111 protein-coding genes, 1 tRNA gene and 3 pseudogenes (2 of these 115 cut by a window edge) are annotated in these 112,566 nt (G+C 66.9%); 69 read left to right on the forward strand and 46 right to left on the reverse strand.

Annotated features, from left to right (window positions below; genetic code table 11):
- From QM701_RS10960 to pta, 4 genes are all read left to right on the forward strand, one after another.
- Window positions 1-265: the 3' portion of an efflux RND transporter periplasmic adaptor subunit gene (locus QM701_RS10960; protein ID WP_415167094.1), read on the forward strand. It extends 1,034 nt beyond the left edge of the window; the window shows 265 of its 1,299 coding nt (coding positions 1,035-1,299); its start codon lies beyond the left edge, outside the window; it ends in the stop codon at window positions 263-265.
- A gap of 9 nt (window positions 266-274) precedes the next feature.
- Complete coding sequence (locus QM701_RS10965; RefSeq protein WP_415167095.1) at window positions 275-973, forward strand: ABC transporter ATP-binding protein; 699 nt, start codon at window positions 275-277, stop codon at window positions 971-973.
- Window positions 970-2,190: an ABC transporter permease gene (locus tag QM701_RS10970; RefSeq protein ID WP_415167096.1), complete on the forward strand. Its 1,221-nt coding sequence runs from the start codon at window positions 970-972 to the stop codon at window positions 2,188-2,190. The genes QM701_RS10965 and QM701_RS10970 overlap by 4 nt, the downstream gene beginning before the upstream one ends.
- A 440-nt stretch (window positions 2,191-2,630) precedes the next feature.
- Complete coding sequence (gene pta, locus QM701_RS10975; RefSeq protein WP_415167097.1) at window positions 2,631-4,691, forward strand: phosphate acetyltransferase; 2,061 nt, start codon at window positions 2,631-2,633, stop codon at window positions 4,689-4,691.
- Window positions 4,692-4,815: 124 nt separating this feature from the next.
- On the opposite strand, the gene QM701_RS10980 is transcribed toward pta, so the two are convergent.
- From QM701_RS10980 to QM701_RS11000, 5 genes are all read right to left on the reverse strand, one after another.
- Window positions 4,816-4,998, reverse strand: coding sequence for a hypothetical protein (locus QM701_RS10980; protein ID WP_415167098.1), 183 nt, complete (start codon window positions 4,996-4,998; stop codon window positions 4,816-4,818).
- Between the two features lie 13 nt (window positions 4,999-5,011).
- A complete protein-coding gene (locus tag QM701_RS10985; protein ID WP_415167099.1) occupies window positions 5,012-6,274 on the reverse strand; it encodes a putative Na+/H+ antiporter in 1,263 nt (420 codons plus the stop codon).
- Window positions 6,274-6,603: a hypothetical protein gene (locus QM701_RS10990; protein WP_415167100.1), complete on the reverse strand. Its 330-nt coding sequence runs from the start codon at window positions 6,601-6,603 to the stop codon at window positions 6,274-6,276. The genes QM701_RS10985 and QM701_RS10990 overlap by 1 nt, the downstream gene beginning before the upstream one ends.
- A gap of 78 nt (window positions 6,604-6,681) precedes the next feature.
- On the reverse strand, window positions 6,682-7,329 hold the full coding sequence (locus QM701_RS10995) for a response regulator transcription factor (protein WP_415167101.1): 648 nt from the start codon (window positions 7,327-7,329) through the stop codon (window positions 6,682-6,684).
- On the reverse strand, window positions 7,322-8,890 hold the full coding sequence (locus QM701_RS11000) for an ATP-binding protein (RefSeq protein ID WP_415167102.1): 1,569 nt from the start codon (window positions 8,888-8,890) through the stop codon (window positions 7,322-7,324). The genes QM701_RS10995 and QM701_RS11000 overlap by 8 nt, the downstream gene beginning before the upstream one ends.
- Window positions 8,891-9,039: 149 nt before the next feature.
- Between QM701_RS11000 and QM701_RS11005 the strand changes: the two genes are divergently transcribed.
- Genes QM701_RS11005 through QM701_RS11030 form a run of 6 tightly spaced genes read left to right on the forward strand, consistent with a single transcriptional unit; the run spans window position 9,040 to window position 13,805 of the window.
- Window positions 9,040-10,185: a D-alanyl-D-alanine carboxypeptidase family protein gene (locus QM701_RS11005; protein WP_415167103.1), complete on the forward strand. Its 1,146-nt coding sequence runs from the start codon at window positions 9,040-9,042 to the stop codon at window positions 10,183-10,185.
- A gap of 13 nt (window positions 10,186-10,198) precedes the next feature.
- Window positions 10,199-11,071, forward strand: coding sequence for a D-amino acid aminotransferase (locus QM701_RS11010; protein WP_415167104.1), 873 nt, complete (start codon window positions 10,199-10,201; stop codon window positions 11,069-11,071).
- Complete coding sequence (locus tag QM701_RS11015; RefSeq protein ID WP_415167105.1) at window positions 11,064-11,333, forward strand: YbeD family protein; 270 nt, start codon at window positions 11,064-11,066, stop codon at window positions 11,331-11,333. Before QM701_RS11010 ends, QM701_RS11015 begins: the two co-directional genes overlap by 8 nt.
- A 6-nt stretch (window positions 11,334-11,339) precedes the next feature.
- Entirely contained in the window at window positions 11,340-11,993 is a 654-nt protein-coding gene (gene lipB / locus QM701_RS11020) for a lipoyl(octanoyl) transferase LipB (RefSeq protein ID WP_415167106.1), read from the forward strand.
- Entirely contained in the window at window positions 11,990-12,961 is a 972-nt protein-coding gene (gene lipA / locus QM701_RS11025) for a lipoyl synthase (protein WP_415167107.1), read from the forward strand. Before lipB ends, lipA begins: the two co-directional genes overlap by 4 nt.
- A 10-nt stretch (window positions 12,962-12,971) precedes the next feature.
- Window positions 12,972-13,805 carry a deoxyribonuclease IV gene (locus tag QM701_RS11030; protein WP_415167108.1) on the forward strand — a complete coding sequence of 278 codons (834 nt, stop codon included), beginning with the start codon at window positions 12,972-12,974 and terminating at the stop codon, window positions 13,803-13,805.
- 13 nt (window positions 13,806-13,818) lie between these two features.
- Here the strand turns inward: QM701_RS11030 and QM701_RS11035 are convergent, their stop codons facing one another.
- On the reverse strand, window positions 13,819-15,180 hold the full coding sequence (locus QM701_RS11035) for a sodium-dependent transporter (protein WP_415167109.1): 1,362 nt from the start codon (window positions 15,178-15,180) through the stop codon (window positions 13,819-13,821).
- A 46-nt stretch (window positions 15,181-15,226) separates the two neighbouring features.
- On the reverse strand, window positions 15,227-16,234 hold the full coding sequence (locus QM701_RS11040) for a lactonase family protein (RefSeq protein WP_415167110.1): 1,008 nt from the start codon (window positions 16,232-16,234) through the stop codon (window positions 15,227-15,229).
- A gap of 145 nt (window positions 16,235-16,379) precedes the next feature.
- Here QM701_RS11040 and rocF point away from each other — a divergent pair, with 145 nt between their 5' ends.
- Window positions 16,380-17,312: an arginase gene (rocF, locus tag QM701_RS11045; protein ID WP_415167111.1), complete on the forward strand. Its 933-nt coding sequence runs from the start codon at window positions 16,380-16,382 to the stop codon at window positions 17,310-17,312.
- A 194-nt stretch (window positions 17,313-17,506) separates the two neighbouring features.
- On the opposite strand, the pseudogene QM701_RS11050 reads toward rocF, so the two are convergent.
- Together QM701_RS11050 and QM701_RS11055 are read right to left on the reverse strand one after the other, a co-directional pair.
- Window positions 17,507-18,079 (reverse strand): annotated as a pseudogene (locus QM701_RS11050) (N-acyl amino acid synthase FeeM domain-containing protein); the annotation flags it as partial.
- 119 nt (window positions 18,080-18,198) lie between these two features.
- Window positions 18,199-18,834, reverse strand: coding sequence for a bactofilin family protein (locus tag QM701_RS11055; RefSeq protein WP_415167112.1), 636 nt, complete (start codon window positions 18,832-18,834; stop codon window positions 18,199-18,201).
- A gap of 344 nt (window positions 18,835-19,178) precedes the next feature.
- Here QM701_RS11055 and QM701_RS11060 point away from each other — a divergent pair, with 344 nt between their 5' ends.
- From QM701_RS11060 to bamE, 5 genes are all read left to right on the forward strand, one after another.
- Window positions 19,179-20,591, forward strand: a complete 1,413-nt coding sequence (locus QM701_RS11060; RefSeq protein ID WP_415167113.1) for a sensor histidine kinase — start codon at window positions 19,179-19,181, stop codon at window positions 20,589-20,591.
- A 19-nt stretch (window positions 20,592-20,610) separates the two neighbouring features.
- Window positions 20,611-21,204, forward strand: a complete 594-nt coding sequence (locus QM701_RS11065) for a permease (protein WP_415167114.1) — start codon at window positions 20,611-20,613, stop codon at window positions 21,202-21,204.
- Window positions 21,201-22,616: a sigma 54-interacting transcriptional regulator gene (locus QM701_RS11070; RefSeq protein WP_415167115.1), complete on the forward strand. Its 1,416-nt coding sequence runs from the start codon at window positions 21,201-21,203 to the stop codon at window positions 22,614-22,616. The genes QM701_RS11065 and QM701_RS11070 overlap by 4 nt, the downstream gene beginning before the upstream one ends.
- Window positions 22,617-22,713: 97 nt before the next feature.
- Window positions 22,714-23,424: a DUF4197 domain-containing protein gene (locus QM701_RS11075; protein ID WP_415167116.1), complete on the forward strand. Its 711-nt coding sequence runs from the start codon at window positions 22,714-22,716 to the stop codon at window positions 23,422-23,424.
- A gap of 8 nt (window positions 23,425-23,432) precedes the next feature.
- On the forward strand, window positions 23,433-23,924 hold the full coding sequence (bamE, locus tag QM701_RS11080) for an outer membrane protein assembly factor BamE (protein ID WP_415167117.1): 492 nt from the start codon (window positions 23,433-23,435) through the stop codon (window positions 23,922-23,924).
- A gap of 30 nt (window positions 23,925-23,954) precedes the next feature.
- Here bamE and QM701_RS11085 read toward each other — a convergent pair whose 3' ends face one another.
- The gene (locus QM701_RS11085; RefSeq protein ID WP_415167118.1) at window positions 23,955-24,983 is read right to left on the reverse strand and encodes a Gfo/Idh/MocA family protein; all 1,029 of its coding nucleotides are present in this window, start codon (window positions 24,981-24,983) and stop codon (window positions 23,955-23,957) included.
- Window positions 24,984-25,006: 23 nt separating this feature from the next.
- Entirely contained in the window at window positions 25,007-25,786 is a 780-nt protein-coding gene (locus QM701_RS11090; RefSeq protein WP_415167119.1) for a DUF3750 domain-containing protein, read from the reverse strand.
- A gap of 178 nt (window positions 25,787-25,964) precedes the next feature.
- Here QM701_RS11090 and QM701_RS11095 point away from each other — a divergent pair.
- Together QM701_RS11095 and QM701_RS11100 are read left to right on the forward strand one after the other, a co-directional pair.
- A pseudogene (locus QM701_RS11095) lies at window positions 25,965-26,594 on the forward strand (alcohol dehydrogenase catalytic domain-containing protein); the annotation flags it as partial.
- Between the two features lie 73 nt (window positions 26,595-26,667).
- On the forward strand, window positions 26,668-27,027 hold the full coding sequence (locus tag QM701_RS11100; RefSeq protein WP_415167120.1) for a zinc-binding dehydrogenase: 360 nt from the start codon (window positions 26,668-26,670) through the stop codon (window positions 27,025-27,027).
- Between the two features lie 45 nt (window positions 27,028-27,072).
- On the opposite strand, the gene QM701_RS11105 is transcribed toward QM701_RS11100, so the two are convergent.
- The 6 genes from QM701_RS11105 to QM701_RS11130 form a co-directional block, all read right to left on the reverse strand.
- Window positions 27,073-27,555 carry a DUF6672 family protein gene (locus tag QM701_RS11105; protein ID WP_415167121.1) on the reverse strand — a complete coding sequence of 161 codons (483 nt, stop codon included), beginning with the start codon at window positions 27,553-27,555 and terminating at the stop codon, window positions 27,073-27,075.
- Entirely contained in the window at window positions 27,552-28,673 is a 1,122-nt protein-coding gene (locus QM701_RS11110) for an ABC transporter permease (RefSeq protein WP_415167122.1), read from the reverse strand. Before QM701_RS11110 ends, QM701_RS11105 begins: the two co-directional genes overlap by 4 nt.
- Complete coding sequence (locus QM701_RS11115) at window positions 28,670-29,713, reverse strand: ABC transporter permease subunit (protein WP_415167123.1); 1,044 nt, start codon at window positions 29,711-29,713, stop codon at window positions 28,670-28,672. Before QM701_RS11115 ends, QM701_RS11110 begins: the two co-directional genes overlap by 4 nt.
- Before the next feature lie 2 nt (window positions 29,714-29,715).
- Window positions 29,716-31,356, reverse strand: coding sequence for a sugar ABC transporter ATP-binding protein (locus QM701_RS11120; protein WP_415167124.1), 1,641 nt, complete (start codon window positions 31,354-31,356; stop codon window positions 29,716-29,718).
- A gap of 98 nt (window positions 31,357-31,454) precedes the next feature.
- Entirely contained in the window at window positions 31,455-32,669 is a 1,215-nt protein-coding gene (locus tag QM701_RS11125; protein ID WP_415167125.1) for a DUF3798 domain-containing protein, read from the reverse strand.
- Between the two features lie 131 nt (window positions 32,670-32,800).
- Window positions 32,801-33,733, reverse strand: a complete 933-nt coding sequence (locus QM701_RS11130) for a MurR/RpiR family transcriptional regulator (protein ID WP_415167126.1) — start codon at window positions 33,731-33,733, stop codon at window positions 32,801-32,803.
- Between the two features lie 249 nt (window positions 33,734-33,982).
- On the opposite strand from QM701_RS11130, the gene QM701_RS11135 reads away from it, so the two are divergent.
- The 4 genes from QM701_RS11135 to dcuC all read left to right on the forward strand — a co-directional run bounded on the left by QM701_RS11135 (window position 33,983) and on the right by dcuC (window position 38,769).
- Complete coding sequence (locus tag QM701_RS11135; RefSeq protein WP_415167127.1) at window positions 33,983-35,053, forward strand: hypothetical protein; 1,071 nt, start codon at window positions 33,983-33,985, stop codon at window positions 35,051-35,053.
- Complete coding sequence (locus tag QM701_RS11140; RefSeq protein ID WP_415167128.1) at window positions 35,050-36,204, forward strand: M20/M25/M40 family metallo-hydrolase; 1,155 nt, start codon at window positions 35,050-35,052, stop codon at window positions 36,202-36,204. Before QM701_RS11135 ends, QM701_RS11140 begins: the two co-directional genes overlap by 4 nt.
- A 20-nt stretch (window positions 36,205-36,224) precedes the next feature.
- Window positions 36,225-37,334 carry a dipeptide epimerase gene (locus QM701_RS11145; protein WP_415167129.1) on the forward strand — a complete coding sequence of 370 codons (1,110 nt, stop codon included), beginning with the start codon at window positions 36,225-36,227 and terminating at the stop codon, window positions 37,332-37,334.
- A 61-nt stretch (window positions 37,335-37,395) separates the two neighbouring features.
- Window positions 37,396-38,769, forward strand: coding sequence for a C4-dicarboxylate transporter DcuC (gene dcuC, locus QM701_RS11150; protein WP_415167130.1), 1,374 nt, complete (start codon window positions 37,396-37,398; stop codon window positions 38,767-38,769).
- An 86-nt stretch (window positions 38,770-38,855) separates the two neighbouring features.
- On the opposite strand, the gene argG is transcribed toward dcuC, so the two are convergent.
- On the reverse strand, window positions 38,856-40,202 hold the full coding sequence (gene argG / locus QM701_RS11155; RefSeq protein ID WP_415167131.1) for an argininosuccinate synthase: 1,347 nt from the start codon (window positions 40,200-40,202) through the stop codon (window positions 38,856-38,858).
- Window positions 40,203-40,360: 158 nt separating this feature from the next.
- On the opposite strand from argG, the gene QM701_RS11160 reads away from it, so the two are divergent.
- The 3 genes from QM701_RS11160 (at window position 40,361) to QM701_RS11170 (ending at window position 42,915) form a co-directional block, all read left to right on the forward strand.
- Entirely contained in the window at window positions 40,361-40,546 is a 186-nt protein-coding gene (locus QM701_RS11160) for a hypothetical protein (protein ID WP_415167132.1), read from the forward strand.
- 49 nt (window positions 40,547-40,595) lie between these two features.
- Window positions 40,596-41,744: a DNA polymerase IV gene (gene dinB, locus QM701_RS11165; protein WP_415167133.1), complete on the forward strand. Its 1,149-nt coding sequence runs from the start codon at window positions 40,596-40,598 to the stop codon at window positions 41,742-41,744.
- Window positions 41,745-41,853: 109 nt separating this feature from the next.
- On the forward strand, window positions 41,854-42,915 hold the full coding sequence (locus QM701_RS11170) for a sulfurtransferase (protein ID WP_415167134.1): 1,062 nt from the start codon (window positions 41,854-41,856) through the stop codon (window positions 42,913-42,915).
- Between the two features lie 21 nt (window positions 42,916-42,936).
- On the opposite strand, the gene QM701_RS11175 is transcribed toward QM701_RS11170, so the two are convergent.
- Window positions 42,937-43,488, reverse strand: a complete 552-nt coding sequence (locus QM701_RS11175) for a DUF2284 domain-containing protein (protein WP_415167135.1) — start codon at window positions 43,486-43,488, stop codon at window positions 42,937-42,939.
- 8 nt (window positions 43,489-43,496) lie between these two features.
- A complete protein-coding gene (locus tag QM701_RS11180) occupies window positions 43,497-44,453 on the reverse strand; it encodes an MBL fold metallo-hydrolase (RefSeq protein WP_415167136.1) in 957 nt (318 codons plus the stop codon).
- A 222-nt stretch (window positions 44,454-44,675) separates the two neighbouring features.
- Between QM701_RS11180 and urtA the strand changes: the two genes are divergently transcribed.
- The 19 genes from urtA (at window position 44,676) to QM701_RS11275 (ending at window position 64,270) form a co-directional block, all read left to right on the forward strand.
- On the forward strand, window positions 44,676-45,947 hold the full coding sequence (gene urtA / locus QM701_RS11185; RefSeq protein WP_415167137.1) for an urea ABC transporter substrate-binding protein: 1,272 nt from the start codon (window positions 44,676-44,678) through the stop codon (window positions 45,945-45,947).
- A gap of 382 nt (window positions 45,948-46,329) precedes the next feature.
- The gene (locus tag QM701_RS11190; RefSeq protein ID WP_415167138.1) at window positions 46,330-47,121 is read left to right on the forward strand and encodes a transporter substrate-binding domain-containing protein; all 792 of its coding nucleotides are present in this window, start codon (window positions 46,330-46,332) and stop codon (window positions 47,119-47,121) included.
- A 69-nt stretch (window positions 47,122-47,190) separates the two neighbouring features.
- Window positions 47,191-47,862, forward strand: coding sequence for an amino acid ABC transporter permease (locus QM701_RS11195; RefSeq protein WP_415167139.1), 672 nt, complete (start codon window positions 47,191-47,193; stop codon window positions 47,860-47,862).
- Entirely contained in the window at window positions 47,859-48,509 is a 651-nt protein-coding gene (locus tag QM701_RS11200; RefSeq protein ID WP_415167140.1) for an amino acid ABC transporter permease, read from the forward strand. The genes QM701_RS11195 and QM701_RS11200 overlap by 4 nt, the downstream gene beginning before the upstream one ends.
- Entirely contained in the window at window positions 48,496-49,233 is a 738-nt protein-coding gene (locus tag QM701_RS11205; protein WP_415167141.1) for an amino acid ABC transporter ATP-binding protein, read from the forward strand. The genes QM701_RS11200 and QM701_RS11205 overlap by 14 nt, the downstream gene beginning before the upstream one ends.
- Window positions 49,234-49,570: 337 nt before the next feature.
- Complete coding sequence (urtB, locus tag QM701_RS11210) at window positions 49,571-51,148, forward strand: urea ABC transporter permease subunit UrtB (protein ID WP_415167142.1); 1,578 nt, start codon at window positions 49,571-49,573, stop codon at window positions 51,146-51,148.
- A gap of 156 nt (window positions 51,149-51,304) precedes the next feature.
- Window positions 51,305-52,426 (forward strand): urea ABC transporter permease subunit UrtC, encoded by a 1,122-nt coding sequence (gene urtC, locus QM701_RS11215; protein ID WP_415167143.1) that lies wholly within the window; start codon window positions 51,305-51,307, stop codon window positions 52,424-52,426.
- Window positions 52,423-53,259, forward strand: a complete 837-nt coding sequence (gene urtD, locus QM701_RS11220) for an urea ABC transporter ATP-binding protein UrtD (protein ID WP_415167144.1) — start codon at window positions 52,423-52,425, stop codon at window positions 53,257-53,259. The genes urtC and urtD overlap by 4 nt, the downstream gene beginning before the upstream one ends.
- A 144-nt stretch (window positions 53,260-53,403) precedes the next feature.
- A complete protein-coding gene (locus tag QM701_RS11225) occupies window positions 53,404-54,174 on the forward strand; it encodes an ABC transporter ATP-binding protein (RefSeq protein WP_415167145.1) in 771 nt (256 codons plus the stop codon).
- A gap of 31 nt (window positions 54,175-54,205) precedes the next feature.
- Entirely contained in the window at window positions 54,206-55,063 is an 858-nt protein-coding gene (locus QM701_RS11230) for an urease accessory protein UreD (protein WP_415167146.1), read from the forward strand.
- A gap of 13 nt (window positions 55,064-55,076) precedes the next feature.
- Window positions 55,077-55,379, forward strand: coding sequence for an urease subunit gamma (locus QM701_RS11235; RefSeq protein WP_415167147.1), 303 nt, complete (start codon window positions 55,077-55,079; stop codon window positions 55,377-55,379).
- Between the two features lie 40 nt (window positions 55,380-55,419).
- Window positions 55,420-55,989 carry a HupE/UreJ family protein gene (locus QM701_RS11240; protein ID WP_415167148.1) on the forward strand — a complete coding sequence of 190 codons (570 nt, stop codon included), beginning with the start codon at window positions 55,420-55,422 and terminating at the stop codon, window positions 55,987-55,989.
- Between the two features lie 7 nt (window positions 55,990-55,996).
- Window positions 55,997-56,302, forward strand: a complete 306-nt coding sequence (locus QM701_RS11245; protein ID WP_415167149.1) for an urease subunit beta — start codon at window positions 55,997-55,999, stop codon at window positions 56,300-56,302.
- Window positions 56,299-58,005, forward strand: a complete 1,707-nt coding sequence (ureC, locus tag QM701_RS11250) for an urease subunit alpha (protein ID WP_415167150.1) — start codon at window positions 56,299-56,301, stop codon at window positions 58,003-58,005. The genes QM701_RS11245 and ureC overlap by 4 nt, the downstream gene beginning before the upstream one ends.
- A 2-nt stretch (window positions 58,006-58,007) precedes the next feature.
- The gene (gene ureE, locus QM701_RS11255; RefSeq protein WP_415167151.1) at window positions 58,008-58,565 is read left to right on the forward strand and encodes an urease accessory protein UreE; all 558 of its coding nucleotides are present in this window, start codon (window positions 58,008-58,010) and stop codon (window positions 58,563-58,565) included.
- Window positions 58,562-59,254 (forward strand): urease accessory protein UreF, encoded by a 693-nt coding sequence (locus tag QM701_RS11260; RefSeq protein WP_415167152.1) that lies wholly within the window; start codon window positions 58,562-58,564, stop codon window positions 59,252-59,254. Before ureE ends, QM701_RS11260 begins: the two co-directional genes overlap by 4 nt.
- Before the next feature lie 5 nt (window positions 59,255-59,259).
- Window positions 59,260-59,886, forward strand: a complete 627-nt coding sequence (gene ureG / locus QM701_RS11265) for an urease accessory protein UreG (RefSeq protein ID WP_415167153.1) — start codon at window positions 59,260-59,262, stop codon at window positions 59,884-59,886.
- A gap of 6 nt (window positions 59,887-59,892) precedes the next feature.
- Window positions 59,893-63,306 (forward strand): ATP-binding protein, encoded by a 3,414-nt coding sequence (locus QM701_RS11270; RefSeq protein WP_415167154.1) that lies wholly within the window; start codon window positions 59,893-59,895, stop codon window positions 63,304-63,306.
- Window positions 63,287-64,270 carry a response regulator gene (locus QM701_RS11275; protein WP_415167155.1) on the forward strand — a complete coding sequence of 328 codons (984 nt, stop codon included), beginning with the start codon at window positions 63,287-63,289 and terminating at the stop codon, window positions 64,268-64,270. Before QM701_RS11270 ends, QM701_RS11275 begins: the two co-directional genes overlap by 20 nt.
- Window positions 64,271-64,322: 52 nt before the next feature.
- Here the strand turns inward: QM701_RS11275 and tsaA are convergent, their stop codons facing one another.
- The gene (tsaA, locus tag QM701_RS11280; protein WP_415167156.1) at window positions 64,323-64,826 is read right to left on the reverse strand and encodes a tRNA (N6-threonylcarbamoyladenosine(37)-N6)-methyltransferase TrmO; all 504 of its coding nucleotides are present in this window, start codon (window positions 64,824-64,826) and stop codon (window positions 64,323-64,325) included.
- A 181-nt stretch (window positions 64,827-65,007) separates the two neighbouring features.
- On the opposite strand from tsaA, the gene QM701_RS11285 reads away from it, so the two are divergent.
- The 4 genes from QM701_RS11285 to QM701_RS11300 all read left to right on the forward strand — a co-directional run bounded on the left by QM701_RS11285 (window position 65,008) and on the right by QM701_RS11300 (window position 67,911).
- On the forward strand, window positions 65,008-66,378 hold the full coding sequence (locus QM701_RS11285; RefSeq protein WP_415167157.1) for a DUF2325 domain-containing protein: 1,371 nt from the start codon (window positions 65,008-65,010) through the stop codon (window positions 66,376-66,378).
- A gap of 117 nt (window positions 66,379-66,495) precedes the next feature.
- The gene (locus QM701_RS11290) at window positions 66,496-67,302 is read left to right on the forward strand and encodes a TOBE domain-containing protein (RefSeq protein ID WP_415167158.1); all 807 of its coding nucleotides are present in this window, start codon (window positions 66,496-66,498) and stop codon (window positions 67,300-67,302) included.
- Between the two features lie 12 nt (window positions 67,303-67,314).
- Window positions 67,315-67,698 carry a hypothetical protein gene (locus QM701_RS11295; RefSeq protein ID WP_415167159.1) on the forward strand — a complete coding sequence of 128 codons (384 nt, stop codon included), beginning with the start codon at window positions 67,315-67,317 and terminating at the stop codon, window positions 67,696-67,698.
- Window positions 67,699-67,761: 63 nt separating this feature from the next.
- Entirely contained in the window at window positions 67,762-67,911 is a 150-nt protein-coding gene (locus tag QM701_RS11300) for a hypothetical protein (protein WP_415167160.1), read from the forward strand.
- Between the two features lie 491 nt (window positions 67,912-68,402).
- On the opposite strand, the gene QM701_RS11305 is transcribed toward QM701_RS11300, so the two are convergent.
- From QM701_RS11305 to QM701_RS11340, 8 genes are all read right to left on the reverse strand, one after another.
- Entirely contained in the window at window positions 68,403-69,503 is a 1,101-nt protein-coding gene (locus tag QM701_RS11305; RefSeq protein ID WP_415167161.1) for an isocitrate/isopropylmalate dehydrogenase family protein, read from the reverse strand.
- A gap of 23 nt (window positions 69,504-69,526) precedes the next feature.
- On the reverse strand, window positions 69,527-70,216 hold the full coding sequence (locus QM701_RS11310; RefSeq protein ID WP_415167162.1) for a GntR family transcriptional regulator: 690 nt from the start codon (window positions 70,214-70,216) through the stop codon (window positions 69,527-69,529).
- Window positions 70,217-71,176, reverse strand: a complete 960-nt coding sequence (locus QM701_RS11315; protein WP_415167163.1) for an SMP-30/gluconolactonase/LRE family protein — start codon at window positions 71,174-71,176, stop codon at window positions 70,217-70,219.
- Window positions 71,177-71,239: 63 nt separating this feature from the next.
- Window positions 71,240-72,103, reverse strand: coding sequence for a sugar phosphate isomerase/epimerase family protein (locus QM701_RS11320; RefSeq protein ID WP_415167164.1), 864 nt, complete (start codon window positions 72,101-72,103; stop codon window positions 71,240-71,242).
- Window positions 72,104-72,146: 43 nt separating this feature from the next.
- Window positions 72,147-73,439, reverse strand: coding sequence for a TRAP transporter large permease (locus QM701_RS11325; protein ID WP_415167165.1), 1,293 nt, complete (start codon window positions 73,437-73,439; stop codon window positions 72,147-72,149).
- Window positions 73,439-74,008 carry a TRAP transporter small permease gene (locus QM701_RS11330; protein ID WP_415167166.1) on the reverse strand — a complete coding sequence of 190 codons (570 nt, stop codon included), beginning with the start codon at window positions 74,006-74,008 and terminating at the stop codon, window positions 73,439-73,441. Before QM701_RS11330 ends, QM701_RS11325 begins: the two co-directional genes overlap by 1 nt.
- Before the next feature lie 12 nt (window positions 74,009-74,020).
- The gene (locus QM701_RS11335; protein WP_415167167.1) at window positions 74,021-75,028 is read right to left on the reverse strand and encodes a TRAP transporter substrate-binding protein; all 1,008 of its coding nucleotides are present in this window, start codon (window positions 75,026-75,028) and stop codon (window positions 74,021-74,023) included.
- Window positions 75,029-75,130: 102 nt separating this feature from the next.
- A complete protein-coding gene (locus QM701_RS11340; protein ID WP_415167168.1) occupies window positions 75,131-76,162 on the reverse strand; it encodes a sugar phosphate isomerase/epimerase family protein in 1,032 nt (343 codons plus the stop codon).
- A gap of 62 nt (window positions 76,163-76,224) precedes the next feature.
- On the opposite strand from QM701_RS11340, the gene QM701_RS11345 reads away from it, so the two are divergent.
- The 8 genes and pseudogenes from QM701_RS11345 to QM701_RS11380 form a co-directional block, all read left to right on the forward strand.
- On the forward strand, window positions 76,225-76,659 hold the full coding sequence (locus QM701_RS11345) for a putative quinol monooxygenase (RefSeq protein WP_415167169.1): 435 nt from the start codon (window positions 76,225-76,227) through the stop codon (window positions 76,657-76,659).
- 154 nt (window positions 76,660-76,813) lie between these two features.
- On the forward strand, window positions 76,814-77,509 hold the full coding sequence (locus QM701_RS11350) for a GntR family transcriptional regulator (RefSeq protein WP_415167170.1): 696 nt from the start codon (window positions 76,814-76,816) through the stop codon (window positions 77,507-77,509).
- Between the two features lie 543 nt (window positions 77,510-78,052).
- Window positions 78,053-78,448, forward strand: a complete 396-nt coding sequence (locus tag QM701_RS11355; protein WP_415167171.1) for a group I intron-associated PD-(D/E)XK endonuclease — start codon at window positions 78,053-78,055, stop codon at window positions 78,446-78,448.
- 256 nt (window positions 78,449-78,704) lie between these two features.
- Window positions 78,705-79,103, forward strand: coding sequence for a hypothetical protein (locus tag QM701_RS11360; RefSeq protein ID WP_415167172.1), 399 nt, complete (start codon window positions 78,705-78,707; stop codon window positions 79,101-79,103).
- A 34-nt stretch (window positions 79,104-79,137) separates the two neighbouring features.
- Window positions 79,138-80,229 (forward strand): hypothetical protein, encoded by a 1,092-nt coding sequence (locus tag QM701_RS11365; protein WP_415167173.1) that lies wholly within the window; start codon window positions 79,138-79,140, stop codon window positions 80,227-80,229.
- Window positions 80,223-80,459 carry a hypothetical protein gene (locus QM701_RS11370; protein WP_415167174.1) on the forward strand — a complete coding sequence of 79 codons (237 nt, stop codon included), beginning with the start codon at window positions 80,223-80,225 and terminating at the stop codon, window positions 80,457-80,459. The genes QM701_RS11365 and QM701_RS11370 overlap by 7 nt, the downstream gene beginning before the upstream one ends.
- On the forward strand, window positions 80,460-80,600 hold the full coding sequence (locus tag QM701_RS11375) for a hypothetical protein (protein WP_415167175.1): 141 nt from the start codon (window positions 80,460-80,462) through the stop codon (window positions 80,598-80,600).
- Window positions 80,601-80,764: 164 nt separating this feature from the next.
- A pseudogene (locus tag QM701_RS11380) lies at window positions 80,765-81,772 on the forward strand (recombinase family protein); the annotation flags it as partial.
- A gap of 561 nt (window positions 81,773-82,333) precedes the next feature.
- Here QM701_RS11380 and QM701_RS11385 read toward each other — a convergent pair.
- The 4 genes from QM701_RS11385 to cbiB all read right to left on the reverse strand — a co-directional run bounded on the left by QM701_RS11385 (window position 82,334) and on the right by cbiB (window position 85,293).
- Window positions 82,334-82,410: transfer RNA gene (locus QM701_RS11385), tRNA-Arg, on the reverse strand.
- Between the two features lie 69 nt (window positions 82,411-82,479).
- Window positions 82,480-83,361 carry a cobalamin-binding protein gene (locus QM701_RS11390; protein WP_415167176.1) on the reverse strand — a complete coding sequence of 294 codons (882 nt, stop codon included), beginning with the start codon at window positions 83,359-83,361 and terminating at the stop codon, window positions 82,480-82,482.
- Entirely contained in the window at window positions 83,358-84,356 is a 999-nt protein-coding gene (gene cobD, locus QM701_RS11395) for a threonine-phosphate decarboxylase CobD (RefSeq protein ID WP_415167177.1), read from the reverse strand. The genes QM701_RS11390 and cobD overlap by 4 nt, the downstream gene beginning before the upstream one ends.
- A complete protein-coding gene (cbiB, locus tag QM701_RS11400; protein WP_415167178.1) occupies window positions 84,349-85,293 on the reverse strand; it encodes an adenosylcobinamide-phosphate synthase CbiB in 945 nt (314 codons plus the stop codon). Before cbiB ends, cobD begins: the two co-directional genes overlap by 8 nt.
- Before the next feature lie 43 nt (window positions 85,294-85,336).
- On the opposite strand from cbiB, the gene QM701_RS11405 reads away from it, so the two are divergent.
- Both QM701_RS11405 and QM701_RS11410 read left to right on the forward strand, forming a co-directional pair.
- Window positions 85,337-86,851, forward strand: coding sequence for a cobyric acid synthase (locus tag QM701_RS11405; RefSeq protein WP_415167179.1), 1,515 nt, complete (start codon window positions 85,337-85,339; stop codon window positions 86,849-86,851).
- On the forward strand, window positions 86,848-87,012 hold the full coding sequence (locus tag QM701_RS11410; RefSeq protein WP_415167180.1) for a LiaI-LiaF-like domain-containing protein: 165 nt from the start codon (window positions 86,848-86,850) through the stop codon (window positions 87,010-87,012). Before QM701_RS11405 ends, QM701_RS11410 begins: the two co-directional genes overlap by 4 nt.
- Window positions 87,013-87,019: 7 nt before the next feature.
- Here the strand turns inward: QM701_RS11410 and QM701_RS11415 are convergent, their stop codons facing one another.
- Together QM701_RS11415 and cobU are read right to left on the reverse strand one after the other, a co-directional pair.
- On the reverse strand, window positions 87,020-87,469 hold the full coding sequence (locus QM701_RS11415; RefSeq protein WP_415167181.1) for a universal stress protein: 450 nt from the start codon (window positions 87,467-87,469) through the stop codon (window positions 87,020-87,022).
- Between the two features lie 10 nt (window positions 87,470-87,479).
- Window positions 87,480-88,043 (reverse strand): bifunctional adenosylcobinamide kinase/adenosylcobinamide-phosphate guanylyltransferase, encoded by a 564-nt coding sequence (gene cobU, locus QM701_RS11420; RefSeq protein ID WP_415167182.1) that lies wholly within the window; start codon window positions 88,041-88,043, stop codon window positions 87,480-87,482.
- 86 nt (window positions 88,044-88,129) lie between these two features.
- Here cobU and cobT point away from each other — a divergent pair, with 86 nt between their 5' ends.
- The 4 genes from cobT to QM701_RS11440 are packed head-to-tail and all read left to right on the forward strand — an operon-like array spanning window position 88,130 to window position 91,628.
- On the forward strand, window positions 88,130-89,176 hold the full coding sequence (cobT, locus tag QM701_RS11425) for a nicotinate-nucleotide--dimethylbenzimidazole phosphoribosyltransferase (protein WP_415167183.1): 1,047 nt from the start codon (window positions 88,130-88,132) through the stop codon (window positions 89,174-89,176).
- A 9-nt stretch (window positions 89,177-89,185) separates the two neighbouring features.
- Complete coding sequence (cobS, locus tag QM701_RS11430) at window positions 89,186-89,941, forward strand: adenosylcobinamide-GDP ribazoletransferase (RefSeq protein ID WP_415167184.1); 756 nt, start codon at window positions 89,186-89,188, stop codon at window positions 89,939-89,941.
- Window positions 89,926-90,453 carry a histidine phosphatase family protein gene (locus QM701_RS11435; RefSeq protein WP_415167185.1) on the forward strand — a complete coding sequence of 176 codons (528 nt, stop codon included), beginning with the start codon at window positions 89,926-89,928 and terminating at the stop codon, window positions 90,451-90,453. The genes cobS and QM701_RS11435 overlap by 16 nt, the downstream gene beginning before the upstream one ends.
- Window positions 90,450-91,628: a class I SAM-dependent methyltransferase gene (locus QM701_RS11440; RefSeq protein WP_415167186.1), complete on the forward strand. Its 1,179-nt coding sequence runs from the start codon at window positions 90,450-90,452 to the stop codon at window positions 91,626-91,628. Before QM701_RS11435 ends, QM701_RS11440 begins: the two co-directional genes overlap by 4 nt.
- Window positions 91,629-91,803: 175 nt before the next feature.
- Here QM701_RS11440 and frdD read toward each other — a convergent pair whose 3' ends face one another.
- From frdD to gmk, 9 genes are all read right to left on the reverse strand, one after another.
- Entirely contained in the window at window positions 91,804-92,169 is a 366-nt protein-coding gene (gene frdD, locus QM701_RS11445) for a fumarate reductase subunit FrdD (protein WP_415167187.1), read from the reverse strand.
- A complete protein-coding gene (locus QM701_RS11450; protein ID WP_415167188.1) occupies window positions 92,166-92,564 on the reverse strand; it encodes a fumarate reductase subunit C in 399 nt (132 codons plus the stop codon). The genes frdD and QM701_RS11450 overlap by 4 nt, the downstream gene beginning before the upstream one ends.
- Window positions 92,561-93,313 (reverse strand): succinate dehydrogenase/fumarate reductase iron-sulfur subunit, encoded by a 753-nt coding sequence (locus tag QM701_RS11455; RefSeq protein ID WP_415167189.1) that lies wholly within the window; start codon window positions 93,311-93,313, stop codon window positions 92,561-92,563. Before QM701_RS11455 ends, QM701_RS11450 begins: the two co-directional genes overlap by 4 nt.
- On the reverse strand, window positions 93,306-95,144 hold the full coding sequence (gene frdA, locus QM701_RS11460; RefSeq protein WP_415167190.1) for a fumarate reductase (quinol) flavoprotein subunit: 1,839 nt from the start codon (window positions 95,142-95,144) through the stop codon (window positions 93,306-93,308). Before frdA ends, QM701_RS11455 begins: the two co-directional genes overlap by 8 nt.
- A gap of 168 nt (window positions 95,145-95,312) precedes the next feature.
- Entirely contained in the window at window positions 95,313-96,116 is an 804-nt protein-coding gene (locus tag QM701_RS11465) for a TatD family hydrolase (RefSeq protein ID WP_415167191.1), read from the reverse strand.
- A 17-nt stretch (window positions 96,117-96,133) separates the two neighbouring features.
- Window positions 96,134-97,381: a D-amino acid dehydrogenase gene (locus QM701_RS11470; RefSeq protein WP_415167192.1), complete on the reverse strand. Its 1,248-nt coding sequence runs from the start codon at window positions 97,379-97,381 to the stop codon at window positions 96,134-96,136.
- A complete protein-coding gene (locus tag QM701_RS11475) occupies window positions 97,378-99,591 on the reverse strand; it encodes a RelA/SpoT family protein (protein ID WP_415167193.1) in 2,214 nt (737 codons plus the stop codon). Before QM701_RS11475 ends, QM701_RS11470 begins: the two co-directional genes overlap by 4 nt.
- Window positions 99,592-99,621: 30 nt before the next feature.
- A complete protein-coding gene (rpoZ, locus tag QM701_RS11480; RefSeq protein ID WP_415167194.1) occupies window positions 99,622-99,828 on the reverse strand; it encodes a DNA-directed RNA polymerase subunit omega in 207 nt (68 codons plus the stop codon).
- A gap of 11 nt (window positions 99,829-99,839) precedes the next feature.
- A complete protein-coding gene (gene gmk / locus QM701_RS11485) occupies window positions 99,840-100,448 on the reverse strand; it encodes a guanylate kinase (protein ID WP_415167195.1) in 609 nt (202 codons plus the stop codon).
- Window positions 100,449-100,863: 415 nt separating this feature from the next.
- On the opposite strand from gmk, the gene QM701_RS11490 reads away from it, so the two are divergent.
- From QM701_RS11490 to QM701_RS11510, 5 genes are all read left to right on the forward strand, one after another.
- On the forward strand, window positions 100,864-102,243 hold the full coding sequence (locus QM701_RS11490; protein WP_415167196.1) for a branched-chain amino acid ABC transporter substrate-binding protein: 1,380 nt from the start codon (window positions 100,864-100,866) through the stop codon (window positions 102,241-102,243).
- Between the two features lie 126 nt (window positions 102,244-102,369).
- Window positions 102,370-103,287 (forward strand): branched-chain amino acid ABC transporter permease, encoded by a 918-nt coding sequence (locus tag QM701_RS11495; RefSeq protein WP_415167197.1) that lies wholly within the window; start codon window positions 102,370-102,372, stop codon window positions 103,285-103,287.
- On the forward strand, window positions 103,284-104,393 hold the full coding sequence (locus QM701_RS11500) for an ABC transporter permease subunit (RefSeq protein WP_415167198.1): 1,110 nt from the start codon (window positions 103,284-103,286) through the stop codon (window positions 104,391-104,393). The genes QM701_RS11495 and QM701_RS11500 overlap by 4 nt, the downstream gene beginning before the upstream one ends.
- Window positions 104,390-105,160: an ABC transporter ATP-binding protein gene (locus QM701_RS11505; protein WP_415167199.1), complete on the forward strand. Its 771-nt coding sequence runs from the start codon at window positions 104,390-104,392 to the stop codon at window positions 105,158-105,160. The genes QM701_RS11500 and QM701_RS11505 overlap by 4 nt, the downstream gene beginning before the upstream one ends.
- Window positions 105,153-105,857: an ABC transporter ATP-binding protein gene (locus QM701_RS11510; RefSeq protein WP_415167200.1), complete on the forward strand. Its 705-nt coding sequence runs from the start codon at window positions 105,153-105,155 to the stop codon at window positions 105,855-105,857. Before QM701_RS11505 ends, QM701_RS11510 begins: the two co-directional genes overlap by 8 nt.
- A gap of 30 nt (window positions 105,858-105,887) precedes the next feature.
- On the opposite strand, the gene QM701_RS11515 is transcribed toward QM701_RS11510, so the two are convergent.
- Window positions 105,888-107,369, reverse strand: a complete 1,482-nt coding sequence (locus QM701_RS11515) for a TolC family outer membrane protein (RefSeq protein ID WP_415167201.1) — start codon at window positions 107,367-107,369, stop codon at window positions 105,888-105,890.
- A gap of 138 nt (window positions 107,370-107,507) precedes the next feature.
- Here QM701_RS11515 and QM701_RS11520 point away from each other — a divergent pair, with 138 nt between their 5' ends.
- Together QM701_RS11520 and QM701_RS11525 are read left to right on the forward strand one after the other, a co-directional pair.
- Window positions 107,508-108,233: a transglutaminase-like cysteine peptidase gene (locus QM701_RS11520; RefSeq protein ID WP_415167202.1), complete on the forward strand. Its 726-nt coding sequence runs from the start codon at window positions 107,508-107,510 to the stop codon at window positions 108,231-108,233.
- A 22-nt stretch (window positions 108,234-108,255) separates the two neighbouring features.
- Window positions 108,256-110,175: an EAL domain-containing protein gene (locus tag QM701_RS11525; protein WP_415167203.1), complete on the forward strand. Its 1,920-nt coding sequence runs from the start codon at window positions 108,256-108,258 to the stop codon at window positions 110,173-110,175.
- Between the two features lie 30 nt (window positions 110,176-110,205).
- On the opposite strand, the gene QM701_RS11530 is transcribed toward QM701_RS11525, so the two are convergent.
- Window positions 110,206-112,566: the 3' portion of a retention module-containing protein gene (locus tag QM701_RS11530; protein WP_415167204.1), read on the reverse strand. 7,221 nt of this gene lie beyond the right edge of the window; 2,361 of the gene's 9,582 nt are visible here — the last part of the coding sequence; the start codon falls outside the window, past its right edge; its stop codon occupies window positions 110,206-110,208.

Genomic DNA, 112,566 nt, shown 5'->3' on the forward strand with positions numbered 1-112,566 from the left:
CGCCGCCTCGGGGACGGCGGCCAAACCGTCGGGCAGCGTCCTCTCGCGCCTGCTGCCGCGGCCACCGCAGCCGCGCCGCCAGCAGCAGGTCCAGACCGCGCCGGCGCCGGGCGCGAGCAAGCAGGTGTGGGTGCTGCGCGACGGCCAGCCCGCCGCCGTCAGCGTGCAGACCGGCGTCAGCAACGGCCGCCAGACCGAGATCACCGGCGGCGAGCTGCAGGCGGGGATGGCGGTCATCGTCGATTATCAGGAAAAGGCCAAGTGAGCGCCCGCCATGGCTGAGGCCCTGATTTCCCTGCGCGGCATCACCAAGACCTACGGCCAGGGCGTGGCCGCCTTCCAGGCGCTCAAGGGCGTCGATCTGGACATCCCGCCCGGCCAGTTCGTGGCGATCATGGGGCCGAGCGGCTCGGGCAAGTCGACGGCGCTCAACATCCTCGGCTGCCTGGACGGACCGACCGACGGCGTCTACCGCTTCCGCGACATCGCCGTCGAGGCGCTGTCGCGCAACCAGCGCGCCCTGCTGCGCCGGCACTACCTCGGCTTCGTCTTCCAGGGCTTCAACCTGCTCTCGCGCACCTCGGCACAGGAGAACGTCGAGCTGCCGCTGCTCTACCGCGGCACCGAAACGGCCACGCGGCACGCCGCGGCGCGCGAGGCGCTGGCGCAGGTCGGTCTGAACGGCTGGGAACATCACACGCCGGCCGAACTCTCCGGCGGCCAGCAGCAGCGCGTGGCCATCGCCCGCGCCATCGTCACCCGCCCGCTGGTGCTGCTCGCCGACGAGCCGACCGGCAACCTCGACAGCCAGCGCGGGCACGAGATCATGGACCTGCTGGTGGCGCTCAACCGCGAACAGGGCATCACCGTGATCATGGTCACGCACGAGCCGGAGATGGCCCACTACGCCGACCGTACCGTGAAGTTCGTCGACGGGCTGGTGGCCAGCGACGAGGGGAAGGAACGCACATGACCCAGATGCTGCTCAACGCCCTGCTGCTCGCCCTGCGCGCGATCCGGCGCAACCTGATGCGCTCGTTCCTGACCGTGCTCGGCGTGGTCATCGGCGTCGCCGCGGTGATCACCATGGTCACCCTCGGCAACGGCGCGACGCGCATGGTCTCCGACCAGATTTCCGGCCTCGGCAGCAACCTGCTGATCCTGCGCCCCGGCCAGCAGCTCGGCCCGGGCCGCGACAGCGCCGGCGCGCCGAACTTCAAACTGGCCGACGTCGAGGCGCTGCAGACCCAGATCCCCGCGCTCAAGGCCGTCGCGCCGCTGGTCGGCAGCAAGGTCACGCTGGTGGCCGGCAACCAGAACTGGCAGTCGCAGGTCAGCGGCACCAGCAACGACTACTTCACCGCCGGCAACTGGCAGATCGCCGCCGGCCGGCAGTTCCAGGACGACGAGGAGGCCGCCGGCAAGGCGGTGTGCATCATCGGCGACACGGTCAGGAAGCAGCTGTTTCCGCGCGGCTCGCCGCTCGGCGACGAACTGCGCGTGAAGAACTTCACCTGCGAGATCGTCGGCGTGCTGCAGGCCAAGGGCCAGGGCGCAATGGGCCAGGATCAGGACGACACGGTGCTGATGCCGATCCGCACCGCGCAGCGCCGCCTGACCGGCAACGTCACCGACGTGTTGACGCTGATGCTGTCGATGCGCGACGGCGTCACCGCCGACCCGGTCATGGAACAGATCCGCAAGCTGATGCGCGAGCGGCGCAAGCTTTCGGAGAACGCCGACGACGACTTCCACGTGATGGACACCAAGCAGATCGCCGAAACGCTCTCCGGCACCATCCGCACGCTGACCGGCCTGCTCGGCGCGGTGGCGGCGGTCAGCCTGCTGGTCGGCGGCATCGGCATCATGAACATCATGCTCGTCTCGGTCACCGAGCGCACCCGCGAGATCGGCATCCGGCTGGCGATCGGCGCGCTGGAGCACGAAGTGCTGCTGCAGTTCCTGATCGAGGCGGTGGTGCTCTCGGCGCTCGGCGGCCTGGTCGGCATCGCGCTGGCGCTGATCGTCTGCCTCGGCCTCACCGCGCTGATGCACATGCCCTTCCTGTTCAACCCCGGCATCAACCTGCTGGCCTTCTTCTTCTCCGGCGCCATCGGCATCGTCTTCGGCTACATGCCGGCGCGGCGCGCGGCCAGCCTCGACCCGATCGTCGCGCTGCGCTTCGAGTAAAGCCCGGCCGGCCATGTGAGCAGGCCGGTTTTCCTGTTTTCCTCTCCCGGATGGCTCGTCTGCGTCATCCGTTCTTTGGAGCGACGACGCCCGCCATTCACTCGGCGGCGAAGAGCGGCGGCGATGCGGTCCGATCATCAAGCCAATCGCCCGAGAAAACATACTATCGGCATAACAGGCGCGTCCCGAAAAACCAACAATAGAGGAAAAACAGCAGCCGAATGTAGGCCGATACTGATGTCGGAGGGCGCCGCCGGCTATACAATGTGGAAATCCGGTATTGCCTTGCGACCCGCCTTGCCCCCAGCGACCATGAAACGCCCGTTTCGATCCTCCGGCGCTTTCTGCCCGCCGTCCGCCAAGCCGATCAGCCGCGAATCGATCGCCGGTGCGCACAACAATAAAAAAAGCCTGCCATCCACCTCAGGAGATTTGCAAAAATGAGTCAGAGCTTCACCCAGACCTTCCTTGTCGTCCCGGCCCGGCAAGACGTCGGTCTCACTTCCGTCACGCTGGGGATCGTGCGTGCCCTCCAGCGCAACGGCGTCGACGTGCGTTTCGCCAAGCCGGTCGCCCAGGAGATCGGCGACACCTCGGTGCATTTCGCACGCGAAATCTTCCCCGCCCCCGTGCCCGAGGCCGTTCCGCTGCAGGACGTGGCGGAACAGATCGCGGCCAACCAGACCAACGAGTTGATGGAGGAGATCGTCACGCTGTGCATGAACGCCGGCGACGGCGCCAGCGTGCTGGTCGTCGAGGGCTTGCACACCGACCCGGCCTATCCGTTCACCTCGCAGCTCAACATCGACATGGCGCGCAGCCTCAAGGCCGAGGTGGTGGTCGTCGCCGACGCCCGCGCGCCGAGCGCGGCGGCCGATCTGCGCCTGACCATCAGCCAGTACGTCAACGAAGGCTGCCGCGTCGCCGGCGCGATCATCAACATGGCGCCCGAGGACTACGCGCCCGAGGAGATCAAGCGCCGCCTCGGTAAGGTCCCGCTGTGGGGCGTCGTGCATGAGACGCCGCTGCTGCAGGCGCCGCGCGTGGTGGACGTGGCCCGCCACCTGGACGCGGAAATCATCGTCGCCGGCGAGATGGCCACCCGGCGCGTCCTCGACCCCATTCTCACCGCGCGTTCCGCCGCCGCGATCATTCCGCGCCTGCGTCCGGGCACGCTGGTCATCGCCACCGGCGACCGCGACGACATCGTGATGGTGGTGGCGCTGGCCGCCAGCCGGGGCATCCCGCTCGCCGGCCTGCTGCTCACCCACAACAGCTCGATCGCGCCGGAACTGATGGACCTGGCCGGGCCGGCGCTGAGCAACGGCCTGCCGATCCTGCGCACCAAGGGCGACAGCTTCGTCACCGCCCGGGCGATCAACAAGATCCCGACCGACGTGCCGAGCGACGACACCGAGCGCATGAACGCCGTGCTCGACACCGTCGCCGAGCACCTCGACATCAACGCGATCACCGGCTCCTTCCACATGCCGGAATCGATCAAGCTGTCGCCGCCGGCCTTCCGCTACCAGCTCATCCAGAAGGCGCGCGCCGCGCACAAGCGCATCGTGCTGCCGGAGGGTGACGAGCCGCGCACGGTGCGCGCCGCGGCGATCTGCGCCGAGAAGGACATCGCCCACTGCGTGCTGCTCGGCAAGCGCGACGCCATCGAGGCCGTCGCCGCCGCGCAGGGCGTGACGCTGCCGGAGAAGAACCTGGAAATCGTCGACCCGGACAGCGTGCGCGAAAAATACATCCCGCCGATGGTCGAGCTGCGCAAGTCCAAGGGGCTGACGCAGCAGATGGCCGCCGCCCAGCTCGAGGACACCGTGGTGCTCGGCACCATGATGCTGGCGGTCAACGAGGTTGACGGCCTGGTCTCCGGCGCGGTGCACACCACGGCCAACACCGTGCGGCCGGCGCTGCAGCTGATCAAGACGGCGCCGGGCTCGTCGATCGTCTCGTCGGTCTTCTTCATGCTCATGCCCGACCAGGTGCTGGCCTACGCCGACTGCGCGATCAACCCCAACCCGACGGCCGAGGAGCTGGCGCAGATCGCCAAGCAGACCTCCGACAGCGCGACCGCCTTCGGCATCGCGCCCAAGGTGGCGATGATCAGCTACAGCACCGGCAGCTCGGGCTCGGGCGAGGACGTCGAGAAGGTGCGCCAGGCCACCGAGATCGCCCATACGCAGTTCCCGGAGCTGGTGCTCGACGGCCCGATGCAGTACGACGCCGCGTCGGTGTACGACGTCGGCCGGCAGAAGGCGCCGAACAGCCCGGTCGCCGGCCAGGCCACGGTGTTCATCTTCCCCGACCTGAACACCGGCAACACCACCTACAAGGCCGTCCAGCGCAGCGCCAACGTGCTGTCCGTCGGCCCGATGCTGCAGGGGCTGCGCAAGCCGGTGAACGACCTCTCGCGCGGCGCGCTGGTCGACGACATCGTGTTCACCATCGCGCTCACCGCCATCCAGGCCGCGTCCACGCCGCAGGGCTGAGCCAGGGAAAGCCGCCCCATTGGGCGGCCCGAAAGTCGCCGAACCCCGTCTTTTCCGGAAGACGGGGTTCTTCTTTTGGCGACGCCGGTTTTGATCGCGCCCCGGCCGGGCGGCGAGAGGCCGATCAGGCCAGGCGAGGCCGCCTCGGCGCGTGCCGCGGGGGCTTGTGCTGCTTGCCGGCCTCGTGCCGCGGCGTTTCCTTCCTGAGCAGGCCGACGATCGCCACGACGAAGGGCAGCGCGAGCAGGAAGGCGAATTCGGCGGGCAGCGTGGCGAACCAGTCGATGAGCTGTTCGAAGCGGGTCATGGCCGGCCTCCTTTCACAGGACGTAGAACACCAGGATCACCACCAGGGTCGGCGGCAGCGCGGCGAGCAGCAGGCCCGGCGCGCGGATCGTCTGGCCGGGGAAATGCCCCTTGAGGATGGCGAAGCCGGCCGGATTCGGCGCATTGGCGATGACTGTCAGGCCGCCCCCCGACACCGCGCCGGCGACCAGCGCGTACTTGAAGTCGTCGGGCAGGCCTTCGACCAGCGAGCCCAGGTAGGTCAGGGCCGCGTTGTCGGTCACCGCGGTCAGCGCGGTGGCGCCGAAATAGAGGCTGCTGGCGTCCATGTTCAGCAGGAGCTCCTGCAGCCACCATTGCTGCTGTCCGCCGAGGACCACCAGCCCGGCCAGGAAGAAGGACACCAGCAGCCCTTCCCGCAGGATGAGCCGGTCCTGGTAGCGCTTGTACGCCGAGGCGAAGCCGAGGAAGAACAGCAGCAGCCCCATGAAGATCGGCGGATGGTGCGCGAACACGATGACGCCCGTCAGGAACAGCAGGTGCATGGCGGTGACGAAGCGCGGCATGTCGCTTTCGGCGCGGCGGGCCGGGGATTCGATGCGCAGCTCGCGCAGTTCCCGGCGGAAGAAGTAGGTGACGGCCAGCGCGTTGACGCCGACCGCCAGCGCGGCCTTCCAGCCGAAGGTGGTGATCATGAAGGCGATGTCCCAGCCCCACTTGCCGGCCACCATCAGCACCGGCGGCGCGGCGAACGGCGTCAGCACGCCGCCGATGGAGACGTTCACGAACAGCGCGCCGATCGTCGCGTACTTGAGCCGGGTCGAGATGCCGCGCGAGAAGAACATGTCGCGCAGCATGAACGCGGCCAGCGTCATGGCCGCCGGCTCGGTGATGAACGAGCCGAGCAGCGGCACGAAGGACAGCGAGACGAAATAGAACGCGACGCTCGACTGCAGCGGCAGCAGGGTCGCCAGGAAGCGCACGATGTCCCGGGAAAAATGCAGGATGGGCTTGCTCGCCGCCACCACCATGATCGCGAAGACGAACATCGGCTCGGTGAAATTGCGGCTGTCCAGATAGTCGATGGTGTCCATCCGGCCGAGCAGGCCGGCCATCGCGATGACCAGCAGCATCGCCCAGACGCCGAACACCACCTCGACCTCGCCGAGCAGGTGGAACACCCCCGCATGCTCGACGTGCCGGTGCGCCATCCGGGCAAAGTAGACGGTCGAAAAAGTGTGCAGGATGGCCAGGAAGAACAGTGCGGCCGCAACCCATTGGAGAATCGTCTGGGCCATTATGAATGCGCCTCTCGGTGGTAGGAATGCCGGCGTGAACGATGGAGTCTGAGGCCGCGCCGGGTGCGGCGGATCAGGAAGGGGCCGACGAACAGCGCCAGCAGGGGAACCGCCACGCAGAAGCAGGCCAGCAGTTCGAGCAGATAGCCGGCCGGTGTGGCCGCCGCGGCGAAGCGCGTCAAGGCCGTGGTGGCGATCAGGCCGAACGCCATCCCGGCCAGCTCGATGCCGTCGAAATCGCCCAGGTTCGCCCGTCGCAGCGCCTCCTTGCGCTCCGCTTCCGGGAACCGGCCAAGCTCGGGATAAATCACCAGCCAGAGGCGTTTCATCGCCCTCTCCTCCTTTCCAGGGAGGATAGCGAAGCGTGAAAACGCGGAAAATTGGGCGATTCGCCTACGCCAAAACGCTTACGTCTGCGTGTCGGCAGGTCTCCGGCAGGCCGCGATCAGTTCGGCCAGCGTCGTCGCTCCCATCTTGCGCATGACGTGGCCGCGGTGCACCTGCGCCGTGCGGTGGCTGATCCCCAGCCGGGCGGCGATCTCGTGATTGGAGAGCCCGTCGATGATCAGCCCGCAGATCTCGCGCTCGCGCCCGGTCAGGGAATCGATCAGGCCATGCTGTTGGCGCCGCAGCATGGCCGCCCGCAGGCGGCGGCGCTCGGCGTCGAACGACTGCCCGATCGCGGCGATCAGGTCGGCTTCCGCGAAGGGCTTGGCCAGGAAATCGACGGCCGCCTGCCGGAACGCCTGGCGGACGGACGCCACGTCGCCGTGCGCCGACATGACGATGACCGGCAGCGCGATTTCCAGCTCGGCGAGGCGCTCCAGCAGTTCGAGCCCGGACATCCCGGGCATGCGGATGTCGGTCAGCAGGCAGCCCGCCCAGCGGCCCGACTCGCCGGCCGCGACGGCGAGGAAGGAATCGGCGCTGGCGAAGACGCGCGTGCGGTAGCCGCGCAAGCCGAGCAGCAGGGCCAGCGAGTCGCGCACCGAAGCGTCGTCGTCGACGATGAATACGGTCAGCAGGTCGTCCAGCCGTTCCGTCAGCTCACTCATGGCGCGCTCCGTCCGCGGGCAGGGTGAAATGGAAGCGTCCGCCGGCGCCGGCTTCGACGCCCAGCTCGCCGCCGTGCGACTCGATGATGGTGCGGCTCAGCGACAGGCCGATGCCCATGCCGGACGGCTTGTCCGAGGAGAACGGCTCGAAGATCCTGTCCTGGCGCCCAGCCGCCACGCCGGGGCCGGAGTCGGCGACTTCGATCCGCAGCCAGCCGTCCTCTTCGCCGAGGCTCACCTCGATGCGTTTTTCCGCCGCGCCGTGCACGGCCTCCAGCGCGTTTTGCAGCAGGTTGCGCAGGACCAGCGCGACCTGCACCTCGTCGACGCGGGCGAACACCGGTTCCGGCGGCATGCTGGCCGTGACCGACACCTCCGGATGCCTGTCGCGGAACGCCGCCACGGTTTCCGTCAGCAGGCGGCCGAGGTCGCATTCGGTGCGCTCCAGGCGCCCGCCCTTGAAGAGTTCGCGCAGGCGCCGGATGACGTCCCCCGCGCGCAGGGCTTCGGCGGACATCTGCGCCAGCACGCGCGGCAGCGGATCGTCCGGCCGCCGCTCCGCCTGCCCGGCGATCGTCAGGCAGGCCTGCGCGTAGTTGTTCAGCGCGGTCAGCGGCTGGTTGAGCTCGTGCGCGATGGCCGCCGCCATCTCGCCGGCGGCGGCGAGCTTGAGCGTGCGCCGCAGGCTTTCCGAGATTTCCTGCCGCTCGTCGACGGCCACCGCGATGAAGAAGCCGACGATGGCCAACGCCAGCAGCAGCATCTGCAGCTCCAGCACCGACAGCGAGCTCGCCCCCGAACGGATGACCCCGAGAATGACGCCCACCTGCACCACCGCCATGACCGGCGCCGTGCCGGCCAGCCCGTGCCGCACCGAGATCCAGATCAGCGGCAGGAAGAGCAGGTAGAAGAACTCCAGGCGCAAGGATTCCGGCAGCGAGAACACCAGCAGCAGGGTGGCCACCAGCGCCGCGCACTGCACCATGAACTCGCGCCGCCGCAGCAGGGCGGCGATCTGCGCGCGGCGGAGCTCGTCGGAGAGCATCAGCACCAGCGGCAGCGTGACGACCATGCCGACGGTATCGCCGATCCAGAAGCGCAGCCACGCCGACAGCGCCCCGTCAACCGGCCCGCGCGTGACCGTCACGGCCAGGACGAGGGCCAGCCCGATGCCCAGGCTGCCGAGGGTGACGACGGCGAGCAGGCGCACCACGTCGCCGCGGTGGCGCAGCGACGGCGCGATCGGCCGGCGGCCGCGCAGCGCGGCGGCCATCGCCGAATAGCCGAGAGCCATGACCGCGGCGACGAGCAGCGATGAGGGCAGCGTCGTGACGGCGAAGCGGAACAGCAGCTCCGCCGCCAGGATCGCCAGGTAAACCACCCAGATCGTCCTCTGCCCGCACAGCATGAGCAGCGCGACGGCGAGGCTCGGCTGCGGATTCCAGGGGGTGACGTTGAATCCCGGCAGGGGGAAGACGTAGCTCGCCTGATCGAGCGCCAGATAGCCCGCGACGAACAGCGCGTAGAGGATCAACCGCTTTTTCGTCGTCCGTTCGGCCATGCCGCGAGAATCTCCCGGTTCCCTTGTCGGCGGAGATGGTAAACCAAGGGCCGGGCCGCCGGTTACAAAAACGCTACGGGATTCGGGGAAGGGCCGGGAGGGGGTTGCTATAATTTTGCTTTCGCCACCTCACTGGAATCGTCTCCCCCATGCTCACGTTTCGTTCGTCGCTTCGCCGCTTTTTCCTGATCGTGCTGCTTTTCCCGCTGCTGGCCGCCGCCCAGCAGCTGCCGACGCCGCCGGCGCTGGCCGCCAAGTCCTGGCTGCTGGTGGAATCGGCGTCCGGACAGGAACTGGCCGCGCAGGCCGCCGACGAGCGCATCGAACCGGCCTCGCTGACCAAGCTGATGACCGCCTACCTGACCTTCGCCGCGATCAGGCAGGGCACGATCAAGCTGGACCAGGCCGTGCCGGTGTCGGAAAAGGCCTGGCGCGCGCAGGGTTCGCGCATGTTCATCAAGGTCAACACCCAGGTGCCGGTGGAGGACCTGATCAAGGGCATGATCGTGCAGTCCGGCAACGACGCCTGCGTGGCGCTGGCCGAGGCGATCGCCGGCGGCGAGGACAACTTCGCCCAGATGATGAACCGCGAGGCCCAGCGCCTGGGCATGAAGAACACCAGCTTCCGCAACGCCGCCGGCATGCCCGACCCGCAGCACTACACCACGGCGCGCGACCTCGCCATCCTGGCCGGCGCGCTGATCCGCGATTTCCCGAACGAATACGCCAAGTACTATTCGATGAAGGAATTCCGCTACAACAACATCACCCAGCCCAACCGCAACCGCCTGCTCTGGCTCGACCCGACCGTGGACGGCGTCAAGACCGGCCATACCGACGCGGCCGGCTACTGCCTGATCTCTTCCTCCAAGCGCGGCGACCGCCGCCTCGTCTCCGTGGTGCTCGGCACCGCCTCGGACGCCGTGCGCACGCAGGAATCGCTCAAGCTGCTCAACTACGGCTTCCAGTTCTACGAGGCCGTACGCCTGTACGCCAAGGACCAGCCGGTGTCGAACCTGAAGGTGTGGAAGGGCGCCGCGTCAACGGTCAAGGCCGGCTTCCAGCGCGACTTCGTCATTTCCGTGCCCAAGGGCTTCGCGTCGCGCGTCAAGACCGAACTGCTGTCGCAGCAGCCGCTGATGGCGCCGGTCGCCGCCGGCCAGCCGGTCGGCACGCTCAAGGTCTCGTTCGACGGCAAGCCGTACGGCGACTATCCCGTGGTGGCGATCGAGGCCGTGCCGGTGGCCGGCATCTTCGGGCGCATGATCGACACCGTGCGGCTGTGGTTCAACTAGGCCGGCGAACGCCATGACGGCCTACCTGAACGGGCGCTTCCTGCCGCTGGCCGAGGCACGCATCTCGCCGCTCGACCGGGGCTTTCTCTACGCCGACGGCGTGTATGAGGTGATTCCGGTCTATTCGCGCCACCCGTTCCGCATCGACGAGCACCTGCGCCGTCTGCAGCACTCGCTCGACGGCATCCGGCTGGCCAACCCGCACGCCGACGCGGAGTGGCGGGCGATCATCCTGCGCCTGGCCGCGGACGCCGGTTTCGAGGATCAGGCGATCTACATCCAGATCACGCGCGGCGCCGACGACAAGCGCGACGCCTGCTTCCCGCCCGGCGTGCCGCCGACGGTGTTCGCCTTCACCGCGCCGCTGGTCGGACCGACCGCCGAGCAGCGCGAAACGGGCGTCGCCGCGGTCACCGCGCCGGACATCCGCTGGGGCCGCTGCGACCTGAAGACGGTCGCCCTGCTGCCCAACGTCCTCGCCCGCCAGCTGGCCGCCGACGCCGGCTGCGCCGAGACCATCATGTTCCGCGACGGCTACCTCACCGAGGGCTCGTCGACCAACGTCTTCGCCGTGCGCGACGGCGTCATCCTGGCACCGCCGCAGGACCACCTGATCCTGCCCGGCATCACCTGCAACGTGGTGCTGGAACTGGCGGCCGCGCACGCGGCGCCGCTGGAAATCCGGCCGGTGGCCGAGGCGGAGGTGCGCGACGCCGACGAGCTCTGGCTCACCTCGTCGGGCAAGGAAGTGCTGGGCGTGGTCACGCTCGACGGCCGGCCGGTCGGCCGGGGCGAGCACGCCGGCCAGCCGGGGCCGGTCACGCGCAGGATGCACGCATGGTTCCGCGCCTTCCGCGACGACGTCATGAGGCAAGGCCGTGGCTGAGCGGGAAGACACGCTGCTCGAATTCCCCTGCGCCTTTCCGCTGAAGATCATGGGGCTGTCCGGCGACGCGCTGGCGCAGACCGTGCTCGCCATCATGCAGCGCCACGCCCCCGACTTCGACGGCGCCACCATGGAGATGCGCGCCTCGTCCGGCGGCAAGTACGTCAGCCTCACCTGCACCATCAACGCCACCTCCAAGGCGCAGCTCGACGCTCTCTACCGCGAGCTGAGCGGGCATCCGATGGTCAAGGTCGTGCTCTAGCGCGCCATGGCGGCCGCGCCCGTCCTCGTCCGTCCGCTGGGCCGGACCGACTACGTGCCGGCCTGGCGGGCGATGATCGACTTCACCGCTGCGCGCACCGCCGCGACGGCGGACGAATTGTGGGTCTGCGAGCATCCCCCGGTATACACCCTCGGCCAGGCCGGCAAGCCCGAACACCTGCTCGCCGACAACGGCATCCCGCTGGTGCAGATCGACCGCGGCGGGCAGATCACCTACCACGGCCCCGGCCAGGTCGTCGTCTATCCGCTGCTCGACCTCAACCGGCGCGGCCTCGGCGTGCGCGCACTGGTCGGCCGGCTGGAGCAGGCGGTGATCGACCTGCTGGCCGAACATGGCGCCGTTGCGCGGCGCCTCGACGGCGCGCCCGGCGTTTACGTGGACCGCGCCGGCGACGACGCCTTCCCGGCCAAGATCGCCGCGCTCGGCCTGCGCATCCGGCGCGGCTGCAGCTACCATGGCCTCGCGCTCAACGTGGACATGGAACTCGCGCCGTTTTCGGCAATCAACCCCTGCGGCTACGCCGGCATGCCCGTCACGCAGACCCGCGACCTGGGCATCGGCCTGACGCCGGCGCAGGCCGGCGAGGCGCTCGCCCGGCACCTGATCCGCTTACTCGAAAAACCACTGGAATCTCCATGACCGAACCCACTCCCGGACCCGCTTCCAAGATCGCGGGCGTCAAGCAGAAGGGCGAACTGAAGACGGCGCGCATCCCGATCAAGATCGTCCCGGTGGCCGAGCCGCTGCGCAAGCCGGCCTGGATTCGCGTCAAGGCCGGCAACGAGATCGGGCGCTTCGGCGAGATCAAGCGCATGCTGCGCGAGCAGAAGCTGCACACCGTCTGCGAGGAGGCCGCCTGCCCGAACATCGGCGAGTGCTTCGGGCGCGGCACGGCCACCTTCATGATCCTCGGCGACATCTGCACGCGCCGCTGCCCGTTCTGCGACGTCGGCCACGGCAAGCCGCTGCCGCCCGATCCGGACGAGCCGGCGCACCTGGCCGGCAGCGTGGCGCACCTGAAGCTGCGCTACGTGGTGATCACCAGCGTCGACCGCGACGACCTGCGCGACGGCGGCGCCGGGCATTTCGCCGAGGTCATCGCCGCGGTGCGCGGCGCCTCGCCGGCCACCGTCATCGAAACGCTGGTGCCGGATTTCCGCGGGCGCATGGACGTGGCCGTCGACGTGCTCGGCCGCGCGCTGCCCGACGTGCTCAACCACAACCTGGAAACCGTCCCGCGCCTGTACAAGCAGGCCCGTCCCGGCGCCGACTACGCGCATTCGCTGGAATTCCTGCGCCGCTTCAAGGAGCGCTACCCGCAGATTCCGACCAAGTCCGGCCTGATGGTCGGCCTCGGCGAGACCGACGAGGAAATCCTGCAGGTGATGCGCGACCTGCGCGCCCACGGCGTCGAGATGCTGACCATCGGCCAGTACCTCGCCCCGTCGTCGCACCACCTGCCGGTCCTGCGCTACGTGCATCCGGACACCTTCAAGATGTTCGAGGAGGAAGCGAAACAGATGGGCTTCTCCGGCGCCGCCTGCGGCCCGATGGTGCGTTCGAGCTACTGGGCGGACCAGCAGGCGCACAGCGCCGGCGTGGCGTAGCGCCTCCTCCGTGCTGCGCATCGGCTGCCACCTGTCGATCGCCGGCGGCTTTCTCGGCATGGGCCGGGACGCGCTGGCGATCGGCGCCAACACCTTCCAGTTCTTCACCCGCAACCCGCGCGGCGGCAAGGCCAGGGACCTGGACCAAGCCGACCTCGACGCCTTCCTCGCGCTGGCCGGGGAAAACGGCCTCGGCCCGCTGCTGGCGCACGCGCCCTACACCCTGAACCCCTGCTCGGCCGATGCACAGACGCGGAGCTTTGCGCTGGAGACGATGCGCGACGACCTGCGGCGCATGGAGCGGCTGCCCGGCAACCTCTACAACTTCCACCCCGGCAGCCACGTCGGCCAGGGCGTGGAGGCCGGCATCGCGCTGATCGTCGAACAACTCAACGCGGTGCTGACGCCGGACCTGCGCACCACGGTGCTGCTCGAAACCATGGCCGGCAAGGGCAGCGAAGTGGGGCGCGAGTTCGGGGAGATCCGGCGCATCCTCGACGGCGTCGTGCTGCAGGAGAAAATGGGCGTCTGCCTCGACACCTGCCACCTGCATGACGCCGGCTACGACGTCGCCGGCGACCTCGACGGCGTGCTGGAGGAATTCGACCGGACGATCGGGCTCGACCGCCTGCGCGCCGTGCACCTCAACGACAGCATGAACCCGCGCGGCAGCCGCAAGGACCGCCACGCGCGCATCGGCCACGGCCAGCTCGGCGTGGAGGCGATCGCGCGGGTGATCAACCACCCGGCGCTGCGGCGGCTGCCCTTCGTGCTCGAAACGCCGAACGAGCTGCCCGGCTACGCCGGCGAGATCGCCCTGCTGCGCGGGCTTTACCGCCCGTGAGGCGGGCCCGCGCTCAGAATACTTTCAGCCCGTGCAGCAGCACCACCGCGATCAGCAGCGGCGTGAGGTAGCGCACCAGGAAGAAGACGCCCCGGACCAGCCCGTCGTTCTGCAGGCTGCCATGGTTGCCGAGCTGCTCCTGCAGGCGCGGCAGGCCGTACACCCAGCCGACGAACAGGCAGATCAGGATGCCGCCCAGCGGCAGCATGACGTCGGAGCTCAGGAAATCGTACAGGTCGAAGGCGTTCATGCCGAACACATTGACGCCGGCGGTCAGGCTCTGCGACAGCGCGGCCGGCATGCCGAAGAATGCGATGGCCAGGATGGTGAACAGCGACGCCCGCTTGCGCCCGCAGCCGAAGCGCTCGGACAGGATGGCCACCGGCACCTCCAGCAGCGACAGGATCGCGCCCACGCTGGCGATCGCGGTGAGCAGGAAAAAGATGGTCATGAACGCCGTGCCGCCGGGCATCGAGGCGAACACCGCCGGGATGGTCATGAACACCAGCGACGGGCCGGCGGCCGGCTCGAAGCCGAAGGCGAAGACGGCCGGAAAGATGGCGATGCCGGCGAGCAGCGACACCGACAGGTCGGCGAACATCACGCGCGTGGCGGTGGCGGGGATGTTCTGGTCCGCGCGGAAATAGCTGCCGTAGGTGAGCATGGTGCCCATGCCGATCGACAGCTTGAAGAACGCCAGGCCGAGCGCGGTGAGCACCACGGCGGGCGTGATCTTCGCCAGATCCGGGCTGAACAGGAAGGCCAGGCCGGGGCCGGCGGCGCCGGGCAGGGTCAGGCTGCGCGCGCACAGCACCAGCAGCAGGACGAACAGCAGCGGCATCAGCCGGCGCGTGACCGCCTCGATGCCCTTGGACACGCCGAGCATGATGATGCCGCCGGTCACGCCGAGCACCACCCATTGCCAGAGCAGCGAGGCCACCGGGTCGGAGACCAGCGCGCCGAAGGCCGCGCCCGCGGCTTTCGGGTCGGTGGTCGCGATCTCGCCGGTCATCGCCTTGAGCACGTAGGCGTACACCCAGCCCGCGACTTCGGAATAAAAGGCCATGATCAGCAGCGCCGACAGGGCGCCCATCCAGCCGATCACCTGCCAGCCGCCCTGCCCGCGCGGCGCCACCTGTTCGAAGGTGGAAATGGCGTCGGCGCGCGCCGCCCGCCCGAGCATGGTCTCGACGATCATCACCGGCAGGCCGACGAGCAGCGTGGCCAGCAGGTACACCAGCAGGAAGCCGGCGCCGCCGTTCATGCCCGTCAGCGACGGGAATTTCCAGATGTTGCCCAGCCCGACGGCCGAGCCGAGCGTGGCGAGCAGGACGCCGAAAGTGCTGGTGAAACCGTCGCGTACGGGTGGTGACATAGGCGCTGTTCCGTTCAAGAAAGTGCGCCAGTATGTCACCGATGGGTCACGGCAGGGCAAGGATTTCGATGCAGATCGGGTCCTCCCCGGCCGCCACCCGGCAGCGCTGCTCCGGACGGCCGGTGTCGGGGTCGATGGCATGGATCGCCAGCTGTCCGGACAGCTCCCCGGCGACCGCCAGCCAGCGTCCCGAGGGATCGACGGCCATGCCGCGCGGCTGCTCCTCCGCCGGGTAATGGCCGAACAGCGACAGTTGCCCGTTCTGCGCGTCCACCGCGAAGACGGCCAGCGTGCTGGAGCGCCGGTCGCTGGCGTAGAGGAAGGCACCGTCGGGCGTGGCGCGCAGTTCGGCGGCCCACGGCGCGCCGGTGAAGCCGTGCGGCATCATGCTCACCGATTGCTTGAGCTCCAGCGTGCCCGCGTCGGCGTCGAAGGCGAGCACGTCGATGCTGCCGTCGAGTTCGTTGAGGCAATGGACGTAGCGGTTGTCCGGCGAGAACACCAGATGGCGCGGGCCGCTGCCGGGGCGGACCAGGACCAGCGGCGGCAGGTTCGGCTCGATGCGACCGTCGGGATCGAGGCGGTAGACGCGGATCGCGTCCGCGCCGAGCGTCGGCACCAGCAGCCAGCGGCCGCTCCCGTCCGCCAGCACGGCGTGCGCGCGCGGCAGGCCGGTCTCGACCTGCGTCGCCGGCGCGGGACGTCCGTCCGGATCGAGCGGAAAGACGGCCAGCAGGTGGTCGCCGTAGGAGGCGACGAAAGCGTTCCGCACGGCGCCGTCGCAGCTCACGTAGACCGGCGCGCCGGGAGACGGCACGGCGCCGAGCAGGGCGAGCAGGCCGCTCGCCCGGTCGATCGAGCAGGTCAGCAGCGCGTTCTCCCCGCGCAGGCCGACCAGCAGCAGGCGGCCGTCCGGGCTGAGGCGCATCGGCAGCGGACTGCCCGGCACGGACAGGCGTTGCCGCAGCTCGGCGTCGCCGCTGCGCGTATCCAGGGCAAACACGGCGATCTCGCGGCTCGCGGCACACGAAACGTAGATGAAGGTCTGAGTCATGGCAGAAGTTCCCGGAACGGAGGAACTGCTAGTGTACGTAAATCCTCGGAATTGACCACGGAAGAATTGACCCGCCGTGTCGCAGCGGTCGAAACGACTTCCTGCGTCGTCATCCCGGTCGTCCATCGCAATGACGGAGAAAAAGATGAAGAAAACCTGTGTCAGCCTGATCGGCGCGCCGACCGACGTCGGCGCCGGCCTGGCCGGAACCCGCATGGGGCCGGAGGCGCTGCGCGTGGCGGGGATCGCCGAGGCCATCGCGCGCTTCGGCCTCGAAGTGCGCGATCGCGGCAACGTCGCCGGTCCGGCCAATCCGGGGCTGCCGGCGATCGGCGGCTTCCGCCATCTGGCCGAGGTCACCGCCTGGAACCGCGCCGTGCACGACGCGGTTTACGCGGAGCTCGGCGCGGACCGCCTGCCGATCCTGCTCGGCGGCGACCACTCGCTCTCCATCGGCTCGATCAGCGCGGTGGCCCGGCATTGCCGCGAGCACGGCAGGAAGCTGCGCGTGCTGTGGTTCGACGCCCATGCCGACTTCAACACCGCGGCGCTGACGCCTTCTGGCAACCTGCACGGCATGCCGGTCGCCAGCCTGTGCGGGCACGGCCCGCGCGAACTGGTGGACATGGCCGGCTTCATCCCCGCGCTCAACCCGAAGGACATCCGCCAGATCGGCATCCGCAGCGTCGATCCGGGCGAAAAGCGGCTGGTGCACGACGCCGGCATCGAGGTCTACGACATGCGCTACATCGACGAGATGGGCATGCGCCACGCCATGGAACTGGCGCTGGCGCTGGTCGCGCCCGACACGCACCTGCACGTCAGCCTGGACGTCGACTTCCTCGACCCCGACATCGCGCCGGGCGTCGGCACCACGGTGCGCGGCGGGCCGACCTACCGCGAGGCGCAGCTGTGCATGGAGATGGTCGCCGACACCGGCCGCCTGGCCTCGCTCGACGTGGTCGAGCTCAATCCGGCGCTCGACGTGCGCAACCGCACCGCTGAGCTGGCCGTGGACCTGATCGAGAGCCTGTTCGGCAAAAGCACCCTGATGCGCGGCGGCCAGGGCGCGCAGTAGCCGGAAGACGCACGGCCGCCGCGACGCGGCATGCGCAAAAGGATGCGCCCTTGCGGACGCGGCCGCATCAGCCGGCGGCCGCCAGCTCGCCGACCTCGGCCCAGGCTGCGTGCGGCTCCTCCGTCCGCGCGCCGAACACGGTCAGCCGGCCGAGCGCCTGGTGCAGCAGCACCGCCGGCGCGTTCGACGCGCGGGCACTGGCGCAGCGTGCCGACCTGCCGGAAGCCGAAGCGGTGTTCGTAAAAACGCACGTGGCGCGGATTGACCTCGATCACCGCGTCGCTGGCGCGGTAATGCTCGCGGCCGAACACCAGCGCCGCGTGGAACAGGGTGTCGAGCATGCGTCCGGAACTGAAGTCCGGATGCACGGCCAGCCGCGTGACTTCGCAGAGCACCCGCCCCTGGCGGCGCAGGCCGGCCAGTTCCGGCGCGTAGAGCCCGTCGGCCAGCAGGCCGCCCGGCGAGTCGCAGCCCAGGGTCAGCGTGGCGATCGCCTCGTCGCCCTGCCAGACGGCCAGGGTCGTGCGGTTCGGATCGTTCGGCGGGTAGGTCGAGGACTGCATGCTATAGCCGCGCCAGGCGTACATCCGGCGCACCAGGCGGTTGACCGCGCCCTGCTGCGACTGCGTGCGCGCCAGGCGGATGTCGTATCCGTCCGTCCGGCGGGGCGGCAGCAGCGCCCGGCAACACGCGGCGAGCTGGACCACCGTCCCCGCAAGAAAGCAGTCGGCCTGCGGACCGGACTGCGGCGTCGTTTCTCCCTTCATGATTCTTCTCGTTTTGAACACTTCAAGCGGCCATGCATGATGGCACAGAAAAGAAATTTCCGGCCCGTGCTTCCGGGCCTCCTTTGCCTCCGATTCGGGCGGGCGGCGTCAAACGACGCTCAATTGGCCGTCCCGCTCAACACGGTGGCGGCCGGTTCGGGCGCGCTCCTGGCCTTGGCGGCCGACGGCGCGGACAGCACGTTGATGTCGCCGCACAGCTCGCATCCCTCGTCCGCCACCAGCTTGCCGTAGCGGATCGTGCCGGTGACCCGGCCGGTCGAGTGGATGATCAGCTGCGAACGCGCGGTCAGTTCGCCTTCGAACGAGCCGTGGATCTCGGCGACGTCGATGCTGACCTTGCCGATGAAGGCGCCATGCTCGGCGATGCGGATCACGCGGCTGTCCATCGTCGCTTCGACGCGGCCTTCGACGACCAGCGTGTCGCAATCCAGGATTTCCGCGCCCTTGAGCTTCACGTCCGGCCCGACGATCAGGCGCGCGCCCAGGCCGGAATCGGCGTCCTTCTCGGCAGCGGCGCTCTCCTTCGGCGCCGGCGGCACCGGCGCGGGGGACGCGGCGGCAGGCGCTGGCGCGGCGGCGGGAGGCACGGGCACGTCCCGGGCAGGCACCGGCGGCCGGGCGGCCGTACTCTCGCCCATTCCGGCGGCGGGACGCGCCGCGGCCGACGATACCGGGCCGGATTCCCGGCGCGGCACGGGATCGTTGCGATTGAACAGGGTCGATTTGTTGAACACGGAGCTTCCTTCCTTGGGTGAATTCACAAACATCGATGCCTTTGAGCGATATCCGTGCCAGAAAAAATTTCTCCATAAAAACAAACGGCTGAAAAAAATGGCTGAAATCCGGGGAACGTTTTGCGCGGGATCGTGTCGCCGGGAGGCGACGCACATTCGTCATCAAGACAAAAACATCGTTAAATCAATCCATTAATCTGTCGCCAAATGGCGACAAGGCGATGGCGGGCAAAATTCCATCGCGTTGCGCCGTGCGCCGGGTCCGGGCGATCTGGTACGCTTCCATCGTTCTTCCCGCCACCGCATCCGCCCATTCCGCCCCGTTCCCGCCACCCTTCCCGTCCATGATCCGCATCTCTTTCCGCCAGAGCATGTCGGCCGGCCTGCTGCTGATCGTCGTCTTTCTCGGCTGGGCCGGGGCGCACGGCTGGTTCCTGCTCGAACATTTCGCCCGGCAGACGCGCGAGACCGGCGAACTGGCCGTGCAGGTCAGCACCTCGATCCAGGAACTGGCCGAGCGGACCATCGACCTCGAACGCAGCGCCCGCCAGTACGCGGTGCTGCACGACCGCGCCGTGCTGGACCGCTTCGGCGCCCAGGCCAGAAGCGCGCTGGCCGCGGCGGCACGGCTGGACGCGCTGGAATCCCGCCCGCTCGGCACCCTGCCCGGCGAGTGGAAGCATACGGTCGAGATGATCGACGCGGGCCTGCACGGGCCGGCACCGTTCGCCGAGCTGCCGGCGCTGCTCGGACGGCTCTCGGCGATCAACGGCGAACTCGAACAGCGCGGCCGCCGGCTGGTCGAGCGGCGGCAGGCCGAGGGCCTCGCCGAGCTGGACGAGGGCCGCCTGCGCTTCGGCACGCTGGTCGCGGCGAGCATCGCCGCCGCCTTCCTGGTGGCGCTGGCCATGGGCTGGTGGCTGTCGCGGCCGATCAGGGCCATCGAGAACGCCATCGAGCGCCTGGGCGAGAGCCGCTTCGACGAGCCGGTGCACGTGCGCGGGCCGTCCGACCTGGCCCAGGTGGGACGCCGGCTGGACTGGCTGCGCCTGCGCCTGAGCGAACTGGAGACCGAGCGGGAGCGCACGCTGCGGCACGTCTCGCACGAGCTGAAGACGCCGCTGACCGCGCTGCGCGAAGGCGTCGCCCTGCTGCAGGAGGAAATCGCCGGGCCGCTCGAAGGCACGCAGCGCGAGGTGGTGGATATCCTGGACGCCAACGCCCGCGCGCTGCAGAACCACATCGAGAGCCTGCTGCGGCTCAACGCCGTGTCGCTGGGCGCCCGCCGGCTGCACCGCCGGCCGGTCAGCCTGCGGCGGCTGTTCGACGACGTGGTGCAGGACCGGGAGTTGCAGATCCAGGCGCGCCGGCTCAAGGTGCTGAGCAATCCGCCGCCGGCCAGCGGGCTGCTGGACGGCGACAAGCTGCGCGTGGTCCTCGACAATCTGTTGTCGAACGCCGTCGATTTCAGCCCGGACGGGGGTACCATCCGGCTCGAAGGCCGCATCGAAGGAAACCGGCTGTACGTCGCCTGCATCGACCAGGGTCCCGGCGTCGCGGCCGAGGACGCCGAACGGATCTTCGCGCCGTTCGTGCAGGGGCAGCGCCCTCCGCCGGTCGAGCGGCAGGGCAGCGGCGTCGGCCTGTCCATCGTGCGCGAGCTGCTGGCCGTCATGGACGGCGAGATCCGGCTGCTGTCGGCCGGCAGCCCGGGCGCGCACTTCGAGATCGCCCTGCCCTGGACCCTTGCCCATTGAAGCCCACCGAGCCACCGCCATGACCCCATCGCTCCGCTTCCGCCCGTCTTTCCTGGCCGCCGTCGGCGCCTGCGGCCTGCTCGCGGCGTGCGCAACGCCGCCGCCGCCCGTCGCCGCCGCGGTCGAGCCGGAGGAGCCGCCGGAGCCGGTGGTCGCGCCGGCGCTGGTCAACGAAACGGCGATGCTGCCGCTGCTCGGCTATTACCATCTGCTGCAGCGCATGGCGCCGGCCGAGCTGGCGCGCGAACGGCAGACGCTGACGGCGATCCCGGTCTCCCCTTCGGTGCGGGTGCGCCTGGCCATGCTGCTCGGCATGCCGCGCACGGGCGCCGACCTGCCGCGCGCGGCGGCGCTGCTGGAGGCGGTGCTGCGCGCGCGCGAGCCGGAGGCGGCCAGCCTGCACCCGCTGGCCCGCCTGCTGGCCATCCAGTACCAGGAGCGGATGCGGCTCGAAGCGCAGGGCGAGCGCCTCGGCCAGCAGTTGAAGGATGCCCAGCGCCGGCGCGACGAGCTGCAGGAAAAGCGCGACGAACTGCAGGAGAAGCTCGACGCGCTGACCGACATCGAGCGCTCCATCCCGGTCCGCCCCAACGCCGGGAGGCCCGTGCCATGATCGGCGAGGCGTCCCGGCTGGCGCCGGCCCACGTGCTGGTGATCGACGACGATCCGGACCTGCTGCGCCTGCTGTCGATGCGCCTGCGTTCGTGGGGCATCCGCATCTCGACGGCGGCCTCCGCCGAGGAAGGCCTGTCGCGCATCGCCATCGAGACGCCGCAGCTGGTGATCAGCGACATCCGCCTGCCGGGCAAGGACGGCCTGACGCTGTTCAAGGAGCTGCACGCCACGCAGCCGACCCTGCCGGTGATCCTGATCACCGCGCACGGCACCATCCCCGACGCCGTGCAGGCCATGTCGCAAGGCGTTTTCGGCTACCTGACCAAGCCGTTCGACAGCAAGCTGCTGTACGAGAAGGTGCAGCAGGCGCTGCGCGTCTCGCCGATCGCCGGCGGCGCCTCGACCGGCTGCGAAGGCGACTGGCAGGACGGCATCGTTTACCGCAGCCGGCGCATGGCCGAGCTGATGGAGGAGGCCCGCGTGGTCGCCGCCACCGACGCCAGCGTGCTGATCCGCGGCGAGAGCGGCACCGGCAAGGAAGTGTTCGCCCGCGCCATCCACCGCGCCAGTCCGCGCTGCAAGGCGCCTTTCGTGGCCATCAACTGCGGCGCGATCCCGGAGCAGCTGCTCGAATCCGAGCTGTTCGGGCACGTGCGCGGCGCCTTCACCGGCGCCACCAGCGAGCACGGCGGCCTGTTCAAGGCGGCCGACGGCGGCACGCTGTTCCTCGACGAGATCGGCGATATGCCGCTGCCGCTGCAGGTCAAGCTGCTGCGCGTGCTGCAGGACCAGGCCGTGCGCCCGGTCGGGGCGACGCGCGCCGAGCCGGTGGACGTGCGCGTGCTCTCCGCCACCCACCGCGACCTGGAAGCCGCCATGGCCGACGGGCTGTTCCGCGAGGACCTGTACTACCGCCTGGACGTGGTCACCCTGACCCTGCCGCGGCTGGAGGAGCGCCGCGAGGATATTCCGCTGCTGGCCAACCACTTCATGCAGCAGCTGGTCAAGAAGTACGACAAGGGCATCACCGGCATCGCGCCGGACGCGCTCGAAGCCCTGTCCACGGCGGCCTGGCCGGGCAACGTGCGCCAGCTCTACAACGTCGTCGAGCAGTGCTGCGCGCTGGCCACCACGGCGCTGATCAGCCTGCCGCTGATCCAGCGCGCGCTGCGCATCCCGAGCATGGAGGCGCTGACCTACGCCGAGGCCAAGCAGCGCTTCGAACGCAACTACCTGATCGGGCTGCTCAAGCTCACCGAGGGCAACGTCGCCGACGCCGCGCGCATCGCCGACCGCAACCGCACCGAGTTCTACCGCCTGCTGCAGAAGTACGAGCTGACGCCCAGCCTGTTCCGCGGCAACGGCGAGGCCGACGACGACGCCGGCGGCCAGGGCGGCAGCCCGGCCTGAGCCGCCACCCTGCCGCGCGATTTCACAGTTGTTAACTTGCCGTGCGCGGGCGTCCCGGCGTAACGTACCCGCCACTCTTTCCGAATGGAGATTCGCCATGCGCAACAGCCTTCGCCGCCTGCTCGGCGCCGCACGTGTCTTCTGGCTGGCCGGACTGCTGGTCCTGGGCGCTCCGGCCATGGCCGCCGGGCTCGACGCGCTGTCCAGCGGCGACACGGCCGCGGGCCTCAAGGAGGCGCTCACGCGCGGCGCCGAAGCCGCCGTCGGACAGCTCGGCCAGAAGGACGGCTTCCTCGGCAACAAGCGCGTGCGGATTCCGCTGCCCGAGCCGCTCCAGTCGGCGGAGAAGGCGATGCGCGCCTTCGGCATGAAGAAGCAGGCCGAGGAACTCGTCGAGACGATGAACCGCGCCGCCGAGATGGCCGTGGTCGAGGCCAGGCCGATCCTGGTCAACGCGGTGAAGAGCATGAGCTTCGACGACGCGCGCGGCATCCTGACCGGCGGCGACGACGCGGCGACGCAGTACTTCAAGCGCACCACCTCGAACGACATCACCGCCAGATTCCTGCCGATCGTCAAGCAGGCCACCGCCAAGGTCGGCCTGGCCGGCCAGTACAACCAGTACGCCGGACAGGCGTCCAAGCTCGGCCTGATCGACAAGAAGAACGCCGACCTCGATTCCTACGTGACGAACAAGGCGATGGACGGCCTGTTCCTGATGATCGCCGACCAGGAGAAGGCCATCCGCAAGGACCCCGTGGGCACCGGCTCGGCGATGATCAAGAAGGTGTTCGGGGCGCTCAAGTAGGGGACGCCATGTTCAGGCGACTGCTCACGGGCATCCTTTCCGGCGTGCTGGCCGCGTTCCTGCCGGCCTGCGACAGCGTCAACCTCGACAAGCTCAAGCCCGGCGCCACCACCATGGCGCAGACCCGCGAGATCATGGGGCCGCCGACGATGGAATGGCAGGAGGTGGACGGCTCGGTCACCTGGGAGTATCCGCGCACGCCGAACGGCGTGGTCAACTACATGATCGACTTCGGGCCGGACAAGGTCCTGCGCGCGGTGCGGCAGGTGCTCACCGAAGCGAATTTCGCCCGCGTGCGGGAGGGCATGACCCGCGAGCAGGTCCGGCGCCTGCTCGGCCAGCCGGCCAGCGAGCAGTACTACCCGCTGAAGAAGGAATACGTCTGGGACTGGAAGACCAGGACCGAATCCGCCTACGACTATTTCTTCGACGTGTATTTCGACGAACAGGGCCGCGTCACCCGCACCGGCACCCATTTCAAGGCGCTGTCCGGCGGCTGAGCCGCCGCCGGCGCCCCCGTCAGCGCATCATCAACGGCCGGGCAGCACCTGCCAGCCGCCGCTCCGCGCCGAGGCGAAGATGCCCTCGATGATCCGCAGCGCGTCGCGCGATTCCTCGATCGGCCACGCGGGCACCGCGTCGCCGAGCAGCAGCCTGGAAAAGCGTTCGCCCTGCAGGGTGAACTGGTTGACCGCCTCGAAATCGAAGGTCGCCGTGGGAAAGGCGCCGACGCCCGAACTGTCGCCGAGCTCCAGGCGGCAGGCGGTCGGGCGCACCTGCGAATAGGGAAAGTCGAGCCGCAGCCAGCCGCGCGCGCAGAGGATCGACAGTTGCTGCTGCGAACCCCAGCCGTCGCCGCCGGACTGGGTGGCGACCGTGAAGGCGGCATGGCAGTCGCCGTAATCGAGCAGCGCGCTCGACAGGCGGTCGATGCCGAAGGCGGGATCGGTTTCCAGCGCGGCGACGACGCGCGACGGCGGGCGCCGGAAGATCATGTTGCAGGCGCAGACGGCGTACGAGCCGAGGTCGTACACGGCGCCGCCGCCCTCGGCCGGGTTGTTGCGGATGTCCTGCGGATCGAAGAACTGCTTGGCGAGCATGCCGTGCACCGCCCGCACCGGGCCGAGCGCGCCGCCCGCCAGGATTTCCCGGACCTTGGTCCACTGCGGATGATTGCGGAAGGCGAAGGCTTCCTCGACGTGCCTGCCCGTCCGGTCGCGCACGGCGCAGAGCTCCTCGATCTGGGCGGAGGTCATGCACAGCGGTTTTTCGCAGAGGACGTGCTTGCCGGCTTCGAGCGCGCGCACCGACCATTCGAAATGCAGGCGGTTGGGCAGCGGAATATAGACGGCGTCGATTTCCGGATCGGCCAGCAGCGCCTCGTAGCTGCCGTGGAGCTTGGGAATGTCCAGCTCGCGCGCCACGGCGCGGCCCTTGTCGAGGTCGCGCGAGGCGAGCGCGAGGAGCGTGGCGCTCGGCGCCGCCTTCAGGCCCGGCATCGAGAATTTCCTGGCGATGTTGGCCGCGCCGAGCACGCCCCAGTTGATGGTTTTCTGCATGATCGATTCCTTGGGATTCTTGGTTATGGATGGTGCGAAACGGTCGTGTCGTCCAGGCCGATGCGGCCGATGAACGGCAGCCGGAACCCCACGCTGTTGAGGTCGAGCCCGAAATTCAGCCCGAGGACGTTGATCTCGATGCCTTCCTGCACGCCGACGCTGGCGCCGAGCAGGCCGAGCAGGGAGAGCTGCACGCCGCTGCCCGAGGGCGACAGGCCCGCCGGATCGGCGAGCGGACGGTAGTCCTTGCCGATCGCGTTGGCCGGCAGGTCGAGCTTGAGCGCCGGCACCTGCCGCCCGATGTGGGCCAGGAAGGTGTTGCTGTTGGGCCCCGGATAGCTGCGGTAGGTATGCGCGTAGGGATAGCTTTTGATGGCCGCCTCGATCGCGTCGATCATGGCGTCGACGCCGTCCCCGCGATGATCGACCAGCAGCCGGGGCTGCGCGCCGTACCACAATCCGTCGGGCAGCGCGTAGTTGCGCTGGACCACGTCGCTGCCGCGCCAGCCGACCACGTCGTAGCGGGTGAAGGCGGTTTTTCCCGAGCGCTTGAAGATGATCCACGGATGCTGCGCGAACAGGCCGCGCCAGCCGTACGTCGCCGCCGAGTAGACCTGCACGATGGCGACGTCGGCCTCGCGCGCCGGATCGGGCGCGATTCCCGCCGAGTGGCGCGGCGCCGTGCGCCAGCTACGGGTTTCCGGCCCGCCGTCGCCCGACAGCGAGGCGTTGGCCAAGCTGAGGCCGAAAGACAGGCAGAGGATTGCCCAGAAGCCGAAGGTGACGCGCCTGATTCTCTTCATGACACTCTCGATGCTCGTGAGCGGAACGTGTCCGCTATCGTAGCGGAACGCGCGGCGGCGCGCATGCGGCCGCCACGCAACGGCGCCGCGCCGCAGCGAGACCTCGCTCCGGCCGACATCGAACCGACCGGGAAAGCGCGTGTCACAATCGGCACCCAACCTCTCCGGAGCCTTCATCATGTACCGATCCAAAGCCTATTCCGCCGCCAGCGCCACCTCCCCGCTGCAATCGGACACGATTCCCCGCCGCGAACCGACCGACCGGGACGTGCAGATCGACATCCTCTACTGCGGCGTCTGCCACTCGGACCTGCACTATGCGCGCGACGAATGGCACAGCGTCATGCCCACGGTGTATCCCTGCGTGCCGGGGCACGAGATCGTCGGCCGGGTGACCCGCGTCGGCGCGGCCGTCACCAAGCTGAAGGTCGGCGATCTGGCCGGCGTCGGCTGCCTGGTGGACGCGGACCCCGCATGCCCGCATTGCCAGGCCGGCCACGAGCAGTTCTCGCCGACACAGGTGATGACCTACGGCTCGCCGGACAAGCACGGGACCGCGCCGGTGACCTACGGCGGCTATTCGGAAAGCATCGTCGTCGACGAGCATTTCGCCCTGCGCATTCCCGCCAACCTCGATCCCGCCGGCGTCGCGCCGCTGCTCTGCGCGGGCATCACCACCTATTCGCCGCTGCGCCACTGGCAGGTCGGACCGGGCCAGAAGGTCGGCGTGGTCGGCCTGGGCGGACTGGGGCACATGGCCGTCAAGTTCGCCCGCGCGTTCGGCGCGCACGTGGTGGTGTTCACCACCTCGCCGGAAAAGGAGGAGGACGCGCTGCGCCTGGGCGCGCACGAGGTCGTGCTGTTCGACGCAGCCGGACGAGATGGCCAGGCACGCCGGGACCTTCCACTTCATCCTCGACACGGTTTCGGCCCCGCACGACATCAACGCCTACCTGCACCAGCTCGCCGTGGACGGCAATCTGACGCTGGTCGGGGCGCCCGAGAAGCCGTTCGAGATTTCCTCGTTCGCCCTGCTGTTCGGCCGCAAGAGCCTGTCCGGGTCGCTCATCGGCGGCATCGCCGAGACGCAGGAGATGCTCGATTTCTGCGGCGTGCACAACATCACCGCCGACATCGAGCTGATCCCGATCCAGAAGATCAACGAAGCCTACGCGCGGCTGCTCAAGGGCGACGTAAAGTACCGCTTCTCGATCGACATGGCTTCGCTGAAGGCGGAGTAGCCGGGGCGCGGGCGCCGCGCCGCCCGGCACGTCGCCCGCGGCCGGTCAGGGCTTGGGCGGCTCCGGCGCCGCCGCATCCGGCGAGGCCGGCGCGTCCTGTTCATCATGCTGCATCTGCTCGGCCGGGGCTTCCTCGGCCGGCGGCGGGGTGAACGCCGAGACCCAGTGCTCGGCGGGCGCCTCGCCGAGGATGGCCGGGATCGAGACGATCGCCGATTCCATGAAGGTGGGCACGGTGAAGCGCTTCTCCACCTTCTTCTCCTCGCCGGAGACGACCTCGATGGTGATCGTGTGCTTCGGCCCGCCGACCAGAACCTGGATGCGCTCGGCGCGGCCCATCGATTCGGCGGGCTGGCCGTTGACGCTCACCTCGATCTCCTCCGGCGCCCGCAGCTCCTTGCCGTCGATGGTGAGCGCGTTGGTGTCGATGAGCAGGCTGTGCCCCTTGCCGATGTAGAAGAGATAGACCGACAGCGCGATCAGGGCGACCAGCACGCCGCCGCGTTGCACAAGGCTCCTGGAAGTCATGCCGCACCGCCTTTCGCGCCCTTCGCCGCCGGCGAGGCGCCGCCGCGCAGCGTGGCGCGCGAGTCGTTCTCCTGGGTCACGCGCTTCCACTCGTAGAGCACCAGCGCCAGGGCGATGACGCCGTAGCTGACGAACTGCCGGAAATACTCGCCCAGCATGCCCGAGCCGATGAGGTTCTTGCCGGCCATCGGCGAGACCAGGAACAGCAGGTGGAAGAGGATCACGCCGACGATCACGTTGGGGATCGAGGCCTTGGTCACCGAGGCGCCGCCGATGAGCAGCGCGGCGATCGAGAACATGCCGATCTGTTCGTGCGAGCTGGTGGTGTTGATGGTGCCCAGGTTCTGCAGGAAGATGATCTGCCCAATGCCGGCCAGCACCGTCGAGATGATGATCGCCAGGATGCGCGTCCGCTCGACCGGGATGCCGGCCGCGCCGGACACGGCGCGATCCTGGCCGACGGCGCGCATGTCCTGGCCGAGCTTGGTGTTGCGGAACCAGACGATGAAGCCGCTGATCGCCGCGATGATCAGGAAGCTGAACACCGGGATGTTCAGTCCGGCGACCTTGAGCGGGATCAGCGTGTCGAGGGCCTGCCGGACGCCGTCGAGGCCGACCACGTTGCGGATGCCGTAGCCGCGCGAGAGCAGCAGCTCGGGGTTCAGGATCGGGATGATGCTGCCCATGGCGTAGAGCACGACCATCATGTACAGCCCGTTCATGAAGAAGGCGAGGATGAAGCCGGTGACCATCTCGCGCCCCTTGGCCAGGTTCATGATCGAGCCGCAGAGCCAGCCGAGCAGCACCGAAATGGGCAGCGAGATGATCATGGCCAGCAGCAGGCCGGGGATGCCGACGATGTTCCAGTCGGTGATGAAGATCAGCCCGAGCTGCCCGGCCATGGCGCCGAGGACCATGCCGAAGTTGAGGCCCATCCCGGCCATGATCGGCAGCAGCAGCGCGATCACCAGGAAAGTGTTGCGCCCCAGGCGGGTCAGGATTTCCTGCATCAGGAAGGTGCCCGGCAGCCCGGAGACGGGAATGGCGATGGCGATGAGCACGACGAAGAGGATGACGACGGCGTTCTCGATCAGGAAAAGTCGCAGCTTGGCACTCATTTTGCCACCTTTGTCTTGCGGGTCAGGGCATAGAGGATCATGCCGTTGGAAACGATGATCCGGATCACGTCCGACATATCCACCTTGAGCACCGCGTTGAAGATCGACGGCGTCATGGTCAGGATGCCCTGGTAGAGCGCGGCGCCGATGAACACGTGGGTCAGCGTCGCCTTGTTCACCCCGGCGCCGCCGATCAGGATGGCGGCGACGGCCGGGAAGGCCATGTACAGCGGCCCCTCGTAGAGCTGGATGAAGCCGAAGCTCTGCTGGAAGACGATGATGCCGAACGCGCCGAGCATGGTGGACATCATCACGCTGACGATGCGCATGCGGTCGATGTTGATGCCGGAGGCGCGCGCGTAGGTCGGGTTGGAGCCGACCGCCGTGATCGCCGTGCCGATCTTCAGGTGGAAGAACGCCCAGATCAGGACGGACAGCGCGACGAAGATCAGGATGGCGCCGGTCGGGAACTTGAAGCTGTCGCCGATCTGGATGGCCAGGAAGTCGTCGAGGATATGCCGCCAGAAGCCCTCGACCGAGATGGTGGTCCGCAGCCCGGTGCCGCCGTAGCCCCAGATCATCGTCGGGTCCTTGAACGGCAGGATCAGCCAGGCGATGCACATGATCATCACCGAGGAGAAGCCGACGTAGGTGGCGATCATCATCTCGCCGCCCTTGACGCGGTTGAGCAGCTTGCCGTAGCCGTAGCCGAACACCGCGCCGAAGCCCTGCGAGATGACGATGGCCATCACGAAGCCCCAGGCGCCGATGAGTCCCATCTCGATGCTGATGGTGGCGCCCAGCAGGCCGGCGATGACGCCGAGCGAGAGGCCGAAGTTGAGGCCGCAGCCGGACTGGATCATCGGCACCAGCGCCAGGACCATGATGCCGTTCATGCCGATGCGGATCAGCGTGTCGGAGATCGACGCCGGCAGGCTCACGCCGACGAAGGGCGCCGCCAGGAACAGGGCGAACAGGTACAGCGTGATGATGATCCGGGGCAGGCCGAAGTCGGCGACGAAACGTTTGACGCTTTTCATCCTCAATTCCCTCCCGCGAGCGCGACGGTCTCGTCCCTGTCGGCGCCGGCCATGAGTATGCCGAAGTCCTCGATCGGCGCGCTGTGGGGCAGGATGCCCTCGATGCGCCCTTCGTAGACGATGGCGATGCGGTCGCAGACGGAACGCAGTTCCTCCAGTTCGCTGGAGACCATGACGATCGTCGTCCCGTACTCGCGGTTGTATTTCTTGAGCGTGTCCAGGACGAGGTGCTTGGCACCGATGTCGATGCCGCGCGTCGGTTCGGAGACGAACAGCAGCTCGGGCCGCAGGGCGAAGGCCTTGGCCAGGCAGACCTTCTGCTGGTTGCCGCCGGACAGGTTGCCCGCGCGCTGGCCCGGCCCGGTGCATTTGATTTCGAGCAGCTTGATGTATTCCTCGGCCAGCCGGGTCATCGCGGCGTCCGAGCGCCACTGGAACAGGCCGCCGAGAATCGGCTTGAGGAACTTGTCCTGGACCTGCATGGCGGTGAAGGCGATGTTCCAGTCGATGCCTTCGTCGAGCAGCAGCCCGACGCCGCGGCGGTCCTCGGAGACGAACGCCATGTTGCGTTCGAGCGCGGCGCGCGGCGCGTTGAGTTCGACCGGCGCGCCGTTCAGCGACACCGAGCCGCCGGCGGGCGCCAGCCCCATGATGCCGTTGGGAATGCCGAGCTTGCCCTGGCCGGCCAGTCCGCCGATGCCGAAGATCTCGCCCTTCTTGACCGCCAGGCTGACGTTGCGCACGGTCTCGCCGGGCATGTCGACCCACAGGTTTTCGACCGACAGGATGGTTTCGCGCGCGTCCGCCTCGCCCTGCGCGGCGCGCACGGCGGCCTCCGCGTCGATCCGCGCCTGCGCTTCGACGCTGCGCCCCACCATCAGCGAGGCGATCTGCTTGGTGGACGAGCCCTTGGCCGGGAAATCCTCGATCTTGTGCCCGTCCCGCAGCACCACCACGCGGTCGCACAGTTCGACGACCTCGCGCAGGCGGTGCGAAATGAAGATGATGGCGATGCCCTCGGAAGCCAGCAGGCGCAGGGAGGCGAGCAGGACTTCCGCCTCGCTTTCGGTCAATACCGCCGTCGGCTCGTCCAGCACGATCAGCTTGACGTTCTCGCGGCACAGTTCCCGGGCGATTTCCGTGAACTGCTTGTGGCCTACCGGCATCTCGTTGATGCGCATCTTGGGGTCGAGCTTCACCCCGAGCTTGTCGATGGCCTGTTTGGCGCGGTTTTCCATCGTCGCGCGGTCGAGCGCGCTGATGCGCGGGCCGAAGATGTTGACGAGCACCGAATTGTTCAGCGATTCGCGGTTCAACAGGATGTTCTCGGTCGTGGTGAATCCCGGAATCAGGGAGAACTCCTGGTGCACCATGCCGATGCCCGCGTCCAGGGCGTCGAACGGCGACCTGAACCGGGCTTCCCGGCCATTGAAGACGATGGACCCCTCGAAGCCGCCGGTCTCGCTGATGACCGGCATGCCGAAGAGAATCTTCATCAGCGTGGACTTGCCCGCCCCGTTCTCTCCCACGAGTCCTATGATCTCGCCCGCGCCCACGTCGAAGGAGACGTCGGCCAGCACCCGGTTGCCGTAGAACGACTTGCCGATGCCTTTCAGGCGCAGAATCGGTTCTGCTGAATCCATTGTTTTTTCCCTGAAATGATTCCGCCCGGCGGGGGAGGAAAAACGTCCCCCGCCGGCCGGTTATGCTTTGCGACTGCTATGTGGCGACTGCGACCCGCTTATTTCTTCTTCAGGCCCGAGGAAATCTTGAGGTACTTCTCGGGAACGTTGACGTCGGCCGACTTGATGTAGCCCTTGCCGAAGATGTACGTGTCCTGGAGCAGCAGCACGAAGTTGTTCAGCTTGACCCCGGTGGAGCCGTTGACGTAGTAGGAGCCGCCCCACTTGCTGCCCGGCGTGTACTTGCCGAAGGCCTTGAAGATGTCCTTCATGTTGGTCATCTTCGACTTGCCTTCGATGACGTTGATCGCGTGCTGGGTCAGCCCGACCGTGGCGCTGTACGGGAAGGAGTAGGACCAGGTACCGAGGCGTCCCTTGCCGCCCTTGGCGACGACGGCGGCTTCGACCTTCTTCATGATCGCCGGGAAGTCGCCCTGTTCGGCCTTCAGGTCGATGCCGAGCGCGCCGGGATAGCCGAGCAGCGGCGAGGGCAGGCTGGCTTCGACGAAGATGCCGCCGTACTCGACGACCTGCCGGATCAGCGGCTCGGTGTGCGCGTCGTTGGTGGCGTAGAAGGCGGTTTCCTTGCCGTACTTCTTGACCCACTTCGGCACGTTTTCCAGCATGAACTGCTGCGCGCCGACGACGCCGACGTCGCTCAGCGGATCGGGCGCCGTCTCGAAGACGAACTTGACGCCCAGGTCGTTGCAGGCCTGCTCGAAGACCATGCGGCGGCGGGTCAGCGTCTCGACGCTCATGTGGCGCGGGAAGGAGATGTGCACGAAGGTCTTGGCGCCGAGCTGCTTGGCCGCCCAGATGACGCGGTAGCCCGCCGAGATGAAGTCGTTGCGCATGATCAGGTCGGCCACCTTGCCGATGACCAGCGGATCTTCCTGCGGCACGCCGCCGAGCAGCAGGATGTCCGGGCGCATTTCACGGACGCGGCGGAAGCCTTCCGTCGCACCGGGCACGGCCTGGTTCATCACGATCGCCTTCATCAGCGGATCGTTCGCCAGCGAGACGATCTGCGAGATGGTGGTTTCCTGTTCGGCGCTGAAGTTGTTCGGGTAGGTCAGGTGCTGGATCATGCCCCCGTCCTTGACGTCGCCGTACTCCTTGATCATGGCCTCGGCGCCGCGCACCTCGTCCTCGCCCTGGTTGACCGTGCCGGTGATGATGCCGACGTGATAGGCCGCCGCTGCCAACGCCGCCGTGCCGGGAACCGCCAGGCACAGGGCCAGCGCCATCTGCGCCATTCCCTTGCGTATGCTCATATTGCCCTCCTTGATTGATATCGATTGACTTCAAAAACGGACCCGCGTGAAACGGAAACCACCCTGCAAAAAGAACAGAAAAACAACAACCAACAAAAATGGCGCGCCGCGACAGGCGCCGCGGCGCAGGTTTACCCCTTGTCTCCGGCGGCCCGCTTGCGCGGCGCTTTTTTCTTTCGCGACGCCGCCGTGGCGCCCCCCGGCAGCGAACGCAGGCCGTCCGGACTCCCGTATATCCACGGCAACAGCGTTTCGGCCAGCTGCGTCGCCGCGCTGATCGACCCCTGGGTGCGGTGCGCGACGGCGCTGCACAGGGCCTCGGCGAGCGCCAGGGCGCTGGCCTCGCAGTTGGAAAAGTAATTGCTGTCGGTGTAGGCGTAGAGCGATACGGTCGCCAGCCGCGCCAGCGGCGAGGTGACGCGGTCGGTCAGGGCCAGCACCGGCACGCCGGCCTCGCAGGCGCGCTGCGCCAGGAACACGGTGTCCGCGGCGTAGCGCGGGAAGCCGATGGCGATCAGCAGGTCGGTCGGCTGCATGCGCGATATCACGCGCGCCGCGGCCGACGAGCCTTCGATGGTCGCCAGCAGCTGGACGTTGCCGCACAGCGGGTCGAGGCCGCGCTGCAGCAGGCCGCCCAGCCAGGTGCTGGCGCCGAAGCCGATGATGCCGATGCGCTTGGCCTTCAGGATGGCGGCGACCGCCTGCTCGCAGGCCTGCGCGTCCAGCGATTTCTGCGTCTGGTCGATGTTGCGCTGGATGCTGGCGAACGAATCCGCGAAGACGTCGGCGGCCGAGGCCGGGCTGCCGACCCGGCTGCGCAGTTTTTCGACCGGCGCCAGCGCGCTCTCGAAGCCCATCACCAGCGCGGCCCGGAACTGCGGATAGCCGTCGAAGCCCAACGCGCGGGCGAAGCGGTTGGCCGTGGCCACCGAAACGCCGAGGGTCGCGGCCAGTTCGTCGATGGCCATGGTCGCCACCTTGAACGGATGGTGCAGCACGTAATCGGCCATTTTCCGGTGCGAGCGCGTCAATGCCGGCAGCGCGCGGGCAACGCGCTGGGACATCGAAGGATTGTCGGAGGCCGGTTTCATTGCTCAATTGTGCCGTGAAGAAAACGTTAATGTATACATGTTTACAAAATACATCACTAAAAAAATATTTTTTATCATTTTTGTTGACCTCCGCTCCCGGAAGCGGACAGACTTCCGGCTTGACTCTTCTCTTCGAGGCCATCCATGACGGAGCAACTGAGCGGCGGTGAACTGGTTTCCTTGGTAAAACGGGTGTTCCTGCCTCGCCCGGGCGAAATCGGCTTGGCCATCCTCGTAGACCTGCCGGATGCCACCGTTCCGGACAACAAGGACTGGGCCGCACGGCGGGAAATCGCGGCGGACTGGCTCGGGCAGCTCACGACGCACCAGGCGGAACTCGGCATGAAACCCGTGCTGGCGTTCTACCGCAACGCGCACAACAACAATGGGAACCTGCCCGACCGCTGCTGGATTCATGCGGGCGGAGCCCTGCCGGATACGGTGGACGAACTCGATCCGGCACGCTCGATTCCCTTTGCCGACTTGTTCGCGTCGATCCCCATCTTCCTGGTGCCCTCGCAGTTCTCGGCCACGGCGCCATTGAAGATAGCGGCAAAAAAATACCCTTTCCGGGCGGCCACCATGGGCGGCTTCTGCGCAGCGATGATCCCCGCCTTGCGGCTCGACTACACCGAGGTCAATCGCCGGGTGAACTATCTCAAGGACAAGCTCGACCGCGCCACGGGGGCCGACTTCGTCTTCGCCCATCCGGGCGGCGAGAGCGCCCTGCACCTCGACCTGCGCTTCCGCGCAGCGCACGCCTCGGGCGGCCTGCTGCCAAAGCCCGGCGCGGCGGGCAACCTGCCTTCCGGCGAGGCCTACATCGTGCCCTACGAGGGCGAGAGCGAACCGAGCCGCAGCGCCGGCGTGCTGCCGGTGCAATTCGGCAGCGAGGTCGTGTACTACCGCATCGAGCACAACAAGGCCGTCGAAGTGCTCAGCCAGGGCCCCGTCTCGGCGCAGGAGGCGGAGAAACTGCGCCGCGAGCCGGCCTACGGCAACATGGCGGAACTGGGTCTCGGCGTGCTCGCCGCCTTCGGCATCAAACCGATCGGCAAGGTACTGCTGGACGAAAAACTCGGGGCGCACATCGCCTTCGGCCGCAGCGATCACTTTGGCGGCCAGGTCGGTCCGCAGGACTTTTCCGGCCCCGACGCAGTCATCCACATCGACCGCGTTTACGTTCCCGAAATGCAGCCGGACGTGGTCGTCAAACGGCTCGAACTGACCATGGAAGACGGGCGGCCCCTGACGCTGATGCGTGACGGCGAATACGTCGTCGATTTCAATTGAGCCTGCCGCCTGATTCCATGGGCAACAAGAACGAAAACCCGGCCGAACGGCGGCTCGTCGAGCGCTTCCTGGCACTGCTGCGCATCGCCAGCCCGTCCCGGCAGGAAGGCCGCCTGGCGGCGCATCTGCAGGGCGAACTCGAAGCGCTCGGCTTCAGGGTCGAATTCGACTCGGCCGGAGCGCGGGCCGGCAGCGATACCGGCAACCTGATCGCCACCCTGCCGGCGACTGCCGCCGGCGTCGAGCCGATGATCTTCTGCTGTCATCTCGACACCGTCACGCCCTGCGCCGACGTGCATCCGCAGATCGCCGACGGCGTCGTCCGTTCGGATGGCACGACCATCCTCGGCGGCGACGACAAGGCCGGTATCGCCGCTATCGTCGAGGGCGTGCAACGCATTCGCGAACGCGGCGTCGCGCACGGCCTGATCCAGGTGCTGCTGACGATCTGCGAGGAAATCGGCATGCACGGCGCCAAGGAACTCGATTACGGCAAGCTGCAGGGCAAGCGCGTGTTCGTCCTCGACGGCGAAGGAGCGCCTGGCAAGATCGTCGTCCGGGGGCCGGCCAAGGATCTCATCCGTGCCACCGTGCGCGGGCGGACGGCGCACGCCGGCCTGTGTCCGGAGCGCGGCGTCAGCGCGATCCAGGTCGCCGCGCGGGCGATCGAGCTGATGCATCTCCTGCGCATCGACGCAGAGACGACGGCCAACATCGGCAGCATCCATGGCGGCACGGCCACCAACGTCGTCGCCGAAGAGGTCGTCGTCGTCGCCGAGGCGCGCAGTCTGGACAACGCCAGACTCGACGCGCAGAGCGCGCACATGAAGGCCTGCTTCGAGGACGCGGCGCGCGACTTCGGCGCTACCGCCGAGGTCGTCGTCGAGCGCAGCTATGCCGCCTTCCTGCTCGATGCGGACACCCCCGTCGTCGGCCACTGCATGGCGGCGATGCGTCGGCTCGGCCTGACCCCCGAACTCGTCGCCACCGGCGGCGGCAGTGATTGCAACATCTTCAACGCCCGCGGCCTGACCGCTGTCAACCTGTCGATCGGCATGACCGATCCGCATGCCACCTCGGAAAGCCTGCGCCTCGTCGACCTCGAAACGACGGCCCGCCTGGTCGAGGCGATCATCGAAAGCCGTGCCTGACAACGGGAGCGCCAACAACGATGAAAATCTGCGAAATCCACATCGGCAAGCTCAGCATCCCCTTGCGCAAGCCCTTCAAAACGGCCTTGCGCACGGTTCATTCGGCTGAGGACATCGTCGTCAAGCTCGTTGCCGACTGCGGCGCGATCGGTTACGGCAACGCCCCCCCGACGGCGGTGATTACCGGCGACAGCCAGGATTCGATCGTCGCCGCAATCCGCGACATACTGGCGCCGAAAATCATCGGCTTCGACGTCGACAACCTCGAAGGCATCTCGACGGTGCTCGACGGCGCCCTGCTGCATAACCACTCGGCCAAGGCGGCGCTCGATATCGCGGCGCACGACCTGTTCGGCAAGCGGGTCGGCGTACCGCTCTACAAGCTGCTCGGCGGTTTCCGTTCGAGCCTGGAGAGCGACCTCACGATCAGCCTCAACGATCCCGAGGAAATGGCGCGCGACGCCTGTGCAGCCGTCGCCGCGGGCTACAGCGCGCTGAAGATCAAGGTCGGCAACGAGCCGGCGACGGACCTGACGCGGGTGCGCGCGGTACGCGGCGCCGTCGGCGATGCCGTGCGCATCCGCCTCGACGCCAACCAGGGCTGGGGGGCCAAGGAAGCCGTCCGCCTGATCCGCCGCTTCGAGGCCGAGGGGCTGGCCATTGAGCTCGTCGAGCAACCGGTCAAGGCGCACGATTTCGACGGACTCAAGTACGTCACCGATCGCGTCAACACCGAGATCATGGCCGACGAGTCGGCCTTCGGCCCGCGCGAGGTGGCGCAACTGATCGCCATGCGCGCCTGCGATTCGATCAACATCAAGCTGATGAAAGCCGGCGGCCTGCGCAACGCCGTGCGCATTGCGCATCTCGCCGAAACGGCCGACATGCGCTGCATGGTCGGCTGCATGCTCGAAAGCAAGATCGGCATCACCGCCGCGGCAAGCCTCGCGGCCGGCAAACAGATCGTCAACCGTGCCGATCTCGATGCCTCCGTCCTGCTGGCCGAAGACCCGATCGTGGGTGGCGCGCAATTTGAGGGGAACCGCCTCCTGCTGCCGGACGCTCCTGGCCTCGGCATCCGTGAAATCGAAAACTGGCGGCACATTGCCACCCTGCCGGGACACACCTGATTTACCGCTTTGCTGCTTCGTTTCACCAGGTTTTTTTCATTATTACAAGGGAGGTTCAATCGTGGGTGTCGTCATTTCTCTGATCGTAACGTTCTGGGCCGGATACCTTATCGTCCAGAAGTACAAGCCGCAGCCGGTGTTGTTCGTCGCCGGCATGGTGCTGATGTTCACCGCCGTTGCACTCGGGTTGGGTACCATCCTGCCGGCGAAGGAAAGCACCGGCCTCATGCTCTTCGACGCCTTCGAATTCATCAAGAAGACCCTCAGTTCGCGTGCCGCGGGGCTGGGCCTCAACATCATGGCCGTCGGCGGCTTCGCCCGCTACATGGACCACATCGGCGCCAGCCGTGCGCTCGTCAAGCTGACGATCCGCCCGCTGCTCGCGCTGCGCTCGCCGTACATCGTGCTGGCCGGCGCGTGGATTCTTGGCATGTGCCTGGGTCTTGCCATCAACAGCGCCTCCGGCCTCGCCATGTTGTTGATGGTCACGGTCTTCCCGATCCTGACCAGCCTTGGCGTCAGCCGCCTGTCGGCAGTCGCCGCCATCGCCACGACCCTGTGTCTCGACTGGAGCCCGAGCGACACCGGCACGATCCTCGCCGCCACCACCGCCGGCATCGACCCGGTCATGTACTGGGTCAAGTATCAGGTGCCGGTTGCCATGGTCGTCATTCCGGTGGTCGCCGTTCTGCACTTCTTCACCCAGAAGTGGATGGACAAGCGCGACGGCCACGTCGTCCAGCCTTCGGAAGGCTATGCCGTGCAGAGCAAGGACGGCGCCGAGCAGAAGACGCCGCCCATGTTCTATGCCATTCTTCCGGTAATTCCTCTGGCATTGATCCTGATCTTCAGCGATCTGGGAATCAAGACCATCAAGATGGACATCATCAAGGCCATGTTCATCGGCCTGGCCATCGCCATGCTCGTCGATTTCATCCGCACGCGCAACGGCAAGCAGGTCTTCTCCGACATCCAGGTCTTCTTCGACGGCCTGGGCATGCAGATGGCCAACGTCATCACGCTGATCGTTGCCGGCGAAACCTTCGCCAAGGGCCTGACGACCATCGGCACCATCGACACCATCATCAACTCCGCGCAGGCCTCCGGTTTCGGCGCGGCCGGCATGATCCTGGTGATGATCACCATCATTGCCGTCTGCTCGGTGATCATGGGTTCGGGCAACGCCCCCTTCTTCGCCTTCGCCGCACTGACGCCGGCGGTCGCTGCCAAGATGTCGGTGCCGGCCGTGGTCATGCTCCTGCCGATGCACTTCGCAGCCAGCGCGGCGCGGGCCATTTCGCCGATCACCGCGGTCATCGTCGTTTCGTCCAGCATGGGCGGCGTTTCGCCCTTCGACGTGGTGAAACGAACGGCCATTCCGATGACCGGTGCGCTGATCACACTGACCATCGCCAACTTCGTATTCTTCTACTGATCGGCCACGCCCGATATCTGCCCATTAACACCCAGAACCAAAAAGAAGCCCGCCGGGCGGCGGGCTTCGCGGGTGCGTGACCCCTTTTACTTCTTCTCCTCGCCGCCCGTCAGCAGCGGAATGCTGCCGTCCTTCTGCGAGCCGAGCAGGCCGCTGCTGGTGTAGATGCCGAGCTTGTGGCGCGTGTCGGAGATGTCGAGGTTGCGCATGGTCAGCTGGCCAATGCGGTCGGTCTGCGTGAAGGCGGCGTCCTCGACCTTTTCCATCGACAGGCGTTCGGGCGCGTAGGTGAGGTTCGGGCTGACCGTGTCGAGGATCGAGTAGTCATTGCCGCGGCGCAGTTCCAGCGTGACTTCGCCGGTGACGGCGCGCGCCACCCAGCGCTGGGCGGTCTCGCGCAGCATCAGCGTCTGCGGGTCGAACCAGCGCCCCTGGTAGAGCAGGCGGCCGAGGCGCAGGCCGTTGATGCGGTACTGCTCGATGGTGTCCTCGTTGTGGATGCCGGTGATCAGCCGCTCGTAGACGATGTGCAGCAGCGCCATGCCCGGGGCTTCGTAGATGCCGCGGCTCTTGGCCTCGATGATGCGGTTCTCGATCTGGTCGCTCATCCCCAGGCCGTGCCGGCCGCCGATGGCGTTGGCCTCGGCGAACAGCTCGACCGCGCTGGCGAACGACTGGCCGTTGATGGCCACCGGCACGCCTTCCTCGAAGCGCACGGTGACGGTCTCGGGCTTGATCGCCACGTCCTCGCGCCAGAAGGCGGCGCCCATGATCGGGTTGACGATGTTGATGCCGTTCTTGAGGAACTCCAGGTCCTTGGCTTCGTGCGTCGCGCCGAGCATGTTGGAGTCGGTCGAATAGGCCTTTTCCACGCTCATCTTGTAGTCGAAGCCGTGGGTGATGAGGTACTCGCTCATCTCCTTGCGGCCGCCCAGCTCGTCGATGAAGGACTGGTCGAGCCACGGCTTGTAGATGCGCAGCGCCGGATTGGCGAGCAGGCCGTAGCGGTAGAAGCGCTCGATGTCGTTGCCCTTGTAGGTCGAGCCGTCGCCCCAGATGTTGACGTTGTCCTCTTTCATCGCCACGACCAGCGCGGTGCCGGTGACGGCGCGGCCCAGCGGCGTGGTGTTGAAGTAGGTGGCGCCGCCGGTCTTGATGTGGAAGGCGCCGCACTGGATGGCGGCGATGCCCTCGGCGACGAGTTGCGGCCGGCAGTCGATCAGGCGCGCGATCTCGGCGCCGTAGAGCTTGGCCTTGCGCGGAATGTCGTCGTAGTCGCTTTCGTCGGGCTGCCCGAGGTGGGCGGTGTAGGCGCAGGGAATGGCGCCCTTGCCGCGCATCCAGTGGACGGCGGCGGAAGTGTCCAGGCCGCCGGAGAAGGCGATGCCGACGCGCTCGCCGGCGGGAATCTTTTGCAGGATGGTTGCAGCCACGGCAGTTTCTCGCGAGAGGTTTTGAAAGACACGTATTGTAGCGTCCCCCGCGCCGCGCCGTGCCGCGGAAGCGGGCCGGGCGCCCGACAACTGTATATATTTACAGCCTTCGGAGATACGGGTATTCTCCTCCGGGATGCGACAGAGGGGGAAAACTCATGAATCAGGTGCAGGAATGGTTTGAAAAGCTGGTGGGCATGCCCCCCGGGGCGGGCCACCGGCGGCAGATGGCCGAATCCGTGTTCCGCCGGCCCTCGTTCGACGCTTCCGTCTTCCAGACGCCGGCCTGCTGGCGCCGGAAAGCCGCCGCCAGACTGCACGGAGCGAAACGGACCGATCGTTAGGAAAAGCCGGCCTCCCGCCCACGACGCAACGCTTCCGTCCGCAGTCCCCATGCCGCTGTCCCGCCGTATCGCCCATCTCGACATGGACGCCTTCTTCGCCTCCGTCGAGCTGCTGGCCTACCCCGAACTGCGCGGCGAAGCCGTGGTGGTGGGAGGACGCGGCATCGATCCGCCGCGCGCGTCGCCCGACGGCACGCGGATTTTTGCGCGGCTGCGCGATTACGTGGGCCGGGGCGTGGTGACCACGTCGACCTATCCCGCACGCGCCCTGGGCGTGTTCTCCGCCATGGGCTTGATGAAATCGGCCCGGCTGGCGCCGGACGCCATCCTGCTGCCGGCCAATTTCGATGCGTACCGGCAATACTCCGCCCGCTTCAAGGCGGCGGTCGCGGCCGTGGCGCCATGCATCGAGGACCGGGGCATCGACGAGATCTACATCGATCTGAGCGATCACCCGGAGGACTCCGCCACGCTGGCGCGCAAGCTCCGCCAAGCGGTGGCCGAGGCGACCGGGCTCACCTGTTCGGTCGGCATCTCGCCGAACAAGCTGCTGTCGAAAATCGCCTCGGACCTGAACAAGCCGAACGGCAGCACGATCCTCGCGCCCGAGGATGTTCCCGCCCGCATCTGGCCCCTGCCGGTCGGCAAGATCAACGGGATCGGCCCGAAAGCCCAGGAAAAGCTCCACCGGCACGGCATCCGGACGATCGGCGAACTGGCCGCGACGCCGGTCGGGCGGCTGGCCGGCCTCTTCGGCCAGACGACGGGCCACTGGATGCACCGGGCCGCACACGGCATCGACGACCGGCCGGTGGTCGTCGAAGCGGAGCCCCGCTCGATCAGCCGGGAGACCACCTTCGCGCGCGACCTGCACGTCCGCCACGATCGGGCGGAGCTCGCGGACGTGTTCACCGCGCTGTGCCTGCGCGTCGCCGACGACCTGCAGCGCAAGGGGTACGCCTCGCGCACGGTCGGCATCAAGCTGCGCTACGCCGACTTCCAGGTGGTCACGCGCGACGTCACCCTGCCCGAGGGCATCGTGGATGGAAGGCTGATCCGCCGGGCGGCGGGCCTGTGCCTCAAGCGCGTGCCGATGACCCGCAAAATCCGGCTGCTCGGCGTGCGGGCCAGCGGCCTGGTGTCGCTGGCGGCGGCGGCCGGTGAGGGCGGCGGAGCGCAGCGCAGCCTGCCGTTCTGACGCAGCTTATTCCTTTTGTGAATACAGAAATAAGCAATAAGTATTTTTTGTTTATATATCCGGTTCGTAGAATTTTCTCTCCATCATTTCTGCGTTACCCGGATCGATCATGTCATTCTCCATCCAATTCCGCCGCCCTTCCCCGACCGTCGTCCTGACGGCAGGTTTCCTCGCCCTCAACGGACTGCTCTTTTCCGCCTCGGCCACGCAGGCCGCCGAGCCGCGGCAGACCGCCACGGCCGCTCCCGGCAACATCATCATCGACGCGGCGCAGGTCGAAGCCGCCATGGCGCGGGGCGCCATCGTCTGGGACGTGCGCTCGGCGGACGACTACAAACGCGGCCACCTGCCCGGCGCCATCAACTTCGGCGACGCCGGCAAGGTGCTGCGCGACGAACAAAAGGAGGATTTCCTGCCCACGCCGGTCATCGAGAAGCTCTTTTCCGACGCCGGCCTGGACCCGAGCCGGGAAATCGTCGTCTACGGCGCGCGCGGCAACGCATATACCTATTTCGGCAGCTACGCCGTCCGTTACTTCGGCGGCCGCCACGTCTCCGTGTTCCATGACGGCTTCGAAGGCTGGCGCGAGGCCGGCCGGCCGGTCTCGACCGAGCCCGCCAGACGGCCCGCCGTCGCCCTCAAGCTGATTGCGCAACCGTCCCTGGCGGCATCGACCGACGAAGTCGCCGGCAGCTTCGCCAGGCCGGACGTTCAGGTGGTGGACGTGCGCACCCGCAAGGAATTCACGGGCGAGGACATTCGCGCCATCCGCGGCGGCCATATCCCCGGCGCGGTCAACATTCCCTACGAGGAAAACTGGGCGGACCCCGAGGCGGCGAAGAAGATCGCCGGCAAGGAGACCGCGAAGACCGACGGCCTCGCGCTCAAGGGCCGCCAGGAACTCGAAGCGCTCTACAAGGACCTGGACCGCGACAAGGAAACGATCGTCTATTGCCAGTCCGGCGTGCGCGCCGCCGAGACCTCGACCGTCCTCGAAAGCCTCGGCTTCCGGAACGTCAAGGTTTACGACTCGTCATGGCTGGGCTGGGCGGCGCGCCTTTCCGCGCCGGTCGACAACGAGACCTTCCTCAACGTCGGCGTGCTTAACGGCCAGATCAGCGCGTTGAAAAAGCAGGTGGACGAACTGGCGAAACGGCTCGAAGCCCGGTAAACGGATGGAGCGGGCAGAGAACTAGAGGTCCAGCCCCGCCGCGACGTCGAGCGACGGGCACAGCAGCGCGCCGACCGTCATCAGGTAATCGGGCATGCCGTGCGCCGGCCAGTGCACCTTCTGGCCGGCCAGCCCTTCGGCCAGGCCCGTCACGTCGAAACCGAGCGCTTCGAGCGAATAGCGCAGCCGCGACGGGGCGCAGCAGGCGATGCCGCGGGAGCGCGTGCATGCCGTGCAGCCGTCGCAGTGCCCGGCCACCACGGCGACCGCGCCGGCGGTTTCCTGGCGCTGCATGGCCTCGCAGAGCATCTTGCGCGCGTCGAGAAAGCATCCGATCAGCTCCTCTTGCGTCGAGCCGGCGGCCACCCGCGTCTTCTGCGTCACGAGTACGGCGCAGGTCCATGCCCCCAAGCGCGCCAGCGGCGGCTCGGCAAAGGGCGGGCAGGACCAGTACGCGCCATACTTTTCGCAGGATCGGCAGTACCCCTGGATGCGCTCGGGATCGTGGTAGCGCATCATGTCCGCCCGGCTGACGATCACGCTCCGCGGGGCTTCCGTCGTGGCCACGGCCATCGCGGCATTCACCGCAGGGGGGTGAATTCGTACCCCTTGCCGCGCGCGGCCAGCGTGCCGATGCCGGGGCTCGGCAGGTGGAAGCCGGCGACCAGCGCGTTCTCGCGGATGGCCAGATCGGCAATGCGGCGGCGCGTCGCCCTCGCCGCTTCGGCATCCATGTCGAACACCACGGCCCAGTCGGGATGGCGCACGAACATGGCGACGTTGGTGGTGTCCGCCCAGTACAGCAGCTTGCGCGAGCCGCCCTCGATCATGAACACCGTGTGGCCCGGCGTATGGCCGTAGGCGGCGATGGAGCGCACGCCCGGCAGCACCTCGCCGCCCGGTTCGAAACGCACCACCGTCCCGGCCAGCGTGGCGAAGACGCGGCGCGCATTGTTCAGGCCGCCCCGTTGCGCCTCGGGCGTGGCGGCCAGCCGGACGTCGTCCATCCACCAGTTCCATTCGGGAGCGGGCACGTGGATCGTGGCGTTGGGAAACACCAGCGCGCCCGTCTTGTAGCGCAGGCCGTTGATGTGGTCGCCGTGGAAATGCGAGATCACCACCGCCGTGATCGAGCGCGGATCGATCCCGGCCTGGGCCATGTTCTCCAGCAGCTTGCCGCTGCCGGCCGCGCCGAACTCGCCGTTGCCGGTATCGAACAGCACGCGCCGGGAGCCGATATCGACCACCAGCGCGTTGTAGGGCACCTCGACGCGATCCGTCGGCAGGCCGGCCTCCGCCAGCGCGGCCCGCACGTCGGCCAGCGGCACGCCGGGCACGAAGCCCGCGTCCAGCGGGCGCGAGCCCTGGCCGTCGCTCAGCATGGTCACGGCCACCGCGCCGAGATCGACCCGCGCCGCGCCGGCGGCCACCGCCGTCGCGCGGGGCGCGTTCGCCGCGCAACCCGCCGCCACGCCGCCGATCAACGCCGCCGCGAGGACCGCCCACACTGCCGAAAACCGTCCATGCATCCTGATCATCCGGGTACTCCTCGAAGGTTGGGCCACGGGGAAAAACGCCACAGGCCCATAGGTTACTCCTTCTCGCGGACCCGCTTGCCGCGGAATCCTCTTCGCTTTGGCGCGGATCCCCGGTACGCAATCTGACGTATTCCGGCATCGCCGCCGTCTCCTTAATCTGGCGCTGCGCTTGGGTAAACGCCAAAGCCAAAGACCATGCCAATGTTCAAGGAGCCCCTCACCATGAAATCCCGACGTACTTTCATCAAGACGACCGTGTTGTCCGCGGCGCTCGCTTCCATCGGCCTCATCTCCTTCGGCGCGCACGCCGCCGACACCATCAAGGTGGGCGTGTTGCACTCCCTCTCCGGCACCATGGCCATTTCCGAGACGGCGCTCAAGGAAACCGTGCTGATGACCATCGACGAAATCAACAAGGCCGGCGGCGTGATGGGCAAGAAGCTGGAGCCGGTGGTCGTCAACCCCGCCTCCAACTGGCCGCTGTTCGCGGAAAAGGCCCGCCAGCTGCTGACCAAGGACAAGGTGGCCGTGACCTTCGGCTGCTGGACCTCGGTATCGCGCAAGTCGGTGCTGCCGGTCTACAAGGAACTCAACGGCCTGCTCTTCTACCCCGTGCAGTACGAGGGCGAGGAACTCGAGAAAAACGTCTTCTACACCGGCGCCGCGCCCAACCAGCAGGCCATCCCGGCCGTCGAGTACCTGATGTCCAAGGACGGCGGCGAGGCCAAGCGCTTCGTGCTGCTCGGCACCGACTACGTCTATCCGCGCACGACCAACAAGATCCTGCGCGCCTTCCTGAAATCCAAGGGCGTCGCCGAAGCCGACATCATGGAGGAGTACACCCCGTTCGGCCACAGCGATTACCAGACGATCATCGCCAAGATCAAGAAATTCGCCGCCGAAGGCAAGAAGACCGCCGTCGTGTCAACCATCAACGGCGACTCCAACGTGCCGTTCTACAAGGAACTGGGCAATGCCGGCCTGAAGGCGACCGAGGTGCCGGTCGTCGCGTTCTCGGTCGGCGAGGAGGAATTGCGCGGCGTCAACACCAAGCCGCTGGTGGGCCACCTCGCCGCCTGGAACTACTTCCAGTCGCTGAAGAACGCGGAGAACACCAAGTTCATCAAGATGTACAAGGACTGGGCCGCCAAGCAGAAGCTGCCGAACGCCAAGACCGTCGTCACCAACGACCCGATGGAAGCGACCTACATCGGCATCCACATGTGGAAGCAGGCCGTCGAGAAAGCCAAGTCGACCGACGTCAACAAGGTCATCGCCGCGATGGCCGGCCAGACCTTCAAGGCGCCATCCGGCTTCGAGGTGAAGATGGACGAGAAGAACCACCACCTGCACAAGCCGGTGTTCATCGGCGAAGTGAAGGCCGACGGCCAGTTCAACGTGGTGTGGAAGACCGCCGGCCCGGTCAGGGCGCAGCCGTGGAGTCCGTTCATCGCCGGCAACGACACCAAGAAGGACGAGCCGGAAGGCATGTGATTTCCGGAGGCGGCACGATCGACGGGGGCCGCGGCCCCCGTTTTCGTCGAACCTCGCCCGGCCTTTCCGCAGGCAAGGCGGCGCACCGGCGCCCGATCACGGTGCCCGGCCACGACGGCGGTGCATTCCGCCGTCACGCAGCGGCGGCGCCGCATCGTCGGGAAAACCAAAAAGATACGATCAATCAATCGATTGCAAATAAACGGACACATGCGCGGGCAGTGGCACATGGCTTGCTTTTCCTGGCCATACCGTTCAGACCCCGTCGAGGAAAGCATGCCCGGCCCGTCCAACGTTGCCGCACGAAACCAGCAGCCCCGGGGCGCCGACGGCATCCGTCTTCACCAGCCGCAATCCCTCGCAACACCATAGGAGAAATGCCATGAGCAGCAAACGTATCTTCCGCACCCTGGCGCTGGTCGGCGCCGTGGCCCTCGGGTCGCTCGCGCCGGTGGCCGAGGCCGACGTCCTGGCCAACATCGCCAAGTCCGGCATCGTGAAGATCGCCGTGCCGCAGGACTTCCCGCCGTTCGGCAGCGTCGGGGCGGATATGAAACCGAGCGGCTACGACATCGACGTGGCCAACCTGATCGGCAAGGAATTGGGCGCCAGGGTCGAGCTGGTGCCGGTGTCCAGCGCCAACCGCGTGCCTTTCCTGACCACCGGCAAGGTGGATCTGGTCATCTCCAGCATGGGCAAGAACGCCGAGCGCGAAAAGGTGATCGATTTTTCGACCGCCTACGCGCCCTTCTTCAACGGCGTGTTCGGACCGGACGACATCAAGGTCGGCAAGGTCGAGGAACTGGCCGGCAAGACCATCTCGGTGACGCGCGGCTCGATCGAGGATCTGGAACTGTCCAGGATCGCCCCGGCGGCGGCCGTGATCAAGCGCTTCGAGGACAACAACGCGACCATCACCGCCTACCTGTCCGGCCAGACGCAGTTGATCGCCACCGGCAACGTGGTCGCCGCCGCGGTCAATGAACGCAGCAAGCTGCGCCGCCTGTCGACCAAGTTCCTGGTCAAGAATTCGCCGTGCTACGTGGGACTGGCCAAGGGTGAGGCGGCATTGCAGGCCAGGGTCAACGAGATCATCGCCAAGGCCAAGAAGAGCGGCGCGCTCAACGAGATCGCGCAGCGCTGGCTGCACGCGCCGCTGCCGGCCGACCTGTAGGCCCCGGCACCGTTCCACCGTCCGGCGACGGCCGCCCGGCCGGCCGCCGGGCGACCGAGAGGATCGCGCATGGCTTATCAGTTCGACTTCACCTTCGTGCCCGACTACGCCGGCATGCTCGCCGGAGGCGTGGCCTACACCATCGGGCTGACGGTCTCCGGCGGCGCGCTCGGCATTCTGATCGGCATCGGCGGCGCCATCAGCCGCCTGTGGAACATCCGCCCGCTGGGCGAGCTGTACCGCTACTACGTCGAAGCGTTCCGCAACACGCCCTTCCTGGTGCAGCTGTTCCTGATCTTCTTCGGACTGCCTTCGCTCGGCGTCAAGCTGGCCGCATGGCAGGCCGCCGTGCTGGCCATGGTACTCAACCTCGGCGCCTACAGCACCGAGATCATCCGCGCCGGCCTGCAGGCCACGCCGCGCGGCCAGATCGAGGCGGCCGACTCGCTGGCCTTCACCCGCTGGCAGACTTTCCGCCACGTCATGCTGCGCCCGGCACTGCGCAAGGTCTGGCCGGCGCTGTCCAGCCAGGTGGTGATCACCCTGCTCGGCTCATCCGTCTGCTCCCAGATCTCCACGGAGGAACTGACCTTCGTCGCCAACTTCATCCAGTCGCGCAATTTCCGCGCCTTCGAGACCTACTTCCTGACCACCGCCCTGTATTTCGGGCTGGCCCTGCTGGTCCGCCAGGCCATGCACTGGATCAACCGCGCCGTGATCGTGCGGAGGCCGCCCTCATGATGAACTTCTCGCTGTGGGACATCGTGCGCAACCTGCTCGTCGGCGGCGGGCTCACGCTGCTCCTGTCGCTGGCGGCTTTCGTGCTCGGCGGGCTGGCCGGGCTCCTCGTGCTGCTGGCGCGCATCGGGCACGTGCGCGCGCCGCGCGCGCTGGCCCGGATGCACATCGAGCTGTTTCAGGGCACGCCTCTGCTGCTGCAGTTGTTCACCCTGTTCTTCGGACTGTCGCTGTTCGGGCTCGACGTGCCCGCCTGGCTGGCCGCCGGGCTGGGGTTGACGCTGTTCACCAGCGCTTTCCTGGCCGAGATCTGGCGCGGCTGCGTCGAGGCCATCCCGCGCGGGCAATGGGAAGCCAGCGCCAGCCTGGCCATGGGCTACCGGGAGCAGATGCGCCACGTGATCCTGCCGCAGGCCCTGCGCCTGTCCATCGCGCCGACCGTGGGCTTCGCGGTGCAGGTGGTCAAGGGCACGGCGGTGACCTCGATCATCGGCTTCGCGGAGTTGACCAAGACCGGCTCGATGATCGCCAACGCCACCTACCAGCCCTTCCTGGTCTATGGCCTGGTGGCGCTCGGCTATTTCATCCTGTGCTATCCGCTGTCGCACTACGCCCAGTCGCTGGAAAGGAAACTCCATGCCGCTCGTTAGCACCACCCGCCTGCACAAGTTCTACGGCAAGAACCACGTCCTGCGCGGCATCAGGCTCGACGTCGAGGAAGGCGAGGTGGTCACCATCATCGGCCGCAGCGGCTCGGGCAAGAGCACGCTGCTGCGCACGCTCAACGGGCTGGAGAGCATCGACGACGGCGTCATCGAGGTCAACGGCGCCGTGCTCGAGGTCGACCGTGCCGACCCGGCCGCCTTGCGCGCCCTGCGCCTGAAGGTCGGCATGGTCTTCCAGCAATTCAATCTCTTTCCGCACCTTTCCGCCGGCCAGAACGTGATGCTCGCGCCGCAGGTCGTCAAACACGCGCCGAAAGCCGAGTGCGAGGAAATCGCCCGGCGCATGCTCGAACGTGTCGGCCTGGCCGAGAAATTCGATGCCTTCCCCGATCAGCTCTCCGGCGGCCAGCAGCAGCGCGTGGCCATCGCCCGCGCCCTGGCCATGTCGCCGAAAGTGCTGCTGTGCGACGAGATCACCTCGGCGCTCGACCCCGAACTGGTCAACGAAGTGCTCGGCGTGGTGCGCCAGCTCGCCGCCGAAGGCATGACGCTGATCATGGTCACGCACGAGATGCGCTTCGCGCGCGAGGTCAGCGACAAGCTGGTCTTCATGCACGAAGGGCGCATCCACGAATCCGGCGACCCGCAAGAAATGTTCGCCCGCCCCGCGACGCCGGAATTCGCCAGTTTCATCCGCTCGCTCAACTGAGGGATTCCCATGCTTCCAGGCCATGCCGCCTCCCTCGTCGCCGAGCCTGCGCCGCTGCCCGTCTGGGCCGCGCGGGCCATCAACCTGGCCGACCCGCGCCTGGGAGCCGAGGCGCTGGACTGTTCCGACGTGCGGGTCAACATCTTCCCCGATGGCGGGGTCGCGCCGGCCGGACGCCACGGGAACGGCCATGGTCAGCCACGGCATCGGCAGCGGCCGCGGCCTCTCCTCGGGAGAGAGGAAGGTCCCCAGACCTACGCAATTTGTCGTATTCCCGGTTCCGGCCCGCCTTCGTAAGCTCCCCGGCAAGAGTCCGAACCCGCTCAGAGAACCCTTCATGCGCAAACCGCTGCTTGCCCTGCTGCTCCTCATCACCGCCCTCGCGGCGCGGGCGGCGCCCGATCCGGCGCTGGTGCGCCAGCTGGCCGACGACGATTCCTCGGCCAAGGTCGCCGCGATCCAGGCGCTGGCGCGCACGGCGGACCCCGGCGCCCTGCGCGTGCTCCAGGCGATGTCGGACGGCAACCTGGCGCTCGCGGACGGCAAGGTGCTGATCGTCGACAGCGACAAGGCGTTCGATGCGGCCACCGGCGCGCCGGTCAAGACGCCGGACGCCGCCGACACGGTGACGGTCAACAACCGCATCCGCGGCGAGCTGGCCGGCGCCATGGCGGCTCTGAAATTGTCGGACGCCGACCCGGCGGTGCGCCTGGAATCGGCGCAGCGCCTGCAGAGCAAGGCCGCGCCCGAAATGGCGCCGCTGCTCGCGCGGGCGCTGGCGCGGGAGACCGACGCGCGGATCAGGGCGCTGCTCACGCTGGCGCAGGCGCAGGCCAACCTCGCCGACGCCGATCCGGCGGCGCGCCTGGCGGCGGTGCGCGCGCTGTCCGGATCGTCGTCGCCGGCGGTCCGCAACCTGCTGCTGCCGCTCACCGGCAAGGCGGGCGAGGCCGATCCGCGCGTGCGCTACGCGGCCGTCTCGGCGGTCAAGTCGATCGACGGGCGCCTGTCGCTGACCGAAAACCTCGGACGCATCTTTTCCGGCCTGTCGCTCGGCAGCATCCTGCTGCTCGGCGCGCTGGGGCTGGCCATCACCTATGGCGTGATGGGCATCATCAACATGGCGCACGGCGAACTGCTGATGATCGGCGCCTACTCGGCCTACGCCATGCAGAGCCTGTTCCGCGCCTACTTCCCGGCCGCCATCGACTGGTACCTGCCGGCGGCGATTCCCCTGTCCTTCCTCTCCGCCGCGCTGGTCGGCGTGGTCATGGAGCGCACCGTCATCCGCTGGCTGTACGGGCGCACGCTGGAGACGCTGCTGGCCACCTGGGGCCTGTCGCTGATCCTGATCCAGGCCGCGCGCGTGCTGTTCGGCGCGCAGAACGTCGAGGTCGCCAACCCGGCATGGATGTCCGGCGGCATCGAACTGATGCCGAACCTGCTGCTGCCGTGGAACCGCATCGTGATCATCGGCTTCGCGCTGTTCGTCCTGCTCCTGATGTGGGTGCTGATGAACCGCACCCGGCTCGGCATGTTCGTGCGCGCGGTCACGCAGAACCGCGCCATGGCCGACTGCGTGGGCGTACCGACGGCGCGCATCGACACGCTGGCCTTCGCCCTCGGCGCCGGCATCGCCGGACTCGGCGGACTCGCCCTGTCGCAGATCTCCAACGTCGGTCCGGACATGGGCCAGGGCTACATCGTGGACGCCTTCATGGTCGTCGTGCTCGGCGGCGTCGGGCAGCTGGCCGGCGCGGTGTGGGCCGCGCTGGGCCTGGGCGTGGCCACCAAGCTGCTGGAAGGCTGGTCCGGCGCGGTGATCGCCAAGATCGTCGTGCTGGCGATCATCATCATCTTCATCCAGAAACGCCCGCAGGGCCTGTTCGCCCTGAAGGGCCGCTTCGTCGATTGAGTGCCGCCATGAACTACCTCATGCCCGCCGCTATCCTCTCCCCTCTGACAAGGGGGGCCGGGGGGGCTGACGGCCTTTGCGCTCCCGTCGCCGCTTTTAACCCCCCTGTCCCCCCTGGTCAGGGGGGGACGGCTTCTGCACGGACGGGGGATATCCATGCGTGAGCCGCTCATCTTCCGCGTGTTTTCGGCGCTCGACGCGCGGACGCGCTGCGGCCTCGCCGCCTTCCTGGCCGCCGCGCTGGTGCTGGTGCCCGTCCTGCATCTGGCGCTGCCGCCGGAGAACGCCTTCCACGTCTCGACCTACGCCGTCACGCTGCTCGGCAAGATCATGTGCTACGCCATCGTGGCGGTGGCGATGGACCTGATCTGGGGTTACGGCGGCATCCTCTCGCTCGGCCACGGCCTGTTCTTCGCCCTCGGCGGCTACGCCTTCGGCATGTATCTGATGCGACAGATCGGCCGCGACGGCAGCTACCGGAGCGACCTGCCGGATTTCATGGTCTTCCTCGACTGGAAGGAGCTGCCCTGGTACTGGACCGGCAGCGACAGTTTCCTGTGGGCGGCCGTGCTGGCCGTCGCGGTGCCGGCGCTGGTGGCCTTCGTCTTCGGCTATTTCGCCTTCCGCTCGCGCATCAAGGGCGTCTATTTCTCGATCATCACCCAGGCCCTGACCTACGCGGCCATGCTGCTGTTCTTCCGCAACGAGACGGGGTTCGGCGGCAACAACGGCTTCACCGACTTCAAGCGCGTGCTCGGGTACGCCATCACCTCGCCGCAGACGCGGCTGGCGCTGTTCGGCGCCACGGCCGGCATGCTGGCGCTGACCTTCGTCTTCGCCCGCTGGCTGGTGGCCTCGAAATACGGCCGCGTGCTCGCCGCCATCCGCGACGCCGAATCGCGGGTCATGTTCATCGGCTACGATCCGCTGTGGTTCAAGCTCTTCGTCTGGACCGTTTCGGCCGTGCTGTGCGGCATCGCCGGCGCGCTGTACGTGCCGCAGGTGGGCATCATCAACCCGTCCGAGATGAGCGTCGCCAATTCCATCGAGATCGCCGTCTGGGTCGCCGTCGGCGGACGCGGCACGCTGGTCGGGCCGATCGTCGGCGCGTTCGTGGTCAATCTCGCCAAGAGCTGGTTCACCGTCAGTTTCCCGGAATACTGGCTGTTCTTTCTCGGGCTGCTGTTCATCGTCGTCACGCTGCTGCTGCCGCAGGGCCTGGTCGGACTCTGGCACGCGCTGCGCCGGGACCGCGCCGCGCGGGGAGTCAGGGCATGAGCGCGCGGGACGTATTCCGCAGGATCATCGGCATCGAGCCCGATGACGACGGCGCCTTCGGCCATCCGTCGCGGCAGCGCACGCTCGACGTTTCGCACAACGTCATCCTTTATCTGGACGACATCACCGTCAGCTTCGACGGCTTCAAGGCGCTGAACCGGCTCAACCTGGCCATCGACGCCGGCGAGCTGCGCTGCATCATCGGCCCGAACGGCGCCGGCAAGACGACGATGATGGACGTCATCACCGGCAAGACGCGCCCCGACTCCGGCAGCGCCTTCTTCGGACAGAGCATCGACCTGACGCGCCTGGCCGAACCCGAGATCGCCCACGCCGGCATCGGCCGCAAATTCCAGAAGCCGACGATCTTCGAGCGTCACAGCGCGTTCGAGAACCTGGAACTGGCGATGACGGCCGACAAGCGCCCGCTCGCCACCCTGGCCGCCGCGCTGCGCGACGAGGAGCGCGACCGCATCGCCGACGTCCTGCGCCTGATCCGCCTCGGCGGCGAGGCCGACCGTCCCGCCGGGCTGCTCTCGCACGGCCAGAAGCAATGGCTGGAGATCGGCATGCTGCTGATGCAGGAGCCCAGCCTGCTGCTGCTCGACGAACCGGTCGCCGGCATGACCGACGACGAGACGATGCGCACGGCCGAGCTCTTCGTTTCGCTGGCGGGGAAGCACTCGCTGGTGGTGGTGGAACACGACATGGCGTTCGTCAAGGCGCTGGGCGGCAAAGTGACCGTGCTGCACGAAGGGTCGGTGCTGGCGGAAGGGACGCTGGATGCGGTGCAGAACGATCAGCGGGTGATCGAGGTGTATCTTGGGCGGTGATTCTTCATTTGCGGTGGTCGAGCAACCGCTTTGTTCCGCGTCTGACGCGCGGGCATCCCTTCTTTTGGCGAAGCAAAAGAAAGTGGCTCGCCGGTCAACGGCGAAACCCGGCGTGTCAAACACCAGAAGCGCCTGAGGACTCACATGCTCGAAGTAGAAAACCTCAACCAGTACTACGGCGGCAGCCACATCCTCCGCGGCCTCTCCTTCGCGCTCGAACCCGGCAAGGTCACCAGCCTGCTCGGCCGCAACGGCGTCGGCAAGACCACGCTGATGAAATGCCTGATGGGGCTGGTCAAGGCCCGGTCCGGCCGCATCCGCTTCGCCGGCAGGGACATCACCCATGCCGCGCCGCACCAGCGCGTGCGCGCCGGCATCGGCTACGTGCCGCAGGGACGCGAGATCTTCCCGCGCCTGACGGTGGAGGAAAACCTGCTGATGGGCCTCGCCGCCAGGCCGGCCGGCGCGCAGATCCCCGGGCAGGTGTTCGAACTGTTCCCGGTGCTCAAATCCATGCTCAGGCGGCGCGGCGGCGATCTCTCCGGCGGCCAGCAGCAGCAGCTGGCGATCGGCCGGGCGCTGGCCATGGACCCCGCGGTGCTGATCCTCGACGAGCCGACCGAGGGCATCCAGCCGTCGATCATCAAGGACATCGGACACGCCATCCGCGTCGTCGCCCGCCGTCACGCGGAGTCGACCACGGATCGCTCGCTCGCCGAACGCCGCGAGACGCAGGATGCCATCCGCAAGGTGGCCGAAACCGGGCGGGTGGCCATCCTGCTCGTCGAGCAGTACTACGATTTCGCGCGCGACCTGGCCGACCACTACCTGCTGATGGAGCGCGGCGAATTCATCATGCGCGGCCTCGGCGCGGACATGGACAAGGACGGCGTGCGCGACGCGCTGGCGGTCTAAGGTCCGCCGGTACCGACGAGGAAACGACCGCATGGAGCGCGGCGCGATGCCCGGCCCGCCCCCCGTCCATTGGGACGCGGCAATCGCGCTCGGCTTCACGCGCGTCGGCGGCGGCACGCTGCTTGCCGAGCGCCGCCATAGCGGTCCGCTGCGCGTGCAGAAGGCGCTTTACCCGGAAGGCCCGGCCGTGTGCCAGACCATCCTGCTGCATCCGCCGTCGGGCATCGCCGGCGGCGACCGGCTGCGGGTCGCGGTCGCGGCCGGTCCGGGAACGCACGCCCAGATCACCACGCCGGGCGCCGGCAAGTGGTACCGGTCCGGCGGCGAGGAGGCCTCGCAGGCGCTCGACTTCACGGTGGGCGACGACGCCATCCTCGAATGGCTGCCGCAGGAAACCATCGTCTTCGACGGCGCGAGAAGCCGCATGGAGACGCACGTGCGCCTGGGCAACGGCAGCCGGTATCTGGGCTGGGAAATCCTCTGCCTTGGCCGCAGCGCCTGCGGCGAGCGCTTCGCGCACGGCCAGATCCGCCTGCACACCCGCATCGAACGCCACGGCCGGCCGCTCTGGCTGGAACGCGGATGCCTCGACGGCGACGATCCGCTGCTCGCCAGCCCGGCCGGATGGGCCGGCGCCAGCGTTGGCGGCACGCTCCTTGCTACTTTCCCTCCGCATATGGAGATCGCGCCGGTGCTGGCAGCCTGCCGCGCCATCGCTCCGGCCGATGGCGCGGAGCATGGGGTGACCGCCCTGCCGGAGCTGCTGATCGCCCGCTACCTGGGGCACAGCAGCGAAGCGGCCAGGGACTGGTTCGCCGAGATGTGGAGCCTGTTGCGGCCGCCCCTGCTGGGCCGCCCGGCCGTCAGGCCGCGTATCTGGAACACCTGAACGAGGACAGCGCATGGAACTGACCCCCAGAGAAAAGGACAAGCTGCTCGTGTTCACCGCCGGCCTGCTGGCGGAACGCCGCAAGGCGCGCGGCCTGCCGCTCAACTATCCGGAGGCGGTGGCGCTGATCACCTGCGCGATCCTGGAAGGCGCCCGCGACGGCAGGAGCGTCGCCGAACTGATGAGCGATGGCACGAAGGTGCTGACGCGCGCCGACGTGATGGACGGCATTCCCGAAATGATCCCGGAAATCCAGGTCGAGGCCACGTTTCCGGACGGCACCAAGCTGGTGACCGTGCACCATCCGATTGTCTAGGCCGCCCATTTCCGAATTCACCTACCGACAGGAGCTGACGATGATTCGAAATTCCCGCGCGCTTGCCTTGCTTGCCGCCCTCTTGCCTATCGCCGCGGCGGCCCATACGGGTCACGGCGGACAAGGGTTCGTCGATGGCTTCGCGCATCCCTTTTTTGGTGCGGACCACCTGCTAGCCATGCTGCTTGTTGGTGCCTGGAGCGTGCTGAACGGGCGCCGCGCCTGGACGGCGCCGCTCGTCTTCATGGCCGTGCTCGCCGCCGGCGCGGCGCTCGGCCGATACGGCCTCGTCGTGCCGCAGCTGGAACCGCTGGTCGCCGCCTCGGTGCTCGCGCTCGGCGTCATGCTCGCCTTGCCGTTGCGCATGGGCCTGGCCGCGGCGCTCGCGGTGATCGGCGGCTTCGCGCTGTGCCACGGCATGGCGCACGGCGGCGAGCTGGGACACGGCGCGGCGATCATGGCGGGCATGCTGCTCGGCTCGGCGCTGCTGCACGGCATCGGCATGGCGTTCGCCCACGTCGTGCTGAAGCACCGTCCGCGGCTCGCGCTGCGGCTCGGCCAGCTGGTCGCCGTGGTCGGCGGCGGCCTCGTGCTCTCCACCGTGCTGTGAGGCGGCGATGATCCCCGGTGAACTGTTCGTCGAAACCGGCGAACTCGAACTCAACGCCGGCCGGCCGACGCTGACGCTGGCCGTCGCCAACACCGGCGACCGCCCGATCCAGGTCGGCTCGCACTACCACTTTCACGAGACCAATGCCGCGCTGTCGTTCGACCGCGCCGCGGCGCGCGGCTTCCGCCTCGACATCGCCGCCGGCACCGCCGTGCGCTTCGAGCCCGGCCAGACGCGCACCGTGCGGCTCGTCGCGCTGGCGGGCGAACGTGCGGTCTACGGCTTTCGCGGCATGATCCAGGGGCGCTTATGAGCACGCGGATTTCCCGCCAGGCGTATGCCGAAATGTTCGGCCCGACGACCGGAGACAGGCTGCGCCTGGCCGATACCGACCTGATCGTCGAGGTCGAGGCGGACTGCACGATCTACGGCGAAGAAGTGAAATTCGGCGGCGGCAAGGTCATCCGCGACGGCATGGGCCAGAGCCAGCGCGTGTCGCAGGACAGCGTCGACACCGTGATCACCAACGCCCTGATCGTCGACGCGGTGACCGGCATCGTCAAGGCCGACATCGGCATCAAGGACGGGCGCATCGCGGCGATCGGCAAGGCCGGCAACCCGGACATCCAGCCGGGCGTCACGATGGTCGTCGGCCCCGGCACCGAAGTCATCGCCGGCGAAGGCATGATCGTCACCGCCGGCGGCATCGACAGCCACATCCACTTCATCTGCCCGCAACAGATCGAGGAGGCGCTGATGTCCGGCGTCACCACCATGCTCGGCGGCGGCACCGGCCCGGCCACGGGCACCTTCGCCACCACCTGCACGCCGGGCCCGTGGCACCTGCATGCCATGCTCTCGGCGGCGGAAGCCTTCCCGATGAACCTCGGCTTCCTCGGCAAGGGCAACGCCAGCCTGCCGGAGGCGCTGCGCGAACAGGTCGTCGCCGGGGCGATGGGCCTGAAACTGCACGAAGACTGGGGCACCACGCCGGCGGCCATCGACTGCTGCCTGTCGGTCGCCGATGAAATGGACGTGCAGGTCGCCATCCACACCGACACGCTCAACGAATCGGGCTTCGTCGAAGCGACCATCGACGCCTTCAAGGGCCGCACGATCCACACCTTCCACACCGAAGGCGCGGGCGGCGGCCATGCGCCGGACATCATCCGCGCCGCCGGGCTGCCCAACGTGCTGCCGAGTTCGACCAACCCGACGATGCCCTATACGGTGAACACCATCGACGAGCACCTGGACATGCTGATGGTCTGCCACCACCTCGATCCGGCGATCGCCGAGGACATCGCCTTCGCCGAATCGCGCATCCGCCGCGAAACGATCGCCGCCGAGGACATCCTGCACGACCTCGGCGCCTTCTCGATGATGAGCTCCGACTCGCAGGCCATGGGCCGCGTCGGCGAAGTGATCATGCGCACCTGGCAGACCGCGCACAAGATGAAGGCGCAGCGCGGCGCGCTGCCGGGCGACGGCGCGCGCAACGACAACCTGCGCGTCAAACGGTACATCGCCAAGTACACCATCAATCCGGCGCTGACCCACGGCATCGCGCACACGGTCGGCTCGGTCGAGGCCGGCAAGCTCGCCGACCTCGTGCTCTGGCGGCCGGCCTTCTTCGGCGTCAAGCCGTCGCTCGTCCTGAAAAGCGGCATGATCGCCGCCGCCGCGATGGGCGATCCGAACGCTTCGATCCCGACACCGCAGCCGGTGCACTACCGGCCGATGTTCGGCAGCTTCGGCAAGGCGCTGAAGACCTCGGTGACCTTCGTCTCGCGGGCGGCGCTGGAAAATCCGGCCGTGCAGGCGCTCGGCCTGGAAAAGCCGCTGGTCGCCGTCGCCGGCACGCGCACGCTGCGCAAGTCCGACATGGTGCTCAACGGCGCCACGCCCCGGATCGACGTTGACTCCGAAACCTATGCCGTGCGCGCCGACGGCGAACTGCTGGTCTGCGAGCCGGCGCGTTCGCTGCCGCTGACGCAGCGGTATTTTTTGTTCTGATCATGCTGATCCTCGATCGACGTACCGACCGTCCGGCCACCGACTCGGCCGCCCTGCCCTATGACGAAAGAAAGCGCAGCCGCCTGAAGGTGACGCTCGCCTCGGGCCGCGAGGCCGGCATCTTCCTGGAACGCGGCGACCACCTGCGCGGCGGCGACCGGCTGCTGGCGGAAGACGGCAGCACCGTCGTCGAAATACTCGCCGCGCCGGAAACGCTGATCGAGGCCGTCGCCGGGACGCCGCTGCTTTTCGCCCGCGCCGCCTACCATCTGGGCAACCGGCACGTGCCGGTGCAGCTGCTGCCGAGCGGGCAAGGCGGCACGCTCCGCTTCCAGGCCGACCACGTGCTCGCCGAAATGGCCAGGGGGCTCGGCTGCGCGGTCGCCGACGTCGTGGCGCCGTTCCAGCCCGAGCCGGGCGCCTATGGTGCGCAGGCCGGCCATCATCACCATGGGGACGACGCCCACGACCGCGAGCACGCCCGGCTGCACGACCCCGGCCACGGCCCGCACCGTTCGGTGCCGAGAATCCACGAATTCAAGCCGGGCGCCAAGTCGTGAACGAGAACTCCCGGCATGCCCTGGTCCGCCTGCTGCAGCTCGCCAGCCCGGTCCTGCCGGTCGGCGCCTACACCTATTCGCAAGGGCTCGAATGGGCCGTCGAGTCGGGACGCATCCGCGACGAGCCGAGCGCCGGACGCTGGATCGGCGACCTCCTGGCCTTCGCCGTCGGCCGCTTCGAAGCGCCGCTGGTGGCCCGGCTGATGCGGCACTGGGACGCGGGCGACGCGGTGGCGATAGCCCGCCTCAACGCCGATTTCCTGGCCAGCCGGGAATCCGCCGAACTGCGCGCCGAGACCGTGCAGATGGGATTCTCGTTCGGCCGCCTGCTGACCGAACTGCGCGATCCGGCGCTGGATGCGCTGCGCACTGAACTCGCGCGCTTGCCGGAGATCGCCTTTCCCACCGCCTGGTCCGGTCTCGCCACGCTCTGGCGGATCGATCCGGGCACCGCGCTCTGCGGCTATCTGTGGTCATGGCTGGAAAACCAGGTGATGGCCGCGCTGAAGGCCGTGCCGCTCGGCCAGGCCGCAGGCCAGCGGCTGTTGACCGAACTGGGCCGGATGGTGCCGTCCATCGCGGAATCCGCCCTGGTCCTGTCCGAGAACGACTGGAGCAACCTGACCCCGGCGTTCGCGCTCTGCTGCGCCCGCCATGAAACGCAGTATTCCCGACTCTTCCGATCGTAGATCCCATGAACGCCAAGTCCTCTGCCCGCACGTCCCCCTTGAGAGTCGGCATCGGCGGCCCCGTCGGTTCCGGCAAGACTGCCCTGACCCTGGCGCTCTGCCAGGCGCTGCGCGACCACGTCGAAATGGCGGTGGTCACCAACGACATCTACACCGCCGAGGACGCCAGATTCCTCGTCGCGCACTCGGCGCTGCCGCCCGAACGCATCATGGGCGTCGAGACCGGCGGTTGTCCGCACACGGCGATCCGCGAGGACGCCTCGATCAACCTCGAAGCCATCGACCGGCTGCAGCGCGCCTTCCCCACGGTGCAGCTGATCCTGGTCGAATCGGGCGGCGACAACCTCGCCGCGACCTTCTCGCCGGAGCTCTCCGACCTCACGCTGTACGTCATCGACGTGGCGGCCGGGGAAAAGATCCCGCGCAAGGGCGGTCCCGGCATCACCAAATCCGATCTGCTGGTCATCAACAAGATCGACCTGGCGCCGCTGGTCGGCGCCTCGTTGGAGGTCATGGCCCGCGACGCCACGGCCCAGCGCGGCGCGCGGCCGTTCGTGTTCACCAACCTGAAGACCGGCGCGGGCCTGGACCGCGTGCTCGCCTTCATCCGTGAACGCGGCATGCTCGGCTGACTGCCGATGAACGGCCCGTCCTCTCCCGCGTCCCCGCGCGAGCCGTTGCAGCGGGTCATCAAGATTCGCCGCGACTACAACACCTGGGTCGCCAACGAGACGCTCGAAGACTATGCGCTGCGCTTCACCCCGCACAGCTTCCGCAAATGGACGGAAATGCGCGTCGCCAACACCGCCTTCGGCGCCTCCTCCTTCCTGGTCCTGGAAGCCGTCGGCGCGACCATGCTGGTCGGCAGCGGCTTCATCAACGCCTTCTGGGCCATCCTGGCCACCGGGTTGATCATTTTCCTGATCGGGCTGCCGATCAGCCATGCCGCCGCCAAGTACGGGCTCGACATGGATCTGCTGACGCGCGGCGCCGGCTTCGGCTACATCGGGTCAACCATCACCTCGCTGATCTATGCCTCGTTCACGTTCGTCTTCTTCGCGCTTGAGGCGGCGATCATGGCCTATGCGCTGGAACTCGCCTTTCGTATTCCACCGGCCTGGGGATATTTCATCTGCGCGGTGATCGTCATTCCGCTGGCCACGCACGGCGTCACGGCCATCAGCCGGCTGCAGGCGTGGAGCCAGCCGCTCTGGCTGGCCCTGCTGATCCTGCCTTTCGCGTTTCTGCTGGCCGAGGAGCCGGAGGTGCTGCGCGGCCTGTTCCGCTATCCCGGCGAAAACGGCCTCGGCGGCGACTTCTCCATGCCGCTCTTCGGCGCGGCGCTGTCCGTGGGCATCGCCCTGGTGACGCAGATGGGCGAACAGGCCGATTATCTGCGCTTCATGCCCGAATGCACGCCGGCAAACCGGCGCCGCTGGTGGCTGGCGGTGGTCGCCGGCGGTCCCGGCTGGATCGTTCCGGGCATCGCCAAGATGCTGGGCGGCGCCCTCCTGGCCTATCTGGCGCTGCGCAACGCGGTTCCCGCCGAAAAAGCCATCGACCCGAACCAGATGTACCTGATCGGTTTTTCGCACGTCTTCAGCAGCTTCCCGCTGACCGTTGGCGCCACCGTCGTGTTCGTGGTCATTTCACAGATCAAGATCAACGTCACCAACGCCTACGCCGGCTCGCTGGCCTGGTCCAACTTCTTCGCGCGGCTGACGCACAGCCATCCCGGCCGCGTCGTGTGGATGGTCTTCAACACGCTGATCGCGCTGCTGCTCATGGAGCTCGACGTGTTCCAGGCGCTCGGGCAGATTCTCGGCCTGTACTCGAACATCGCCATTTCGTGGATGGCGGCCGTGGTCGCCGATCTGGTCATCAACAAACCCCTGGGGCTTTCTCCGCGGCACATTGAATTCAAGCGCAGCCATCTCTACGACATCAACCCGGTGGGCGTCGGCGCCATGGGCGTGGCCTCCGCCCTCTCGATCATGTCTTTCAGCGGCGTGTTCGGCACGGCCGCGCAACCCTATGCCTCGTTCATCGCCCTGCTCACGGCGCTGGTCGCTTCTCCGCTGATCGCCTGGTGGACCGGCGGCCGCTATTATCTCGTCCGGCGAAGCTCCCCGCCCGCGGGCGGGCCGCAACGCTGCTGCATCTGCGAGCGCGAATACGAAAGCGACGACACCGCCCATTGCCCGGCCTACGACGGCACGATCTGTTCGCTGTGCTGCTCGCTCGACGCGCGTTGCGAGGACCTGTGCAAACCCGGCGCCAATCTGACCGGGCAATGGCGGAGCCTGCTCCACCGTCTGCTCCCCGCCTCCGTCGTACCCTATCTGGACACCGGGCTGGTGCACTATCTGCTCCTGATGTGCGGGCTCGTCCCCGTGCTGGCCGGGCTGCTCGGCCTGCTCTATACGCACGAGGTGCTGGCCCTCGCCCCGGAGCAGGCCGGCCTGATTCCCCAGCTGCGGCAGGCGTTCGTCAAGATCTTCGCGGCCCTGCTGGTCTTCATCGGCATCGGCGCCTGGTGGATGGCGCTGACGCACAAGAGCCGGCAGGTCGCCCAGGAAGAATCGAACCGCCAGACCCGCCTGCTGAGGCAGGAAGTCGAATCGCACCAGCGCACCGATGAACTGCTGCAAAAGGCCAAGCAGATGGCCGACCAGGCCAATCTGGCCAAGAGCCGCTACATCTCGGCGATCAGCCACGAGTTGCGCACCCCGCTCAACAGCATTCTCGGCTATGCCCAGATCCTCGGCGATGACGAGTCGATCCCGCCCAACCGACGGCAGGCGGTCAACGTCATCCGCCGGAGCGGCGACCACCTGCTGTCCGTCATCGAGGGCACGCTCGACATCGCGCGCATCGAGAGCGGCAAGATGACGCTCGAATCCAGGCCGTTCGATTTCCCGGATTTTCTGCGGCAGATCGTCGGCATGTTCGAACTGCAGACCCGCCACAAAGGCCTGCGCTTCCATTACGAGCCTTCCGGCGAGATGCCCGGCATCGTGCGCACCGATCAGCGGCGCCTGCGCCAGATCCTGATCAACGTGCTGGGCAACGCCGTCAAATTCACCGTCACGGGACGCATCGATTTCCGTGTCGAATTCCGCCATGACGTGGCCGTTTTCGAGATTTGCGACACCGGCCCCGGCATTCCTCCCGACGATATCGAACGCATCTTCGAACCCTTCGTGCGCGGCCGCACGGCGCAGGCCGGCGGCAGCGGCGTTGGCCTGACGATCGCGCGCATGCTGACGACGCTGATGGGCGGGGAAATGACCGTGCAGAGCGTGCCCGGCCGGGGCAGCACTTTCCGCATCCGGCTTTTTCTGCCACAGGTGCACCCGATGCGGGAACCGCGCGAATTGCCGAAAGCCAACCGCATCGGCTACGTCGGCATCCGGCGCCGCATCCTGGTGGTCGACAACGAGAAAGTCGACCGCGACATGCTGCAGAGCGTGCTCGACCCCCTCGGCTTCCAGGTCGAACAGGCGGCCAGCGGCGACGAGTGCCTGCAGCTGCTGCCGGCCTTCAGGCCGCACCTGATCTTCATGGATCTGGCGATGCCGGGCATCGACGGCTGGGAAACCATCCGCCGCATCCGCCACGGCCGCCTGAGCGAAGCCCACATCGCCGTCCTGTCGGCCAATGCGTTCGAGAAAGGCCAGGAAAACGATGCGGGAATCTCCGGCGACGACTTCATCGTCAAGCCCTTGCACGTCGGCGAACTGCTCGATTGGCTCGGGCGCACCCTGGCGCTGGAGTGGGTCACGGCGGCGGCGCCCGCGTCGTCCGCAACCGCGCTTCCGTCGGCGCCGGTCGCGCTCGTTCCGCCCGGCCACCATCATCTGGTTGCGCTCGACGAACTGGTAGATCTCGGCTACGTGCGCGGCATTCTCGACAGGCTCGGCGAGATCGAACGCGGCGAACCCGCCTCGGGCGAGTTCGTCGCGGTGCTGCGGGACCACGCGCGCCAGTTCCGGTTCGATGCGATGAAGGAAATCCTGAGAAAGGCCCGCGATGCCGCCGGACACCTTTGAACGCGACATTTCCGACATCGTGCTGATCGTCGACGACATCCCGGCCAATCTCTCGCTGCTGCACGATGCGCTCGACGAGGCGGGCTATACGGTGCTGGTCGCCACCAACGGCGAATCGGCGCTGCAGCGTGCCCGGCAGAGCCTGCCCGACGTCATCCTGCTCGATGCGTTGATGCCGGGCATGGACGGCTTCGAAGTCGCCCGCCGCCTGAAGGCCGACTTCGTGACGCACCACATTCCCATCGTCTTCATGACCGGGCTGACGGAGACCGAACACGTCGTCGCCGCCTTCGCCGCCGGAGGCGCGGATTACGTGACGAAGCCCATCCGGCCCGCCGAGGTGCTGGCCCGGATCAGCGCCCACGTCCATAACGCCCGGCAGATGCGGCAGGCGCGCACCGCCCTCGACGCCTTCGGCCAGGCGACCGTTGCCATTCGCGCTGCGGACGGCAAGCTGGTCTGGCAGACACCGCTGGCGCGCTCCCTCCTGAGCAGCTATTTCGCGGTCTCCGGAAAAGATGCGCCGGCCCGGCTCCTGGCCTGGATCGATGAGGCGATCGCCGCCAAATCCCAGGGGCGTTCTCCGAACCAGCTGGTCTGCACGAGCGGTTCCAGACGCCTGCTGGCTTCCTTCCACGATCAGACGGGCGATGAAGAATGGCTCGTCGTCCTGCGGGAAGAGAACGACGCCTCCGCCATCGAGTCGCTCGTGGCGGCCTTCCGCCTCACGTCGCGCGAAGCCGAGGTTCTTTACTGGGTCACGCTGGGCAAGACCAGCAAGGACATCGGCGAAATACTCGGCAGCAGCCCCAGAACCGTAAACAAGCATCTGGAACATATCTTCGAAAAACTGGGAGTGGAAACACGCACCGCCGCCGCCAACCTGGCGTCGAGCAAAATGCGCGGTCCGGCGGCGTGGCCGCGAAATGAAAACGGGTCAGGCGAAACTCACCCGGCCCGCTGAACTGCGGCAGTCCGGACCTGATCCGACAGAGCCCGTTTCGACGGTGCTCGAATCATGGTTTCGCAGCCTGTTCGTACTCCCGTAGACCTTTGCGCCGTGTGGTTTCCGTATCGACCTCGTCGTACCAGCCGTTGCGAGTCGCTTCTATGCAGTCGAATTTCGACGTGAAGGGTTTTATATCGAGCAAAGGCGAGCCGTCGAGCATGTCCGCCCCTCGGAAATGGATCACGCCGCCATCGATGCGCAACAGTTCGACGACACTGAGGCCAATGGGATTGGGGCGCGCCGGGTAGCGGGTCGCAAAGATGCCCCGTTCCACGTCCTGTAAAAAAGGCCTGACTATCAATTTCGGGGAATCGGCCCGGTCAAGGTGATAAATCAGGTGGATGTGCGAAAAGCCGTCGAGATCGCGCAGCCCATCGACGAATTCCGGGAAGACTTCTATCCGGCCGGCGCATTGGCGCGCAAAGACAGGTTGAATTGGCGTTTTCTCCGCGCAAATGTGTTCGGTCCGAACGACGCCTATCGGCGTGAATTGAATTTGGGGCCTCGCCATCCCGATGATCCTCCATGCTGATCGCAGCTACCTCAAACGTCCTGGCAGACGACGCAGGTCTGCCAGCGGAACAGGATTTTCCCACTGTTTGACTGCGCCCTTACCGATATATAGACTCGTATATATCGGTAAGGGCCACAGTTTGCAAGCTGATGGCCACCCCGTTTTCCGTGAGGCGGTAATGAAAAACGAGCATGCGTCGAATACTTCCGGGGATGCCAGCGCCAGGGCCGGCGAATTCTTCTTCAGCCAGCCCCAGACGGCCGCGGCACGCACCGAGGAATCCATTCTTCGGCTGTTCGCGGATGACGCGCCGCCATCCTCGTCGCGACCGCTTCCCCGGACGCGCCACAAGCTTTGGGAACTGCCGATCAACCTGCACTGCCCGCTGATCGGAACGTGCCTGGTCGACGCCGATCTCCGCAAGCTCTCGAAGCGATGCGGCATTGCCGCCAACGGCATGTCCGAGTATGAATTGCACGCGCTGTTCGTCAATCACTGCGAAACACGGGGAACCATCTCCCAGCAACTCCAGAAGACGCTCGACGAACGATACGCAGCCTCCATCCAGCGCTTCGCCAAGGCGAAAACCGGTCCGGCGGTATTGGCGCTTTGGCAGCAGGCGCTGGCGGAAGGGAGGATTCAAGGCAGTCTGTGGGCCGCCTGGACGCATCCCGAAGCTGACGAGAGCGTGCAGGTCACGGTCTACGGCGATCTGCACATGCTCTCGCACCACCTGGGGGCGCAGGACCGTTCAGAGCGAAAGCGCTTGGTCGATCTCGATGCGGAAAACGCCGCCCTTCGCCGTGAATCGAACGACCTGAAGAATCGCCTCGAGACGGCCCATCGGGAAAAACGCCGGCTTGAATCCACTTTGGCTGAACGCGATGACCGGATCGCACATTACGAGAGCCTGGAGAAATCGCTTGCCGAGGCCAAAGACGTGGAGAGACGCAATCTCGCCTTGCGTGAACGCAACGACACCTTGTCGGAGCGAGCCGCTACCCTGGAGAAACGGAATACCGAACTCCGCAATCGCGTCGGAGAACTGGAAAAAGCCCTTGCACAAGCCTCCATCCCACGCCTGTTTGCGGCGGACAGCCTCCCGGAGGCCGGTTCGGCGGACGATGAAACGAGCCCCGAGGGCCTCGTTGCCGACAGTCCATTGACCCATGGATGTCTTGCCGGCCTGCGCATTCTCTGCATCGGGGGGCGTCCCGGACTGATCGACCATTACCGCCGCCTGGTCGAGGAGAGCGGCGGCGAATTCGTTCATCACGATGGCGGGATCGAGGAGCACGGCGGCCGCATCGATGACCTGATGACTGGCATCGACGCCGTTATCTGCCAGATCCGGAATGTTTCCCATGCCGCCTACTACCGGGTCAAGGCGGCCTGCAAGGATCGGCAGTTGCCTTGCCTCTTCCTGGAGTCGGGTGGCGTCACCACGTTCGTTCGGAGCTTGAGCAAGGTAGCCCGACGTGACTTCAGCGATTCGCTGCTGATCCGCAGCTTGACGGCGAAGGATGAAGACTGTCGATTCGCCGCCTGATGCAGGCTGCCAGGCAAGACTTCTTTGATCCGGTGCTTGGCGGGCATTTCTCTCGGCTCCGCCGATTTGGGCGCTATTATTCAAGCCATGATTGAATAATCCCATCTCTCTCGACCGATGTCCGGCAATAATTCGATACAGCTTCGCGGCGCCCTCTGGATGGTGGCGGATGGCCATAATCTTGGCGGCTCGGGGCGCATCAGGCTGCTTTCACTCGTCGATGAACATGGCTCGATCACTCATGCCGCGAAGGCGATGAAAATGAGCTACAAGGCCGCCTGGGACGCGATCGACCACATGAACAAGATTGCCGGCGAACCCCTGGTCGAACGCATCGCGGGTGGCAAAGGGGGCGGCACCACGTACCTGACGGAGCGCGGCAGGCAATTGATTGCCAACTTCCGGTTGTTCGAACAGGAGCATCGGGGTTTCGTCGACCAACTGAGCCGGAAAGCGAACGGTCTGTGTGGGGACTTGAATGACGTCAACCTGAAAGCGGGACTGCAAACCAGCAACCGGAATCAGTTCACAGGCACCGTTGCCGCCCTGCACGGCGGCGTCGACGATGACGAGATCGAAATCGAGCTGGGCGACGGACAGAAAATCAGGGCGCAAATCGACGGCGAGTCTACTCGGCGCCTCGCATTGAAAGTTGGGAAGCAAGTGACAGCCCTCATTCCGTCGTCTGCCCTGACTTTAGATCACCAGGAATCGATGGCTGAATTTCCCCGGCAAAACACCCTGGCCGGCAAGATTTCGGGAAAGCGTACGCGCGGGGGGCGCACGGAGATAGAGATCGAATTGCCGGGCGAAAAAATCCTTGTCGCCAGTCTGCTGGCACCTCCGGATGATGGTCGTCGGCTGGAGTTGGAGGCCGACGTGTACGCCCACTTCGATGCGCTCGACGTCATCGTCAGCGTCTAGCGTGGCCGGTCGATGCCGGCGGTGGCGCGCGCGCCCGGCATCGGCAAGGTGTTCACGCTGTTCAGGCGCCCCGGCGTCACCGTGGGCATGCTGGCCGGCAGCCTGCTTTTCATGGGGCAGTTTTCGCTGTTCCCCTACGTGCGGCCGTTCCTGGAGACGATCACGGCGGTGCATGGGGCCACGATTTCGCTCATTCTGCTCGTGATCGGCGCGGCGGGTTTCATCGGCAGAGTCCTTCAACGGGCCTTCTACCAGACGCTGATTCTCATCCCGCTGCTGATGGCCATGATTGCCCTGACCTTGATTGCCTTCGGCGGCCGGACGGCGGCCGTCGTCGCACTGTTGGACCTGTGGGGGATGGCCGGCACTTCCGCGCCCGTGGGCTGGTGGGCCTGAATCGCCAGGGTTTTCCCGAAGGATGCCGAAGCGGGTGGCGGCCTGTTCGTCGCCGTCGTCCAAATGTCCATCGCGCTGGGCTCCACCGAGGGCGGACTGCTGTTCGACCACGGTGGCTACCGGAGCACGTTCGCGGCGAGCGCCGCGCTGCTGGCGGTCTCCGCTGTCCTGGCGTTCCTGACCGCACGCGGCGCCGCGGCGCATGACGTCTGAACGGCCACTCCCGAAAACGGCCGGCGCTTCCTATCAACGACATTGGCGAACCGAACCATGAATCCGGCCCATGACTTCAAGGGCAGGTGATCGAGAAGTCCTCCTTGGACTACACTGTTCCACGTCCGGTCTGGCTGACCCACCAGTGACGACTCCGAGGCGCTGACCAGCGGCGGGTACTGGCATCACCAGCGGCGCCAGGAGCCGCATCCCGCCGTCAACGACACCCGGTTCCAGGACCTGTCGCTGGCCGAACTCGCGCACCACCGGCACGACGCTGGCGTAACGGCACCTATGGAATTCAGCATCAACTTGCACACCTTTCGCGAGGCCGACTGGAACGAGGTCGTCGCGCTGGCGTCCCGGTTGTAGTTGTCAATCCACGTCACCTCGGCCCTTAATATGCCTCTACTCCATTGAGGAACGGTTATGCTTTCGGCTGCGCTGTCTCCCCGTTGCCGCAACAATTTCGTCGCAGGCTTCGTTTCCGATTAGATCCTTTCAAGGATCGCCGTTGCAACGGCGGATGATCCGTGCGGTCCGCCAAACTCCATGGGGCGGATATCCCCTTCCGCGAAGACGGTTTCAATTGCCTTTTCAATCAGGATCATCCCATCCTCCAAGCGGCTGTCACCACTGCGCTCGCCCAGCCAGCCGAGCATCATGGCGGCGGACAATACCATCGCGGTCGGATTGGCCTTGCCCTGTCCCATGATGTCTGGCGCGGTGCCATGAGCCGGCTGGAATAGCCCGTGATGGTCCCCGATATCTCCCGACGGCGCCATGCCCATGCCGCCGACCAGTCCGGCAATCAGATCGGAAAGAATGTCGCCGAACATGTTCTCGGTGACCATGACGTCGTAGGTCCAGGGCTTCATCAGCAGATTGAGCGCCATGGCGTCGACGTAGGCGCTGCTGGCCTCGACGGTCGGATGCCTGGATGCCGTCTCATCGAAAATGCGACGCCAGAACGCCATTGATGCAAACACGTTGGCCTTGTCAATGCTCGTCACGCGTCCGGTGCCTCCTTTGGCCGCGGCCCGTCGTTCCGCGTACCGGAAGGCATATTCGCAAATTCGCTCGGTTCCTCGGCGGCTGATGCACATCGTGTCCAGGACCGCGCTCTCGCTCCCCGGCATACCTCGTATTTCGGCCCGGCCACGCGCATGAAAGAGCCCTTCAGTGTTTTCACGGATCAGCACCAGGTCGATTTCACGCGCCAGAGGGTGGCTTAGCGGGATCGGCAGTCCCTGAAATGTGCGAATCGGCCGCACGCCCGCGTAGAGGTCGAAATGGAAACGGAGGTCAAGCTGGGGAATGATTTCCGTGCCATCCTTGCCGCGCACGTGGGGTAGGCCCATGGCGCCGAACAGGATGGCATCGGCTTTCTCGCAAGCCGCAAGAACCGGCTCGGGCAATGCGGCTCCCGTTTCCAGATAATGCTGTGCGCCGGCACGGTGGCGCGTCAGGAGGAACCTGCGCCCGATGCGTTGCCCCACGGCGGCCAGCACCTGCTCGGCACAGGCCATGACTTCCTCGCCGATACCGTCGCCGGGAAGAACGGCGATATCGAAATCGTTTGTGTTTGTCATTGAATGCCTTTCATGTCCCCATGTCAGAACAGGCCGATAACGCTTCCGTCCGTCAGGGCGCTGCTATTTACGTACGCGATGATCGGTTCGAAATGGGTTTCCAGAAGCCTGCGCGCCCGGGGTGCGTCACCAAGCCGGATCGCCTCCAGTATTTCCGCATGCTCGCCGGTCGAGCGCTGTGGCGTGCCGATGAGACAGAGCATCGTCAGCCGGGCGCGTTGGGCACGGCCCCAGAAATTCCGGTGCACTTCGTTCAGAATTCGGTTGCCCGACAAGGTGACCAACTGGAGATGAAACTCCTCATCGGCTCCGACCCATGTCTTGGTGTCCGAGGAGCCGAAAGCCGACGCCATCTCGTTGTTGGCGGCCTCAAGGGCCGCGAATTCGGATGCGGAAGGACGGCGCCTGGCGGCCAGTTCAACCGCGAGCGATTCAAGGCGTGTGAATATCTCGTACGTTTCCCGAACTTCTCGCGGCGACATCGGCAGCACGCGGATGCCATGCCGCGGAATCACCTCGATCAAGCCATCGCTTTGCAAACGCGAAAAGGCTAGACGCACCGGCGTCCGGCTGACGCCGAGTTCCAGGGCAATCTCCTGCTCCAGGGCATGATGCCCGTTACCCCACTTCCGGTAGAGAATCCGGTCCAGTAGTTCCTGATAAACGCGATCAACCAGCGTTTCACCTGTTCGGCGATTCGGGCCGGCTGCCATTTAGCGGTAATTCCAGTGCGATGGAGGATGCCCGGGGATGCCCTGGTGGAGACAGGCGATGCTGTCGCCTTGCAGGCAACCCAGGTAAATGGTGCGTAGGTCGCGCCCGCCAAAAGCCAGGCTCGAAATGTTTCGCAGCCGCCTGCCGCGGATGTGGTCGAGGTGGGGACGTCCAAGTTCGTTTTGGCGGAATGCCTTTTCCGTCCAGGCGACGTGCTCGGCATCGGCGTCCTGCAACATCAACCGCTGGCTCCCGTCAGGCAGGACGCGGATGACCCGGTTGCTGACAATGCTGGTAATCCAGGCGCAGCCTTCGGCATCGAAAGTCAGCCCGTCGGGATAGGTTCCCTCGCCGAACTCGGTCACCACGTCTTTGCTTCCCAGTTCTCCATTTGCCTGGATCGGGTAGCGGACGAGGCGGCGCCCGAAGGTCTCATTGACGTAAAGCCAGCGCCCATCCGGATGAATGGCTGCCTCGTTGGTGTACCCCAGGCCGTCGGCGACGATGCGGGCGCCTTTTTCATCGGCCAACACCACGAAGCCGTCGGCCACGTCCGAGCGGTACGCTGTTGCCCGGGGAATTCGCCGGGTGCTGACGGTTATCCATGTACGCCGAGCGCAATCGGTGAACACGAAATTGCTCGGCGGCAACTCCTTTCCATCCACCCGGTCGACAAAAACGCTCACTTCGCCGTCACGTGTAAGGCGGAAAACCCCGCCTTTTTCTTCGCCCAGATCGGCGACCAGAAACGATCCGTCGGCGTTCAAGGCAATGCCGTTGGGGCGCAGCAGGCGCCCGTCGGGCGTCATCCCCTGATAAAGGCGCTGTTCGCCAGTCGGCAGGATATGGGCGACACCGCCTCGCCAGTCCGCCGCGAAAATGTCGCCGTGCGCGGTACAAAGTACGCACTCCGGACGTTGCAGCCCGGAGCCGACGAACGAGACCGCATCGATGTCCATGGGCGATATCAACTCAGTCGCTCCCGGAGATCGTTGACGGCGCGGTTCATGGGCTCTCCAGGCTTATTCCGCTGCGTCGCGCAGATGGCGTTCGACGAAGGCCAGCGCGGCGCGCACCACGGATTCGATCTCGGCGCGCGGCACCGGCTCGGGGCGGCGGACCGGCCGGGCGTCCGGCCCGCGGTGCAGGCGCAGCGGGAGCTCGACGGAGAGGGCGAGGTCGGTCTTCGCCACGGCCCGCACGATCCGGTCGCAGCCGATGTCGCCTGCGCCGAGCGGGGTGAAGAAGTAGCCGTCCGGCGTCACCCTGGCGTCCTTGATATGCACGTGCCCGCAGTACGGCATGGCGAGCAGCGCGTCGTCGGCCGGAATCACACCGCCGGGCTTCCCGGCCGGGCGGTGCGAGACGGTGTTGGCGGCATCGTAGTTGAGCCGCAGGTTAGGGTGGCCGAGCCGGTCGAGCAGGGCGATGCCGTCGGCGGCGGTGTTGATCAGGTTGTCGCTGCCGTCGCCCGGATTCTCCAGGCCGATGACCATGCCCAGCTGCTCGGCGTGGCGCACCAGCGGCTCGATGTTGCGGAAGAAGCGCCCGCTCCAGGCGCGCGCGGCGGCGTTGGTGTTGATCACCCGGGCGCCGAGCGCGGCGGCGAAGTCCATGCGGCCCTTGAAGACCTCGACCGCGTCCTCCCGCCCGAGGTCGATGTGCGACGAGAAGGCGCGGCACTTCACGCCCGCCCCGGCCAGCCAGGCCACATACTGCCGGGCCTGGGCGGGCGTGAAAGCGGACTCGTCGAAGGCCCCCGTGTAGCCGACGATGAACGCCGGCTCCACGTGCTTCGCCCCGCACGACGCCAGACTGTCCAGCATCGCCGGAAACTCGTAACCGTCGTACGGCGCGCCTGAAATGGAAACGATGCGATTTGTCATTGATTAATATCTAGGGTTGAAAACAAAGAAGAAACAGATCCTCTCAGCCGACCCCAAAAAGCACTTTTGGCAGCGCCTTGGAGAGCCAGGGAACATAGGTCGTGATGAACAGAACGGTGATGTTCATCCCCATGAGCGGGATGATGTGCCGTGACATGCCGCCGATGCTGGCCTTGCAGAGCTTCGCCGCGACGAACAAGGTGCCGCCGACGGGAGGCGTATACAGGGCGATCGACAAATTCATCACCATGATGACGCCCATGAGGATCAGGTCGATCTGCATTGCCTGCGCCATCGGCAGGAAAAGCGGCGCGGTGAGCAGCATGGCCGGCAGGGGCTCGATGAAGATACCGAGCATGAGCAGCACGAGGTTGAGCATCAGCAGAAACTGCCACGGCTCTTTGGCCACGGTCTGGATCCACTCGGCCAGCTCGACGGCGACCATCTCGGCGGTCAGCAGCCACGACAGCACGCCGGTCGCCCCGATCACCAGCAGCACCGACGCACTGGTTTGAAAGGCTTTGAGAGCGATGGCCGGGAGATCGGTGAGCTTGATGTCCTTGTAAAGGAAAAGCGAGATCACCAGGCCGTAGACCACGGCGATGGCTGCCGCTTCCGTCGGCGTGAACGTGCCGGTCCAGATGCCGCCGACGATGATGACCGGCATCAGCAACGCAGGCCCCGCATCCTTCGCGACACGCCAGATCTCACGCAGCGACGCCCGATCCGATCCATTATCGCAGCCGGTTTTTTTACCGTAGCCGATGCACACGATGGACAGCGCGATCGCGCAGATCATCCCGGGGATCACCCCGGACATCGAAAGAATGCGCATCGATGCGCCCGAAACGAAGGCGAATACCAGGAACGGAATCGACAGCGGCATGAGCAGGGCCAGCGTCCCCGCAACCGACAGCAACGCGGCGGTGAAGTCAGGGTGGTAGCCCTTTTCTTTCATGGTCGGAGCAACCAGCGAACCGATCGCCGCCGTGTCGGCAATGGCCGATCCGGACACACCGCCGAACATCAGGCAGGAAACGATGGTCACCACTCCCATGCCGCCCGGCATCCAGCCGAACAACGCGCGGGCCAGATTGACGATGCGCTTGCCCACGCCACCCCGAGCCAGCAATTCGCCAGCGAAGATGAACAGTGGCACGGCAATCAGGATGAACGGCTCGACGCCGGCAATCAGGTTGAGGAACAGTGAGTCGAGTTGGTACGAAAGATTCTTGAAGTAGACGACCCCCGCTGTCGTGGCGATCAGTGAGAAGTACAGCGGTAACCCAGCCAGGGCAATGAGGAAGAAGACACCGAAAACCTGGATGGTAAGCATTATTCATCCACTCCATAACGCTCCTCGCGCGACTTGCCGCGAAGAATCTGATAAAGGTCGTAGGCGATAAACACGATTCCGGCGCCGCTGCCGATCGACAGCGGCATGTATTGCCAGGCCATGGGAATGCCGAGAACGGTGAGAATGTTTCCCCAGTTGTTGGCGACGATAGTCAGGCCGTTGCTGCAGAGGATCCACAGCACGGCCAGACTCACGAGCTGAACGATAAAGTCGGCAACGCGGCGCCGGCGCTCGTCCAGTTTGTCGATGAACTCCGTGATGGTCATATGCCCGCCGCGGCGGATGATCGAGGCGCCGCCAAGAAACGACACCCAGACCATCAGGAGTTCACAGGCCTCCGTGGTCTGGGCCAGATCGTGGCCCACCGCGTGAGCGCAGACGTTGAAGAATACGAGAACGATCATGACGGCAGCGGAAACAACCAGCGCCCAGTCGATCAGCCTGGCCAACAGATGGATAGGCAAAGCCTGTTCTGGTCCGCGCGGCAGCAATTCGCGCACATCACCAACGTCATTTTGCTCGGCAGTCGCCACGACGCTTCCCTCCATGGATCCCACTCCCTATTGCTTTGCCGGAAGCGCTTTGCGTACCGCTTCCGCGTCGGCCAGGATGGCATCGACGTCGGCCCCCCACTTGGCTTTGGCTTTTTCGTAGGTCGGCTTGACGGCGTCGCGGAACGGCTGCGCATTCGGGTTATTGATCTTGGCGCCCTTGGCTGCCATTTCGGCAAGCTGCTTCTCCTCGCTAGCCTTGACCTCGTTGCGGTTCCACGTGGCGGCTTCCTGCGCGGCCCTGGTTATCGCCGTCCGATCCTCGGGCGAGAGCTTGGCCCACGTTTTTTCCGAGATGGCCATTGGAATCGGGCTATAGACGTGGCGCGTGAGCGTCACGTTCGGCGCGACTTCGTAGAATTTGTTCGAGTAGATCGTATCGATGGGGTTTTCCTGACCGGCAACGGCTCCCTGCTGGATGGCCAGATAGACTTCCGGCAACGGCATGATCTGAACGCCGAAGCCGAGATCTTCAAGCAGCCAGCGCATCATTTCATTGGGGAACGTGCGCAGCTTCTTGCCCTTGGCGTCGGCAGGGCTATTGAGCGGTTCCTTGGTGGTCATGCTGCGAAAGCCGGCCTCCCACGTGGCAAGGAAGCGAAAGCCCTTGGCCGGAGCCTTGTCGAATTGCGCCTTCAGCCATTTGGATTCGTCGTAGAACTTCCATCCCTGTTCGTAGCTGTCGAACATGAATGGCAACATGGTCAGATTCAAGGAATCGACGTGCGGGGCATAAGAACCGGTCGCCGAAACCGTAAAGTCAATTCCCCCCGAAACCAGTTGTTCAATATTCTTCGGATCGTTGCCAAGTTGGCCGCAGCAGAAGACATTGACCTTGTAGCGGTTATTGGTGTACTCCGCTACTTTCTTCGCAAAAATCTGCGCACCGGCTTGACGTGCCCCCTGCTGCTGATCGGTGTGGCTGAATTTGAGTACGGTTTGGGCAGAGACCGTAGGAACGACCATCACGCTTCCGAAAGCGATAGCCAGGCAGACGAGTTGCTTCGCGGTATTCATATGACCTCCATGATTCGTTTATTGGTTTGTTGAAATAACTGAACTAAACAGCGAATACGGCCGGGTCTGTTGCGAACTTCATGACAGCATTGGGAAATATCTTTACACGCGGTAAATCTCCCGTGTAACCAGGGAAATCAGTTCGTTGTGGTTCTCCTCGCGCATGAGGCGGCGGTACTTCGAAGCGTCGAGGCTATTCACGAGGTTCCAGATTCCCAGACTGACCTCGGCATGACGTTCGAAGAAGTCGATGATGTTATAGATGCGCGGTGAAGCGTCGGTCGTGAAGTACTTGTCGTAGCCATATTCCTTGGCCCAGAAAAGCAGCTCGACGTAGTTCAGGAAATGACGGCTGCCGCCGACGAGATCCCAGTCGGCCTTGGTGTCATTGTCGTTGGTATGAATGTAAACGTCGAAACCGGACTCCTTGGTCGTCACCAGCATCTGCGCCGGATTCTCCTGGCTTTGGATCGAGTGCCCAAGGTCCAGCGTGATTCCGGTGTTCTTGTTGCCAATTTCCTTGAGCAGCAGCAAGGCCTTGGACGTGCTGTCGAGATGGCAATGAACGCGCACTTCCGAGTACTTGGGTTCAAGGAATAGCGGAATCTCGGGAAGGTAGTCGGCCGCTTCGCCGATTGTTTCGATCAGGTATTTCCATGCCGCCTGATAATCGACCTGGAAAAGCATGTCGTAGCCATCGGAAAGCGGGCAGCACGTCACCAATGGCGCGCCGACGGCCTTGGCGAAATCCTTGGCCCGCTTGATGAGCGCAACCGCCTCCTCCCGGATTTGTCTGACTGGACGAGAAAGGCTGCCAGCAACGAACTGCGGTTCTTTCTTGACGTTGACGTTGATGGCGGCCCAGTTCAACTGCAACTCCCGCATCATTGAACTGATCTCCTCCGGCGTCGAGGTCTCATGCGGAAAGACCATTTCCACGCCATCGAAGCCCTTGATCTGCTGCACTATCTGCAACTTCTCGTACGTGCTTTTGGGCGCGTGGTACTCACAGAACCGGTCTTGTGTTTTCCCGAGGAAGGCGATGATTACGCTTTGCTTCATGTCGTCCTGATCCTTGTTGTCGAACGCGACCCGGTCGCGCGAAAGGTTGCTGAACAAATCCTGTTGAGCCAACGGCTGGAATCAGTGCCAAGTCACCACACTCATGGCACCTTGAACCATGAAATCCGTCGCCTATGGATACGTTAAAGTACGCATTGATAAATGTCAACACATACGATAACGTATCCATAGAAGATTTTTCCGCACAAACGGCCTCGCGGATTTCGTTAACCCCCAGTCAGGAAGTCGCCATGATCTATGTATTTGCCAGCGTACGAATCAGGAAAGGATGCCTGGAGCAGGCGCTTAATTGTTATCGCGAACTCGTTCCAGCCGTACAGGAGGCCGAGTCCGGTTGTCTTGAATATGTGCCGACAGTGGATGTCCCAATGGGCTTGCCAAATCAGGACAACGACGACTGCAGGATTTTGGTGACAGAACGCTGGAAGTCGCTGGAGGATTTTAGGAAGCACTTAGGGATGGCTCACAGCACCGCCTTCCGTACGAAGATTCAACCGCTGCTGGCAGAGCGAATAACGGTCAAAATCGTGCAACCGGCTTTACCGTAATGCCAAAAAGTCGGGGCGTGGAAGGCAACCCTGGTTCTTCGGTAAAAACCTACGTATTCACTGGCGTTTTTTATTGAGCCCAGTTTTTTTATTGTTTTTCATGGTATTTTTGAAAACAACGTATTTTTATAACAAGTCTAATCAAGGCACCGCCATGAAATCCGACACAGCACGCGCGCATTCGCGTAAGCCCAAGTCATTGGTCAACCATGTCTACAACGAAATTCAAAACAAGATTCTGTACAACGTCTGGGGAACGGGTTACCACGCCCTGGAACAGGAATTGGCGGAAGAATTGAAGGTCAGCCGTACTCCCATCAGAGAAGCGCTCATCCGTCTACAACGTGATGGACTCGTGAAGGTCGTACCGCGACACGGGATGCGGGTGCTACCGATCTCATTGACTGACATTCAGGAAATCCACGAGATTCTGACAAGCCTCGAAGGATTGGCTGTTCAGCTTGCGGCTGCCAGGCCACTCACGCCAAAAGAGCTCGAACTGCTTGAGAGTCCTATCCGGAGAATGAATGAAGCGCATTCGAAATCGGATATCAAAGCCTGGGCTCAGGCTGACGAGGATTTTCACTGCAACCTGGTCGAGCTATCGGGGAACAGGATACTCACCGAAGTTGTGGATAATTTCTGGAGCCGCGCCAAGCGCGCACGGCTGACCATGCTGTCCATGCGTACGAACACAGCTGATTCAATTCAGGAACATGCCCGCTTAGTCGAAGCAATTCGCAATGGCGAAAGCGCGAAGGCGCGAGAGATTCTTGAGGACCATCGCAAACGGGGAATAACGAACCTCAAGAAACTGATGGAAGAACGGCGCGACATTCTCCAGTTGTGAATTTTGGGCTGACCGAGTCGAGAATCTGCTAACCAGAAAATTTCTGCGCGAATGGACTGGATCTGCTAACGCGAGCCGCCCCTCCCTGCCGACAGCATGGGCCACAATTCCGGACTCGCTGCCGATTCCACCGAATATCTGGCTTGAGCTGATACTGATCCTTACCCAACAAGACCTTGCACAGGAACAGGATGGGCACGGCGTGGGCACGAAATGAAAATGGGTCAGGCGAAAATCACCTGACCCATTGAATCCTGGCGCGCTCGAAGCGATGAATCAGGGTACTGGTTGCAGGCAATTGACATCCAGCGTCTATAGGAATTATCCTTTTCCATACTAAAGCACCTAAGCCAAAATGGTTAGTGAGTAGTCTTCATACCAAATCGAGGCGATCTCGAAGGGGTAAGGTTGGCAGCCTTGACTACTCGTCTCAGATATAAATCTTGAGAAGGTGTTAATCGGGAGGGATGCGACCGCTACCTCGGACCGTTTACAGGAAGCCACCTCAGGCTGTCATACGGCATATCCAGAAATGGGAATGCCATGCCTGTTCGAAACGCAAGCATCAAAGAAACAACCCTTGCCGCCCACAAGCAACTGTCCTACGAGAACCTGCTGGCTGCATGGCTACTCGGCGATGGATGGGAAGTTCTAATCCCAGCCATTGATCACGGGAAAAAAACCGATCTCGTTGTTGCCGATGACAAGAATTACTATCGGATACAAGTAAAAAGTATCCAAAATAACAATGAGTCGGTCATTGTTCATAACAAATGGCAAGGGGCAAAGATTGACTACGTTGTCTATTTTTCCACTGTTGGGGAATGGGGCTACATCGCCCCTGCCTTTGCCGAAGAGAGCCGCCCTTTAAATTCGCCGGGACACGTTCGCTTCCATAGCCATTCAGTAAATTTTCTCAAGGCATTCAAAAAGATTTAGCGAAACCATCAGGCCCAGCCCTACCCCGTCCAAGTAACACGGGGGGCTATGGATACATGGATAAAAACTGCTAGAGCCAAAGCCTACGCCGACTGTAGGGTCTTCTCAAGAAAAGGTGTGTGGCGGCAGGTGCTGGGCGCGACCGCGCGAGCGGCCGCCCCAGCGCCCGCCGCCACGACACACCCATGGCAAGGGTTACCATTACCGCTCTCCGGTGCTATGATTTGTTTTGCAATGATCGACCGAAGGGGTAGGCATGGTTATCGAAAACGAACGATATGAACGCAACGTTAAGCGACTTTTCAACCGGACGCTGGAACAAGAAGCGGAACTCGTGCGGATAGAACGTGATGCGATTGCCCGTTTTGATGGACAACTGGATGACCTAGAGGCCGCGCTCGGCATGCTGCGTATCGGGCATCATTTCGGCTGGCGCGTACTTGTGCTGATCCACAACAAACGTACCCTGCGCAAATACGAAGATATTCTCGGGATCAAAATTCGAGAGTTCTTCCCGGACGAAGGCCCGAGCCAAGAACGTTCGCTCGGTTTCGTCATCGCCAAGAAGCTGGGCAATTTCTGGAAGGCGGTCAGCGGCGCAGTCAAGATCGAGAATCGCAGAGTCATCGCCTACGACACACCGGAAGAGGCTTGACATACCCCTTTGTAGGTTACTAACATAAGCGGTAATGGATACCGCTCAACAGCCACTTTTCCGGCAACTTCTCACCGGCCACGACACCATCGAGTGCGTATACTGGCTGGCTGCACGCCACGACAGCGCGCTCGACTATGAGCGGCTGGCCGCCGAGAAGGAATCGCTGCGTTCCTCCGGGAGCCGCCGCCCCAAGCCTATCCGCCTCGGCAGCGAAGAATTCCTGCTCGCCGGACACGGTACCGGCAGCGGTTATCCCTTTCTGATCGAGAACGACGCCTTCAGCATCCAGTTCGGCGAATTCAACAAACCGAACTTCTTCGTCACCTACCGCAGCTACGCCCTATGGCAACGGGGCGCTGCGGCCTTACATCAACGCTTCCTCGACTGGGCCGACTCCCTCGGGCTGTTTCCTTCCCGCCCGGAACGCCTCTCCCGCGTCAACTTCACCTTCGATTACCGGCTCGATCCGATGGATTTTGACGAAGACAGCTTCGTCACCCAAGCCACCAAAGACAACCAGCACCGCAAAAACCGCAAGGTGCAGACCTTCCGCTTCGGCGAAGGCGAACTCGTCCTGCGCGTCTACGACAAAATCGCCGAGATACAGGAAAAGAGCGCCAAGACGTGGTTCTTCGACCTCTGGGGCGAAACAGAGAACGTCTGGCGTATCGAATGGCAGGTACGCAAAGACTGGCTGCGCCGTTTCGGCATCCGTACCTTCGCCGATCTGGCCGGCCGGCAAGGCGACCTGCTGCGTATCCTGGCGCACGATCACACCACGCTGCGGATCAAGACCGACGACACTAACCGCTCTCGTTGGCCACTGCATCCCCTCTGGCGCGACCTGCAAGAACGGATCGGCCAACTGCCCGGCCTCGGCATCGTCCGAGAACTCGACCCCGACGCCTTGCTGCGCGAACGCGAAGCCCGCATGGCCGTCAGCGTCTACGGCTACCTCAAACGCTTTGCCGCCCTGCGCGGTATCCGCAACAACACACCCGACGTCGGTTTCGAGGAAAGCCTCGACCACCTGCGGCGCAAACTCGAAAACGTCCACGACCCGCTCACCTGGGACAACGACGTTTCCCGGCGCTACGACGAGATGAGGCTGGGGCAATGGTGACGCCGCTCACCGACCTCATCATGAAGAAAGTGCACGAACGCCTGAGCCGCGTGCTCGATGCCGCCGAAGTCGGCATCCCGTCGGATTGCCAGTTCAAGGCATTCCGCAAGATCGCGCTCAACGAATTTGGCAATCAGGGCTTCCTACCGGAATTGGACGCCCTGATAAAGCAACACGGAAAGGCAAGGACAGGGCAGGCCGATACAGCAGGAAAGGAGGTGCCACGATGAGTGCGCGAAACCATTCTGCTCGAAGTCGTCCTCAAGGCCGATGCCCTTGCAACGCCGTCTGCCGACGAAATTGAACTGCTCGTTTCGATCCTCCCCGAACTGCTGGTGCTGATGCAGCAGCACGACGGAGACGAAGACTAGACTCACCCACAGCGCCCCATCCACCGCATGGCGACCAGCGTGCGGAGGACGGAAGCCCGTCAAGGTTGCGCGTAGCGCACAACGCCTGACCTTGACGGGCTTCCGGCCGGAGCCAGCATCCCGCCAAGCGGGGGAAGGGGCGCCCGTACCACGGAGAAAGAATCATGCACGTCGCTCTCTATGCCCGTGTCTCGACGACCCGCCAGGCCGACAACGACCTCTCCATTCCCGACCAGATTCGGCAACTCGTCGAATGGAGCCACGCCAACGGCCACACCGTCGTGCGGGAATACATCGAACCCGGTGCGTCCGCCACCGACGACAAACGCCCGGTCTTCCAGCAGATGATCGCCGACGCCCTGCAAAAACCTGCGCCGTTCGACGCCATCGTGATTCACAGCCTGTCCCGGTTCTTCCGCGACGGTATCGAATTCGGCGTCTATGAACGGAAACTCGGTAAGAACAAGGTCAAAGTCATCTCCATCACTCAACCGACCAGCGACGACGCCAGCGGCGAAATGATGCGGCGCATCATCAACCTCTTCGACGAACACCAAAGCCGGGAGAATTCCAAGCACACCCACCGCGCCATGTGCGAGAACGTCCGGCAGGGCTTCTACAGCGGCTCCCGTCCGCCCTTCGGTTTCAAATCCGTCGCCACCAACGTCAGCGGCAGCCGGGGAAGAAAGAAGAAACGCCTCGAAATCGACCCCGCCGAAGCGCTGATCGTACGCAACATCTTCGACTTCTACGTCTACGGCCACCACGGCAAGACGCTCGGCATCAAGGAAATCGGCAAACTGCTCACCCAGCGCGGCCAGACCATGCGCGGCAGTCCGTGGAGCATTCAGAAGCTGCACGACATCCTGAGCAGCCGGGCCTATATCGGGGAACACCTGTTCAATCAGCGCAATTCACGCACCGGCGAGAAACGCCCGCCAGACGAATGGCTTACCTACCGGTCCGACCCGATCATCGCCCCGGAGCTGTTCGAACAGGCGGCCCGCTTGCGTGAAGAGCGTTCCCCTAAAAAGACCCCGCCGCGCGTTATCTCCTCGCCGAACCTGCTGACCGGCCTGCTCCGATGCGCCTGCGGCCACCGGCTTACCGCCGTCACCGGCAAGAGCGGACGCTATCACTACTACAAATGCGCGAACCGGCAGAGCAAGGGCAACCACGCCTGCGACAGCCGCAATCTGCCGATGGACACGCTCGACACGCTCATCGTCGGCCAGTTCGCCGACCGCATCTGCCAGACCGAGCGGCTGAACCAACTCATCGCCGAACTGCGGAAACACACCAAGGACAGCAAGACGGCCGAGCAAGCGAAGATCAACGAACTGACCCGGCTGCTGAAAAAAGCCGAGTTGGCCCAGCGCAACCTGTACGCCGCCATCGAGAACGGCTTGCCCTTCGACGAAACGCTTCAGAAGCGGGCGCAGGAACTCAAGGCCGAACGGGAATCGCTGCTGATCGAACTGGCCGGAGCCCGGCGCAGCCACGCGCTGCCGGTCGAACGCATCCTGCCGAGCGACGTGGCCGCCTTCAGCAAGGCGATCCGGGCCAAGCTCAAGGACAAGGACTTCGCCAAGCGCTATCTGCGCCTGCTGGTCGATGAGATTGTGGTGTCGGGCGACACGGCGACGATGAAGGGCAGCTATGCCGCCTTGGCTTCGGCGATCACGGCAATAAAAAAGGGCACTTCGAAAGAAGTGCCCAGTTTTAGTGTTAATTGGCGCGCCCGAGACGATTCGAACGTCCGACCCCTGCCTTCGGAGGGCAGTACTCTATCCAACTGAGCTACGGGCGCTTTATGCGGTTGCAAGGGCCGCAAGCATAGCGTTTTTGCGGGCCGGCGTCCATCCCGGCGAGAGGGCGGTCATTTGGGCCGCCTGGAGCGCGCGGTTTCGAGGTGCCGGCACAGTGCTTCCGCGCCGTCGAGCAGGCGCGGCGTGTGGCGCTGGATGAGTTCGGGCGGCACGAAGAAGAGGTTGTTGCGCGCCACGGCGGTCACGGCGGGCCAGCGCTTCCAGTCGTCGAGCCAGTCCGGCCGGGACTCGCCCATGCCGCTGGCGACGATGGCTTCGGGATTGGCGGCGACGACCGCTTCGACGGTGACCACCGGCGCGATCGTCTCCAGACCGCCGAACACGTTCTCGCCGCCGCACAGGCGGATGACGCTGGAAATGATCTGCCTGCCGCCGATCGTGGACAGCGGCTGTTTCCAGATCTGGTAGAAGGTGCGCACCGTCGGCCGTCCGCCGTACTGCTTCCGCAGGTCGGCCAGGCGCGCGCGGAACCGGCGGGCGGCGGCATCGGCCGCCTCCGAGGTGCCGGCCAGCTGGCCCAGGCGTTCGATCTCGCCGGCCACGTCCTCCAGGCGGTTGGGCTGCGACACGTAGATCGGGAAGCCGAGACCGCGCAGCTTGTCGATGTTGGCCGGCGCGTTGCCGGTCTGCCAGGCGATGATCAGGTCGGCCTTGAGCGCGACGATGGCTTCGAGGTCGAGCCGGGAGTAGCCGCCGACCTTGGGCACCTTGCCGGCCGCCGCAGGGTAGTCGCTGTATTCGACGGCGCCGGCCAGTTTGTCGCCGGCGCCGGCGGCGAACACGGTTTCCGCCAGGTGCGGCGCCAGCGTGACGATGCGTTGGGCCGGCCGTTCCAGGCGGACGGCGGCGCCGGTATCGTCGACCACGCTGACGTCAGCCAGCGCCAGACCCGACGCGACGGCGAAGATCAGGAAAGGCAGGCGTTTGCTCATGGCGCCCGCCATTCGCCGATGGCGGCGTCGAGGCGCCGCCAGCCGGCTTCGTCGCCGGGCAGGCCGAAGCGCAGCAGGCCGTGCGGGTCGAGGCGCCGGACGAGAATGCCGCGCCGCGCGCAATGCGCGGCCAGCGCCGCGACGGGCAAGGGCGCGTCCCGGCCCGCGACGGTGCAGAACAGCGCCGTCCGCCGTACCGTGCCGAGCGGCGAAAGCGTTTCCGCCAGCCGCTGCGAGGCCGCCGCCAGTCTTTCCCGCGCGGCGGCCTGCCATGCCGCGTCCGCCAGCGCCCGGCGCGCGACGATGCGCGACGGATGCGCGATGCCCCACGGGCCGATCGTCTCGCGCAGCCGGTCGAGCTTGTCGGCCGCGGCGAAAACGAAGCCGACGCGCGCGCCGGCGAGTCCGAAGAATTTGCCGAGCGAACGCAGCACGATCAGGTTCGGCGCGGCGCCGCCGCCCGCCAGCGCGGCGACGGTGTTTTCCGGCTCGGCGTCGCCGAAAGCCTCGTCGACGATCAGCCACCCGCCGCGCCGCCGCAACTGTCCCGCCGCGTCGAGCAGGGCCTCGCGCGAGACACGCTCCGCCGTCGGATTGTTCGGGTTGCACAGCAGCACGGCCGGAGTCACCGCCGACAAGGCGCGCGCCAGCGAGGGCACGCGGCGCAGTTGGTGGCCGGCCTTTGTCCAGGCGTGCGGATGCTCCTCATAGAGCGGCGAGACGCAAGCCACGGCCATCGGTTTGAACAGGAAGGGCAGCGCCTGGATGGCCGCCTGCGACCCCGGCAGGGCCAGCAGCCGGTCGCTGCCGTAGTAGGCGGCGGCCGCCGCGTCCAGGCCGTCGTCGTCTTCCGGCAGGCGCTGCCAGCCCGAGGCTTCGATCGCCGGCACCGGGTACATCTCCGGGTTGATGCCCGTTGACAGGTCCAGCCAGTCCGCCAGCGGGATGCCGTGTTCGCGCGCCGCCTGCCGCAGGCGTCCGCCATGCTCAAGCACCGAGCGCTCCGATCGCCAGGAATACCGCCAGCCAGAGGGCGATGCCGCGCCGCACCAGGGACAGCGCGCGCGGAATGTCCTCGCCGCACGCCGGACGCCCCGCGCCGAGCACCGGGCGCTCCTCGATCTGTCCGTGGTAGATTGCCGGCCCGCCGAGGGCCAGGCCGAGACTGCCCGCGCCGGCCGACATCACCGGCCCGGCGTTCGGGCTCTCCCACACCGGCGCCTGCCGGCGCCAGCAGGCCAGCGCCGCGCGGGTCTTGCCGAACAGCGCGTAGGACAGCGCCGTCAGCCGCGCCGGCACGTAATTGAGCGCATCGTCGAGGCGCGCCGCCGCCCAGCCGAAGCACAGGAAGCGCTCGGTCTTGTAGCCCCACATCGCGTCGAGCGTGTTGGCCAGCCGGAACAGCACGGCGCCCGCGCCGCCGAGCAGGGCGAACCAGAACAGCGCGCCGAACACGGCGTCGTTGCCGTTTTCCAGCGTCGATTCGACGCAGGCCTTGGCCACGCCGGATTCGTCGAGTTCCGCCGTGTTGCGCGAGACGATCCAGCCGACGTGTTCGCGCGCAGCCGGCAGGTCGCCGGCATGCAGGTCGGCGGCCACGCGCTCGGCGTGCTCGGCCAGGGCGCGGCCGCCGAGCGCCAGGTACAGCAGAAAGGCGTCGAGCAGCCAGCCCGCGATGCCCGCGCCGCGCGCCCACCACGCCAGCGCCGCCCAGGGCAGCACGGCCAGCGCCCAGGCGGCGACGCCGTTGAGGCGCCGCCACGGGCCGCGGTTGAACGCGCGCTCGATGGCGTCGGCCAAGGCCCCGAAGCCGACCAGCGGATGCCAGCGGCGCGTCTCGCCCAGCAGCCGGTCGAGCGCGACGCCGGCGACGGCCGCCAGCGGCCACGTCAGCGAAGTCGGCACATCGGCGGGAGCAAAGGGGAAAGGCATGAGAAAATCGCGGGCTACGCAGCCGGAAACGAGCGATTTTACGATGAATACACCCGAACCCCACAGCAAAACCCCCTGCCTGATGGTCCAGGGCTGCACCTCCGACGCCGGCAAGTCGGTGTTCGCCGCGGCGCTCTGCCGGATACTGGCCCGGCGCGGCGTGCGCGTCGCGCCGTTCAAGCCGCAGAACATGGCGCTCAACTCGGCGGTCACCGTCGACGGCGGCGAGATCGGCCGCGCCCAGGCGCTGCAGGCGCTGGCCGCGCGCGTGCCGGCGCACATCGATTTCAATCCGATCCTGCTCAAGCCCTCGACCGACAAGCGCGCGCAGGTGATCATCCACGGCAAGGCGCACGCCGATCTCAATGCCCGCGACTACCACGAGTACAAGCCGCGCGCGATGCAGGCCGTGCTCGAATCCTGGGAACGCCTGTGCGCCGCCTACGACTGCATCGTCGTCGAAGGCGCCGGCAGCCCGGCCGAGATCAACCTGCGCGCCCGCGACATCGCCAACATGGGCTTCGCCGAGGTGGTCGACTGCCCGGTGATCCTGATTGCCGACATCGACCGGGGCGGCGTCTTCGCCCACCTCGTCGGCACGCTCGAACTGCTCTCGCCGAGCGAACAGGCGCGGGTCAAGGGCTTCGTCATCAACCGCTTCCGCGGCGACATCGGCCTGCTCGAATCGGGCCTGACCTGGCTGGAGGAGCGCACCGGCAAGCCCGTGCTCGGCGTGCTGCCCTATCTGCACGGCCTCTACCTCGACGCCGAGGACGCAGTGCCCAGGGGCCGCGAGGCGAAGACCGGCGCCAAATTGCAGGCCATCGCGCCGGCCTACCCGCGCATCTCCAACCACAACGACCTCGACCCGCTGCGCTTCCATCCGGACGTCGATTTCCGCTTCGTCGGTCCGTACGAAGCCGTGCCGCCGTGCGACCTGATCGTGCTGCCCGGCTCCAAGGCGGTGCAGGCCGATCTCGACTGGCTGCGCGCGATGGGCTGGGAAACGGCGATCCGCCGGCACCTGCGCTACGGCGGCAAGCTGATCGGCATCTGCGGCGGCCTGCAGATGCTCGGCGCGAAACTCAACGATCCGCTCGGTCTCGAAGGCGCGCCCGGCAGCGCGCCCGGCCTCGGGCTGCTCGACTACGAAACGACGCTGGCGGCGGAAAAGAACCTGGAAAACGTGCGCGGCACGCTGACGCTGCCGGGCACGCCGGCCATCGCCGGCTACCGCATCCACATGGGCGTGACGCACGGCCCGGCGCTGGAACGCCCCGCCACCTGCCTGGCAGGCCGGCCGGAAGGCGCGGTGTCGGAGGACGGCCAAATCCTCGCCACCTACTGCCACGGACTGTTCGACCAGCCTGGGGCGCTCGACGCGCTGCTGGCCTGGGCCGGGCACACGCCCACCGCCAGCTTCGACCCGAACGAGCGCCGCGAGCGCGATCTCGACCGGCTGGCCGACGCCGTCGAGCAGCACCTGGACCTGGCGCGGCTCGCCGCATGGTTGCCGGCGCTCGGCAACGACATCAGCGGAAAGGAGAACCAGCCGTGAAAAGCCGCTTCAACGGAGCCCTGCTCATCATCGCCGGCGGCATCGCGCTGGCCTACAACCTCGGCTACCTGCGCCTCGACCTCATGCACCTGCTGCGCATCTGGTGGCCGCTCATCCTGATCGCCGTCGGCATCGGCTTCTTCTTCTCCTCCAGCCGCTAGGCGCGGCTCAGGAGCGCACGAGCAGCAGCGAGACCGCCGCCTTCCTCGCCAGATGTTCGGCGAGGCTGCCGCCGAACAGGCGTTCGACGCCCTGGCTGCCGTGCGCGCCGACGACGATCAGGTCCGCGCGCCAGTCGGCAGCGGCCCGGGCCAGCAATTCCGGGACATGCTCGGATTCCGAGTCGACCAGCAGAATCTCTGCCTCGACGCCCTGCCCGCGAGCCAGATCAGCTGCCTGTTCGAGGAATTCCCGGGCGCCGCTGCGCAGGGACGCCTCGATCGGGCTGACTCCGTCGGGCAGCGCGACGCGGGCGAATTGCTGCGCCAGGAGGGTGTCGTCCAGGGCATGGCAGAGCGCCAGCTTCGCTTCGAAGCGCCGGGCCGTCTCCACGGCCGTCGCCAGCACCCGGCTTTCCTGATAGTTGCCGTCGATGGCGGCCATGATGCGCTGATACATGACGTCTCCTTCACGGGTTGTCGGGTTGCGGCTTGAGCACCAGCGGCAGCCCGCCGGCCACCAGCGTGACGCGCTCGCACACCGCGGCCACGCGCTGGTTGAGCCGTCCCTGCTCGTCGGCGAACAGGCGCGAGACGGCGGCCATCGGCACGACGCCCCAGCCGACTTCGTTGGACACCAGGATGATCCGGCCCGGCAGTTGCGGCAGCGTCTCGATCAGGGCCTGCACCTCGTCGCGGAACAGCGGGCAGTCCACCGCCTGGCCGGCTTCGGCCTGCCGCGCCGCCGCGCCGGCGAAGAGCAGGTTCGACAGCCACAGCGTCAGGCAGTCGACCAGCAGGCAGACGTCCGGCGCCGCCTGCGCGCGCAGCGCCGCGGCCAGGCCCAGCGGCGATTCGACCAGTCCCCACGACGCTGGCCGGCGCGCCCGATGATGCGCGATGCGCCGCTGCATCTCGCCGTCCAGCGCCTGCGCGGTCGCCACGTAGATCACGCGCAGGCCGCTCTCCGCGGCCCGCCGCTCGGCCAGTGCGCTCTTGCCCGAACGGGCGCCGCCAAAGATCAGTTCTCTCATGCCGCCAAGATTAGCACGAGGGGCGCGGCGTATAATTGCGGCTTCGCGGCGCCCGCCGTCCCACCGCCTCCATTCCGCCACGCCCGATGAACTTCACGATTCCCCCGCTCGACACGGCGCTCGATCAGGCGCTGCAGGACGCCATCGACAACAAGACCAAGCCGCTCGGCTCGCTGGGCGCGCTGGAACGGATCGCGCTGCGCGTCGGACGCATCCAGCGCACGCTGTCGCCCCGCTTCCACCGGCCCACGCTGCTGGTGTTCGCGGCCGATCACGGCGCCGCCAGGGCGGGGTTGTCGGCCTATCCGCAGGACGTCACCTGGCAGATGGTCGAGAACTGCCTGGCCGGCGGCGCCGGGGTCAACGTCTTCGCCCGCCAGGGGGGAATGGCGGTGCAGGTCATCGACGCCGGCGTGGCGCACGAATTCGGGGCGCGGCCCGACCTGATTGACGCCAAGATCGCGCCGGCCGGCACCCGCAGCTACCTTGACGAGCCGGCGATGACCCGCGCGCAATGCGCCGCCGCCATCGAAACCGCGGCGGGGATCGTGCGCCGGCTGGCGGCGGAGGGCTGCAACCTGCTGGCGGTCGGCGAAGTGGGCATCGGCAACACGGCGTCGGCGGCGCTGCTCACGCACGTGTTCACCGGCGCGCCGCTCGCCGATTGCGTCGGGCGCGGCACCGGCCTCGACGACGCGGGCCTGGCGCGCAAGCGCGAGCTGCTGGCGCGGGCCGTGGCGCGCGCCGCGCTGCCGGCAGACGCCGATCCGCTCGACGTGCTGGCGGAATTCGGCGGCTTCGAGATCGCCATGATGGCCGGCGCGCTGCTGGCCGGCGCCGAGCGCCGGATGACGCTGCTCATCGACGGCTTCATCGCCTCCTCCGCGCTGCTCGCCGCCGCGCGCGTCGCGCCGGCGATCCGCGACTACTGCATCTTCGGCCACCGCTCGGCCGAACCCGGCCACCAGGCGCAGATCCGCGACCTCGGCGGCGAACCGCTGCTCGATCTGGGGCTGCGCCTCGGCGAAGGCAGCGGCGCCGCGCTCGCCTACCCGCTGGTCTGCGCCGCGCTGGCCATGCTCAACGAAATGGCCAGCTTCGATGCGGCCGGCGTCAGCAAAAACATCCGCTGAGAGACAACGATGTCCACACGCTCGGAACTGGAGACCTTCCTCGGCGCCGTCCGCTTCTTCACCCGGCTGCCCGTCCCCGGCACGCTCGGACAGGACGCGCCCGCGCTGGCCAAGGCCATGCGCTACTTTCCGGCGATCGGCCTGATCGTGGGCGCGCTGGCGGGCCTGGCCTTCGCCGTCACCACCTTCTTCTGGCCGAAGACGCTCGCCGTGCTGGCGGCCATGGCCACGGCCATGCTGGTCACCGGCGCGCTGCACGAGGACGGCTGGAGCGACACGGTCAACGGCTTCGGCGGCGGCCGGGATCGGGACCGGGTGCTGGCCATCATGCGCGATTCGAACATCGGCAGCTTCGGCGCGGTCGGCCTGGGCATGCTGCTGCTGGTGCGCTTCTTCGCGCTGATCGAGGTCGACATGCTGCTGGTGCCGGTGGCGCTGATCGCCGGGCACGCCGTGTCCCGCCTGTGCTCGACCGGCGTCTTCCACCTGCTCGACTACGCGCGCGCCGACGGCAAGGCCAAGCCGTTCACCGACAAGCTCGGCAAGAACGACCTCGTCTTCGCCGCGGTCACGGCGCTGCTGCCGGTGCTGCTGCTCTCGCCGCTGCAATCGCTGCCCGCCCTGCTGTTCGCCGCCGCCGCGACCGGCTGGCTGTGGCGCCTGTTCAAGCGGCGCCTCGGCGGCTATACCGGCGACTGCCTGGGCGCCGTGCAGCAGCTGGCCGAAGTGGCGTTCTACAGCGGCCTGCTGTGCAAGTTTTCCTGATCCGCCATCCGTCGCCGGTCGTCGAACCCGGCATCTGCTACGGCCGCCTCGACGTGGATTGCCACGCGCCGGAAACCGTCGCGCAGGACTTGCGGCAGCGTCTCCCGGCAGGCATCGCGGTGTATTCGAGCCCGTCGCGGCGCGCGCTGCGGCTGGCGCGGGAGTTGTCCCCGCAAGCGCCGGTGCGCATCGATCCGCGCTTGAGCGAGATCGATTTCGGCGCTTGGGAAGGGCGGCGTTGGGACGCCATCGGGCGCGAGGAAATCGATGCCTGGGCTGCCGACGTCCTCAGCTTCGCCCCGCCCGGCGGTGAATCCGTCGCCGCGCTGCAGGCGCGCGCGCTCGACTTCGCCGCCTCGCTCGCCGGCGACGCCGCCATCGTCACCCACGCGGGCGTCATGCGCGCCCTGGTCGGCCACTGGCGGTGCCTGCCCGTGCGCGAGTGGTCCCGGCTGGAGTTCGCCTTCGGCGAGCTGGTACGCCTGGATGTCCACCAGGGAGCCGCGCCATGACCCGGCCCGCCCTGCCGCTCCCCGGCGACGACGCGCAGCGCGCCAGCGCCGCGCTGGTTGCCCGCATCCGCGACGAGATCGCACGGGCCGGCGGCTGGATCGGCTTCGACCGCTTCATGGAGCTGGCGCTCTACACGCCCGGCCTGGGCTATTACTCGGGCGGCGCCCACAAGTTCGGCGCGGCCGGCGATTTCGTCACCGCGCCCGAACTGGGCCCGATCTTCGCGCAGACCCTCGCCGCTCAGGCGCGGCAGATCATGGCGCTCAGCGCGCCGCGGATCATCGAGGTCGGCGCGGGATCGGGGCGGCTGGCCGCCGACCTGCTGCTCGAACTCGAACTGCGCGGCAGCCTGCCCGACAGTTACCGCATCCTCGACCTGTCCGGCGAGCTGCGCGAGCGCCAGCGGGCGACGCTCGCCACGCGCGCGCCGCACCTGCTCCCGCGCGTCGACTGGCTGGACCGTCTGCCGGAACGCTTCGACGGGCTGGTGCTGGCCAACGAACTGCTGGACGCCATGCCCGTGCACCTGGCGCGCTGGGGCACCGAGGAGGCGCCCGGGGCGATCCTCGAACGCGGCGTCGCCTGGCGGGACGACGCCTTCGCCTGGGACGACCGCCCGGCACAAGGGCGCGTGCTCGAACATGCGCAGGAGATCGCGGCCGAGCACCGACCGCCGGCCGCCTACGTCAGCGAGCTCGGGCTGGCGGCCGCCGACTGGACGGCGGCGTGGGGAAACATCCTCGGCTGCGGCGCGCTGCTGCTCATCGACTACGGATTCCCGCGCCACGAGTTCTATCATCCGCAGCGCAGCGGCGGCACCCTGATGTGCCATTACCGCCACCACGCGCACGGCGATCCCTTTTTCCTGCCGGGGCTGCAGGACATCACCGCCCACGTCAACTTCACCGCGATCGTCGCAGCCGGGCATGCCGCCGGGCTCGATCTGCTCGGCTACACCACCCAGGCGGCCTTCCTGCTCAACAGCGGCATCACGGACATCCTCGCCCGCACGCCGTACGAGAATCACGCGCGCTACCTGCCGCAGGCGCAGGCCGTGCAGAAACTCGTCTCGCCGGCGGAAATGGGCGAGCTGTTCAAGGTGATGGCGCTCGGCAAGGGCATCGGGCAGGCGCTCGCAGGATTCGCCGCCGGCGACCGCAGCGCCTCCCTGTAGCGGCCGGGCGCACGCCACAAAAAAGCAAAAGCCAGGAACCAATGGTTCCTGGCTTTTGCGCATTCGACTCCCCGAAGGCGGACGCGGTGAAGGCCATGGTTTTGGTTTTTGCTGGCCTTCACCGATTCTTTGCCGCCTTACATCCCCCCAAACCCAACTACAAAAACTGCTGCGCTCAGAAACCGAGGCCGAGCAGCACGGCCGCAGCGATCACGGTGCCGATCAGGGCGATCCCGTAGGTGCACAGCTTCGCCACGAAGCCGCCATGGATGCCGATTTCGTGCAGCGAATGGAAGATGCGGTGCGCGGCATGCCACAGGAAGAGCGCGATCACCACGAAGATGAAGCCCTTGCCGATGAAGTTCTGGGCAAAGGCCAGCATCTTCGGGTAGCTCATCGTGCCGGTCGGCAGCAGCAGGCCAAGCGGCACGGCGATCCCGGTGATGAACACCAGCATCGGCCCGAACAGGGCGGCCATCATGCCGCCGGCGCCGAACAGGCCCCAGAAGATGGGGGCATTGGAACGCTTACGATATTTCATGCGGCAATCCTCCAGACAATGGCGAGCAGCGCGATCGCCGCGACGACGGCCGCCGTCCAGCCGGAGCCGACGACGACGCAGGGTTCCACCTTCTTGCCGTTAAGCACGATCGGCGGCATGGTCAGCGGGAAGAGCTTGAACCAGGTGAAGGCGTGGTAGGCGATGGCCACCAGCAGGGCCAGATGGAAAACGATCGCCAGCGGGCTCTTCATGGCTTCCAGCCAGCCGTTCCACATGGCCTCGCCCTGGCCCAGACGAACCAGGCCGACGAGCAGGGTGATGGCGTAGGCGGCGACGAAGAGCGCGGTGCCCTCGTGAACCATGTACTCGACGTAGAAGGGATTCTTCTTCCACCATCCGTCCATCGAACGGACATAAGGACGACGCTTGCTCACTTGGCACCCCCTTTCGGCGACAGGAAGCGCAGGAAGTAATCCTTCGCTGCATTGATTTTATTGACGTTCACCGCGTTGCCCGGATCGACGTGCTTCGGACACACTTCCGAACAGTAGCCGACGGCGCTGCAGTTGTAGACGCCTTCCTCGGAAGCGACCAGTTCCATCCGCTGCGCCTGGCCGCCGTCGCGCGAGTCCATGTTGTAGCGGTGCAGCAGGGCCATGGCGCCCGGACCGATGAAGTCGGGGTTGAGGCCGAACTGCGGGCAGGCCGCGTAGCACAGCGTGCAGTTGATGCAGGAAGTGAACTGGATGTACTGCGCGAACTGCTCGGGCGACTGGATGTACTCGCCCTGCTCGACGGTGCGCGGCTCCTTCGGGATGATGTACGGCTGGATCGCTTCCAGCTTCTCGATGAAGCCCGAGAGATCGACGACCAGGTCCTTCTCGATCGGGAAATTGGCCAGCGCCTCGACGGTGATGCGGTTCGGGTAGTAGTCGCGGATGAAGGTCTCGCAGGAGAGCTTCGGGATGCCGTTGATCATCATGCCGCAGCTGCCGCAGATGGCCATCCGGCAGGACCAGCGGAAGGTCAGCGAACCGTCGAAGTTGTCCTTGATGTACTGCGCGCCCTGCAGCACCGACATGTCGTCGGTGAAGGGCACCTTGTAAACCTCCGAGTGCGGCGCCTGATCCGATTCCGGAAGGTAGCGCAACACCTCGATTTCAATGACTTTTTGCTCAGACATGGGATTCTTTCCTTTCCTGGTCTGCTTTTTCGCCGGCGGCGCCGTAGACGCGGGCGGCCGGGGGGGACTTGGTGATCTTCACGTCGCCGTAGTCGATGCGCGGCGCGCTGCCCGGCACGTAGTAGGCATCCGAATGCTTCAGGAAGTTGACGTCGTCGCGCTGGGTGTAGGCGCCGTCCGGGCCGTCCAGGCGCTGGTGGGCGCCGCGCGATTCCTTGCGGTTGACCGCCGAATGCGCCATCGACTGCGCCACGTCGAGCTGGTAGTCGAGCTCGATGGCGTACAGCCAGTCGGTGTTCCACACGCTGCTCTTGTCGTCGAGGTTGATGTTCTTGAAGCGCTCGCGCAGTTCGCCCAGCTTGTCGCAGGTCGCCTGCATCGTTTCCTCGACGCGGTAGATGCCGCAGCCGTCTTCCATGGTCTTGACCATTTCCTTGCGGATCGTCGACATGCGTTCCGTGCCGCCGGTCTTGGTCTTCAGCGCCATGACGCGCTGTTCGGCCGCCTGCGCCTGCTTGAGCAGGCTGGCGGAATTGCCCGGTGCCATGGACTTGGCGCGGGCCGCCGCTTCGTCGCCGGCCTTCTTGCCGAAGACCAGCAGCTCGGTCAGCGAGTTCGAGCCCAGGCGGTTGGCGCCGTGGATGCCGACGCTGGCGCATTCACCGATGGCGTACAGGCCCGGCAGCGAGGTCTCGCAGTTGCCGTTGACCCGGACGCCGCCCATCGTGTAGTGCACGCCCGGACGCACCGGGATCGGTTCCTTGGCCGGGTCGATGCCCATGAAGGTCTCGGCCATTTCGTAGATCAGCGGCAGGCGCTCGTGCAGGTAGGCTTCGCCGAGGTGGCGCAGGTCGAGGTGCACGACCGAGCCGAGCACCGGATGCTCGATGGTGCGGCCCTTCTGCTGCTCGTACCAGAATGCCTGGCTGAGGCGGTCGCGCGGGCCGAGCTCCATGTACTTGTTCTTCGGCTTGTCCTGCAGCGGGCCGAGGCCGTAGTCCTGCAGGTAGCGGTAGCCGTCCTTGTTGACCAGGTAGCCGCCTTCGCCGCGGCAGGCTTCGGTGAATAGCAGGCCGGTGATCGGCATGCAGGTCGGGTGGTACTGCACGAACTCCATGTCGCGCAGCGCCACGCCGTGGCGGAAGGCCAGCGCCATGCCGTCGCCGGTGACGATGCCGCCCAGCGTGCTCTCGCGGAACACGCGGCCCGCGCCGCCGGTGGCGAGGATGACCGACTTGCCTTCGATCATGGTGAATTCGCCGGTGGCCATCTCGATGGCCACGACGCCCTGGCAGCGGCCGTCCTCTTCGAGCAGGTCGACGCAGAAATACTCGTCGAAGCGCTTGATCGACGGATACTTGATCGACGTCTGGAACAGCGTGTGCAGGATGTGGAAGCCGGACTTGTCGGCCGCGAACCAGGTGCGCTGGATCTTCATGCCGCCGAACGGGCGCACGTTGACGTGGCCATCGGCCGTGCGGCTCCACGGGCAGCCCCAGTGTTCGAGGCGGGTCAGCTCGATCGGCGCCTGGTGGACGAAGTACTCGACGACGTCCTGCTCGCACAGCCAGTCGCCGCCGCCGACAGTGTCGTGGAAGTGATAGTCGAAGCTGTCGTCGGGACGCTTGACGCCCGCCGCGCCGCCTTCGGCCGCCACGGTATGGCTGCGCATCGGATAGACCTTCGAGACCAACGCGATCTTCAGCGATGGATCGGATTCGGCGACTGCGATGGCTGCACGCAGACCGGCTCCGCCCCCCCCCACGATAACTACATCTGCCTTATAGATTTCCACGCCCAATCCTTTCTCGCTCAACGCGAACTTTGCCACGACCCGGGCAATTGACTCCGCCGGAAAGGTGCCGGCGGCGCTTGATGCCTGAAACGGGCGAAATTATGGCGTTTTTTCCACAGGGCGGCAACTTTGCGGGCGTTCGCGCGGTCCCATACGGCTCGCCCGCAGAGGCATTTTCGGCCGGATGCGGACGCCGGACGGCGCTCAGCGGGTCTCCGCGTTGGCGTCCGCCATCGGCAGGCGCAGCAGGGAAACGGCGTTGCCAGTGGTGAAACGCTCCACTTCGGCGCGCTCGACGCCGCGCAAGTCGGCGAGCACGCCGGCGATGCGCGGCAGCTCGGCAGGCGCGTTGCGGCCGCCGGCGAGCCAGACCGGCGGGATGTCCGGCGCATCGGTTTCCAGCACGATGGCTTCCGGCGGCAGCGCAGCCGCCAGCGCGCGGATGCGCGTGGCGCGCGGAAAGGTCATCGCGCCGCCGAAGCCGAGCCGGAAGCCGAGGTCCAGGAAGGCGTCGGCCTGCTGGCGGCTGCCGTTGAAGGCGTGGGCGATGCCGCCGCGCACGCCGGTCCGGCGCAGGCACTTGAGCACGGCGTTTACCGACCGGCGCACGTGCAGCAGGACGGGCAGGCCGAAATCGCGGGCAATCTTCAACTGCTCGATGAAGAACCGCTCCTGCCGCGCCGCGTCGAACCCCGGCACGTAGAAATCCAGGCCGATCTCGCCGACCGCGACCGGCGGATGCGATCCGGCCAGCTCCCTTTCCAGGCAGGCCCGCAGGGCGTCGAGCGCCGTTTCGTCGAGCGCCCCCAGGAAGAGCGGGTGCGTGCCGTACGCCGGATGGCAGCCGGCTTGGCGTTCGCAGCAGGCGCGCACGGCGGCGAAATTCCCCGGCGCCACCGCCGGCACGACGATCGCCGCGACCCCGGCCGCCCTCGCCGCCGCCATCACCGCATCGCGGTCCCCGGCGAATTCCGCCGCGTCGAGATGGCAGTGGGTATCGACCAGCACGCGCGCGGCGCCTTCGCTCAGAAACCCCGCAGGGCGACTGCCGGCTGCCGGCCGCTGACGAGGTCGGCGAGCACCCGGCCCGAGCCGCAGGCCATGGTCCAGCCGAGCGTGCCGTGGCCGGTGTTGAGATACAGGTTGGGTAGCTTCGCCGGGCCGATGAAGGGCACGTTCGACGGCGTCGCCGGGCGCAGGCCGCACCAGAATTCCGGTTCGCCGGCCGGGCGCAGTTCGGGAAACAACTGGTGTGTGCGCGTGATCAGCGCCCGGCAGCGCACCTCGTTGAGCTGGGTGTTGTAGCCGTTGAATTCGGCGGTGCCGGCGACGCGCAGACGCTGGCCCAGCCGGGAGAAGACGATCTTGCGGCCGTCGTCGGTCATGGCCACGGTCGGCGCGACGCTGTCGGCGGAGAGCGGAATCGTCGCCGAATAGCCCTTGGCCGGATACACCGGCAGGCGCACGCCGAGCGGCCGCAGCAGGAACGGGCTGTAGCTGCCGAGCGCGACGACGTAGGCGTCGGCGCGCAGCGTCTCGCCGCCCGCCGGGGAGCGCACGGCGACGCCGTCGATACGCCCGGCCGACGCCAGCAGCCGCTCGACCGTCGTGTCGAAACGGAAATCGACGCCACGCGCGCGGCACAAGCCGGCGAGGTTCTGGGTGAACACCCGGGCGTCGCCCGACTCGTCGGCGGCGGTGTAGTCGCCGCCGACCAGGATCGGGCGCGAGGCGCGCAGCGCCGGTTCGATCTCGACGCACTGGTCGGCGTCGACCGGGTAGCGCTCACAGCCGAATTCGCGCATCACCTTCGCCGCCCCGATCGCCGCCTCGAATTCCCGGGCATCGGTATAGACGTGCAGGATGCCGCGCACCAGATGGTCGTAGCGGATGCCCGTCTCCTCGCGCAGGCGGCCCAGCTCGTCGCGGCTGTACAGGGCGAGGCGCACGATGTCGCGGATGTTGTCGCGCGTGCGTCCCGGCGTGCATTCGCGCAGGAAGCGCCAGCTCCAGTCGAACAGCGCCGGGTCCGGACGCAGGCGGAAGAGCAGCGGCGCATCCTCGCGCCCCATCCAGGACAGGGCGCGCAGCGGCGCGTGCGGGTTGGACCACGGCTCGGCGTGGGACACCGAGATCTGGCCGCCGTTGGCGAAACTCGTTTCCAGGCCCGCGTCGGGCTGCCGGTCGACGACGGTCACGTGATGCCCTGCTTTGGAGAGATACCAGGCACTGCTGACGCCGACCACGCCGGCGCCAAGGATCAACACTTTCAAGACGACTCCTGTTCACGCACGATGCGCACGACGTCGGGGATGCGCCGCAGGCTGCGCATCAGCGAGGCCAGATGCGTGCGCCCCGAGACCTGGACCAGGAAATGGATGTCGGTGAACAGCCCCGGCTTCTTCCGGTCCATGGCCACATAATCGATGTTGACGCCCGATTCGGCGATGCTGGTGGCGATGCGGCCGAGCACGCCGAGCACGTTCTTGGCCGTCACCTTGATGCGCACGTCGAAGAACTGGCCGGGAGCCGGTTCCCATTCCACGTGTATCCAGTTCTGCGGCTCGGTGCTGTGCGCGGTGCGCACCGCCGGGCAAGCGTGGGTGTGGATGCGCAGGCCCTGGTCCTTGCGCAGGAGCCCGATGATCGGATCGCCAGGGATCGGCTGGCAGCACGGCGCCAGCTGGATGGCCACGCCCTCGGTCCCGCGGATGAGCAGCGGCGCGGCCGCCTTGGTCGGATGCTGGGGCACTTCGCCGTGCTCGGTGAGGCGGTGCGCGACGACCGCGGCGAGGCTGCGCCCCATGCCCACGTCCGAATAGAGGTCCCGCCGGGTCTTGCCGCCGGATTCGTGGATCACGCGCTCCCACACCGCCGCCGGCACTTCGGCGGGCGTCACGCCGAGCGCCTGCAGTTCCTGGCCGAGCATCTTCTCGCCCAGCGACGTCGCGCTGTCCTGCTGGATGCCGCGCAGGAACTGGCGGATGCGGCTGCGTGCGCGGCTGGTCTTGACGTAGCCGAGCCAGGCCGGGTTCGGGTTGGCGTAGGGCGCCGTGATGATCTCGACCTGGTTGCCATTGGTCAGCTCGGCGGACAGCGGGATCAGTTCGTGGTCGATGCGCGCGGCGACGCAGCGGTGGCCGATGTCGGTGTGCACCGCGTAGGCGAAGTCGATGACCGTGGCGCCGCGCGGCAGCGCCAGGATCTTGCCTTTGGGCGTGAACACGTACACCTCGTCGGGAAACAGGTCGACCTTGACGTGCTCCAGGAACTCGGACGAATCGCCCGTCGCGCTCTGCAGTTCGAGTAGCGACTGCAGCCAGGTGTGCATCTTGTTCTGCAGGTCGGCGCCGCTCTCCTCGCTGTCCTTGTACAGCCAGTGCGAGGCGATGCCCTCCTCGGCCAGATGGTGCATCGCCTGCGTGCGGATCTGGATCTCGATCGGCGTGCCGTACGGGCCGATCAGCGTGGTGTGCAGCGACTGGTAGCCGTTGACCTTGGGAATCGCGATGTAATCCTTGAACTTCCCCGGCACCGGCTTGAAGCGCGAATGCAGCGCGCCCAGCGCCAGGTAGCAGGTGGCGATGTCCTTGACGATGATGCGGAAGCCGTAGATGTCGAGCACCTGCGAGAAACTCAGATGCTTGTCGACCATCTTGCGGTAGATCGAATACAGGCTCTTTTCGCGGCCGAACACGCCGGCCTCGATGTGCGCCTCGGCCAGCTTGCCGTGGATGCCTTCGAGGATCTTGGTCAGCAGTTCGCGGCGATTGCCGCGCGCCGCCTTGACCGCCTTGGACAGCACCCGGAAGCGCATCGGATGGATGTGCCTGAACGACAAATCCTGCAGTTGCCGGGAAATGTTGTTGAGCCCCAGCCGGGTGGCGATCGGCGCGTAGATCTCCAGCGTCTCGTGGGCGATCCGCCGGCGCTTTTCCGGGCGGATCGGCGCCATCGTCTGCAGATTGTGGCGGCGGTCGGCCAGCTTGATCAGCACGATGCGCAGATCGCGCGCCATGGCCATCAGCATCTTGCGGAAGTTCTCGGCCTGCGCGTCCTGGTAGGACTGGAACTCGATCTTGTCCAGCTTGGACAGCCCGTTGACCAGGTCGGCGACCTGCTTGCCGAAGCGCTCGGTGATCTGCGCCTTGCTGACCGCCGTGTCCTCCATCACGTCATGCAGCAGCGCGGCGACGATGGCCTGCGCGTCCATGCGCCATTCGGCCAGGGCGCCAGCCACGGCGAGCGGATGCGTGATGTAGGGTTCGCCCGACAGGCGCGTCTGCCCCTGGTGCGCCTCGTCGCCGAAGCGGTAGGCGGCGCAGACCAGTTCGATCTCTTCGGGCTTGAGGTAGCTTAGGGTGTCGATGAAGACCCGGTAGGCCGGGTCCTCGTATTCATACGCGACGACCGGCCGCTCCGCTGGCGGAGGACCGGAATCGTCCTTGGGATGGGAAAAATCGGCCGGGGCGCTGTAATTCACGATCGGTCACCACGCAGCCTTTCCGGAACGTCAGGCGTGGCCGCGATTGAGCACTTCCAGGCCGTACATCTCCTGCGCCAGTTCGCGCAGGGCGATCACCGTCGGTTTGTCGCGGTTGGCCTCGACCATCGGCGAGGCGCCGGCGGTGATCTGGCGGGCGCGGTAGGTGGCCGCCAGGGTCATCTGGAAGCGGTTGGGAATGCATTGCAGACAATCGTTTACGGTAACTCGTGCCATGGTCGTCCTATTCAGAGCAGTGATGCGAACAGCGAGGCGTGCCGCTGCCGCTGGTTTGCGTAGCGCAGCCGCGCGGCCCCGACGATCGCCTGGAGGTCGCCGGCCGCCTGCTGCAGGCCGTCGTTGATGATAACATAGTCAAACTCATCCACATGCCGCATCTCGTCCCGCGCCGCGGCGATCCGGCGCGCGATCACATCCGCCGGATCGGTGCCCCGCCCGGACAGGCGGGCCTGCAGGATCGCCATCGAGGGCGGCAGGACGAAGACGCCTATCGCCTGCGGAAACGCCTTGCGCACCTGCTGCGCGCCCTGCCAGTCGATCTCCAGCAGCACGTCCCGGCCCGCGGCCATTTCCGCTTCGATCCACCGCTTCGAGGTGCCGTAGTAGTTGCCGTGCACCTCCGCCCACTCCAAGAACTCGTTCCGGCCGATCTTTTCCAGGAAGGCGGGCACGTCGACGAAGTGGTATTCGCGGCCGTTTTCCTCGCCGGGGCGCGGCAACCGCGTCGTGTGTGAGATTGACACTCCGATCTGCGGATCGTTCTCCAGCAGGAGGCGAACCAGGGTCGTCTTGCCCGCGCCGGAAGGCGCCGCCACGATAAACAGGTTTCCAGCCATTGCCCTTTGCCCAGTCTTGGCACGAATAGCCGCCGATTGTACTCGTTCCGGCCACCTCGCTGGCGCTGTCGATACGCGGCCACCGCCGGGTGGAGGCGCAGATGGCGGCGATGGAGAAGGAATTCGAGCAGACGATACGGGACTGACGCGGTACCCCATTTCAGTGCATTGCGCGCGCAGGAACGTCCATTAAAGGGCGTTCCCGCGCTGCTCCGGCGCGCGGGCGCGACGCCGCTTCCCCGCCGTGCCGCGCCGTGTCCCGCCGTTCCGAAACCCCCGGGGCATTGCCGTGCCGGATGGCCGTTGGCATGAACAATGCTAGACCCAGGGCAAGCCTCGTCGCGCCTTTTCTTCGCCGGCGGCAGGCATCGATGCACGAATCCCCGTCATTCACATCGTTTCCGGAGGAACCGACATGCTTACCCCACGCATCTCCAGCGTCACTTTCGCCGTCGCCGCCGCGCTGGCGGTGATCGGCTGCAGCCAGAAGGAAGAACCCAAGGCGGCGGCGCCGGCACCCGCGCCGGCCGCCGCGCCGACGCCGGCCCCGACGCCGGAAATCACCGTGAAGATCGGCCATGTCGCCCCGTTGACCGGGCCGCAGGCGCACCTGGGCAAGGACAACGAAAACGGCGCGCGCATGGCGGTCGACGAACTGAACGCCAAGGGGCTGGAAATCGGCGGCGCCAAGGTCACTCTGGAACTGGTCGCGGAGGACGACCAGGCCGACCCGAAGCAGGGCACCATCGTCGCGCAGAAGCTGGTCGACGCGAAGGTCTACGGCGTCGTCGGCCACCTCAATTCCGGCACCACCATCCCGGCCTCGAAGATCTATTCCGACGCGGGCATCCCGCAGATTTCCGGCTCGGCGACCAATCCGAAATACACCCAGCAGGGCTTTTCCACCACGTTCCGGGTGATGGCCAACGACGTCCAGCAGGGCAAGGTGCTCGGCGAATACGCCGCCCGGCAGATGGCCGGCAAGACCGTGGCCATCATCGACGACCGCACGGCCTACGGCCAGGGGCTGGCCGACGAGTTCGAGAAGGGCGTGACCGCGGCCGGCGCCAAGGTGGTCGCGCGCGAGTTCACCAACGACAAGGCGACCGATTTCGCGGCCATCCTGACCAAGATCAAGTCGAAGCGGCCCGACGTCATCTTCTACGGCGGCATGGACGCCCAGGGTGGCCCGATGACCAAGCAGATGAAGTCGCTCGGCATCAAGTCCAGGTTCCTGACCGGCGACGGCGGCTGCACGCCGGAGTACATCAAGCTGGCCGGCCCGGCCAGCGAGGGGCAGTACTGCTCGCTGCCCGGCGTGCCGCTCGACCAGATGCCGGGCGGCAAGGCCTTCGGCGACGCGTTCACCGCGAAGTACGGCCAGATCCAGCTCTATGCGCCTTACGTCTATGACGCGGCGATGGTCATGGTCGACGCCATGAAGCGCGCCAACTCGGTCGAGCCGGCGAAGTACCTGCCGGAAATCGGCAAGACCGACTACCAGGGCGTGACCGCCCGTATCCAGTTCGACGAAAAGGGTGATCTGAAAGGCGGCGCCATTTCGCTGTACGAGGTCAAGGACGGCAAGTGGGAGTACCGCGAGACGGTCGGTGGCGGAACGCCGGGCGCCGCCGAGGTCAAGGCGGCGGTGAAGGATGCGGCGGCTTCGGTCAAGGAAGCGGCCGTGGCCACCGGCGAGGCCGCCAAGGACGCTGCCAAGGAAGGCGTCAAGGCGGCGGCCGAAGCCGTCAAGGACGCCGCCGAGGCCACCAAGGCCGCCGTCGAGAAGAAGTAAGACCGGAGCAAACGGTCGCCCGGGCGGCCCCGGCGGGATGCCGGGGTTCGTCCCGGACGAACGCGGCCGGCGGACGCCGTCCGGCCGCCCGCTCCGCCTTGCGCTCATTTCCGTTCATTCGACCCGATGGACATCTTCATCCAGCAGATCATCAACGGCCTGGTGCTCGGCAGCATCTACGCGCTCGTCGCGCTCGGCTACACGATGGTGTACGGCATCATGGGCCTGATCAACTTCGCGCACGGCGAAGTGGTGATGATCGGGGCGATGGTCGCGCTGTTCACCCTCAGGGCGCTGTCCGGCCTGCCGGCGCTGCTTTCCGTGCCGCTGGCGCTGGCCGCCGCGGCCGCCGTATGCATGGCCGTCGGCTTCGCCATCGAGCGCATCGCCTACCGCCCGCTGCGCCGCGCGCCCAAGCTGGCGCCGCTGATCACGGCGATCGGCGTGTCGATCATCCTGCAGCACGTGGCGATGCTGGTGTGGGGCCGCAGCTACCACGCCTTTCCGCCGGTGCTCCCCGCGTCCGCGCACGAGATCCTCGGCGCCACGATCACCAGCCTGCAGATCGCCATCATCGCCGTCGCCGCGCTGATGATGGCCGGGCTGACCCTGCTGGTGCAGCGCACCCGCCTGGGCCGGGCCATGCGCGCCACCTCGGAGAACCCGCCGATCGCCCAGCTGATGGGGGTCAACATCAACCAGGTGATCTCGGCCACCTTCGTCATCGGCTCGGCGCTGGCCGCGGTCGCCGGGCTGATGGTCAGCGCCAACTATTCGATCGCGCACTACTACATGGGCTTCATGCTCGGCCTCAAGGCCTTCACCGCCGCCGTGCTGGGCGGCATCGGCAACCTCGCCGGCGCGATGCTCGGCGGCATCCTGCTCGGCATCATCGAGGCGCTCGGCGCCGGCTACATCGGCGACCTGACCGGCGGCTTTCTGGGCAGTCACTACCAGGACATCTTCGCCTTCTTCGTGCTGATCGGCGTGCTGGTCTTCCGCCCGTCTGGGCTGATCGGCGAGCGCGTGGCGGAGCGGGCATGACGGCGCCGGACGCCTCGTCCCACCGCCGCAGCCGGCGCGCCGCGCTGGCCGCCACCGCCGGCCTCGGCATCCTGCTGGCGGCCGCCCCGTTCGTCGTCGGCAGCGCGCTGGGCAATTCCTGGCTGCGCATCCTCGACTTCGCCCTGCTCTACATCATGCTGGCGCTCGGCCTGAACATCGTGGTCGGCTTCGCCGGCCTGCTGGACATGGGCTACATCGCCTTCTACGCGGTCGGCGCCTATCTCTACGCGCTGCTCGCCAGCCCGCACTTCGGGCTGCACCTGCCGGTCTGGATCATCATCCCGGCGGGCGCGGTGCTGGCCGGCGCGGCCGGCGCCCTGCTCGGCGCGCCGACGCTGCGCCTGCGCGGCGACTACCTGGCCATCGTCACCCTCGGTTTCGGCGAGATCGTGCGCATCTTCATGAACAATCTCAACGCGCCGGTCAACATCACCAACGGGCCGCAGGGCATTTCCGGCATCGACCCGATCCATCTCGGCGGGGTCGCGCTGTCCAGGCCGCTTTCCGTGCTCGGCGTCACCGTGCCGTCGCTGCACGCCTACTACTACCTGTTCCTGGCGCTGGCCCTGCTGATCATCTTCGTCACCATCCGTCTGGAGGATTCGCGCATCGGGCGCGCCTGGGTGGCCATCCGCGAGGACGAGATCGCGGCCAAGGCCTGCGGCATCGACACGCGCAACGTCAAGCTGCTGGCCTTCACCATGGGCGCCAGCTTCGGCGGCGTCGCCGGCGGCCTGTTCGCCGGCTTCCAGGGCTTCGTCAGCCCCGAGTCGTTCAACCTGATGGAATCGGTGATGGTGCTGTGCATGGTCGTGCTCGGCGGCATGGGGCACATCCCCGGCGTGATTCTCGGCGGCATCCTGCTCACCGTGCTGCCGGAGTTCTTCCGGCACAGCGCCGGCCCGCTCCAGCAGGCGCTGTTCGGCAAGATCGTGCTCGATCCGGAGGCGCTGCGCATGCTGCTCTTTGGCCTGGCGCTGGTGGCCGTCATGCTCTACCGCCCGGCCGGCCTGTGGCCATCGCCGATCCGCCGGCGCGAGTTCAAGGGCGATGCGGCGACCGACGTGCTCAAGGAGGGCGAGTGAGGCCGGCGCTCCTGATCGCCAACGCCGTCTGCAAGCATTTCGGCGGCGTCAAGGCCCTGAGCGGCGTCTCGCTGACCATCCGCGCGGGCGAGATCTACGGGCTGATCGGCCCCAACGGCGCGGGCAAGACCACCTTCTTCAACGTGCTGACCGGGCTCTACCGGCCGGACGGCGGCGAGCTGCTGTTCGAGGGCGGCAAGCTGCAGGCCAGCGCGCCGCACGTGGCGACGCAGCGCGGCATCGCCCGCACCTTCCAGAACATCCGCCTGTTCGCCAACATGACGGCGCTGGAGAATGTGATGGTCGGACGCCACGCGCGCACCCGCGCCGGCGTCTTCGGCGGCGTGCTGCGCACGGCCCGGACGCGCGCCGAGGAAGCGGCCATCCGCCGGCGCGCCGGCGAGCTGCTGCGCTACGTCGGCGTCGACCACCGGGCCGGCGACCTGGCCAAACACCTCTCCTACGGCGACCAGCGGCGGCTCGAAATCGCCCGCGCGCTGGCCACCGAACCGAAGCTGCTGGCGCTCGACGAGCCGGCGGCGGGCATGAACGGCACGGAAACCGCGGGGCTGCGCCGGCTGATCGAAGGCATCCGCGGCGACGGCGTCACCGTGCTGCTCATCGAACACGACGTCAAGCTGGTGATGGGCCTGTGCGACCGCGTCGCGGTGCTCGACTACGGCAGCAAGATCTGCGAGGACGTCCCGGCGGTCGTGCAGAGGAATCCCAAAGTCATCGAAGCGTACCTGGGAGGCGGCGTTGCTTGAGGTCGACGGGCTCCGCATCGCCTACGGCGGCATCCAGGCCGTGCGGGGCGTCAGCTTCCACGTCGACGAAGGCGAGATGGTGGCGCTGATCGGCGCCAACGGCGCCGGCAAGACCAGCACGCTCAAGGCCGTGTCGCGCCTGCTCAATGCCGCCGGCGGCAGCGTGCGCTATCGCGGCCGGGAGATTTCCGCGCTGCCGCCGCACCGGCTCGTCGCCGAGGGCATCGCCCTGGTGCCGGAGGGGCGCGGCGTCTTCCCGCGCATGAGCGTGGTCGAGAACCTGCTGATGGGCGCCTACAGCCGGACCGACGGCGCCGGCATCCAGGCCGACATGGACCACGTTTTCTCGCTCTTTCCCCGGCTGCGGGAACGCGCCCGGCAGCTCGCCGGCACCTTGTCCGGCGGCGAGCAGCAGATGCTGGCCGTGGGCCGCGCGCTGATGAGCCGGCCGCGGCTGCTGCTGCTCGACGAACCTTCGATGGGACTGGCGCCGCTGATGGTGCAGAAGATCTTCGAGGTGGTGCGCACGGTGGCCAAAGAGGGCATGACCGTGCTGCTCGTCGAACAGAACGCCAGGCTCGCGCTCGAAGCCAGCCAGCGCGGCTACGTCATGGAAAGCGGCGAGATCGTCCTGACCGGCGAGGCCGCCAGGCTGCTCGCCGATCCCAGGGTGCGGGAAGCCTATCTCGGGGAGTGATGCCGGGAGGGGCCCCGGCGGCCCGCCGGGTCAGCGCTTGCCGCCGACGAAGCCGCTCGCGCTGTCGGACAGTTCCCGGGCCTTCCTGGCCAGCGCCTCGCGGTCGAGCACCGCGTCGGCGGGCTGCAGCGGCGGGCACATCTGTTCCGCATCGATCGCCGCGAAATCGCCGGCCGCCGGCGCGTCCTGGAGTTCGACGGGCTTCAGTTCGAGCGCCTCCAGCAGGCGCCCCATGCCGGCGTAGCTGCGCAGGTAGGCCAGCGACAGGTCGGCGTCGGCGTTGACCTTGGCGCGGCGCGCGTCGAAGTATTCGTTCTGGGTGTTCAGCAGGTCGAGCAGCGTGCGCTGGCCGATGTTGAACTGGTCGCGGTAGGCCGCCCGGGTCTTCTCCACCAGGTCGACCTGCGTCGCCAGATAGGTGAGCTGGTCGTTCAGGCGCAGCGTGTCGTTGTAGGCGATGGACAGGGTCTGGCGCACGTCGCGGCAGGCCTTCTCGCGCTGGTCCAGGGCGATGTGCTTGCGCTCGCGGAACTGCCGGTTGCGCGCCAGGTCGGAGCCGCCGTTGAACAGGTTGTAGTTGAGCCGCAGTTCGACGCGGCTGTCGTCGCGCGAGCCGCCGTCCTCGTAGTTGCTGTAGTCGTCGCGCCGGGCGACGAGGTCCACGCGCGGCATGAAGGCCGCGCGGCGCGCTTCGAGGTCGTATTGCGACGCCTCGATGTTCTCGATGCTCGCGCGCAGCGCCGGGTTCTGCTGCAGGGCGGTCGCCAGCGCGGCGTCCATCTTCGCCGGGAAGGCGCGGGTCAGGCGTTCCGGCATGCCCATTTCCACGGGCGGGTTCTCGCCGACGATGCGCAGGTAGCGGGCGGTGACGTCGTGCAGGTTGGCGTAGGCCGTGGTCAGGTTGACGTCGGCCAGGGCCAGGCGGCTGGCCGCCTGGTCGACGTTGACCCGCTTGCCGACGCCGGAGGCCGCGCGGCGCTTCAGCTGCTCGTGCGCGGCGTAGTGCTGCAGATAGTTGTCCTCGGCCAGCTTGACCTGCTCGCGGTAGCGGACGACGTCGAGCCAGGCGCGCGCGGCTTCGAGCGCGACGTTCTCGGAGGCGTCCAGCAGTTCGAAATAGCGCACCAGCTTGGCCTTGCCCAGGCGCTTGACCTCGCTGGAGGTGGCGAAGCCGTCGAAGAGCATCTGGCGCAGCGACAGCGTCCGTTCGTTGCCGTGGTAGGAATCGTCGATGCCGACCTTTTTCTGGACCGTCTTCTCGCGCCCGACGCCGGCCGAGAAGTTGACCCGGGGGAAGAAGCCGCCGCGCGCCACGCCGATTTCCTGGTCGGCCTCCTGGAAGGCGTGCCAGCGCGCCTGCACGTCGGGATTCTTGAGCACGGCCGCCTGGGCCGCGTCCTTCAGCGTGAAATTCTGCGGCGCCTGGCCGGCGGGCACGGACTGCGCGACGGCAGTACCCGCCAGCAGCGAGGCCAGCACGACAAACGCATGTACGACCGCCACTTTCTGCATGTTCATCTCCCTACGTATACTTTGTGAACGACCCGTTCGGAAAGGCGGGATTATACTTGCCGGCAGCAGGCCGTCTGTGACGCAGTACACATCGGGCACATTAATTTACAGTCAAACATTCCGACATCGCGGCATCCCATGCCTTTCGACTATCCGCCGTCGCGCCGGCACGGCCTGAACGGGAGTCCGGTGCTGCGGTACGGGCTGGCGGCGCTGCTCTCCCTGTGCCTCGCGGCGACGGCGCTGGTCGCCCAGGCGCGGCGCGATCCCGCCGTGCTGCGCGAGCAGCTGGCCGCCCGCTTCGGCCCGTCCCGCGTGCCGCTGCTGGACGAGTGGCTGGCGATGATCGCCGCGGCCGGCGCGCTGCGCGAGGAGGCGCGGCTCGCACGGGTCAACGACTTCATCAACCGCCGCATCGTCTTCGAAAACGACATCACCGTCTGGCAGCAGAGCGACTACTGGGCCACGCCGCTGGAAACGATCGGCCAGGGCCGGGGCGACTGCGAGGATTTCGCCATCATCAAGTACGTTTCGCTGCGCATGGCCGGCGTGGCCAGCGGCAAACTGCGCCTGATCTACGCCAAGGCGCGCCTCGACGCGCCGGGCGGGCCGGTGGTGCAGGCGCACATGGTGCTCGCCTACTACGCGGCGCCGGACGCCGAGCCGCTGATCCTGGACAATCTGGACGGGACGATCCGGCCGGCCGCGCGGCGCCCGGACCTGCAGCCGGTGTTCAGTTTCAACAGCGACGGGATTTTCGCCGGCGTGTCCGGCAAGGGCGCGGTGCCGGCGGCCGCCGGGATCGGCCGCCTGTCGCGCTGGGAGGAGGCGTGGCGGCGCATCCTCGCCGACGGATACGAATGACGCGATTTCGAGGAGTACGACCATGTCCATGTATCGCCAGCTCTGGCTCGCCATCATCACCAGCACCCTGCTCGCGCTGGGCGGCAGCCTGCTCGCCTCGCTGCTCGGCGCGCGCGGCTACCTGGAGGCGCAGCTGTCGCAGAAGAACGCCGACAACGCCACGGTGCTGGCGCTCTCGCTCAACCAGCGGAATCTCGATGCGGTGTCGGTCGAGCTGGCGGTCAGCGCGCTGTTCGACAGCGGCCACTACGAACTGATCCGCGTGGTCGATCCGCTGGGCCGGACGCTCGTGGAACGCCGCGCGGACGCCGGGGACCCCGGCGTGCCGGCCTGGTTCGCCCGCTACCTGCCCCTGCGCGCCGAGCCCGGCTACGCGCAGATCAGCGACGGCTGGAAGCAGTTCGGCACGATCACCCTGGTCAGCCACAGCCGCTTCGCCTACGCCGCCCTGTGGCACGGCGCGCTGCAGATCTTCGGCGCGCTGGTGCTCTCCGGCCTCGTCGGCGGCTGCCTGGGCACGCTGATCCTGCTGCGCCTGAAGGCGCCGCTGGCCGCCGTCGTGCGGCAGGCGCGGGCCATCTCCGAGCGCCGCTTCACCACCATCGGCGAACCAGACGTGCCGGAGCTGCGCCAGCTCGCCGCGGCGATGAACGGCACGGTGGTCCGCCTCAAGGCGATGTTCGAGGAAGAAGCCGCGCGGCTCGAAGCGGTGCGCCGCGAGGCGAACTGCGACGCGCTGACCGGGCTGGCCAACCGCGTCCACTTCCTGGCGTACCTGCGCGAGGCGGCGGAGGGGGCGGATTCGGCCGGCGGCATCCTGTTCATCATCCGCCTCGCCCGCCTCGCGGAGATCAACCGCGCGCTCGGACGCGAGGCCACCGACGAATTGCTGGAGCGCTTCGGCGGCGTGCTGCGCGAGTTCGCCGCGCAGCGTCCGGACGCGCTCGGCGCCCGCCTCAACGGCGCCGATTTCGCCCTGCTGATGCCGGCGGACGCCGCGCCGCGCGCGGTCGGGGAGCCGCTGCTGCGGCAGCTGACGCAGGAAACGGCGGCCTTCCACGGCTCGCCGCAGGAACACATCACCACCTGGATCGCCGGCGGCCGCTTCGCCGCGGGCATCGCGCCGGCGCTGATCCTGGCGCAGGTCGACGCCGCGCTCGCCGCCAGCGAGAGCGAAGGGCGCGACGCGCTGCGCCTGATCGACGTCCGGCACGCCGACGGCACGCCGCACACCGCGCGCGACTGGTCCGAGCACCTGCGGCGCGCGCTCGACCGGAACTGGGTCCGCCTGGCCGCCTTCCCGGTCGCGCGGCTCGACGGCACGCTGTTGCACGAGGAATGTCCGCTGCGCCTGAAATTCGACGACGACGGCGAGTGGCTGCCGGCCCGCCGCTTCGTGCCGCAGGCCGAACGCCTGCAGCTCACCGCCCGCCTCGATCTGGCGGCCGTCACCCTGGGGCTGGCGGCGCTCGACGCGCGGCCCGACCTGCCGGGGCTGGCGATCAACCTGTCGGCGCATTCGCTGCTGTGGCCGTCGTTCCGCCGCGAACTGCTGGCGCTGCTGGCGCCGCACCGCGCCGCGCCGCGCCTGTGGCTGGAGATCGCCGAGTCCGGCATGCTGGCGCATTTTGACGCCTTCCGCGAGCTGTGCCACGACCTGAAGCCGCTCGGCTGCCGCGTCGGCATCGAGCATTTCGGTCACCGCTTCAGCGAGATCGGGCGCCTGTATGGCCTGGGCATCGACTATCTCAAGGTCGATTCGATCTTCGTGCGCGACCTCGACACGCACGCCGGCAACCAGGCCTTCCTCAAGGGGCTGGCGGCGATCGCCCGGAACATCGGCATCGCCGTCATCGCCGAGGGCGTGGCCAGCGAGCAGGAATTCGCCGCGCTGGCCGCCGCCGGCTTCGACGCGGCGACCGGGCCGCACGTGCGCGGCTGAAGCCGCGCGCCGCTTTGCCGCGGCGCCGCCTCAGTTGATGGTCTGGTTGATCTGGTGCTCGATCAGCACCTTCACCGTCGCGTCGTAGGCGTTGGTGTAAACGTCGAAGGTGTGGCCGCCGCTGGTCTCGCTGCCGCTCACCTGCCACTGGTCGCTGCCCGTACCGTCCTTCAGGCCGACGGAATCGCCGGCGTCGCCGAGGATGGCCAGCGTCTTGCCGCTGCCGGAAATGTCCAGCACGTCCTGCAGCGACAGGTTGCTCACGCTGTGGTTCTGGCCGGACGGCATCAGGTCGAGGCGCTCGACGTTCTTCAGGTCGACGAGGCCCGAGAAATCCAGGTTCTCGCCGAGGCGCAGCTGCACGGTGTCGGTGCCGCCGAGGCCGTCCAGGGGCTTGCCGTCGTAGAGCAGCACGTCGTCGCCGGAGGTCGCCAGCACGTCGGACAGCTTCAGCGTCAGGCTGGCGTTGCTCGACGCGGAGACGTCGCCGCCCGGCGAGTCGGTGGTGTAGGCGGTCACCGTCAGCGAGTAATCGCCGCCGCCCTGGACGACGCCGAGCGCGCTCACCTGCACCGGACTCAGCCCGGACAGGGTATAGGTGTCGCTGGACGTGTCGTAGGCGGCGACGAGCAGGCTGGCGCCGGCGTAGAACGCGGCGTGCGCGCCGAGGCCGTGGATGGTCAGCGTCGCCGTCTCGGAACCGTCGGTATCGTGCATGGTGCTGTTGAGGTTGAGCGCGACGATGTGGCCTTCCGTGCCGAAGGAAAGCGTCGGCTGGAAGGTGATGCCGTCCGCCACGCCGGCGACGGTGACCTGCGCGGTGGCCGAGGTCGAGACCGGGTCGAGCGAGGATTCGCCGGACCACACCTCGACGTGCAGGTCGGACAGCGTGCCGCTCCAGTTTTCCAGCGGCTGCAGGGCCACGTACGCCGGCAGGACGCCGCCGCTCAGGGCCAGCCCCCAGGAGCCGCCGCCCAGGTCGGAGGCGAGCGCGGCGGACGCCGCGTCGGCGCCGCAGAAGACCAGGAAGCCGTCCGGGACGTTGCTCAGCACGACCGAGGCGATCGCTTCCGATGCGTCGGGATTGGCGACGCCGATGGACAGCTGGATGCGCTGGTCCTCCAGGCCGGCCGCCGACGCCACGGTCAGGGTGACGCCGTCGTTCACCGGATGGACGTCGAAGGAGCCGGCCGCCGTGCTGGTGGTCACGTTGGCCGCGTTGTCTTCCTGCCCCTGCACGTAGGCGGCATAGCTCACCGTGCCGCTGGCGTTGGCCGCCGGCTGGTAGGACAGCGCCAGCGCGTCCGTGCTGTGCACGCCGGTGATGACGTAATAGTCGCCGTCCGGCACGCCGGCGACGCCGCTGACCGCGCTCTTGGCGAGCGGCGTGCCGCCGAGGCTGAGCACGCCGCCCGCCGTCTCCATGCCGCTCTCGTCGAGCTTGAGATAGAGCGTGCCGCCGATCAGCTGGGAATGGCTGCCGTCCTGCGGATTGGACAGGTTCAGGGTGATCGCCGCCGCGTGGTCCTCGTCGACGTCGGGCGCGTCGATGCCGAGGCTGATGTCGTCGGACACCGGCGTCACCGCCGGCTGCACCGACAGCGACTGGTCCTGCCGCGCGCCGGAAGCGTCGTAGGTGGTCAGCGTGGTGGTGAAGGAGAAGACGCCCTGGTTGTCGTTCCCCTGGTTGTCGTTCCAGTTGGGCGGCGGGGTGATGGTGATGCCGTTCAGCAGGGATTGCAGGTCGGCATCGCTGCCGCCGGCCTGCGCGGTCCAGATTTCCTGGCCGCCGACCATGGTCAGCGTCATGCCGTTCACCACGCTGCCGGCCGGCAGGCCGGTGACGGTGACGGCGAACGGCGACGAACCGCTGACGTGCGCATCGACCAGCGAGGCCAGCGTGGCCGGCGTGTCTTCGGTCAGGCCCGCGTGCGTGGCGGCCCATTCGGTGATGTCCGACGGCGCCGTCGGGGTGCTGCCGGAATCGTCGAAATCGGCGGCCGTGCGCAGCGTCCAGGTGGTGGACGAGGTCCGCTCCGCGCCGCCGGCGTCCTGGGTGTAGGCGGTGATGGTGATCGCCTGGTCCAGGTCGGCGAGCTGCGCCGCCGAGCCGTCCAGCGCGAACTGCACGGTCTGCTGCAGCGACGGCGCGGTGAAGGCCGTGTCCGGCACGTCGAGAATCCAGCGCCCGGTGTTGTCGTTGCTCTCGGTGTTGCCGATGTAGCGGCCGCCGACCACCGAGACGCCGACCGGCACGCCGTCGATGATGAAGTGGAGCAGCTTTTCGCTGCCGTCGACGTCCTTCGCGTTGCCGGCGCCGGGGTCGTCCGCCTGCGTCACCGTCACGTTGACGCTGACCGTCGCGGTGCCGGCGATGACGCCGCCGGCGTA

The organism is Propionivibrio sp., assembly GCF_047602565.1.
GTDB lineage: Bacteria > Pseudomonadota > Gammaproteobacteria > Burkholderiales > Rhodocyclaceae > Propionivibrio.

Excerpts from the sequence above, each read along its gene's own strand:
- QM701_RS11455 (WP_415167189.1), bottom strand. The coding sequence starts at position 93,313 with ATGTCTGAGCAAAAAGTCATTGAAATCGAGGTGTTGCGCTACCTTCCG.
- QM701_RS11240 (WP_415167148.1), top strand. The coding sequence starts at position 55,420 with ATGATTCGAAATTCCCGCGCGCTTGCCTTGCTTGCCGCCCTCTTGCCT.
- urtA (WP_415167137.1), top strand. The coding sequence starts at position 44,676 with ATGAAATCCCGACGTACTTTCATCAAGACGACCGTGTTGTCCGCGGCG.
- ureG (WP_415167153.1), top strand. The coding sequence starts at position 59,260 with ATGAACGCCAAGTCCTCTGCCCGCACGTCCCCCTTGAGAGTCGGCATC.
- urtD (WP_415167144.1), top strand. The coding sequence starts at position 52,423 with ATGAGCGCGCGGGACGTATTCCGCAGGATCATCGGCATCGAGCCCGAT.
- rpoZ (WP_415167194.1), bottom strand. The coding sequence starts at position 99,828 with ATGGCACGAGTTACCGTAAACGATTGTCTGCAATGCATTCCCAACCGC.
- QM701_RS11230 (WP_415167146.1), top strand. The coding sequence starts at position 54,206 with ATGGAGCGCGGCGCGATGCCCGGCCCGCCCCCCGTCCATTGGGACGCG.
- gmk (WP_415167195.1), bottom strand. The coding sequence starts at position 100,448 with ATGGCTGGAAACCTGTTTATCGTGGCGGCGCCTTCCGGCGCGGGCAAG.
- QM701_RS11105 (WP_415167121.1), bottom strand. The coding sequence starts at position 27,555 with ATGACTTCCAGGAGCCTTGTGCAACGCGGCGGCGTGCTGGTCGCCCTG.
- lipB (WP_415167106.1), top strand. The coding sequence starts at position 11,340 with ATGGCGGCCGCGCCCGTCCTCGTCCGTCCGCTGGGCCGGACCGACTAC.
- QM701_RS11335 (WP_415167167.1), bottom strand. The coding sequence starts at position 75,028 with ATGAATACCGCGAAGCAACTCGTCTGCCTGGCTATCGCTTTCGGAAGC.
- QM701_RS11170 (WP_415167134.1), top strand. The coding sequence starts at position 41,854 with ATGTCATTCTCCATCCAATTCCGCCGCCCTTCCCCGACCGTCGTCCTG.
- QM701_RS11300 (WP_415167160.1), top strand. The coding sequence starts at position 67,762 with ATGTCCATCGCGCTGGGCTCCACCGAGGGCGGACTGCTGTTCGACCAC.
- pta (WP_415167097.1), top strand. The coding sequence starts at position 2,631 with ATGAGTCAGAGCTTCACCCAGACCTTCCTTGTCGTCCCGGCCCGGCAA.
- QM701_RS11520 (WP_415167202.1), top strand. The coding sequence starts at position 107,508 with ATGCCTTTCGACTATCCGCCGTCGCGCCGGCACGGCCTGAACGGGAGT.
- QM701_RS11345 (WP_415167169.1), top strand. The coding sequence starts at position 76,225 with ATGGATACGTTAAAGTACGCATTGATAAATGTCAACACATACGATAAC.
- QM701_RS10985 (WP_415167099.1), bottom strand. The coding sequence starts at position 6,274 with ATGGCCCAGACGATTCTCCAATGGGTTGCGGCCGCACTGTTCTTCCTG.
- QM701_RS11090 (WP_415167119.1), bottom strand. The coding sequence starts at position 25,786 with ATGAAGAGAATCAGGCGCGTCACCTTCGGCTTCTGGGCAATCCTCTGC.
- QM701_RS11200 (WP_415167140.1), top strand. The coding sequence starts at position 47,859 with ATGATGAACTTCTCGCTGTGGGACATCGTGCGCAACCTGCTCGTCGGC.
- QM701_RS10965 (WP_415167095.1), top strand. The coding sequence starts at position 275 with ATGGCTGAGGCCCTGATTTCCCTGCGCGGCATCACCAAGACCTACGGC.
- QM701_RS11235 (WP_415167147.1), top strand. The coding sequence starts at position 55,077 with ATGGAACTGACCCCCAGAGAAAAGGACAAGCTGCTCGTGTTCACCGCC.
- rocF (WP_415167111.1), top strand. The coding sequence starts at position 16,380 with ATGAAGAAAACCTGTGTCAGCCTGATCGGCGCGCCGACCGACGTCGGC.
- QM701_RS11010 (WP_415167104.1), top strand. The coding sequence starts at position 10,199 with ATGACGGCCTACCTGAACGGGCGCTTCCTGCCGCTGGCCGAGGCACGC.
- QM701_RS11330 (WP_415167166.1), bottom strand. The coding sequence starts at position 74,008 with ATGGAGGGAAGCGTCGTGGCGACTGCCGAGCAAAATGACGTTGGTGAT.
- ureE (WP_415167151.1), top strand. The coding sequence starts at position 58,008 with ATGCTGATCCTCGATCGACGTACCGACCGTCCGGCCACCGACTCGGCC.
- QM701_RS11175 (WP_415167135.1), bottom strand. The coding sequence starts at position 43,488 with ATGGCCGTGGCCACGACGGAAGCCCCGCGGAGCGTGATCGTCAGCCGG.
- QM701_RS11245 (WP_415167149.1), top strand. The coding sequence starts at position 55,997 with ATGATCCCCGGTGAACTGTTCGTCGAAACCGGCGAACTCGAACTCAAC.
- QM701_RS11110 (WP_415167122.1), bottom strand. The coding sequence starts at position 28,673 with ATGAGTGCCAAGCTGCGACTTTTCCTGATCGAGAACGCCGTCGTCATC.
- QM701_RS11065 (WP_415167114.1), top strand. The coding sequence starts at position 20,611 with ATGACCCCATCGCTCCGCTTCCGCCCGTCTTTCCTGGCCGCCGTCGGC.
- QM701_RS11320 (WP_415167164.1), bottom strand. The coding sequence starts at position 72,103 with ATGACAAATCGCATCGTTTCCATTTCAGGCGCGCCGTACGACGGTTAC.
- QM701_RS11070 (WP_415167115.1), top strand. The coding sequence starts at position 21,201 with ATGATCGGCGAGGCGTCCCGGCTGGCGCCGGCCCACGTGCTGGTGATC.
- QM701_RS11440 (WP_415167186.1), top strand. The coding sequence starts at position 90,450 with ATGACCCGGCCCGCCCTGCCGCTCCCCGGCGACGACGCGCAGCGCGCC.
- QM701_RS11270 (WP_415167154.1), top strand. The coding sequence starts at position 59,893 with ATGAACGGCCCGTCCTCTCCCGCGTCCCCGCGCGAGCCGTTGCAGCGG.
- QM701_RS11370 (WP_415167174.1), top strand. The coding sequence starts at position 80,223 with ATGGTGACGCCGCTCACCGACCTCATCATGAAGAAAGTGCACGAACGC.
- QM701_RS11350 (WP_415167170.1), top strand. The coding sequence starts at position 76,814 with ATGAAATCCGACACAGCACGCGCGCATTCGCGTAAGCCCAAGTCATTG.
- QM701_RS11005 (WP_415167103.1), top strand. The coding sequence starts at position 9,040 with ATGCTCACGTTTCGTTCGTCGCTTCGCCGCTTTTTCCTGATCGTGCTG.
- QM701_RS11360 (WP_415167172.1), top strand. The coding sequence starts at position 78,705 with ATGGTTATCGAAAACGAACGATATGAACGCAACGTTAAGCGACTTTTC.
- QM701_RS11415 (WP_415167181.1), bottom strand. The coding sequence starts at position 87,469 with ATGTATCAGCGCATCATGGCCGCCATCGACGGCAACTATCAGGAAAGC.
- QM701_RS11000 (WP_415167102.1), bottom strand. The coding sequence starts at position 8,890 with ATGGCCGAACGGACGACGAAAAAGCGGTTGATCCTCTACGCGCTGTTC.
- QM701_RS11495 (WP_415167197.1), top strand. The coding sequence starts at position 102,370 with ATGGACATCTTCATCCAGCAGATCATCAACGGCCTGGTGCTCGGCAGC.
- QM701_RS10990 (WP_415167100.1), bottom strand. The coding sequence starts at position 6,603 with ATGAAACGCCTCTGGCTGGTGATTTATCCCGAGCTTGGCCGGTTCCCG.
- QM701_RS11405 (WP_415167179.1), top strand. The coding sequence starts at position 85,337 with ATGAATACACCCGAACCCCACAGCAAAACCCCCTGCCTGATGGTCCAG.
- tsaA (WP_415167156.1), bottom strand. The coding sequence starts at position 64,826 with ATGGCGAGGCCCCAAATTCAATTCACGCCGATAGGCGTCGTTCGGACC.
- QM701_RS11390 (WP_415167176.1), bottom strand. The coding sequence starts at position 83,361 with ATGAGCAAACGCCTGCCTTTCCTGATCTTCGCCGTCGCGTCGGGTCTG.
- QM701_RS10980 (WP_415167098.1), bottom strand. The coding sequence starts at position 4,998 with ATGACCCGCTTCGAACAGCTCATCGACTGGTTCGCCACGCTGCCCGCC.
- QM701_RS11130 (WP_415167126.1), bottom strand. The coding sequence starts at position 33,733 with ATGTCCCAGCGCGTTGCCCGCGCGCTGCCGGCATTGACGCGCTCGCAC.
- cobS (WP_415167184.1), top strand. The coding sequence starts at position 89,186 with ATGTCCACACGCTCGGAACTGGAGACCTTCCTCGGCGCCGTCCGCTTC.
- QM701_RS11125 (WP_415167125.1), bottom strand. The coding sequence starts at position 32,669 with ATGAGCATACGCAAGGGAATGGCGCAGATGGCGCTGGCCCTGTGCCTG.
- cobT (WP_415167183.1), top strand. The coding sequence starts at position 88,130 with ATGAACTTCACGATTCCCCCGCTCGACACGGCGCTCGATCAGGCGCTG.
- QM701_RS11315 (WP_415167163.1), bottom strand. The coding sequence starts at position 71,176 with ATGGACATCGATGCGGTCTCGTTCGTCGGCTCCGGGCTGCAACGTCCG.
- QM701_RS11285 (WP_415167157.1), top strand. The coding sequence starts at position 65,008 with ATGAAAAACGAGCATGCGTCGAATACTTCCGGGGATGCCAGCGCCAGG.
- QM701_RS11225 (WP_415167145.1), top strand. The coding sequence starts at position 53,404 with ATGCTCGAAGTAGAAAACCTCAACCAGTACTACGGCGGCAGCCACATC.
- QM701_RS11035 (WP_415167109.1), bottom strand. The coding sequence starts at position 15,180 with ATGTCACCACCCGTACGCGACGGTTTCACCAGCACTTTCGGCGTCCTG.
- urtC (WP_415167143.1), top strand. The coding sequence starts at position 51,305 with ATGCGTGAGCCGCTCATCTTCCGCGTGTTTTCGGCGCTCGACGCGCGG.
- QM701_RS11060 (WP_415167113.1), top strand. The coding sequence starts at position 19,179 with ATGATCCGCATCTCTTTCCGCCAGAGCATGTCGGCCGGCCTGCTGCTG.
- frdD (WP_415167187.1), bottom strand. The coding sequence starts at position 92,169 with ATGAAATATCGTAAGCGTTCCAATGCCCCCATCTTCTGGGGCCTGTTC.
- bamE (WP_415167117.1), top strand. The coding sequence starts at position 23,433 with ATGTTCAGGCGACTGCTCACGGGCATCCTTTCCGGCGTGCTGGCCGCG.
- QM701_RS11305 (WP_415167161.1), bottom strand. The coding sequence starts at position 69,503 with ATGACAAACACAAACGATTTCGATATCGCCGTTCTTCCCGGCGACGGT.
- QM701_RS10995 (WP_415167101.1), bottom strand. The coding sequence starts at position 7,329 with ATGAGTGAGCTGACGGAACGGCTGGACGACCTGCTGACCGTATTCATC.
- QM701_RS11145 (WP_415167129.1), top strand. The coding sequence starts at position 36,225 with ATGAAAATCTGCGAAATCCACATCGGCAAGCTCAGCATCCCCTTGCGC.
- QM701_RS11085 (WP_415167118.1), bottom strand. The coding sequence starts at position 24,983 with ATGCAGAAAACCATCAACTGGGGCGTGCTCGGCGCGGCCAACATCGCC.
- QM701_RS11355 (WP_415167171.1), top strand. The coding sequence starts at position 78,053 with ATGCCTGTTCGAAACGCAAGCATCAAAGAAACAACCCTTGCCGCCCAC.
- QM701_RS11275 (WP_415167155.1), top strand. The coding sequence starts at position 63,287 with ATGCCGCCGGACACCTTTGAACGCGACATTTCCGACATCGTGCTGATC.
- QM701_RS11295 (WP_415167159.1), top strand. The coding sequence starts at position 67,315 with ATGCCGGCGGTGGCGCGCGCGCCCGGCATCGGCAAGGTGTTCACGCTG.
- QM701_RS11100 (WP_415167120.1), top strand. The coding sequence starts at position 26,668 with ATGGCCAGGCACGCCGGGACCTTCCACTTCATCCTCGACACGGTTTCG.
- QM701_RS10970 (WP_415167096.1), top strand. The coding sequence starts at position 970 with ATGACCCAGATGCTGCTCAACGCCCTGCTGCTCGCCCTGCGCGCGATC.
- QM701_RS11205 (WP_415167141.1), top strand. The coding sequence starts at position 48,496 with ATGCCGCTCGTTAGCACCACCCGCCTGCACAAGTTCTACGGCAAGAAC.
- QM701_RS11325 (WP_415167165.1), bottom strand. The coding sequence starts at position 73,439 with ATGCTTACCATCCAGGTTTTCGGTGTCTTCTTCCTCATTGCCCTGGCT.
- QM701_RS11040 (WP_415167110.1), bottom strand. The coding sequence starts at position 16,234 with ATGACTCAGACCTTCATCTACGTTTCGTGTGCCGCGAGCCGCGAGATC.
- QM701_RS11525 (WP_415167203.1), top strand. The coding sequence starts at position 108,256 with ATGTCCATGTATCGCCAGCTCTGGCTCGCCATCATCACCAGCACCCTG.
- QM701_RS11490 (WP_415167196.1), top strand. The coding sequence starts at position 100,864 with ATGCTTACCCCACGCATCTCCAGCGTCACTTTCGCCGTCGCCGCCGCG.
- QM701_RS11120 (WP_415167124.1), bottom strand. The coding sequence starts at position 31,356 with ATGGATTCAGCAGAACCGATTCTGCGCCTGAAAGGCATCGGCAAGTCG.
- QM701_RS11115 (WP_415167123.1), bottom strand. The coding sequence starts at position 29,713 with ATGAAAAGCGTCAAACGTTTCGTCGCCGACTTCGGCCTGCCCCGGATC.
- QM701_RS11310 (WP_415167162.1), bottom strand. The coding sequence starts at position 70,216 with ATGGCAGCCGGCCCGAATCGCCGAACAGGTGAAACGCTGGTTGATCGC.
- QM701_RS11500 (WP_415167198.1), top strand. The coding sequence starts at position 103,284 with ATGACGGCGCCGGACGCCTCGTCCCACCGCCGCAGCCGGCGCGCCGCG.
- dinB (WP_415167133.1), top strand. The coding sequence starts at position 40,596 with ATGCCGCTGTCCCGCCGTATCGCCCATCTCGACATGGACGCCTTCTTC.
- QM701_RS11195 (WP_415167139.1), top strand. The coding sequence starts at position 47,191 with ATGGCTTATCAGTTCGACTTCACCTTCGTGCCCGACTACGCCGGCATG.
- QM701_RS11290 (WP_415167158.1), top strand. The coding sequence starts at position 66,496 with ATGTCCGGCAATAATTCGATACAGCTTCGCGGCGCCCTCTGGATGGTG.
- cobU (WP_415167182.1), bottom strand. The coding sequence starts at position 88,043 with ATGAGAGAACTGATCTTTGGCGGCGCCCGTTCGGGCAAGAGCGCACTG.
- QM701_RS11075 (WP_415167116.1), top strand. The coding sequence starts at position 22,714 with ATGCGCAACAGCCTTCGCCGCCTGCTCGGCGCCGCACGTGTCTTCTGG.
- QM701_RS11160 (WP_415167132.1), top strand. The coding sequence starts at position 40,361 with ATGAATCAGGTGCAGGAATGGTTTGAAAAGCTGGTGGGCATGCCCCCC.
- cbiB (WP_415167178.1), bottom strand. The coding sequence starts at position 85,293 with ATGCCTTTCCCCTTTGCTCCCGCCGATGTGCCGACTTCGCTGACGTGG.
- QM701_RS11515 (WP_415167201.1), bottom strand. The coding sequence starts at position 107,369 with ATGCAGAAAGTGGCGGTCGTACATGCGTTTGTCGTGCTGGCCTCGCTG.
- lipA (WP_415167107.1), top strand. The coding sequence starts at position 11,990 with ATGACCGAACCCACTCCCGGACCCGCTTCCAAGATCGCGGGCGTCAAG.
- QM701_RS11365 (WP_415167173.1), top strand. The coding sequence starts at position 79,138 with ATGGATACCGCTCAACAGCCACTTTTCCGGCAACTTCTCACCGGCCAC.
- urtB (WP_415167142.1), top strand. The coding sequence starts at position 49,571 with ATGCGCAAACCGCTGCTTGCCCTGCTGCTCCTCATCACCGCCCTCGCG.
- QM701_RS11180 (WP_415167136.1), bottom strand. The coding sequence starts at position 44,453 with ATGATCAGGATGCATGGACGGTTTTCGGCAGTGTGGGCGGTCCTCGCG.
- ureC (WP_415167150.1), top strand. The coding sequence starts at position 56,299 with ATGAGCACGCGGATTTCCCGCCAGGCGTATGCCGAAATGTTCGGCCCG.
- QM701_RS11190 (WP_415167138.1), top strand. The coding sequence starts at position 46,330 with ATGAGCAGCAAACGTATCTTCCGCACCCTGGCGCTGGTCGGCGCCGTG.